Here is a 115343-nt window from a genome sequence, read left to right as displayed (position 1 = left end):
CAAGCAAACGAATACAAGCAACATCGCGGTCGTCAACATCGCCAGATAGAGCGATGCGCCACCCGCGGTAATCACAAACGCACCCGCAAACGCACTCAGGATCGCGCCAAGCCGGCCGAAAGCCAGGGCCGTCGCCGTGCCCGTTGCACGCACCTGCGTCGGGTAGACGTAGGCACAAAGCGCGTACATCGTCGACTGCACCGCGTTGACGAACAGTCCGTGCAGGCCGATGCCGAAAATCAGCACCGACGTATGCCCCGTGAAGCCAAGCGCTCGCACGGCCAGCGCGCTGCCGGCAGCCGCCAGACAGCAGATCAGCAATGGCCAGCGCGATCCGAAACGGGCAATGGCGATGGCACACCCGAGGGCGCCGAACACACCGCCCAGGTTATAGGCCGTCAGCCCCGAACTTGCGACCCCCGGGGCAAGCCCCTCGCCCGCGAGCATCGTGGGCAGCCAACTGAATGCACTATAGACGGCCAGCAGGTTCATGAAGAATGCCAACCAGATCGCCAGCGTGTCTCGCCTCTGACCTGGGGCGAAAAGCGCGCTAATTCCGGCACGTTTCTCAGCTTTTTGCTCGATCGCATCGGTGAACGTCGAGTCTGTGCTCACGGCACGCGTCATGCGGCGGAGCAACCCTCCAAGCTCGGGCCACCGCGCTGGATGGCGCGCCAGATAGCGCGGCGACTCTGGCAATGCGAAGTAGAACAGCGCAGACATCACCACCGGCAATGCGCCACCGAAAAGAAACAGGCCGCGCCATCCGTACATCGGCATCACAATGTTCGCGAATAATCCGGCAAGCATGCCGCCCAAGGGCACGCACAGGATCGTTGCAGTAACCGCGACAGTTCGGCGACGCGCCGGCGTGAATTCTGCCGTCATCGTGGTAGAACTCGGGAGCGCACCGCCAATGCCCAGACCGGCGACGAAGCGCAGCGCGGCAAGGGAGATTACGTCCTGCGACAGCGCCACGGAGCTGGTGGCGACGCCGAACACCATGACACTGCCAATCACCGCCCAGCGTCGTCCGAAACGGTCGGCAAAAAGCCCGGCGCACGCACTGCCGATGCCCATACCAACGAGCCCCGCCGCCACCGCCGGCGCAAAAGCGTTGCGTGTGATGCCCCACTCCTTGATCAGACTGGGAATGGCAAAACCGATCAGTTGGCCGTCGAACCCGTCCATCACGATGGACAGTGCGGCCAGGAAGACGACGATCTTCTGAAACGTCGAGAACGGCCCATCGTCCAGCACGTTGCCGATGTCCACCGCCGCGGGAAGCGGGTGCGCTCGATCGTTCATTGCGCACCCCACGAAGCGGAAGAGAGGGCAGACCTACACACGGGGAACGCTCCTCGTTCTAGAGAGCGCATCGAGATGCGGTGGGTGATGTTCATGCTTGTCTCCTTGATGGCAACCGTTTGGCGCGATGGCCAGCCGACGCGAGGTTCCATATCGTTATGTTTGCTGCCACTGCCCCGGTCGGCGCTCGCTCGCCTCCCGCTGTTCCGTTGGAGTGAAAGAGCGCCGTGCGGACTCAGAACGGGTAATGCCGCGGCGTTGTCTGCACGGTCACCCAGCGTAGATCCGTGAACTCGGAGATCCCCGCCTTACCACCGAAGTGACCGAATCCGCTCGCCTTGACGCCACCGAACGGCATCTGCGCCTCGTCGTGCACCGTCGGGCCGTTGACGTGGCAGATGCCGGTCTCGATGCGCCCAGCGACGTTCATCGCGCGCGCCACGTCGCGACTGAAGACGGCGGCGGACAGTCCATACTCATTATCGTTCGCGCACGCGACGGCCTCATCGTCGCCATCGACGCGGACAATCGCTTTAACAGGGCCGAACGATTCTTCGTGATAAATGGCCATTTCCGGAGTAACGTGGTCGAGCAAGGTGGCAGGCACCAGCGTGCTGTCGGCCTTGCCGCCGCAGACGAGCGTGGCGCCCTTGGCGAGCGCGTCGTCGATCAGTTGATTGCAGCGCGCGACCGTCGTCATGTCGACGACTGAGCCCAGGACGGCCGGCCCCTCGCGAGGGTCTCCGAGGGGCAGGCTCGTCGCCTTGGCCTTGAGCGCCGCTACGAATGGGTCCGCGATCGCGTTGTCCACGATAATGCGCTCCGTCGACATGCAGATCTGTCCGGAGTTGGCGAACGCGCCGAACGCCGCGCCCTGGACGGCGGCATCGATGTCAGCGTCGTGCAGCACGAGCAGCGGCGCCTTGCCGCCCAATTCGAGCACCGACGGCTTGAGATACTTTGCGCACTGCATCGCGATGATCTTGCCCACCCGGGTCGATCCGGTGAAGTTCACGCGTCGCACGGCGGGCTCGGCGATGATGGCATCCACGATGGCGCCCGCATCTTCAGGCGCGTTCGTCACAAAGTTCACGACACCGGCGGGCAGGCCCGCATCCTGCAGCGCTTCGACGATCAGGCCGTGGGTCATCGGGCAAATTTCCGAACCCTTGAGTACAACCGTGTTGCCGCATGCCAGCGGCAGAGCGATCGCACGCACGCCCAGAATCACGGGTGCGTTCCACGGGGCCATGCCGAGCACAACACCTGCCGCCTGGCGCACGCCAAGTGCGACGCTGCCGGGAACATCGGAAGGAATCACTTCGCCGCCGATCTGCGTAGTCAGCGCTGCCGCCTCGCGAAGGCCGTCGCTTGCCAGCTTGACGTTAAAGGCGGCCCAGAGATGCGATGCGCCGGTTTCCGAGGCCATAGCCTTGACGAACGCGGCTTCGCGCGCCTGCAGCGCATCTGCCGCCTTGTATAACAGCCCGCGGCGCTCGGTCGGCCCCATCGACGACCATTTTGGAAACGCCCTGGCGGCGGCAGCGACGGCTGCCTTCGCGTCGGCGACTGACGCGGCGGCCGCCGTGCTTGCAACGGTGTTGTCGAGCGGGTTTCGGCGTTGGAACGTTGCCCCATCACGCGCGTCGACACGCTCGCCGTTGATCAACATGGATACCTGGTTCATGCCTCTTTACCTTCCAGTTAAGGTGCCCTGACGGACAGAAAAATGCACAAGCAGTTAGCCGATGACAATCTCGACCAGCCGCGTCTCGCCCGACGCCAACGCTTGCTCCAGCGCGGCTTTCAGATGACCCGCATGTGAAACCCGAACGCCCTCGCACCCCATCCCCTTGGCCAACGCGACGAAGTCCAGTCCGGACAGATCGGTGCCCTGTACAGGATCAGTCGGGGCGAAGCCGAAGACGGGCGCGAACTCCTGCAAGGCGGCGTAGCGGGCATTGTTAAGGATGACGAAAGTAATCGGCAAATCAAGCTGCACGGCGCTCCAGATGGCCTGAGGCGAGTACATGCTCGACCCGTCGCCGATCAGCGCGATCACCCGATTTTCCGGCTTCGCCAGCGCCACGCCGACGGCAGCCGGCATGCCATAACCCAGTCCCCCACTGGCCATCGTGAAGAACGTATGCGCACGGGTGAATGGCAGATAGCGCTGCATGACCGGCCGCGCGCTCGGTGCCTCCTCGACCACCACATCATTTGCCTTGCGCACTTCGGCCAGCGTTTGCAGCGCGAAAGCCGCCGAGATGACCTCGGTTGCCTGTGCCCGCTCCGCGGCGCGACGGGGTGCCGGATACTCACGCGAGGTCGGTGGCGACGCGGCGATCAGGTCGCTCAGCCCAAGTTTCAGGTTGGCCACGATCGATGTTCCGACGGGCGTCCACGCTGCCGTCGCGGGATCGTCGATGATCTGGAACAGCGTCGCCCCTGCGGGGACATGGGGACCTCTGCCTTCCACGTGATACGAGAAGGCCGGCGCGCCAAGCACAAGGATCACGTCGTGCCCTTCGAGAAGGCTAACGATCTTTTCACGCATGGCCGGCAGAAAACCGGCGAACAGCGGATGATCTTCTGGAAAGCTGCACCGCGAGGACATCGGCGCGACGTACACGCTGGCGCTTTGCTGCTCGGCGAGCTGGACCACCTCGTCCCAGGCACCAGCGCGATCGACCTCCGCGCCGACGACGAACGCGGGATTACGGCACCCGGCGAGCGCCTCGCTGACAAGCGAAACCAGCGCGGGCTCCGGGCGTGCGCGCGTGCTCACCTGCGTCGACTCGACCATTTCCGCGGGCTGATCCCAATCATCAACTGGAATCGACACGAAAACGGGCCCCTTCGGCTCCTGCATGGCGATGTGCCAGGCGCGGGCGATTGCGAGCGGCACGTCGGCGGCGCGTGCCGGCTCGATACTCCATTTGACGTACGGCTTGGGCAGCTCGGTGGCCTGCGAGGCGGCGAGGAACGGATCGAACGGCAGAATCGAACGCGCTTGCTGCCCAGCCGTCACGATCAGCGGGGTACGGTTCTTGTAAGCGGTAAAAATGTTCCCCATGGCATTCCCGACGCCCGCTGCTGAGTGCAGATTGACCAGCGCGGCATTGCCGGTCGCCTGCGCGTAGCCGTCCGCCATGCCCACGACGACAGCCTCCTGGAGGCCGAGGACATAGCGGAAGTCTTCTGGAAAGTCGCGAAACATCGGCAGCTCTGTCGACCCGGGATTGGCGAAAACGGACGTGATGCCGAGCCGCCTCAACAAATCGATCACGGCGTGTCGAACCGTGATCGTCGCTGCGCCATGACGGCCAACGGCCTGTGTGCTGTGCTCCATGTACATGTCCAAATACGTCGACCTTCGTTAGCCGACCGTGATTGCGATGGAGCGGAGTATGGAAGCTGGACTGTTGTTTGAAAATTGCCAAATCAGTCAAAACTCATTACATTTTGGCATGACTTGCTGGAGTTCGAGCAGTGCCTCGACTACGGCTCGCCCTTGTCTGGCGCGCATTCACGGTCGCTCGCATACTGTCGCCCGCCGAAGCGACTCAGGGAAAATACCGACGCCATACATGGATGTAATCTGTGCAACGCTTGCACCAAGCTCCCCTTTTTTGTGTCCCCCATCTCCGTTATGAGCTTCAGCCTTCAACAGCTGCACATGTTCACAACCATCGTCGATTGCGGCAGTCTGGGACGTGCAGCAAGCACACTCGGATTAACGCAACCGGCACTGAGCCGCGCCATCAAACGACTTGAATCGACTGTCGGGTCACCCTTGTTCGAACGTCATGCCAAGGGTATGCAACTGACGGCGATAGGCGAGGCGCTGCTGCCGCATGCAATGTCGCTTCAGCGAGACGCCGAAAATGCACAAGAAGAACTCGATGCGATGCGCGGACTCAAAAAAGGAGTGATCAAAGTGGGGGCGGTAGCCAGCATTGCGACTCTCGTGCTGCCGGTCGCGTTGGGTAATGTTTTGAAGAAATGGCCAAACCTTCGCGTCGAGGCGCACGAAGGCGTTTGGGATAAGCTTGCGGAAGGCCTTTTAACACACGAGATCGACATCGCACTCGCAACATCAGACGTTCAAACCGACGAGATTTCAGCCATCGCCGACTGCCGCTGGACCGATTACAGCCACGTTGTCGCCTCCGCGAACCATCCCCTGCGACGCAAGCGCCAGCTTCGTCTCGAAGACACGCTGTCGCAGCAATGGACCCTGACACCAGAGGGGACCAGTCCATACGCACACATGAAATCGACGTTCGCGACAGCAGGAGTCCCCTTCCCCGAAATTGCGGTACAAACGCGCTCTGTGACGCTCATCAAGAGCCTCGTGGCACGTTCAGGGTTCATCACTTGGATGTCGGAACCAATGTACGACATGGAGAAGGCGGCGGGCATTATGGATCGGCTGAAAATCGACGGACTAGAGGCCCCGCGTACACTCACTGCATTCAGGCGTCGCGACGGAATCCTGCCCGCCCCCGCAGTAAAACTGTTGGACGAATTGCGGCATCTTACGAGCGGCATACCCGAGCGGGCATAGCGTCCCGACGATTCCAGGATCCGTCGTTCACCTTTAAATACGGCTTTCTTCACTATATCCAAAGCGTTCCATTTTCTTTCGGATACCTGCCGCACCGGCTCGCACGATGCACGTAGGTGCAGCTCTCAGCTATTACGATGCGCCTCTGCTTGCAATGGGCCAAGGTGTGCTGCAGCCGGGAGGGATGCACCAGAACCCACAGGAGATGGCACGCTTGGCTCTATCCAATATGGAAAGGGCAATCCCACGCTTGAAATTCTCGAAGCCATTGCGCGATTTTTCGAGCCGGAGACTTGTCAGTTACTCAGCCCGAATCGCGGACAGACTGCGTCCGCCGTCAATACAGGAACGCGCGGTAGAAGTCTTGGGCGCTGGCCGTTTACTGAAGTCAAACCTGCAGATCTCAGTGTGTTATCGAAAGAGGACCGGAAGAACTTGAGTACCAAATCGCCTAAACGGGGAACAGACTAAAAGCAAGTTCCGCCGGCAAAATGAAAACCTGGCGACTAGCGCTCACACAACAACGACCTATCAGTTTTCTCGTAAGTCATCTCGACACAAAAATAAGTCGACTTTCATTTTCCTTCAATCGACACGAATAGGCCCGGCGGTCGATGCACCGGGCCTATTGGCGCTTACTTAGCCGTCGGCATTGCGAATTCCGCGCCCTTGCCGATGCTCGAGGACCAGCGCTGCATGATCGATTTTTGCTTCGTGTAGAACCGCACGCCTTCTTCGCCATACGCGTGCATGTCGCCGAACAGACTCTTCTTCCAGCCTCCAAAGCCATGCCAGGCCATGGGGACCGGGATCGGCACATTGATGCCGACCATACCGACTTGGATGCGTCGAGCGAACTCGCGCGCGATCCCACCGTCACTCGTGTAGCACGACACGCCATTTCCGAACTCGTGCGCGTTGATCAGCTCGACCGCTTCCGCAAAATCCTTCACGCGCACGCACGCGAGCACCGGTCCGAAGATTTCTTCCTTATAGATACGCATGTTGGGCGTAACGTGATCAAACAAAGTACCGCCAGTGAAGAAGCCGCACTCGCGCCCCGACACACGCAGACCCCGGCCATCAACGACCAGTTGGGCACCTTCTTTCACACCTTGATCGATATAGCCTTCGATGCGCTTCAGTGCTTCGCCGCTAACAATCGGCCCCATCTCGACCTCAGGCGACATACCGTCGCCGATCACCAGGGTACGCGCGCGCTCGGCAACCATCGGCACGATCTTGTCCGCGACGTCACCGACCAACACCGCGACACTGATCGCCATGCAACGCTCGCCAGCCGAGCCGTACGCGGCACCGATCAACGCATCGACCGATTTTTCCAGGTCCGCGTCAGGCATCACAACAAGATGATTCTTCGCACCGCCGAGCGCCTGCACGCGCTTGCCTTGCTGCACACCACGCTGTTGCACGTATGCGGCGATCGGTGTCGACCCAACGAAGCTAACGGCATGAACATCCGGATGATCGAGCAGCGCATCGACCACCGGCTTACCGCCCTGCACGACGTTGAAGACGCCAGCTGGCAAGCCAGCCTGGGTCAACAGGTCAGCCATGAACAAGGATGCCGAAGGATCGCGCTCGCTCGGCTTCAGCACAAACGTATTGCCAGCCGCGATTGCAACCGGGAACATCCAGCATGGCACCATGCACGGAAAATTGAACGGCGTGATACCGGCAACGACGCCGAGCGGCTGACGCATCGTCCAGTTGTCGATGCCGGTGCTAACCTGATCAGTGAAATCGCCCTTGAGCAACTGCGGAATCCCGCACGCGAACTCGATGATATCGATCCCACGCGCAACTTCGCCCTGTGCGTCGGAGAACACCTTGCCGTGCTCTGCGGTAATGATTGCCGCAAGCGTGTCGCAATGTACGTTCATCAGTTGCAGAAAGCGCTGCATGACGCGCGCACGACGGATGGGCGGCATATTGGACCATGCCGGAAACGCTGCGTGCGCAGCGGCAACCGCTTGCTGCACTTCGTCTGGGCCACCGAGTACGACGCGGCGCGCCACCTGGCCGGCTGCCGGGTTGAACACCTCCTGGAAGCGCTCGCCATGACCGGCAACACGCTTGCCATTGATGTAGTGGCCGACATCGTCGGTCGAGGTGAATGCGGGTACGGAAGTCATTGTTTCGTCTCCTGATGTGGAAGTCCTCAGTCTAGGTAAATGAGGGGTATGGGAAAAGATCAGTAAGATTGATTCACTGTTCAGAATTCCGAATAATCTCAGAATCAATCTTCAAAATGTCTTGACCTTTGGCAGCATCTCCCTCCTCACGGCACCAACTACAACGAAAAGCTTCACAACCGCGGCACATCGGCTTGTCATCAGCAAAGCGGCAATAAGCCGATCTCGACGAAGCGGCCGTCGTGCCGCTCGTTCGCTGAACTACGCGCAGCGTAACGTTGGAAGCTCTGCAAAACGTGCTCGCTACTCGTTGCGCGACAAACTATCTGGCGCGGCGCGGCACACACGTGCATCTTAATAAACTAATACATCAGGATTACGAATTACATTACGTGGCAATGAGGCGACTGCATTAAGCTTCGAGCCGAACAAGTCACCGTATTGTTTACGGTAAAAGACGCAAACATAACAACGTCTGCGGGCAATCGCGGAGGCGTCATGGATCCACCGCGACTGCGTGAGTCACACTACACTACCTTACGCTGGGATCGAGCCCCGTATCTGCCACGTGAGCACGAATCCGTTCAGCTTTCATATCGAGTGACTGGCACATCCAGTAGTAGATACCCGCTGACACCGCAAGACCGACGACCATGCCGACGTCCGTGCCACCAAGCAAGCGAGCCACCGGTCCGGTATAGATCCCGTTCGAGAAGAACGGAATCATCGTGGCAAATCCAACGAAGTATGCTGTGAGTCCTCGCCAATTCCATCGCCCATACATCCCGTTTGGATTGAAGATTTCCCTCACCGAATAAGTGGTTTCCCGCACCAGATAAAAGTCGACAAGGTTGATCGCGGTCCATGGGGTGAACAAGTACAGGAGAATTCCCAGGAAATCGCCGAATTTCGTCATGAAGTCACCCGACGCGCCCAGTGCAAGAGTTGTCGCCGCTATAGCGACGATCACAAGGCTGACAAGGCGAGTGTTGGTGGTTGGACGCGAAGGCCGACATGAATCGACGATGCTCAATAGCGTGAGCGACGCGCCATAGAAATTGAGGCTCGTCATTGTCACCAACGTCGCCAGCGACAGTACAAGAGTCACCGTGCCCAATCCCGGATAGATCCCATTGCCTACGGCCTGGACTGCCGCAGAAATATCGAGCTTCGCATACAACGCTGCTGCCGCAGCACCGACAAGCATCATCCATGTACCGCCGATAAATGCACCGAGATAGGTCCACCAGAACGAAGCCCGGACACCAACGTTCGGTGGTAGATAGCGCGAATAGTCAGAGACATAGATCGACCAACTCAGTTGATAGGCTGCCGCTGCGAAGAACTGCGCAAAAAACGGGATTGTCCGGAAGCCACTCATGCTGAATTGTGCTGAATCAAAGTGAACGTTGAATATCAGACCCACACAAAACACGGTAAGCACGACAATCATGGCTGCGGCAAGCCATTGCTGCGCCTTATGAATCAAGTCATGCCCGAGGACCGCAACAGTAAGCGATAGCACGGTAAATATAACTAGACTCCCTGTCGTGTCGGCGTGGATCAGATGATGAATCGTATCGCCAGCAAGCACCTGATTGAATGCGTTGTAACCGACGTAAGTGACAAGCGCGACGATCCAAACGAGAAGCGCGCCCATGTAGCCGAATTGAGGACGCGACTGGATCATCTGTGGCAGACCAAGTTGCGGGCCTTGGGTCGAATGGAATGCCATGAAGAACGATCCCAGCGCGGAGCCGAGCACCACGGCGAGTGCCGTGCACAATAGGTTTGCACCCATGGCGCTACCGATCGCACCCACTGCAAGCGTCGCGATTTGCGCGTTGCCCGAAAACCAGATGGGCCCCAAGTGCCATACTTTTCCATGTCGTTCGGATAACGGCACATAGCCGATTGAACGCCGCTCAACGGTCAGGCTGATCTTGGGTCGGGTCCGAGAAACGGACGAGGTACTCTGCTGCATATGCGTCTCCTATTTTTTCGATATAGGCGGCAATGTCGAGGCACCGCGCCCAAACATGCGACCTGCACGCGGGCAATCATCTTTCCGCATGAGGTAACTGATCAATACGATCCAACGTCAAGGAAACGTATCACCCTGAACCGGCGCAACCCACGGATTTTCATTGGTCGTCCATCGTTCGAGTTCTTCGTATTCAGAGCAGGGATTTGGTATACGCGAACTTTTTAAGCTCCACTTACCATTCCTCATGTTCCATGAAGTTCTGCTCGCTACTTCCTTCAGATGTCGACATTGACGATGACACGCCCACGCAACCGCCCGTCGAGCAATTTCGTAGCCAACGGAACTACTTCGGCAAGGCCAACCTCGTTGAAGATCAGGCTTAGCTTCGATTGGTCGAGATCGGTAGAAAGTCGCCTCCACGCGACGAGACGGTCCGCACGTGGGCACATCACGCTGTCGATGCCCGCCAGTGTCACGCCTCGCAGGATGAACGGCGCCATCGTAGCCGGGAAATCCATCCCGCCAGCCAGGCCGCAGGCCGTAACGACGCCGCCATACTGAGTGCTGGCGCAAATATTGGCCAAGGTATGACCTCCAACCACATCGACTGCTCCCGCCCAGCGCTCGCGCGCCAAGGGCTTACCTGGCTCGGAAAACCCCTGGCGGTCAAGCACTTCGACTGCGCCGAGTTGCTTCACGTAATCGGTCTCCGCGACGCGACCTGTGACTCCAACCACTGAATAGCCAAGCTTCGAGAGTACTGCGATCGCGACGCCGCCGACCCCACCCGCGGCACCGGTAACAACGATTTCGCCCTTGTCTGGCGTCACGCCGTGTCGCTCCAAAGCAAGCACGCACAGCATTGCGGTGAAACCCGCTGTACCGATCGCCATCGCATGTTGAGGCGTGAATTGCTCGGGCAGCGGCACAAGCCAGTCGCCGTTCAGACGAGCTTTCTGCGCAAGGCCACCCCAATGCTGCTCGCCAACCCCCCAGCCGTTGAGCAGAACGTGGTCGCCCTTTCGAAATTCGCCATGGCTGCTGTCTTCCACGATACCGACCAAGTCGATGCCTGGCACCATCGGAAATCGTCGCACCACCGGACCGCGCCCTGTTATCGCAATCCCATCCTTATAATTGAGTGTCGAATGACTCACACGTATGGTTACATTGCCATCTGGCAACTGCGCCTCGTCGATATCCTTAAGCGTCGCGTAGTAGCCTGCCTCATCCTTCTCAATCAGAATTCCCTTGAACATACGGACTCCTTTTCCCGTAGTACGGGGCGTACGATGGCAGTCCAGACAGAGGTGAATCCACCTCGCCCCGCCTCTCTATAGTCCATTTGGAGCAGCAAGCCTCGGTTTGCGCCGAAACAGTGCTGTCAACCGCAATACCCCGGTCCGTCGCTATAGAACGCAAGATCCCCGACGGCCCTCGGTATCGGCAAAACGGTATCGGTCAGTGCGCCGCCTTCATGCCGACAACGCTCGGCCTCGAATTTATCTCCGTGGATATACTTTCTCGCTTCCGATCGGCTCGAATCATCTCGCTGGCGCGCTCCGCGATCATCAACGTTGGCGAATTCGTGTTTCCCGACGTGATCGTTGGCATGATCGAAGCGTCTACGATCCGTAGGCCGCTCACACCATGCACACGAAGCCGGGAATCGACGACCGAGTTCGGATCACCCGCCTTGCCCATTCGGCATGTCCCGACCGGATGGAAGATGGTCGTTCCAATGTTTCCGGCCGCATATCGCAACTCTTCTTCGGTCTGAAATTCAATGCCGGGAAGGATTTCTTTAGGCCGAAACTGTTCGAGTGCGGGTGCTGCGACAATGCTTCGAGTTAGCCGCAGCGCGTTGGCCGCAACATGAAGGTCTTCCTCCGTCGACAGATAGTTGGGCGCAATTCTTGGCACTATCAATGGATCACTCGACGTAATGTGCACGCTACCCCGTGACGACGGTCGCAATTGACAAACGGACGCGGTAAACGCGTCGAACGGATGAAGAGGCTCACCGAATCGTTCGAGCGAAAGTGGCTGCACATGGTATTGGACATCGGGGCGCGTCAGTGATTTGTCGTTCGGATCGGACTTCGCAAATACGCCAAGTTGCGACGGCGCCATTGCCATCGGCCCGGTTCTACGTAATCCGTACTCTAGGCCAATCATCAATTTCCCCCACCAGTGAGCACTGAGAGTATTCAAAGTCCGCACGCCATCGACTTTAAATGCCATGCGTAGCTGCAGATGATCTTGCAGATTCTCGCCAACGCCTGGCAAATTCTTGACCACTTCGATTCCCAGCTTCGCAATGCGATCGGCATTTCCGACTCCCGACAGCTCCAGCAATTGAGGAGAATTAATGGCCCCCGCGCAAAGGACCACTTCACGCCTGGCTCTAGCCACACACTGGGTTTCGCCCAAATTGAACTCGATTCCCGTACAACGCATATTGTCGAAGCGAAGCCTCTTTGTTTGCGCGTTGGTCAGGATCGTGAGATTTCCGCGCTTTGCCGCAGGTCGAAGATAACCCTTGGATGCATTCCACCGGATGCCATTTTTCTGGTTGACGTCGAAGTACCCGACGCCGGTGTTGTCACCTCTATTGAAGTCATCGGTTGCAGGTATGCCGACCTGCTGTGCAGCTTTCCCAAACGTTTCGAGAATATCCCATTTCAATCGTTGCTTTTCTACACGCCATGGGCCTCCGGCGCCATGAGAGTCACTCTCGCCACCGTAATAATCCTCACTTTTTTTGAACGTCTCGAGAACCGACTCCCATCGCCATGACGAATCACCCGTCATTTGTGCCCATTGGTCGTAGTCCTCTCTTTGACCGCGCATGTAGATCATGCCGTTGATTGATGAACAACCACCAAGAACCCGGCCTCGAGGATATGCCAGTGCTCTTCCATTTAAACCTTCTTCTTCACACGTTTTGTAGCGCCAATCAGTTCTAGGATTTCCGATGCAGTAAAGATAACCCACGGGGATATGAATCCAATGGTAGTCGTCTTTTCCTCCAGCCTCGATCAGCAGCACGGATACGTTGTCATCTTCGCTCAAGCGATTCGCGACAACACATCCAGCGGTACCTGCTCCAACCACAATGTAGTCGAACTCCCCAACCGATTGATTCAAGCGGGGTTCGTTAACTTTTCCTGCAGACATCCTACCTCCTCGATTTGGTGCATATCGACTGCTCCTCGCTCCAGACATCTTCCTTCGCAGAAGTACATCCGATGATCGACAGTCCAGGCAGCATCAAGCTAGCGTCTGCCTGACTGCGGATCTGAAGCGCAACCATTCCATGGTGATAAGCAGCAGACTAGAAAAGACGATGAAAATTGTTGCAAGCGCAGCGACCGTAGGCGTAATGTTTTCGCGAATTCCGATGAACATCTGAAGCGGGAGCGTTCCCTGTGTCGGGCCTGCGATGAACATGGTGATCACGACATCGTCCAGTGACGTCGCGAATGCAAATAGCGCGCCGGAAATAACGCCAGGTGCAATAATCGGCAAAGTGACGGCGAAAAACGTCCTCACGGGTGACGCACCCAGGCTCAGGCTTGCCCTGACATAGTTCTGGTTATATCCGACAAGCGTGGCATTGACCGTGACCACGACGAACGGCGCAGCGATCACCACATGTCCGAAAACCAGTCCCAGGTACGTTCCGGCCAACCCCCAACGAGCAAACAGGAGATACATTCCGACACCGGTGACGATGACCGGAACAATCATCGGAGAAATGAGGACCGCAACCAGCAAACCCTTTCCCTTAAACGTTGCCTTGTTCAACCCCAATGCTGCAAGTGTTCCAAGAACGGTCGCGACTAGCGTCGCGATCGGTGTCACGATAAAGCTATTGGCGCCTGCACGGGCCCAGTCCGCAGACGTGAACAAATGGTGATACCACTTGAATGTGAACCCGTGTATCGGATAAACAAGAAATGAGTTCTCATTGAACGATAGTGGAATGATCGCGAGTATCGGCAAGATCAGAAACAACAGAACCAGGACATTCGTCGACCGCAGGACGTAATGCCACGCGACTTCCGTCGTGGACATGTAGGGTGCGAAACGCGGCATGATAGTCTTCATGATGTTAGGCCACCTTCATCTCTGTACCGACGATCTTCCGGTAGAGCCCAAAGAGGATCAGTGTCACCAGAAGCAGGACCGCTCCGAGCGCACACGCCATCCCCCAGTTCAGGGCCACGTTGGTGAAATATGCGATGTAGTAGCTGACCATCTGGTCGCCCGCACCGCCAAGCAGCGCCGGGGTGATGTAGTAACCCAGCGCAGTAATAAACACCAGAAGCCCTCCTGCTCCGACGCCGGGCAAGGTCTGCGGCACGTACACTTTCCAGAACGCGCCGAACGGGTGACTTCCCAGAGAAATCGCCGCCTTCGTGTAACTCGAAGGAATGGACTTCATGACGCTGTAGAGCGGCAAAATCATAAACGGCAAAAGGATATGGGTCATCGCGATCAGAACCCCTGTTCTATTGAACAGAAGCGACAATGGCGTCGAAATCGCGTGGAGTGCCATCAATGCCTTGTTGACGAGACCTTCCCCCTGGAGGAGTACTATCCATGCGGAGATTCGCACGAGAATCGACGTCCAAAATGGGAGAAGCACGAGGATCATCACGAGATTTGCCTTTCGAGCCGGCAAAATCGAGATCCAATAGGCAAGCGGATAACCCAACAACATCGTCGTGAGGGTAACGAGTCCGCTGATCGCGAAGGTTCGCATGAACACTGCGCGATATGCGGAGGCGCCCCTTTCGACTGGTACCATCCGCCCATCCGAATTCTCACGATAGTCGATCGTCGCAAGGAGAAATTGGGCGGTGTATCGAGACGATTCGTTGGCTATTGCGTGCCAGTAACTCGCGTCGCTCCAGCGAGGATCGATTTCAATCAGGCGCTTCTTCATTTCCTGTACGGGAATCGCCGCGTCGTTATCGCCGAAAGGCAATGCGCTGGTTGTCTTGTAGAACAATGACCGGAATCCGTCCTTTTGGCCATTCAGCCGACCGGCCGCCGATCCGGAGTCGTTGTTTCCACCATTTCGTTCCACATCGAGCGCCAGCGCCCGATAGGCCTCATCGGGAACAGGCGACCGACCATCCCATTGTCGCAACGCTGCGGTAGTCTTTGGCAGCGCGTCGACCACTTCGGGACTCTGAATCGATCGTGAGATCATCGACGCCACCGGCATCACGAAAACCACCAGGATAAACAGGGCGAGCGGCGCCACCAGCGCCACTGCCACCGACTCCTTACGGAATTGTACGGATCGAAGCGACCGTTTAAGCTGGCGCGCGTGCTCACTCTGCTGCCGCGAAGTTAAAGTGCTCATACTTCTCTCCTCTTCACTTCGCCGCCCACGCGGTAAAACGTTGTTCGAGCGCGTCGCCGTGATCTGTCCAGAAGTCGACACTATTGGCGATAGCTGTTTTTCCGTTTTCAGCTGAGTTAGGAAGCGCCCCCAGTTCCGCCGCGTCGAGCATTTTGAGTGCGGCCTTGTTGGTCGGACCATATGGGATCTTCCGCGCAAACGTGGCCTGAGGCTGGGGCTTGAGCACGTACGAAATATACTTTTGAGCTGCGTCCTTATTCTTCGATCCCTTCGGAATAACGAAATAGTCCAGCTCGTAAATGCTCTGATCCCACGCGATGCCGAGATTTTTGTTCCCCGCACGCTTGGCTGCGTCGATACGCCCGTTATAAGCCGTCGACATAGCCACATCGCCCGCAATCAGGAACTGGGGAGGTTGAGCGCCTGCCTCCCACCACTGGATATAAGGCTTGAGTTCATCCATTTTCTTGAATGCACGATCGACACCCGCAGGCGTACCGAGTACGGTGTAAACGTCCTTCGGAGCCACGCCGTCAGCCATCAACGCAAACTCCAGGTTATAGCGAGCCTCTTTCTTCATGCCGCGCTTTCCGGGAAATTTCTTGACGTTCCAGAAATCCTTCCAGCCTTGCGGTGTGCCTTTGGTAAGCGCGGGGTTGTATGCAAGTACCGTCGACCATACAAACGTTCCGGCTGCGCAAGGCGTGACAACGCCGGCCATCAGGTCGACTTTGTTAGCGATTTTCGACCAATCGAGTCTCTCGAAGAGACCATCCTGGCACCCACGACCGACGTCCGCCGCCTCTACCTCCAATACATCCCACGTGACGTTCCCGGCATCCACCATCGCTTTCACTTTCGCCATATCGCCCGTATACGGAATGGCATTCGTAGCAATACCGCTCTCCTTCGCGAACGGTTCCACCCATGCCGCCTTTTGAGCGTCGCCAGCCGCCCCACCATAATTGACGGTCACCAGCCCGTCGGCGAAAGCCGTACCCGACATGGACACCAACAACGCAGCGCAGATTACTTTAGAACTGGATTTCATTGTCTCCTCCTGTTTTGCGGCTTAAATTAGCGAGATCAGTTCAAAATCTTCAGGTGGTCTTCCCGGAACGAAAGCGCAATTCGATTCCCATTGCGAACATGAGACTGCCAATCGTGCTCAAGAGGCACCTTGACGAAGCACTCTGCTTCTCCAGGGCCACGGCAACGCAGTCGAACGTGGTCGCCAAAATAAATTGCATCGAGCGTTTCGGTTTCGATAACGTTTCCTCCGCCCGTCAAGAACTGCGATTCGACAGACAGCCGTTCCGGTCGGATTACCGCCGTCGCCTGATTACCGACGTCAGCGGAACCAGCGTTCAGCGCGCGGACAATAGTCCCGTCGGCAAGCCGGAAATCGCAATAACTGCCGTCTCGCGCGACGACCGTGCCGCTTACGCGGTTGTTGTCGCCAATGAAATTCGCGACGAAGAGATTAGTTGGTGACTCGTACAGACGATCCACGGTATCGAGTTGCTGGATCACGCCCTGGTCGAACACTGCGACACGGTCTGACATCGTGAGCGCTTCACTCTGGTCATGCGTGACATAGACGAAAGTCAGCCCAAGTTCCTCATGCAATGCCTTCAGCTCGAGCTGCATGTGTTCGCGTAACTGTTTGTCGAGCGCGCCGAGTGGCTCGTCCATCAGGACGAGCTGCGGATTGAAAACCAGCGCACGAGCTAAAGCGACACGCTGCTGCTGGCCTCCGGAGAGCTGACTGGGCATCCGCTTGCTCAGTTTCTCCATTCCTACCATTGCGAGTGCTCGCTTTACCCTTGTGTCTCGTTCGTTCGGTGGAATTTTCCGAACCTTGAGTGGGTACTCCAGATTCTGCGCGACCGTAAGATGAGGAAAGAGCGCGTAGTTCTGAAACACCATGCCGATATTGCGCTTATGCGGCGGAATTCGATTCAGCAGCTGATCGTCGAGCCAGATCTCACCATCGGTTGGGTACTCGAAGCCTGCGAGCATCATTAGACAGGTCGTCTTTCCGGAGCCGGATGGGCCGAGCAACGTCAAAAACTCGCCTTTCCGGATATCAAGATTCAGGTCCTTGACAACTAACGTCTCGCCGTCATACGTCTTCTTTACGTGACGGAAACTTACGAGAGCACTGGTCTGATCCCGCATGGCTGTCTCCAATATAAGAATATTTACTTCCCGCCGGTTCTATTACACGGCGGGCGTGCTTCAAATTAAGTGACTTGGCGAAGCGGCACCGTCTCAGTGTTATGGGGCTCGTTTTGCACCACACTTCGCATTGGAATTTTCGATTCCTCGCGTTACTCGACGAAGAGAAACACCTAGCTGGGCAAATATTCTTCGGCCCAGCTATCTCCCACAGCATGTCGTGCCATGAGCGTCGCGATCTCGGCGTCGCTATATCCGTACTCGAGCAGGACTGCACGGGTCGACGCACCGAATTTCTCGGCCGGCGACATCGCGCGAATACGGGCGTGACGTGGGCGGATCGCGAAAGGGTCGAGCTGCGTGACACACCGGCCGCTCGGATGGTTCGCATAGATGCTGAACGAATAGCTACCGTTATCGGTACCGGGACGATCGTCGCAAGGCCTGCTGTTGTTCCGGCGCAGATTGACAATGTTGTCAGGCACCGCCGCGGCGACGTTTGCAGCCTGCAATCGGGTCTGCCAAGTTTCGGCAGAGGCAGTGTCGAGTGCCGATGTGAGAAATGCGGCGGAATCCTTCGAAATCGCGATCCCGCTCAGGCCTTCCACCCGATCTAGCTTGTCCAGCTCGCTTTCGCTGGTGTCCACATAAATCCAGTTGTCAGCTGCGCGGAAGAATCGGGACATCGGACCAGTGCCGCTTACTTCGCGGCCGGATGGCTCATCGAACGGAGGCCGATTCTCAAAATCGTGAGAGAACGGAATCTGCACCAGATTGCCAAGGGCCGATAGGGAAGTTCTCGCACGCCCGACCTCGCCCGTTTTGGCTTTGCGATACAGTGCGGCTGCGACCCCCAGCGCGGCTGCAAATCCGCACATCACGTCGATGGTGCCGACATGGGCATGTTCTTCCGGCGTCTGCATCCCGCCGCCGAATCGCACCATGATGCCAGTGCACGCCTGGACCAGATCGTCGTAGCCGAGATAGTCGGTCCGCGGCCCACGTCGCGGCCCCCCAAAACAGTCGAGCTGGCAAAAGATCACGCCCGGATTAATGGAGCGCAGACTTGCCTCGTCCAGCCCCAGCGGGGCCAATTGACGATCCGGGGCATTCATCACGATCACATCGACGGATCGCGCGAGACGATTGAACACCTCACGCCCATCCGGATGACTCAGATCGACAAGCACGCTTCGCTTTCCACGGGCAGAAGACATCCCGAAGACCACAGTGTTCCACGGATCATAGTTCGGCACGACGGGGTCGAGTTTGATGACGTCGGCGCCGAATCGGCCGAGAAACGAAGTCGAATGCGGCCCAGCAATCACGTTTGTCAAATCGAGAATGCGCACCCCGTCGAGCCACCCCTTCGAACGCTGCTCCGACTGGGGCGGCAGTTCGTCGCTCTGTTGCTCATTCAGGATGTTCACCGCATCCTGGAACGTCACCGGACGGCGAGACACAGGTGAGAGCATGGATTCTGCGCAATCTTCGAGCCACGCGATCGGTCCCGGCTGCTTCATCGCGCCGTATTCGATGTCGTCGACGTTCACGACCAAGCCAGCAGCATTGGCATGTTCGTCATGCAACCACTCCTGCGTGGTCCGGTGCGCCGCGCCTGGGAATCCTCCTTCACCGAAAATCTTTTCCCACTCAGCCGCGGTTTTCGTGCGAAAGACTTCCGCCATGCGCGCCGAAATGCGCTTCGCCCAATGTTCGGGCAACGGATAGACTCCCAGCGACGCATCCCCTTCCCACTCGGAAATCGGCAGGTACGGATCGTCGACTCGCGGCAAGCCGGCCGCCAGCATCTCTTCATACAACCCCATCGCCTGTAGACAGCGCCGCGCGTGTGAACGATGCGATGGGCACACAGCGTAAAACTTGCGACCGTCGGCACACTCATACGTCCGGTAGAACGGATCCAGATATTCTTGCAGCGCTTCGTACGTCAAATCCATCGGGAGATGATTCGAACGGCGTCGCTCGATTTCCTTTTCACGCAGAGTCTTGTACCGCTCAGGATAGTTTTCGATATGGATCGAGTTGTAGGAGAGTCCTTCCATGACTGCCGAGGCTAGCGGAACTTCAATTTCATCGCCCACGCCGGTGTGCTGTCTCGCCTGCAATGCCAACGCGACAGACGAGACCCCAAGCATGGTGCCGTAGGCGGATGCGAGCGGCAAAGGCGAGAAACTTGGGTTGACCCCCATCAGGACCCGGTTCTGCCCCATATCTGTAAACACGCCTGACGCGGAGGCGATAATCGGCTCGAAAGCACGCCATTCGCGACGCAACTGATCGTTGCTGGCAAAACCAGGCATCGAAAGCGTGATCAGTTGCGGTCGTTCTTCACGCAACTTCGCGAAGTCGAGACCAAGGTTCTCCATCACTCCCGGCCGGAAGTTTTCGATGACGATGTCCGCGCGGCGGATGAGATCTTGAGCTTCTTCCAGGCCTTTCCCGGTCTTCAGGTCGAGCCGTAAGCAATACTTATTACGGTTCAGCACCGCATTGGCCGGACTATCCCAAAGCGGCCCATTGGGAGGGTCGACATGAATGACGGTAGCACCAAGATCCGCGAGAATCATCGCAACGGCAGGCCCCGCAATGTACTGGCCGAAATCGATAACTTTCACGCCGCTGAACGGCAATTGTTTGCTCTTTCCCATAATCTGCCGAGTTGCCTCCAGACTGGTCGCGCTGCGCGACTGTCGATCATCATGTTGTGAGTGACTCCGGTGACGGTCGGCCTCTGCATCGATACGCGGGGGCTGGCGGTCAAACCGGATGGAGGCAACTTTCGGCCAGATGACGTGTTGGGTAAAGCAATAAAAAAACGGTAATGGGTACGTTTTTTTTATGCCTCAGATGAGCGAACGGACAGACGGGAACCGGCCAGATGCACGGCCTCACCTCCGCAATGCCGCCTCGCGGTCAATACCGCGTGTGCGCTTCCTGGGCCTGTGCACTTAGCCATGAGACAAATGCAGCTGCATGGGGGTTAACGATGGTGTGAGGGGAGTACACCAGGTAGAACGCCTCACTGGTCGGAAGACTTGGCTTTAGCGGCGCGATTAGTTGCCCGGAGCCCAGCATGCGCTCAACAAGTGATGATCTCGCGAGTGCAACCCCTTGCCCGAGTTCAGCGGCCTTCAGTGCGGAAATCAGCGTGTCGAACTGCATCCCCTTCGACGAATCGACTTTCGAGGCACCGGCCTTTTTGAGCCAATATCCCCAACCCTCCTCGTAACCCAACACATGGAGTAGTTCGTGATGCGCGAGATCCTTTGGCGACGAGAGAGGCGCCTTCGGAGAAGGTAACCCCGGCGCGCAAACTGGCAGCAGCGTGTCCCAGGTCAATCGCTCGGCACGCAGGCCTGCCCATTTTCCATGCCCGTAGCGGATCTCCAGATCGGCCTCCACATCAGTGACGCTGCTATCACCTCCCCAAATATTGCTCGTGATGCGCAGATTGACGTCCGGATGTCGTTTGCGAAAATCCGGCACGCGCCATGACAGCCAGTGCGTGTAAAACACCAGGCTCACGCGTACCGTCAGCACTTTCAGGTGTCCCTGCCCAAAAATTTCATCGGTGGCCGCAGCAAGCCGCTCAATTGCTTCATGAACGACCGGCAAATATGCGAGTCCCGCTTCGGTCAATTCGATGCCGCGCGCCAGGCGCTTGAACAACGCCGTCCCTAGTTGAGATTCCAGACCTTTCACCTGCTGACTCACAGCAGCCTGGGTCAGGTTCAATTCGGTTGCCGCATGGGTGAAACTCAGGTGTCGGGCCGACGATTCAAACGCACGTAGCCAGTTGAGAGGTGGTAATCGTTTCATCTTGCGAATCGTCGTGTGGATTGAGAGGAAGCCAGAAATATTTGTATTCTATTGCTTCAACAGCCCCTCTCGTCCCATACAACGTTGATAAGGAAAGCCTCAGTCGAGGCAAACGAAAGCGGTGCGGGTAGGTCAATAAGAATGAATCGCTGTTCAGATTACTGAATAATGATCGCATGAATCCCCAAAATGTCCAGACGGTCTGGCCACACATCCACTCGCTGACGGTGCTAGCCGTGACCGGCAGCTTTACGGCTGCAGCACAGCGACTCGGCATCAGCAAAACGGCGATGAGTCAGCGTATCGCAGATCTGGAGGAGGCGGCTGGCGTGCCGCTCGTGCGTCGTACGACGCGCAGCGTGCGGCTCACAGAAGCTGGGCAAACGCTCGTCGACAGCACACGCGATGCCTACGAAACGATCGAGCGGAATTTCGCGCGCGTGAAAGACGTGGCCGGTGAGCCGCGCGGCCTTGTACGCGTGACGGTGCCGGTCGCACTCGGCCGGGCAGCAGATCGTGCCTCTGTTTCCAGCGTTCCTTGAGCGGTATCCCGGCGTGCGTATCGAACTAGAACTGTCGGAACGGATTTTTTCGCTGTCGCAGGAGGGTTTTGATCTCGCGATTCGTCATACGACGACTGCGCCGCAGACGCACGTCGCATGGACGCTCTGCGAGACGCGCTCGCTGCTCGTCGCGAGCCGCGACTATCTCGCCCGACGCGGTACGCCGACGCATCCGAACGATCTGACCGATCACGACTGCCTGTGCTACCTGCGCGGCAACGAGCCGACCGCATGGAGCTTCGAGTCGAGCGGCCGGGGGCGAGCACGGGTAAGCGTGCCGGTACGTGGCTGCTTCGCGGCAAACAATAGCGAGGTAATGCGGGAGGCGGCGTTGGGCGGGCTGGGCATCGCACTCTTGCCAGACCTCAGCGCGCGGCGCGACGTCGATGTCGGCAATCTCGTGCCGCTGCTCAGCTCATGGCACCCGTCCGGCGCTTTCGGAAATAGAATCTTCGCCATCCGACCGTATAGCCCGATCGTACCGAGCGCAGTACGCGCACTGGTGCAATATCTGCGAGAGCGATTATCTGGGGGCTTTTGCTAACGCTGATCAACTACGGAAGAATGTAAGCGGCCGTTCCGGCACACGGAGCGGTGCCTTATGGGCAGTTGAGGAGCGAGCGTAGCCGCGTCGTGGCGATCGTGAATCGACCGGCGATGTTGGCGTAGATGCAGTGGAAGTAAGTCAGCCAGTTTTTGCTTTGGCCTGCTGCTGTCGGGCGTAATTGAATGGCAGCAGATCCGTGACGTCGGCTTCGGGCGCGCTGCTGCGGCTCGGTGAGCACGTGCAGGGATAGTCACACGGCGCGACGCCGCAGGCCCGGCACGTCAACACAAGGCCGTAGAAAGAGATTTTAGCGCCCGCTCCTTCATATTAAGATCGGCTTCAACATGAGCTAACGTCAATAGTGGTGTACGAACATTTTGATGGCGGTCGATTTCAAGCGGCGAGTTTCTGCTGAACCGGTCGATCGTCTTGCACCGGTTCGCCGTCCTTGAAGGCAACGCCCTCGAGCAACAGCTTGATCTTTTCCGGGCCGTTGATACGGCGCCAGGTTTTCTCGGCTTCCTCGATCAGCTTGAATGCCAGTCCGAGGAAGGTCGGTCGCGACACGCGGACCTGTCCGGCATTTTGTGGGTGAGGCATATCATGAGAGGTAAAAATCATGGATATGCCGATGAAGAAGAAACGTACGGTGGCGTCTCAGGCAGCGGCCCGAGGGCCGCTGCCTGAACTGCCCAAGGCGCTGCTGGACGAACTGGTCAAGGGACCGATGACGCCGGCCCAGGTGCAGGATCTGATGCTGGCGTTCAACAAGGCGGTCATCGAACGCGCGATGGGTGCCGAGATGAACCTGCATTTGGGCTACCCGCCGGGCCAGTCCAAACCAGCCGGGCAAGCCAACGAGCGCAACGGCGCCAGTGGCAAGACCGTTATCACGGATCGCGGCCCCGTGCGCGTGGAGGTGCCCCGCGACCGTGACGGCAGCTTCGAACCCATCCTGATCCCCAAACACGAACGCCGCTTCACCGGATTCGACGAGCGCATCATCGCGATGTACGCGCGCGGCATGAGTGTGCGCGAGATTCAGGCCTTTCTGGCCGAAAGCTACGGCACCGAGGTATCGCCCGATTTCATCAGCTCGGTCACCGATGAGGTGATGGCCGAAACGCTGCTCTGGCAGAGCCGTCCGCTCGATGCGATGTACCCGGTGGTGTTCTTCGACGCCCTGCGCGTCAAGATCCGCGACGACGGCGTGGTCAGCAACAAGGCCGTCTATCTGGCACTGGGCATTCAGGCGGATGGTCAGCGCGATGTATTGGGCCTGTGGATCGAGCAGACCGAGGGCGCGAAGTTCTGGCTCAAGGGGTTCAACGAACTGAAGGTCCGTGGCTGCCAGGACATCCTGATTGCGGTGGTCGACGGCCTGAAGGGACTGGCCGATGCAATCAGCACCGCTTACCCCCGCACGGCCGTGCAGACCTGCATCGTGCATCTGATCCGCAACAGTCTGGATTACGCCAGCTACAAGGACCGCAAGGCCCTTGCCGCGGCACTGCGGCCGGTCTACTCCGCCGCCAGCGAGCAGGCCGCGCAGCAGGCGCTGCAGGCGTTCGCGGACGGCCCATGGGGCCTAAGATACCCAATGATCGTGCAGTCATGGCAGCGCGCATGGGAGCACGTCACGCCATTCTTCGCGTTTCCACCGGAGATCCGGCGCGTTGTCTACACAACGAATGCCATTGAGAGTCTGAACATGCAGTTGCGCAAGATCATCAAGACTCGTGGCCACTTCCCGAATGACGAGGCAGCCATCAAGCTGCTCTGGCTGGCGCTACGCAATGTCCTGGCAAAGTCCGTTCGTGCCGCCTTCGACTGGAAGTCGGCGATGAACCAGTTTGCTATCCTGTTTGGCGACCGATTCACGCAGGCGCGCGGGTAACGATTCCTTTAACCGCCTCGCCCACAAAAATGCGGACAGGTTCCGACACGCAGTTATGCGTACGTGTCGTGCGATGACGCACCATCGCGAACGTCGATTCAATTCAGGGAATTCGTAAAACGCGAGCAAGCTCTACCGGTCCTTCTTCAACATCTCGGTCGCCTTCGGATATTTGGCCGCATAGATCGCAACGAAACGATCGAACGCAGCGTGCGCGTCGGCGCGGGTCGCAGCCATCCAGATCGATTGCATGTCGGCCTTCGCGCGTGCCTGTTGCGACTTGGGCAGCGCGTTCAGTGCGTTGCCCATCTTGTGAAACCAACAGCGCTGGCCACGCGTCGCCGGGAACACCTCTTCCAGCGCCGCCCAGAAGCCCATTGCGCCGTCGCCGACTGCCAGCCGTGGGCCTGCCTTCAGACCGCGCTTTTTCAGGTCGAGCAGCAGCTCCAGACACGACGCTTTCGTCTCGCGATACCCATCGCCGATCGCCACACGTTCTTTGCTTCCGTCCGGTTTCACGCCGATGATGACCAGCAAGCATTGCCCATCGGAGTTCTCGCTGCGCAGCCCCATGTGAATGCCGTCGACCCACCAATAGACGTAGTGCGACTCAGACATGTCACGCCGGCTCCAAGCCACATGCTCGTCGGCCCACTGCGCCTTCAGTCGGCTCACCACGATGGCCGACAAGCCCTTGGCGTCATCGCCCAGCAGCACGCTCAACGCTTCGCCCATGTCGCCCGTCGAGATGCCCTTCAGATACAGCCAGGGCAGCGCTGCGCTCACGCGAGGCGACTTCCTCACATACGGCGGCACGATCGTCGAATTGAACTTCACGCCCGACCCCGATCGATCGCGCACCTTCGGCACCTTCACCGCAATCGGCCCGGCGGCCGTCAACACCTCGCGCTCTGGCAAGTAGCCGTTGCGCACCACGGCGCGTTGCCCGTGCAACGTCTTGACGTTCGCGAACCGCTCCATCAGCTCTGCCAACTCCGCTTCGATCGCTTGCTGAATCACCTGCCGCGCTCCCTGGCGAACCAATTCGTCCAGACCAAGCCCGACTCCCGATAGACCGACGACTGCTTTTTCCGTATCCTTGCTCATAGTGGATGGTTTGATTTTTGCTGGTTTCCGACTTCGACAATCAGATTCTTAGCTGAAACCTCCACCGCCTTCAACTTCCCGCCTCAACTCCCCCTTACACCACTTCCGACTTTAGCTCCCTTGAACCCGACTTCTTACCCTGAACTGAACGATCATCAGTATTACACTGACGAGACCATAGAGTAACGTCGAAACGAATGCGGCCTGGAGCAGCGACTGTGGAGCGTATGTCGATATAAGTTGCGAACAACGGAGCAGCTCGTTGTAAGGAATGATGTACCCGAGAGAAGTATCCTGAACAATGGCCAGCAACTGGCCAATCAGTGCAGGCATCATCCTGCGAATTGCCTGGGGAAGAATGATGTAATGCATCGACTTCACCTGACTCATCCCGATTGAGAGGGCGGCCTCCCCTTGCCCCCGCGGCACGGAAAGGATACCTGCCCTGACTATCTCAGCCATCAGCGCCGAGTGATGCAGGGTCAGCGCGATGACCAGAAACGCAATGGCGGGCCACGCCACACCAATGGTTGGCAGAAGAACCGCCATAAATAGGATCAGCAGCAACAGCGGAACCGCGCGAAAAGCCGAGATAAAGACTTCCGCGATCTTTTTGACAATGGGCTGATCGGAGACCCGCATCAGCGCAATCGGTATCGAGAAGGCGAACGAGAGAATTCCGCTGATCGCTGCGACCAACAGCGTGGCTTCCAGACCGGTCAGGAGAAAACTCCACACCTGAGTGTTCAGAAAGACCGCCCACCGATCGTGATCGAACTGCCCTCTCTGATACAGCCTATATAAAACTGAGGAGGACAGCGCCACGACGAAGGCCCCTCCCCCGACGGCATACCACCGGTTTCTCACGATCCCGATGGGGCCCGGTGGCTCGTACAGCAATCTGGTTTCATTCATCGTACAAACGCCGCCCTTTGTTCAATTGCCTTGAAGATCCACCCGGTTGGTACGGTAAGTACCAGGTAAGAGGCCGCCGCCCCGAGGAACCACAACCATTGAGCAGTTTCGACATTGATGATCTGTGACGTAGCGGTAATTTCCAGAACTCCCGCAACGGCCGCAATGGATGTCGTCTTGATGTGGACAATGATGATCCCGCTCAGCGATGGAATGACCGAGCGAACAGCCTGAGGGATCACGATGAAATGCAGGATCTGCGCGAACGACATACCGACGCTCCGCGCTGCCTCTATCTGACCTGTCGCAATCGAACCCACTCCCGCCCTGATCGCCTCCGATATCCACGCTGCGGTATAGAGGCCGAGCGCCAGCACTGAAGAAGAGAATTCGGAGTACATAAAGCCAAGCTTGGGAAGGCCCCACACGATCATGACGAGAAGCGCGAGGATCGGCGTCGCGCGCATCGCTTCGACGTAACACCAGGCGAAACAGCGCAGTGGTGGCGAGGGACATATCCGCATGATCGCCAGCAAGACGCCGACGACGAATGCCAGGATGACTGAACAGAAAGAAAGTTCGAGGGTGACGCCTATCCCTTGTACAAACCGAAAAACATAATCCCAGAACATACCCGAATCCCTCTCCGGAGTCGGCCCGGCTGAGTTCCTGGCCAGCCAGGCCAACGATGCATCGCGATTAATACCGCTCGATGGTGGGAACCTGCGCTTCGCCGAAGTCCCTCAGGTCTTTGTCGTACATGCTCTGCCATTGACCGGACTTGATCATGGCCTCGAGTTCGCCGTTGATCCAGTTCCTGAACTGCACGTCATCGTGCTTCACAACGATACCGTACGGCTCTTTGGTAAACGGCTTGCCAAGAATCCTCAGGTGATCCGGCTGCAGTTTCAAAAACGGAACCAGAACCGCGCCATCGTCAGTCAGAGCGGCGAAGCGACCATCGGAGACGGCCTCGGCGCAGCTCTTTTCATCCGTCAGAGAGTGAATCTCAGCCTTTGGTGCCACCTTGAGCAGATTCGCGCCCGAATCTGTGCCCGTTACGACGCACACCGTTTTGCCATTGAGGTCACTCAGGCTGTGTATGTCACTGTTCTTGCCAACCATGACGTCCTGACCAGCCAGATAGTACGGTCCGGCGAATCCGATGATTTTCTTGCGTTCGTCGTTGATGGTGGCGGTGGCTAGAGCGATATCAACCCGTCCGGTTTGTACGAACGCGAACCGGTTTGCGCTCAGCACGGGAACGAATTCGACGTTGTTTTCCGAGCCCGTCAGCCTCTTGGCCAGCTGCCGCGCAATATCGATCTCGAAGCCCTCTGCCTTGTTGGTCGTTGGGTTCAGCAACGAAAAGCCAGGGCCATCGAGAGACGTCCCCACGACAACCTTGCCCTTCTTCTGTATTGCGTCCATGGTCGAGCCGGCCGGGAATGTTTCACCCGAGGCTACCGCCGACAAGGTCAGTCCCACTGCTAACAACGCGACAATTGCCTTCAGCTTTACTACTTTCATTTGAGTATCTCCAATCTCGTTATCATGGGCTTCAGCCGTTAGTGGTTACTTTGATCTCCTGCAGTGCTAGCCACGCCCCTCCTTCTGAAAATTAGTGACTTAAAATCTTCGACAGGAAATCCTGCGCCCTATCGGACTGCGGTGATTTGAAAAACACCCCGGGACGACCCTCCTCGATAATTCGCCCATCGTCCATGAAGACGACGCGGTCGGCGGCTTTATTTGCAAAACCCATCTCATGAGTAACCACAATCATGGTCATACCGTTATTCGCGAGTTCGACCATCACATTCAACACCTCGGACACCATTTCTGGATCAAGCGCAGAAGTCGGTTCATCGAACAGCATGACTCTCGGTTTCATCGCCAGCGAACGCGCCAACGCGACCCGCTGTTGTTGGCCGCCCGAAAGTTGCGCGGGGTATGCGTTCTCCTTTTCGGCGATCCCGACCTTCCTGAGCAAGTCGCGCGCGTCCGCCTCCGCCTCTTCGGGTGACCGCTTGAGGACCTTGACAGGGCCTATTGTTATGTTTTGAAGAACGGTCAAATGAGCGAATAGATTAAACGACTGGAAGACCATGCCGACTTCTGATCGGAATCGTGCCAAAGCCCTCCCTTCTTTCGGCTGGATTTGGCCAGCGATGCTGATCTCACCCCTGTCGATTGTCTCCAGCCTGTTTATGCATCTGCACAGCGTGGATTTACCGGACCCGGAGGGTCCAACAATAACGACAACTTCGCCGGGCATAACCTCAAGATTGATGTCATGCAGGACTTGCTTTGTCCCGAAGAATTTGCTTACAGCCCGGATAGAAATGAGAGGAATGTTCGTGACTTTCGACATTGCAACCTCGACTTGTGCATGATTCACACGTACTTCAGCTTGAAGTCACACGACAGTTGACCCACCGCAGACCCGTTGCAGTTGCGCAGTACGGGTTCGCGCCATTCCTGGAGTTCACTGGTGGTTTCGGCATCCAGAATGCCCAGCTGTCGCATGACCTCGATCGTCACCGCGTAGGCAGTCGGGTAGTCACCGCTACCGACCTTAAGCGCGATACCCAGGCCGTGCGCTCGAGCACCCACACAGCGCACGCCCTGCGCTCCCGTCTTGCTCACCCACTTTCCGCGCCCGGCTCGAGTCAACACGTTGTCGGCACGTCCACTGCCCGAATACATCTCAGGCCAGTTCATCATGGCGTCCGCCAGCGTGGCCATGCCTCTCTCCAATTCGTCGGCGTCCCTGCGTGCGGCGCTAAAGCGCGCCCAGATCTTTGCGAGGCGGGACAGCGGCAACCCGATATTCGGTGCACTACATCCGTCCGTCCCGTACCAGAAGTGGATCGGGCTAGTCTCCGAGAGGTCACTCACCACCTTGACGATTTCACGTTGCAAAAAGTGCGACGGGTCAAGGTAGTCGTCTATGGAGTACCCACCCATCTGGCAATAGGCCAGAAACCCGGCGTGTTTGCCGGAGCAGTTATTGTGTCTCTGGTCCATGACGAAGCCGGGTGGCGCGGCTTCGCCATTGAGAAATCGCTCTGGCATATGGCAGCCGCAACGAAGATCCTGCTCGGTGCAGTCCGCCTTTGCGAGCATGTCTGAGACCGCGTGGACGTGGACGTCTTCGCCCGAGTGGCTCGCACACATCAGCGCTGTCTGCTGCTCCGTGAAGCCGAACTTCTGGATGCCCCCCGCCAGGGTGAAGGGTAACGCCTGAAACGGTTTCAGTGCAGATCGCGAAAACGTGTAGGCGGCCGGATCGCCCGCATATGCAATGAGCCGGCCAGTGGTGTCGACGACCGCGACGGAACCGCTGTGAACGCACTCAATGTGATCGTTACGTTTCGCCACGGTAAGTGGCTCGTGATTGAACTTCATCGCTTATCCGGTTATGTAACCTGATGATGTGCACCCGATACGCCCCTCCCGAAGAGCGGATCAGGCCTATCGTCCCAATTGGGAACGCCGCAAATGCCAGAAAAAATTGCCGGATGGCACCATGCTGGAGCTTTCCTCTATCGCCATGTAGTACTAACTATTGCAGAATTTCAATAAAGCGGCTTAACCAACATATTTTGACAGTGAACCAACTGTTAGCAAGCTCAGGATAACCCTCGTCATTAATATAATAGGCATCCTAAGCGTGCCACTGATAATTGAAAATTCTTAATTTTCCAGCCGACATGAATTTCCGCTCGGAACATGGAAGTCCTTTCGCAGCGTTCTCACGTCGACGACGATGCATCCGCTCTAGGCTGACAACAACAGGCCGGTCTTGAGTGCCGTTTGCGTAGCTATCTTGGCAAGCCATTTTCCGCTCGTGGCATAGTGGCGGTTTTCCACCGCGTATAGCATGCCTCCGTACTGCGATGACAAAACCGTCACGCAATCGCTTATCGGGTCGATCACTTCGACCACAGGCTGGCCAGCCTCAACGACCGTACCAGGTTCTACCAGAAACACGACGACGCCCGCGTGAGGTGTGTACAGGTTTTCGGACCCGCTCAGCGGCGTTGCGGGATAATTCAGTTCTGGTTGAGGCGGTGCTCCGCAGTCAGCAACGACGCCGCGGTGACGCAGGAAATCGAGAATTGCTTCAGCGTCCTGGCGCGCTACTGCGTGGTTGACGTCGGCTTGTCCGCGCAGCTCGACAGTGACGGCGAGGCAGCCCGGTTCGATCGCGGCTTTGAGCCCATCGGCGTCGGCCAGCGCTTGCAGTTCCCACCACGGGCGGCAGCACGCCTCGTCGAACGGGTCGCCGCCTGCCTGGGCGCACAGCAACTGCGCGGACGATCGCAGATAGCGCGCTAGCGGCTCGCAGGACTTCCACAACGGCGTGCCGGTGTAAACATGCAGCACAGCGTTGAAATCGCAATGCAGATCGAGCACGACATCGGCGTCGATAGCGAGGCACATCAACTGTTGACGCAGGCTCGACAATTCGGTTCGAACTGTCATCTCATGAACCGCCTCCCGAAGCGCGACACGGATCAAGCGCGTATTGTTCTGGCGGTCGCTGCTCAACTGCGACTTGATTCGCGGATAAATCTTCGTTGCCAGTTCGGGATACGACCTGTTGAAATTTTCTCCCGATGCAAGTTCGAACCGGCCGAGCTGTTGGCCGAGCAACGTCTGGTCATGCCCGATTGGGTTAGCTTGCGGCACGAGCACGATTTCACCGCGCACGTGGCCCGCGGCTTCCAACGTTTTGAGTGCGCTTTTCAGATGCCACGTCACCAGCATGCCGGGAAGTTCGTCGGCATGCAGTGAGGCCTGGATATACACTTTTTCGCCAGTTTCAGCGTGACCGAAATGGAAACTTGTCAGCTGGTGGGTCGCACCCAGGCTGGGTGAGAGAAGGGGGTAATCGCGTCGTTGCATGGTGGTGCTCACATGATGTGCCTCATCGGACACGCGTGGGCTCTGAAACCGGATCAGCCCCAGCGTATGGCGGCTTATTCCTTGGCGCCGTAAACGTCGAAGTCGAAGTATTTTTCTTCGATCTTCTTGTACGTGCCATCCTTGAGCATGCCGGCGATAGCGCCATCGATCCTGGCCTTCAGGTCGGTGTCTTCCTTGCGCAGACCGACCGCAGTGCCGTGACCGAGCGTCTTCTCATCCTCGATTGCCGGGCCAGCAAGGCTGAAGTCTTTCGCGGCCGGCTTTTTCAGGAAGCCGTTCTTCGCCATCACGGTGTCCTGCAGCGAGGCGTCGAGACGGCCCGCAAGCAGGTCCTGTTCGACCAGGTCCTGGTTCTTGTACGACACGATATTGACGCCCTTGGGTTCCCAGTACGTCTTGCCAAACGTCTCTTGCGTCGTGCCCTGCTCTACGCCCACGTTCTTGCCCTTGAGTGATTCGGCGGTCGGAAGGAGCCCGCTACCGGTCTTGGCGACCAGATTGGTCGGGTCGTGGAAGAGCTTGGTCGAGAAGTCGATTTCCTTCATGCGCTTCTCGGTCTTCGACATCGACGACAGCACGCCGTCGAACTTGCGGGCCTTGAGCGCCGGAATCATGCCGTCAAAATCGCTTTCCACCCACACGCACTTGGCCTGGATGCGCCTGCAGATTTCATTGCCAAGATCGACGTCGAAGCCGACAACTTTCCCGTCCGGCGCCTTGTACTCGAACGGAGCGTAGGTTGGATCCACGCCAAAGCGGACTTCCGCCCAGTCCTTGGCGGCAGCGCCCATCGAAGCGCTCAGCAAGGCGATAGACAACGGGATAAGGACCTTCTTCATCGACAATCTCCTGTGTATTGGTGTCATGCACGGCTGGGGCTGGCCACGCATTCTTACCGGTTGTTGGCGGATCTGACATAAGAATTTTTACCGTGTTGCCTTTGTGATGCATTTTGTGTCATCCTGCGTGCCGGAACTTGTCAGGAGAGAGCCGGCCAGGTTACAAGTTGGCCATTCCCATTCGCACGAGACACTCCATGTCGAGCAATTCCACGGCTCTCTATGAGTCTCCCGTGATGCGCCATATCGCCGTGGTTCGTCCGCGCTTGCCGCCAGCGCTCGGTAGGGTGGCGGATTACTTGTTGCGACATCCCCTCAAGGCAGCCACGCTGACCATTGAAGAACTGGCTGCCGCGACCCAAACCTCTCCCGCCGCAGTCAACCGGCTCGCGCGCGCGCTCGAGCTTGGTGGCTATTCCGGACTGAAAGCCGCACTGGTGGGCACGTTGCAGGAAGTCGTGTCGCCGGTCGACAAGCTGCGTGTTGAACTGGCCCAACGCCCATCCGGCGTGTTCGGGCTGCAAGAGCAGCTCAGGACGACGCAGGCCAACCTGGCTGCCGTCGAGAATCCGAATCCGGAGCAGGTATTCGAAAGCATCGTCGCTACGCTGGTCGAGGCTCGGCGCATCTATGTTCTGGGCTTTGGCAACAGCTCATACCTTGCCGGCATGGCTGCGGCCAATCTCGTTCCGTTTTGTGCGGACGCCATCGCCATCTGCATGGAGGGAGGTAATGAACACGCGGCCTACCGTCTGGCGATGATCGGTGCGAGCGACGTGCTGCTGGCGATTTCGCTACCGCGGTATTCGCTTGATACCGTACGACTCGCACGTTTCGCGAGGGACCGTGGCGCGAAGGTGGTGGCAATTACCGACTCTCCGGCTTCCCCGCTGGCTCAGATTGCAAATGAGGTTCTGTATGCGCCAGTCGAGCACCCGGTATTGACCAGTTCCAACGTGGCTGCGTTAACAATCATCGAAGGACTGGTTGCGGCCGTCATTGCGCGCAATAAGGAGGCAGTCGGTCTCGCCGCAGAGTTGACCGAAAGCGTCCTGTCCTATCTCCACGTATCCACGGCTGACGGTGACAGCAAGCGTAAATAGGTTGGCTTGCTCACAATCTCCACGTCCGTGTTCGACTCGTTCAGCTGCCGCAGCCATATCGCGACGCGTTCGCCCCAGCTCCACAAGGAAATATCGCGGGAAACAACTATGCGTCCGGCCTCCGGATCACTTTCCACCAGTTCAAGTTCCTTTGCTTTCGTGGCAGCAAGCGTGGCGGCCCTTGTAGGGTGCTGCGTAGATGGGACCCCGATGGAGTCAGGAGCAGATTGGCCGCACACAAACTTCGGATTACTTCTCAATTTCTGCGCACCGTGTGACCGCCGCGCGACAGACTTCGGCCCTGACCTGGCTTTGCGGATTGAAGTCTCGGCGGGGACACTGGGGTAACTGGCTTCATATCCTGCGACCTACCCCCAAAACTACCCCCACGAATAGGTGGCAGTCAACGGAATGAAGCGGCTACCCAAGGACGTCCGGGAACACCGGCGCCCCTATCCCATGTGGACTGGAGGGTGAGAAAAACGGAACGTCCAGGAACACCCTGGAACGCAATGGAATGGTGGGCCGGGTCGGGTTCGAACCGACGACGGGATTTCTCCGGCGGATTATGAGTCCGCTGCCTGCAACCAACACGGCGTCCGGCCCACGAAGCTACAGCGAGGGGAAGTCAACAAAAAAGCCCGGTCTACACAGAGGCCGGGCTTTTCGACGGCAGGCCGACATACTACACGAACCGCTCCGGCCTGACCATCCGGCGCATGCAAATCAGCCCAAAACAGGCAAATTACATGCGCCTCGGCAGCATCTCAAACAAACATCAGTTCCCTTCGAGGAACGACTTGAGCTTGTCCGAGCGGCTCGGGTGACGCAGCTTGCGCAGCGCCTTCGCTTCAATCTGGCGAATCCGCTCACGCGTGACGTCGAACTGCTTGCCGACCTCTTCGAGCGTGTGGTCCGTACTCATCTCGATGCCAAAGCGCATGCGCAGCACCTTCGCCTCGCGCGGCGTGAGCGAGTCGAGCACGTCCTTCACCACGTCGCGCATCGAGGCGTGCAACGCGGCGTCCGCGGGCGCAACCGTGTTGTTGTCCTCGATGAAGTCGCCCAGATGCGAATCGTCGTCGTCGCCGATCGGCGTTTCCATGGAGATCGGCTCCTTCGCGATCTTCATGATCTTGCGGATCTTGTCCTCCGGCATTTCCATCTTCTCGGCAAGCGTTGCCGGATCCGGCTCAAGGCCGGTTTCCTGCAGGATTTGCCGCGAAATGCGGTTCATCTTGTTGATCGTCTCGATCATGTGAACCGGAATGCGGATCGTGCGCGCCTGGTCCGCAATCGAGCGCGTGATGGCCTGGCGGATCCACCATGTGGCGTAGGTCGAGAACTTGTAGCCGCGCCGATATTCGAACTTGTCCACCGCCTTCATCAGGCCGATGTTGCCCTCCTGAATGAGGTCGAGGAACTGCAAGCCGCGATTCGTGTACTTCTTCGCAATCGAGATCACGAGACGCAGGTTCGCCTCGGTCATCTCGCGCTTGGCCTGGCGCGCCTTCAGCTCGCCCGCCGCCATCTGGCGATTGGTTTCCTTCAGGTCCTTCAGCGGCAGCACCACGCGCGCCTGGAGGTCCAGCAGGCGCTGTTGCTGCTCGCGAATCGCCGGAATGTTACGCGAGAGGATCGCGCTGTACGAGTGATTCTCGGCAACAATCCTGTCGGCCCATTCGAGGTCGGTTTCGTTGCCCGGGAAGCGCGCGATGAACTCCGAGCGCGGCATGCCGCACTTGTCCACGACCGTGTGCAGGATCTGGCGTTCGACCTGGCGCACTTCATCCACTTGCGCGCGCAACGTGTCGCACAGCCGCTCGACGGTGCGCGCGGTGAAGCGGATCGACATCAGCTCGTTCTGGATCGTTTCCTGCGCCTTGAGGTAGGACTTCGACTTGTAGCCCTCCTTCTCGAACGCCCTGCGCATCTTGTCGAACCACTCGCTGATGAGCGAGAACTTCTCGAGCGAAGCCCGCTTGAGCGCCTCGAGCTGCGCCGCGTTGGCCGTGGCCTGGGCCGTGCCGTCGTCCTCTTCTTCTTCCTCTTCTTCCTCGTCCTCTTCTTCCTCTTCCACCTCGTTCTCGATCTCTTCGGCTTCCTTCGCATTGAAGCCGTCGGTGTCCTCGGCGTTCGGATCGATCAGTCCGTCGACGAGTTCGTCCACGCGACTCTCGTCGTTCGCGACGCGTTCGGCCATGGAGAGGATGTCGGCGATCGTGGTCGGGCAAGCGGAAATTGCCATGACCATGTGCATGAGGCCGTCTTCGATACGCTTGGCGATTTCGATTTCGCCTTCGCGCGTAAGCAGCTCGACCGTGCCCATTTCGCGCATGTACATGCGCACCGGGTCGGTCGTGCGGCCGAATTCGGAGTCGACAGTGGAGAGCGCGACTTCGGCTTCTTCTTCTACTTCGTCGTCCGAAGAAGCGTTGGGCGCGTTGTCGTTCAGCAGCAGCGTTTCGGCATCGGGGGCCTGCTCGTAGACGGCCACGCCCATGTCGTTGAACGTGCTGATGATGCCTTCGATCGCCTCGGTCTCGGTGAAGTTGTCCGGAAGGTGATCGTTGATCTCGGCGTAGGTGAGGTAGCCGCGCTCCTTGCCAAGCTTGATGAGCGCGCGCAGCTTGTTGCGGCGCTCTTCGAGTTCCTCGACGGTGCCGGGCTGCGATGACGCGAATGCGTCTTTCAGCAGCGCCTTTTCCTTCGCTCGCCGGTCGCGCGCACGGGTGGTTTTCTCACCCTTGCCCGCGGTGGGCGTGCTTTCCTCGCTCTGGTTTGCGTCGTCATCGACGGACACTTCATTCAGCTTTTTCGTCATGGAGTTCGCCGTACCGGCTGTAGTCTCGACTCGCGGCTGTTGGACATCAGCCTCTTGAACCGTGGATACTGGAGCCTCGCGCTCTGCCGCATCGTCCGCAACGGCAGGCACTTGCCTTGCACTACTCGGACCACCGGACCGCTTCGTTGCCGGATGCGTAGAGGCTTTCGCCGCACGTGTGGGCGCCGCTCGCGCGGCCGAAGCAGCCATTGCTTTCTTCCGGACTGCGGGAACTTCATGACTGGCGCTCGCCGCCTTGCGGCGCGAACTGGCGGATGGTGCATCCTGGGCCTTCGTGACCTTGCTGGTCGATTCCGTCGAACCCTTGCCTGTCGCCTTTTTTCCGCCTGTAGTCTTTGCCATTGCCATTCCGCCCTTGCTGGAAACCGTCCGGAAAAAACAAAAACAAACAACAAAAACAAACCGCTGAAAACCTTTTATTGTAGCACGCAGGGTAATAATCGCCTGCGCGCGTTCCTCCCCTACAGCCCGAGCTGACGCTTCATGTCAGCCCGCGTCTGATTCAGTTTCACATATTCGGCTAGCTCCTCGGGCGTATGGCGCGACTGCCGCGAAAGCACGTCCAGCCGCTCGCTGCAGGCGTCGAAGCGCATTTTCAGGATTGCCGCCGCCATCTCCTCGCCCACGAGCCGCTCCTGCTCGCGGCGCTCCTCCAGCACGGCGCCATCTTCTGGATTTTTCATCAGCAAATCCCGGACGTTTTCATCATAGTCCAGAATTTCGCGAAAAATCTCCTCGAAGGTGGGGGCGTTCGCACCGTTTCGCAACAGGTCCGAAAGCAGCTGAAACTCGGCTGCGTCGCCCAGCGCACGCGCATGCGTGGTCACTTCCTCGAACAGTTCGCCGTGCCGCGTGAGCTCGATGAGCGCCTGTTCGGCCTCCTCGTCGAGCTGCGCCACGATGCGCGGATGCATCACCAGATTGCGCAGCGCCTTGCGTTCGATCCCGGTAACGAGGTGCCGGTCCTTGCGCGCGGGCGCCTGGCGCGCGGCCTGGGCAATGCGGGCGTCGACCTCACAGAGCGCCGCGACCTCCTCGAACGGCACGTCGAGGCGGTCGGCGAACATGTGCATGATCTGCGCGCGCAGCGCGTTCGCCGGCAGCGCCTGCAACAGCGGCTTCGCATCGAACAGCGCACGGGCGCGCCCTTCGGGCTGATCGAGTTCCTTGCCCACCAGCACTTCGTTCAGCATGAACTGCGAGAGCGGCATGGCACGGTCGACCTGCTCCTTGAACGCCTCGGCGCCGTACTCGCGCACGTAGCTGTCAGGGTCGTGCTCCGAGGGCAGGAACAGGAAGCGGATCGTGCGGTTATCCGCCGCATGGGGCAGGCACGCGTCTAGCGCACGCCGCGCCGCGCGGCGGCCCGCCGCGTCGCCGTCGAAGCTGAAGATCACCGTATCGGTCTGACGCATCAGCTTCTGCACGTGGATGGGCGTACACGCGGTGCCCAGCGTCGCCACCGCGTTCTGGAATCCGAGTTGCGCGAGCGCGACCACGTCCATATACCCTTCGACCACCAGCACGTAGTGCTGTTCGCGGATCGCCAGACGCGCCTCGAACAGCCCGTACAGTTCGCTACCCTTATTAAATAGCGGCGTTTCCGGGGAATTCAAATACTTGGGCTCGCCGCCGTCGAGCACGCGCCCGCCAAAGCCGATCACCTGCCCCTTCACGTTGCGAATGGGGAACATCACGCGGTCGCGGAAGCGGTCGTAGCGGCGCGCCTGGCCCTGCGCATCCTGCTTTTCACTGACGATAACAAGGCCGGCTTCGACCAGCGCGTCGTCCCGATAGTCGGTAAACGCGGATTCGAGGTTCTGCCATCCATCGGGCGCGTAACCGAGGCCGAAACGGGCCGCCACCTCGCCCGTGAGGCCGCGCTTTTTTAGGTACTGGATGGCATTCGGCGCGCTGCGCAGCTGCTTGCGGTAGTAGTCGCAAGCCGTCTGCATGAGGTCCGATAGCGCATTGGAGACGGCCTTCGAGACACCTGGCGCGTAGCTGCCGCTGCCCGCGCCACCGCCACTGCTGCCACCGCCGCCATAAGCGCCGCCACGCATCGGCGACGGTTCCTGGGGTACGCTGAGGCCGACCGACTGCGCGAGCTCGTTGACGGCCTCGGGGAACGTGAGGCCCGCGTGCTCCATCAGGAAGCCGATGGCGGTGCCATGCGCGCCGCACCCGAAGCAGTGATAGAACTGCTTCGTTGGACTAACGGTAAAGGAAGGGCTCTTTTCGTTGTGAAACGGGCAGAGGCCCATGAAATTCGCGCCGCCCTTCTTGAGCTGCACGTAGCGTCCCACCACGTCGACGATATCGACGCGGTTGAGCAGATCCTGCAGGAACGAATGCGGAATCATCAGGGCTCGGTCGCTCGGGTAACAGGGGCTGGGCGCGCGCATTCGCGCGGCCCGCGGCAAACCTCGCAACGACGGGCGGCAACAGCTGGCGCCGCGCGAGGCGCGGCCCTCACTTCGCGAGCGCGGCCTTGACGAGCGCTGACACCGCCGTCATGTCGGCGCGGCCCGCCAGCTTGGGCTTGAGCACGCCCATCACCTTGCCCATGTCCTGCGGACCGCTCGCGCCCACCTGTGCGACCGCCGCCTGCACTTCGGCGGCGATTTCCGCCTCCGACAACTGCTCGGGCATATAGGCGGAGAGGATTTGCAGCTCGGCGTTTTCCTTCTCGACGAGGTCCGCGCGGCCCGCCGCGTCGAACTGGCTGATCGAGTCCTTGCGCTGCTTGATCATCTTGTCGACGACCGCCGTGATGCCAGCGTCGTCGAGCGTTACGCGCTCGTCGACTTCACGTTGCTTGATGGCGGCGAGCAGCAGACGAATCGTGGCGAGGCGCTCGCTTTCGCGCGCGCGCATCGCGGCCTTCATGTCGTCGTTGATCCGGTCTTTGAGGCTCATTACTCACCTGAAATGCGTTGGGGTTGCACAATCCCCGGGAGAACCCCCGGGCAGGGCGGCCGCCGCGCCCATCTATACGCCAAACCCTCGCACCGAAACATCACAAGAATGCAAAAACCCGCCTGGAAACGTTCCCAGGCGGGTCGGTGCGGGTTCGATACGGCTGCGGCCACACCAAATAGACAGCGCAGGCCTTGTTGCCGGTCCGGCCCGGGTTGCCCCAGGACTGGCCGGCGGCAGTGCCGGCTGTTCGCGCGCCACGGGTTTGCTCCATGGCACGCCGGAATCAGTACATCTTCTTCGGCAGCATCTGGCTGCGAATACGCTTGAAGTGGCGCTTCACCGCCGCAGCCTTCTTGCGTTTGCGTTCAGCCGTAGGCTTTTCGTAAAACTCGCGCGCACGAAGCTCAGTCAGGAGACCATTCTTCTCGATCGTGCGCTTGAAGCGGCGCATGGCAACTTCAAAGGGTTCGTTTTCTTTTACGCGGATGGTCGTCATTTTCCAATAACGGATCGTGAGGTAAAGAAAGTCAAGTATAGCAGTTCCATGTCAGGGGATTGGAGGCTGTCCCGGAGGAAAACCCGAACCCTTGCGGCCTGTTCCCCCCGCATTCGCCGCTTCGTTTGCTGCCCAGTTTGTTACCCACCAAGCGGGCCTCTCGCGAAGCGAAATCCCAGTGTGCCCCACAAACCGGATTCGGGAGGCGAGCATGGCCAAACCCGGCGCATCAGCCTTCGCAAGGCCCGACCAGCAACAGCGGCAAATGCGTGACTTCGACGGCGCGCTGGGCCACGCTGCCGAGCAGCCAGCGCGCAACGCCACGGCGGCCGTGCGTGCCCAGCACGACTAGATCGGCGTTCCATTCCTTCGCGTCGCGCAGGACCGTGTGGGCGATGTCATCGCGCATGAGGCCGGTCGCCACGAGCGCCGTTTCGCAGGTGCAGCCAGCMGGTTCGAGTTGCGTCTGCGCCGCCGCGAGCGCCCGGCGCCCGAGCCCGGTGAGCGCCTCTTCCAGCCCCGGAGCGGCCACCGGGCCGCCAGTCACGCTGCCGCGGTCAACCACGTAGATCGCGCGCAAGGCAAGCCGCGGTTCGACGAGTCGCATGGCCGCCTGGATCGCCTGCGTGGAAGCCTCGCTTCCATCCGTCGCCAGCAGCATGCGTGCGAAGCGCGGCGCCGCGCATGCCTCGTACTCCGCAGGCACCACCAGCAACGGGCAAGGCGCCGATACGGCCAGCGCGGCCGACACCGAGCCGTCGACCCAGCGTTTCACGCGCCCTTGATGACGGGCCCCGACCACCAGCAGGTCGGCACGCCATTCGCTGGCCGCCGCGCTCAGCGCGTGCACGACCGCACCGGACTCGCCGGTCAGATTGAGCACATGCCCCGAAACCGAGGCAACTTGCCCGTCGAACGCCGCCACCGCCTGCTCGAGCGTGTTCTCGGCCTCCTGGCGCAACTCCTGGCGCGCGGCGGCAAGCGACTCCCTCAACCAGGCATCGCCCGCCGTGTAGGCGCCGCCGGCCTGCCAGGCGCGCGGTTGCCCGGCGGCGCAGACGATACGCACATCGGCGTTGCGCGGCGCCACACGCGAAGCGAACCGCACCGCCTGCTTCGACGCATTCGAATCGTCGACGGCAATCATGATCCGCCGCAGCGGCATACCGTGCTGCGTCGCCTCTTGTTTCACCTGCTCTGCTTGCTGGTTCACGTTTCACACCTCTCCACAATGGATCAATGTTCAAGCGTGAACCTCCTCAGCCCGACCAACAATGACGAGCATCAACTCGTTGAGACTCGATGCACGTGGCCGGCCCAAAGTCGCAATCGATCGATACGGCGGCGCTTCAAGGCCTGGCCGCCACCGCCGTGAACTCAACCGCGGCCTCGCCGGCGGCGACGCCCGAAGCCCATGCCCACTGGAAGTTGTAGCCGCCGAGCCAGCCCGTCACATCCACCGCCTCGCCCACGAAATACAGGCCCGGCACGCGCTGGCTCATCAGCGTCGCCGATGAAAGCTCGCGCGTGTCCACGCCGCCGCGCGTCACCTCGGCCTTCTTGTAGCCCTCGGTGCCGGTGGGCGTCAGCGACCATTGCGCGAGTCCCTCGCCGATGCGGCGCAGCGTCTTGTCGGGCAGATCGGCAAGCCGCGCGTCGAGCGGCACCTGATGCGCCTCGAGCCAGGCGTGCGCGAGACGCGTCGGCACCCACTCGGCCAGCAGGGTGCCGATCTGGCGCTTCGTCGCCCCCTTCGCCTCGATCAGCGCATCGCTTGCGGACCGCTCGGGCAGCAGATTCACGCGAATCGGCTGCCCCGGCTGCCAGTAGCTCGAAATCTGCAGCACGCCGGGGCCGGAAAGGCCCCGGTGCGTGAACAGCAGATCCTCGTCGAAGGCCCCGGCAGTCTTGCGCTCGCCGGTTGCCACGTGCACTTCGAGTGAGACGCCTGCTAGCGGCACGTAGGGCGCCCAGTCTTGCGGCGCGAACGTGAGCGGCACCAGCGCGGGACGCGTATCGACGAGCTTGTGGCCGAACTGCTTCGCGATGCGGTAAGCGAAATCGGTGGCGCCGATCTTCGGAATCGAGAGACCGCCCGTGGCGATCACCAGCGCCTTCGCGCGAATCTCGCCCTGCGGCGTGCCGAGCGTGAAGCCCGCGCCGGCGGCATGGCTCACCGCCTCGACGGGCAGCGGACGCCGCCACGCCACGCCGCCGGCATCGCATTCGGCGCGCAGCACGTCGATGATTGCATCGCTCGACTGGTCGCAAAAGAGCTGGCCCTTGTGCTTCTCGTGCCACGTCACGCGATGCTGGCGCAGCAGCGCGAGGAAGTCGCGCGGCGTATAGCGCGCAAGCGCCGAGCGGCAAAAATGCGGGTTGTTCGAGAGATAGTTGGCGGGGCCCGCGTGCAGATTCGTGAAGTTGCAGCGTCCGCCGCCCGAGATGCGGATTTTTTCCGCAAGGCGCGGGGCGTGATCGATCAGCGCCACGCGGCGCCCCTGTTGGCCGGCCACCGCCGCGCACATCATGCCGGCCGCGCCTGCGCCGATCACGGCGATGTCGAAAGATTCCATGGCGCGCATTCTACCCGCGCCGGACGCCGCGATGGCGCCGCGGCGGCGGCGAAGCGGCGGCGAAGCGGCGGCGAAGCGGCGGCAAGACGATGCGCTCGTGCGCCGGATGCCGTCAAACGGGTTGCGCCTGCACTGCTATACTTTCAAATTCGCCTATCATTTTGATCCAGCGACGGTTTTCGCCCGGACGGCCTTGTCCCGGCAGGGCCGCCGCCCGCCATACCATGCTTGTTCTCGGCATCGAAAGCTCCTGCGACGAAACCGGCCTCGCGCTCTACGACAGCGAGCGCGGCCTGCTCGCCCACGCGCTGCACTCGCAGATCGCCATGCACCGCGAGTATGGCGGCGTCGTGCCCGAGCTCGCGTCGCGCGACCATATCCGCCGCGCGCTGCCGCTGCTCGAGGAAGTGCTCGCGAAAAGCGGCGCGGCGCGCAGCGACATCGACGCCATCGCGTTCACCCAGGGGCCGGGGCTCGCCGGTGCGCTGCTGGTGGGCGCGAGCATCGCCAACGCACTCGCCATGGCCTGGAACCGACCGACCGTCGGCATCCATCATCTCGAAGGGCATCTGCTCTCGCCGCTCCTCGTCGACGCGCCGCCGCCCTTCCCCTTCGTCGCGCTGCTCGTCTCGGGCGGCCACACGCAGCTCATGCGCGTGACCGACGTGGGCGTCTACGAGACGCTCGGCGAAACCCTCGACGACGCCGCCGGCGAAGCCTTCGACAAGACCGCCAAGCTGCTCGGCCTCGGCTATCCGGGCGGACCGGAAGTCTCGCGTCTCGCCGAGTTCGGCACGCCGGGCGCCATCGAGCTGCCGCGTCCGATGCTGCATTCGGGCGACCTCGATTTCAGCTTCAGCGGCCTGAAGACCGCCGTGCTCACGCAGGTGAAGAAACTTGGCACGAACATCTGCGAGCAAGGCAAGGCCGACATCGCGCGCGGTTTCGTCGATGCCGCCGTCGAAGTGCTGGCCGCCAAATCGATCGCCGCGCTCAAGCGCACGAAAATGAAGCGTCTCGTGGTCGCGGGCGGCGTGGGCGCGAACAAGCAGTTGCGCGAAACGCTTTCGGCCGCGGCGCAGAAGCGCGGCTTCGAAGTCCACTACCCCGATCTTTCGCTGTGCACCGACAACGGCGCGATGATCGCGCTCGCGGGCGCGCTGCGCCTCGCGCGCTGGCCCGAGCAGGCCACCCAGGACTACGCGTTCACGGTGAAGCCGCGCTGGGATCTCGCGTCGCTCGCGCGGCAATAGCGGAACGCTTGCGCTTCAGAAACGCTGCGTAATGCCAACGGCTCCGAGCGTTTGCCCGGTGCCAGGGGCCGTGACGGGAACGCCGGACCAGCTCATCGTGGACGAACCGTTGTTCTTCATGTAGCCCGCGCGCGCATAAACGGCTGTCCGCTTCGAAAGACTGTGGTCGACTCCCAGTTGCACCGCCCACATGTTGTCGTGCACGCCACGCACGGCGCGTTGCAGGGCCACGATCTCGATCGTGTCCGCGACCGTGGCCTGAATCGTGGCGCCCGCTTGCATCACGTTATAGGAATGCACGGCCGAAAGCCTCGTCGCGAGCGGACTCGAATCGTCGTGCTTCGGACGGTGATATCCGTAGATGAACTGAAGATTGACGATCCCGATCTGATAAGCGAGCGCACCATTGAAGTGCTCGGTTCCAACCGTATTGAGCACGGACGGCAAGTTGGCCAGGGTCTTCGTGCCAGGATGCTGGTACTGGTACGCGAATCCCGCATAAAGACCGTAGCCCGACCAGGTTGCGGCAATATCGAGAATATTGCCGTTCGTTTGCGGCACGGGCTGCGTCACACTGGACTGAAACGCGTACATGGCCATCAGTTGCAGCCCTTTGAGCGTCGGCGACTTGTACACAACCGAATTGCTCGACCGCCCGCCGCTGGCCTGCATGCCGATCGTATTGCGGTCGACGACATTACCCGCTGCGGCTAGCGGCGAGAGCACTTCATTGGCGAAGAACGGGTCGCCTGGGTAGAGCACCCAGAAAGTCGGCTGATACTGGCGGCCCAGCGTGAACGTCCCATATTTCCCGTGCGAAAGCCCCACCCAAGCCTGGCGATAGAACATGGCGCTCGTATCGCCAAAGCCGGCGCCATTGTTGATGTTGAAACCGTTTTCCAGCGTGAATGCGGCCTTCAGGCCGCCGCCAAGATCCTCGGTGCCTTTCAGGCCAAAACGCGACGGCGCGCTCCCGCCACTGCGTTGCGACCACGATTGCTTGCCATCGTTATTGAGGAACTGGACAAACGCGTCGGCGATGCCGTACAGCGTAATGCTCGACTGAGCATTCGCACCGCCTGCAGCCAACATGAATGCCGTACTGCAAATGCCTTTTCTGCAAAAGCGCATTATGTCTCCTTCATCATCTTCTTACGTATGGGTCGGACTTCGCTCGCAAGGAACGCGCGCCGACTCGTTATGACATTGCGTCGCAGTCGAGTTATAACGGCGAAGGTAGACGGCAGTGTTGCCAAACCTCAAACAACAGCGATATCGCGGCCTGTCTGATGGGGGGAATGGAAGGGGGGGTGCAGACAACAACATCAGGATAACCAGGCAAAACGGGTATACCCCAATCCGTTTTCCCGGCACGCCATATTCAGAAGCGCAAATGAAAAGGGCCGCTTCTCGTGCGGCCCAATCTGTCTTGTCGAATCACCGCATCAACGCTTGTCGTGCTCGATCACGGCATACGCGCTGTGGTTGTGGATCGACTCGAAATTCTCGGCTTCGAGGGTATAGGCCATCACGCGCGCGTCCGCGTTCAGGCGCACCGCCACGTCGCGCACCAGATCCTCGACGAACTTTGGATTCTCGTATGCACGCTCCGTCACGAACTTCTCGTCCGGGCGCTTGAGCAGGCCCCAGAGTTCGCACGACGCCTCTTCTTCGGCAATGCGAATGAGGTCTTCCACCGGCAGGTCGCCAGCGAGTTCGGCGTCGATCGTCACATGCGAGCGCTGATTGTGCGCACCGTACTGCGAGATTTTCTTCGAGCACGGACACAGGCTCGTCACCGGCACGAGCACCTTGAGGAAGAGACGCGTCTCGCCGTTGCGCACCTCGCCCGCGAGCGTGACTTCGTAGTCAAGCAGACTTTCCACGCCCGACACCGGCGCGACCTTCTTCACGAAGTACGGGAACGAGACCTCGATGCGGCCGGCCTGCGATTCGAGCTTTTCGACCATCGCGGCCAGCATTGCGCGAAACGTCGCCGCTTCGAGCGGCGCCTTGTTTTCTTCGAGCAGCGCCACGAAACGCGACATGTGCGTGCCCTTCTGGTCCGCCGGCAGATGAACATCGAGATTCCACGTGCCGACGCTCGGCTGGACGTCGCCTGCGCCGGTCTTGACCGTCAACGGATGACGCACGCCCTTCACGCCCACGCGCTGGATCGGGATCTGACGGGTATCGACGGAGCTCTGGACGTCCGGCATCACGAAAGCCGGGTTCATCTGGTTCATGTTCTTGTCCTCAGGCCGCGCCGGCAAACTTGCGGCGCGCAAATGGCAAGCGCCGGCAACAGCCGGCGCTTGCTGGCGAAGCCGGGTATGCACCCGGCCGCCGGTTCAATTTTCAAGTGGATTGCCGCGGCTCGCTGGCCGGCCTGATGCATCCAAGGCCAGCCGCGCCGCGAGGCGTTAATCCGTGTCAGGCAACGCGCATCACCGACTTGCCAGATGCGCTCGCGGCCTTGTCGAGAAAACGCTCGCGAATCGACTTCGCGATCCCTGCCGCGTCGAGGCCGCAGCTCGCCAGCAGCTTGGCCGGGTCGCCATGGTCGATGAAACGGTCGGGGAGGCCCAATTGTAGTACGGGCTTGATAACCCCACTTTCAAGCAGGGCTTCCACGCAGGCCGAGCCCGCGCCACCCATGATGCAGCCTTCCTCGACGGTCACGAGGTAATCGTGCGTCTCGGCGAGCTGGCGCACGAGCTCCGCGTCAAGCGGCTTCACGAAGCGCATGTTCGCCACGGTGGCGTCCAGTTCCTGGGCAGCGGCCAGTGCCGGCGCAACCATCGTGCCGAATGCGAGGATCGCGATGCGCTTGCCTGCCGGCGCGGCGCTTTCGCGGCGAATCTCGCCCTTGCCCACCGGCAGCGCGGCCATCTGCTTGACGGTCGCCACGCCCGTGCCCGCGCCGCGCGGATAGCGCACCGCCGTCGGGCAGTCCTGCTGGAGCGCCGTATAGAGCATCTGGCGGCATTCGTTTTCGTCCGACGCGGCCATCACCATCATGTTCGGGATGCAGCGCATGAACGCGAGGTCATATGCGCCCGCGTGCGTCGCGCCGTCCGCGCCGACAAGGCCCGCGCGGTCGATCGCGAACACGACCGGCAGGTTCTGCAGCGCCACGTCGTGAATCAGCTGGTCGTAGGCGCGCTGCAGGAAGGTCGAGTAGATCGCGACCACGGGCTTCAGGCCCTCGGCCGCGAGGCCGCCCGCGAACGTCACCGCGTGCTGCTCGGCAATGCCCACGTCGTAATAGCGGTCCGGGAAGCGCTTCTCGAACTCGACCATGCCCGAGCCTTCACGCATGGCCGGCGTGATGCCCACCACGCGCGCGTCGAGTTCCGCCGCGTCGCAAAGCCATTCGCCGAACACCTGCGTATAGGTCTTCTTCGCGGGCGTCGCTGACGGCTTGATGCCCTCGGCGGGGTTGAACTTGCCGGGGCCGTGATACAGGACCGGGTCGGCTTCGGCGAGCTTGTAGCCCTGGCCTTTCTTCGTCACGACGTGCAGGAATTGCGGGCCGCGCAGTTCCTTGATGTTCTGCAGCGTGGGGATCAGCGAGTCGAGATCGTGGCCGTCGATCGGCCCGATGTAGTTGAAGCCGAATTCCTCGAACAGTGTGGCCGGCACGATCATGCCCTTCGCGTGCTCCTCGAGCTTGCGCGCGAGGTCGAGCACGGGCGGCGCATGGCGCAGCACGCGCTCCACGCCCGCGCGTGCGGCGGCGTAGAAGCGGCCCGACATCAGGCGCGCGAGATGGCGATTGAGCGCGCCCACCGGCGGCGAAATCGACATGTCGTTGTCGTTGAGAATGACGAGCAGCGGCACGTCGTCTTCGACGCCCGCGTTGTTCATCGCCTCGAAGGCCATGCCGGCCGTCATCGCACCGTCGCCGATCACGGCGATGCCCATGGCGTTCTCGCCCTTGAGCTTGCTTGCGATGGCCATGCCGAGCGCTGCCGAGATCGAGGTGCTCGAGTGGGCGGTACCGAACGTGTCGTATTCGGATTCGTCGCGCTTCGGAAAGCCCGAGATGCCGCCGAGCTGGCGCAGCGTGTGCATCTGGTCGCGGCGGCCCGTCAGGATCTTGTGCGGATAGGTCTGATGGCCCACGTCCCAGACGATGCGGTCGCGCGGCGTGTCGAACACGTAGTGCAGCGCGATCGTCAACTCGACCGTACCGAGGTTGGACGACAGGTGGCCGCCCGTCTGCGAGACGCTGTCGAGGACGAAGGCACGCAGTTCGTCGGCGAGCGGCTGCAACTGGCGGCGATCGAGGCGGCGCAAATCCGCCGGGTCGTCAATGGTTTTCAGCAAGTCGTACATCGTCGTTCCATTGTAGGAAATCGAGCGCTCCCGCACTTCTGTCCGCGCATGACTTCACGTTCATGCGCGCGGGCGGGTTGGCGCAATCAGCTCACCCGGTTCACGACCAGGTCAGCGAGTTCGGCGAGGCGCTGCGCGCGCGCGCCGAACGGTTCAAGCGCCGCGTGGGCATCGGCGCGCAGCTGCTGCGCGAGCGCCCGCGAGGCATCGAGGCCGATGATCGACACGTAGGTCGGCTTGCCGTCCTTCGCGTCCTTGCCGGCCGTCTTGCCCAGCGTGGCCGAGTCGGCAGTGACGTCGAGAATGTCGTCCACGACCTGGAACGCAAGACCCACCGCCGCTGCGTACTTGTCGAGCGCGGCGAGCGTATCCGCCGAGGGCGTTTCACCCGCCAGCGCGCCCATGCGCACCGCGGCGCGCAGCAGCGCGCCGGTCTTCAGGCGGTGCATCGTTTCGAGCTGCTCGCGCGTGAGCGCGTGCCCCACGCTCGCCAGATCGATCGCCTGGCCGCCGGCCATGCCGATCGACCCGCTCGCCAGCGCAAGTTCGCGCACGAGCGACGCCTGATGCTGTGCGTCGAACACGTCCGACGTCAGCGTTACGAAAGCTTGCGACTGCAGCGCGTCGCCGACCAGCAGCGCCGTCGGTTCGTCATACTTGACGTGTACGGTAGGCTTGCCGCGGCGCATGTCGTCGTCGTCCATGCAGGGCATGTCGTCGTGCACGAGCGAGTACACGTGGATCATCTCCAGCGCGCAGGCCGCCGCGTCGAGCGCCTCGGGCGCCGCGTTCGTCAGCTCGCCCGCGGCATGGCACAGCAGCGGGCGCACGCGCTTGCCGCCGCCGAGCACGGCGTAGCGCATGGCGTCATGCAGCGGAGCGGGCTGCACGTCGGCAGCCGGCAAATAGTGATCGAGCGCGCTTTCGACCCGGTCGAGCACCTGCCGGGTCCATTGGTCAAATGTCATAGATCGTCGTCTCCGCCAGCGGCGGAACTGCCTGTCGTATTGAGGGGCACGGGCCGCAGCGTTTCGCCGTCGAGCACGCGCACCTGTTGTTCAACCTTTTCGAGCTGCTGCTGGCAGAACTTGACCAGCACGGCGCCGCGACGGTAGTCGGCCAGCGATTCCTCGAGGCTCAAGCTGCCGCCTTCCATGCGCGCCACCAGTTCGTCGAGCTCGGCGAGGCCCGCCTCGTAGCTCTGCGGCAGATCGGCCTGGGCCATTTCGGCCTGGGCCGTCCCGTCCGCGCCTGGCTCCGTGCTTTTGGCCGCGCCCTTGTCCGTTGCGGCGCAGTCTTTCGATGCGGATTTCGCCATGGATGGTCGCCAAAATGAAACAAGGCGGACATTCTACGGCAAAAGCCCCCTCGCCGCCCCGCTCGCCGGTTCGTGTCCCCTCCTGGCCACATGGCAGGGGTTTGCCTGAATCAGTACCGGAAGGCCGAATCCCGCGCTTCATTGTCGCGGTTTATACCGCATTACGACCGCACTCTATACGCAATTCCTGCAAAAATCAGCAACTTAGCTAGCCCGCCGAAGGCAACCAGGCTATAATATCCGGCTCCCTAAATCGAATCTTCGATGGTTGGGTTGTTCACTGCTTTCACGTCTTCATCGGGAGTGGGAATGTCCAATCTGAGCAATGCATTGCAGCTGAAGTCCGTTCACAGTCAGTTGCCAGTCACGGCTTACTTTGACGAAGCGCTTCTCAAGCGCGAGATCGACACGCTTTTCCAGAAAGGTCCTCGCTACGTCGGCCACGAATTGATGGTGCCCGAGGCGGGGAATTATTTTGCGCTGCCCAGCGAGAAAGAGGGTCGCGTGCTCGTTCGCAACCAGAGCAACGAGATCGAGCTGCTCTCGAACGTCTGCCGCCACCGTCAGGCCATCATGCTAAACGGTCGCGGCACGGCCGACAACATTGTATGTCCGCTGCATCGCTGGACCTACGACCTCAAGGGCGAGCTGCTCGGTGCACCGCATTTCGCCGATAAACCCTGCCTGAACCTGAGCAGCACGCCGCTGCAAAAGTGGAACGGCCTGCTATTCGAGTCGGCCGGGCGCGACGTCGCGCGCGACCTTGCACGGCTTGGGCCGGCAAAGCATCTCGACTTCACGGACTACATGTTCGATCACGTCGAGGTCCACGAGTGCAATTACAACTGGAAGACCTTCATCGAGGTCTATCTGGAGGACTACCACGTCGTGCCGTTTCACCCGGGCCTCGGCAACTTCGTGTCGTGCGACGACCTGAAGTGGGAATTCGGCGACTGGTACAGTGTCCAGACGGTGGGCGTGCACAACCATCTCGGCAAGCCGGGCAGTCCGATCTATCGCAAGTGGCACGACGAGGTCCTGCGCTTCCGGAATGGCGTGCCGCCCGAGTTCGGTGCGATCTGGATGGTGTACTACCCCGGTCTGATGATCGAGTGGTATCCGCATGTGCTCGTCTGCTCCTGGCTCATTCCGCAGGGCACGCAGAAAACCACGAACATCGTCGAGTTCTATTACCCCGAGGAAATCGTGTTGTTCGAGCGCGAGTTCGTCGAGGCCGAGCGCGCCGCCTATATGGAAACGGCCATCGAAGACGATGAGATCGCCGAGCGCATGGATGCCGGCCGCCGCGCGCTGTTCGAGCGCGGCGTCTCGGAAGTCGGCCCGTACCAGAGCCCGATGGAAGACGGCATGCAGCACTTCCACGAGTTCCTGCGGCGCGAGCTCGGCACGATCTGAGCGGCCTTTGCAGACCCACCGCGCAAACTCCACGCAGATTCGACGCTTCACGGAAAGACGGGCTTAGGCCCGTCTTTTTGTTTAGACTGACGGCATCGGGCCAGCACTTTCGCGCGCCTGTGCAGATGCACTCGCGCGCCACCGGCCACGCACGATTCAAGGAGCCGTCATGCCCCACACGCACTACACCACACTGATCTCGGCCGGCAACCTGCACGAGCGCCTCACCGCGGCGCCAGGCAGCGTACTCGTCTTCGACTGCCGCTTCGATCTCGCGAATCCCGCCGCGGGCGAGACCGCCTACGCCGCCGGCCATCTGCCGGGCGCGCGCTATCTCCACCTCGACCGCGACCTCTCGGGCCCAAAGACCGGCAAGAACGGCCGCCACCCGCTGCCCGACCGCGCCTCGCTCGTCGCCACGCTCATGAGCTGGGGGCTCAACGCAGGACAACAGGTGGTCGCCTATGACGCACAGGGCGGCATGTATGCCGCGCGTCTCTGGTGGCTGCTGCGCTGGCTCGGCCACGACTCGGTCGCCGTGCTCGACGGCGGCCTGCAAGCCTGGGAGGCGGCTGGCTTCCCGCTCTCGAAGGACGTCCCCGCTGCCGCGCAAGGCACGTTCAAGGCCAGCGCGCCGCTCCAGGTGACCGTGGATGCGCAGGCCATCGAGCGCAATCTGTCCACCCATGAACTCACCGTCGTCGACGCGCGCGCCGCCGACCGCTATCGCGGCGAGAACGAGACGATAGATCCGGTGGGCGGCCATATCCCCGGCGCGCTCAACCGCTTCTTCAAGGACAACCTCAGTGACGACGGCCGCTTCAAGTCCGCGCATACGCTGCGCGACGAATTCACCGCGCTGCTGCCGGGCAAGACGCCCGAGCACGTGGTGCTGCAATGCGGCTCGGGCGTGACTGCCTGCCATAACGCGCTGGCGATGGAGATCGCCGGCATGCATGGCGCGGCGCTTTATGCGGGGTCGTGGAGCGAGTGGTGCTCTGACCCGTCGCGGCCCGTGGCGACGGGCGCGAACCCCTGAGCCCGTCCCACCACGGCGCCGGCCTCAGCCGACGCCGTGTTCCTTGAACCAGGCAATCGCGCGCTTCCAGCCATCCTCCGCGTCGGCCTTGCGATAGCTCGACCGATAGTCTGCGAAGAACGCATGGCCCGCATCGTCGTACACGACGAACTGCGAGCCGCGCCCACCCTGCGGCCCCTGCGCGATCGCAGCCTTCATCTGCTCCAGCGTGTCCTGCGGAATGCTTGTGTCCTCGCGGCCGTAGAGCCCGAGCACCGGCACCTGCAGTTTGCCCGCGAGATCGAGCGGATTTTGCGGCGAGTTCGCGGTGTGAGCGCCGGCCACGCGCCCGTACCACGACACCACCGCCTTCACGCGCGGATTGTGCTCGGCATAAAGCCACGCGTAGATGCCGCCCCAGCAGAACCCGTTGACCCCCACGCGCTTGAGATCGCCGCCATGCTGGCCGACCCAGGCCAGCGCCGCATCGATATCGCCGAGCACCTGCGCATCGGCAACCTTGCTCACGATGTTCTGATCGATCTGCTGAACGGTCGGATACACGGACGCATCACCCTCGCGCTCGAACAGATCCGGTGCGATGGCCAGATAGCCGAGCTTGGCGAAGCGCCGGCACACATCGGCGATATGCTCGTGCACGCCGAAAATCTCGTGAATCACGATGACCACCGGCAGATGCGTCTTGCCTTTCGGCTGCGCGCGATACGCCGGAATCAGCGTTCCGTTCGACTGGAACGCGATCTCGCCGGCTTCGAGGCCCTCGCTGTCGGTGTGGATGGTTTGCGCGGAGACTGGCAGCACCGCCGCGGCAAAGCCGCTGCCCAGTGCTGCCTTGATGAAGGTGCGCCGATCGAACGGCACGTGCGGGACCAGGCTGTCGATTTCAGGTTTAAGCATGCAACGCTCCTTGCGAAAAGAACGACGCAAAAGGGCTGCACCCTGACGAACCCGCACTACCTCCCGGGGAAACGCTTTAGTGCAGCTTCACGCGCGGCAGCGTCGTGCGCCGCAGCCAGTGCGCGAAGGTGTCGAGCACCATGCGTGCATAGCCATGCAGCGCCGCGATATGCAGCCGGTACAGCGACATGTACATGAACCGGGCGAACAGCCCCTCGATCAGCATGCTGCCGCCGATCAACCCGCCCATCAGATTGCCGACCGCACTGAAATGGCCGAGCGAGACGAGCGAGCCGAAGTCCCGATAGGTGAACTCGGGCAGCGCCTTCCCTGCAAGCCGCTCGCCCATCGATTTGAACAGAAACGATGCCTGCTGATGCGCGGCCTGCGCGCGCGGCGGCACGCCCCGTTCGTTGCCGGGCCACTCGCATGCGGCGCAGTCGCCGAGCGCAAAGACATTGTCGTCGGCTTCCGTTTGCAGCGTGCGCCGCACGATCAGTTGGCCAAGTTTGTTGACGGGCAGGCCGTCGAGCTGCGCAAGCACCGCCGGCGCCTTGATGCCCGCCGCCCATACGGTGAGGTCGGCGCGTACGGATTTGCCGCTCGCGGTTCGTATTACGCCCGGCGCCACCTCAGTCACGCGCTCGCCGGTCATGATCCGCACGCCGAGCTTGCGCAGCAGTTCGGCAGTGGCCGACGAAACGCGCTCCGCCAAAGCGGGCAGAATGCGCGGACCCGATTCGATCAGCACGATGCCCACGTCGTGACTCGGATCGAGCTTGTGCAGGCCGTAAGCCGAAAGCACCTGGGCGGTGTTGCGCAACTCGGCGGAAAGCTCGACGCCCGTTGCCCCCGCGCCGACGATCGCAACCTGCACGCGCGGAACTTCGTTGCCCTCATGGTCGCGCTGACCGTGAACCCAGGGCTCCGGCTCCTGATGCTCGGCGCGCATGCACGCCGCAATGAGGCGCTTGCGAAAACGCTCGGCCTGCGCAACGGTATCGAGCGCGATGGAGTTTTCCGCCGCGCCCTGCACGCCGAAAAAGTGCGTCGTGCTACCGATCGCGAGCACGAGCGTGTCGTATTCGAGCACGCGCTCGGGCAGCATCTCACCGCCGTCTTCATCCTGCACCGCGCCGAGCGTAATGCGCTTTGCCGCGCGGTCCAGCCCGACCAGCTCGCCCTGCTGGAACTCGAAGCCATGCCAGCGCGCCTGCGCCGCGTACTCGAGTTCCTGCGTGAAAGGATCCATGCTGCCCGCTGCCACTTCGTGCAGGAGCGGCTTCCAGATATGCGTTGGATTGCGGTCGACCAACGTGACCGACGCACGCGAGTTGCCGCGCTTCGCGCGCGTTTCGCCGTACCGGTCGCCTAGCCGCGTTGCCAGCTCCAGGCCGCCGGCGCCCCCTCCCACAACGATAAAGCGGTGCATAGACTCTCCGTGCATGACGTCAGGCGATAGATTCTCCGACGCTTGCCCGATACTTAATATCGGCGCACTACTGCGCGGCGTCGGTCTTTGGCTCATTGTCGGCTGATGCGGCGCAGCACGGCAAGACGCACGGTGCGCATTAACGACATCTGCACCAGACGCTTGCGTAACGGCACGGCTGCGGTTACAGACTCACTGCGACGCGCACGATCGCTCGAAGGGCAAGCGGTGTGCTCGTGCGTCTTCAGTCATCACTTCAGTGGGCCCTCAGTGCGCCCTCAGTGCGCTTCTTCCCAGTTCGCGCCCACACCCACTTCGGCCACAAGCGGCACCTTCAGCTTCGCCACCGAGCACATCAATTCCGGCAAGCACTTGCGCACTTCGGAGAGCTCTTCGTCAGGAACCTCGAGCACCAGTTCGTCGTGAACCTGCATGATCATCTTCGTGCCGATCTTGCGTTGATCGAGCCACTTCTGCACGGCGATCATCGAGAGCTTGATGAGATCGGCTGCCGTGCCCTGCATCGGCGCGTTGATGGCGGCGCGCTCGGCGGCCTGGCGGCGCGGGCCATTACCGCCGTTGATCTCGGGCAGCCACAGACGGCGGCCGAACACGGTCTCCACGTAGCCGCGCGATTTCGCGTCCATGCGTGTCTCGTCCATGTAGCGCTTGACGCCCGGATAGCGCGTGAAATAGCGGTCGATATAGAGCGTGGCCGCATCGCGCGTGATGCCGAGATTCGACGCGAGCCCGAACGCGCTCATGCCGTAAATCAGCCCAAAGTTGATGACCTTCGCGATGCGCCGCTGGTCGTTGCTCACTTCGAGCGGCGTGACGCCGAACACTTCGGCCGCCGTGGCGCGGTGAATGTCGTCGCCGCGCTTGAACGCCGCGAGCAGCGATTCGTCGCCCGAGATATGGGCCATGATGCGCAGTTCGATTTGCGAATAATCGGCGGACACGATCTTGCAGCCCGGCGGCGCGATAAACGCCTCGCGAATGCGCCGGCCCTCGCCCGTGCGCACCGGAATATTCTGCAGATTCGGGTCGTTCGATGCGAGACGGCCCGTCACGGCCACTGCCTGCGCATAGTTCGTGTGCACGCGGCCCGTTTGCGCGTTGACCATGCGCGGCAGCTTGTCGGTATACGTGGACTTGAGCTTGGCAAGGCCGCGATGTTCGAGCAGCAGCTTGGGCAGCGGGTAGTCTTCCGCGAGCTTTTGCAGCACTTCTTCGTCGGTGGACGGCGCGCCGCTCGGCGTCTTCTTCACGACCGGCAGTTGCAGCTTCTCGAAGAAGATCTGGCCGATCTGCTTGGGCGAGCCGAGATTGAATTCGCCGCCCGCAAGCGCATAGGCCTGCTGCTCGAGTTCAACCAGGCGCACCGCAATCTCCGCGCTCTGCTTCTCCAGCCGCTCTTTGTCGATCAGCACGCCATTGCGCTCCATCTTGCGCAGCACGCGCGAGGTGGGTATCTCGATCTCGCGATACACGTAGTCGAGGCCCTTCTCGAGCGCGATCTGCGGATAGAGCGCGAGGTGCAGTTGCAGCGTGACGTCGGCGTCTTCGGCCGCGTATTCCGCGGCCGTTTCGAGCGACACTTCGTCGAAGCCGATCTGCTGCGCGCCCTTGCCCGCGACCTCCTCGTACTTGATCGTCTTGATGCCGAGATGGCGCAGCGCGAGGCTGTCCATGTCATGCGTGCGATGCGATTCGAGCACGTACGATTCGAGCAGCGTGTCGTGTTCGACGCCGTTCAGCTCAATGCCGTAATTAGCGAGCACCTGCTCGTCGTACTTCATGTGCTGGCCGACCTTCTTGTGCTTCACGCTTTCGAGCCACGGCTTCAGGCGCGCGAGCACTTCGTCGAGCGGCAACTGCTCAGGCGCGTCAGGCCCGCGATGCGCGAGCGGCAAGTACGCGCCGCTGCCCGCCTCGGTCGAAAACGACATGCCGACGAGCTTTGCAACCATCGGGTCGAGCGCGGTGGTCTCGGTGTCGAACGCGGTGAGTTGCGCGGCCTCGATCTTCGCGAGCCATGCGTCGAACTGCTCCCACGTCTGGATGGTTTCGTAATGGCGCGGCGCGTCGATGAGCAACGCGGGCTGCACATTCGCGTCCTGCTCGGGTACGTTTCCGGTTGTTGCGGCCGGCACGGTCTGATCGGCTTCGTTGATTTCACGCAGCCATGTCTTGAAGCCGTGACGCGCGAAGATATCGCGCAGCTCCTCGCGCGCCTCGCCTCGCGTCGCGAGCGAGCCCGCGATCGAATCGAGGTGTGGAGAAAGATCGCACGACGTTTCGACGGTGACGAGTTTTTTCGCCATCGGCAGGAAGTCGAGCGCATCGCGCAAATAACCGCCCACGGCGCCCTTGATTTCATCGGCATGCTCGACGATGCCATCGAGCGAACCATATTGCGTGAGCCACTTCACTGCCGTCTTCGGGCCGCACTTGTTCACGCCCGGCACGTTGTCCACGGTGTCGCCGATCAGCGAGAGATAGTCGACGATGCGCTCCGGCGGCACGCCGAACTTCGCGATCACGCCTTCGCGATCGAGCGTCTCGTTGGTCATCGTGTTGATGAGCGTGACGTGATCGGTCACGAGCTGCGCGAGGTCCTTGTCGCCGGTGGACACGACCACCTTCATGCCGTGCTGTTCCGCCTGGCATGCGAGCGTGCCGATTACGTCGTCGGCCTCCACGCCTTCGATCATCAAGATCGGCCAGCCTAGTGCACGCACCGCTTCGTGAATGGGCTCGATTTGCGCCGCGAGCGGCTCGGGCATCGAAGGCCGGTTGGCCTTGTACTCGGGATACCAGTCGTCACGAAACGTCTTGCCCTTTGCATCGAACACGCACGCGCTATACTCTGCCGTAACGTCCTTGCGCATGCGACGCAGCATGTTGATGATGCCGTATAACGCGCCCGTCGGCTCGCCGTCAGGTCCGCGCAAATCAGGCATCGCATGGAAGGCACGATAGAGATAGCTAGAACCGTCGACCAGCAACAGGGTCTTACCTTCCAGCTGAGTTTGTAGCTTGATTTCCACGCGAAGTTCTTCAGGCATTATGGACAAGAGAAAAGTGATTCCGAGTCTGCGTTCACTCGCAGATCAAGAGCGCGCAACGGCCAAGAAGGCGCGCGCATCGTGGCAGATGTTCACGATTATGGCAGAGTTTATCGAGGCGACCGAATACCTGTCCGAGATCCGGCCAGCGGTCAGCATCTATGGTTCTGCGCGCCTGAAACCCGATTCGCCGTACTACCAGCTCGCCAAAACCATCGCGCGCAAAGTGTCGGATGCGGGCTTCGCCGTGATCTCCGGCGGCGGCCCCGGCATCATGGAAGCCGCCAACCAGGGCGCGCACGCGGGCAAGTCGCCTTCGGTGGGCCTGAACATCGAGTTGCCTCACGAGCAGTCGGGCAACCAGTGGCAAGACATTTCGCTACGCTTTCGCCATTTCTTCACGCGCAAGGTCACCTTCGTCAAGAACTCGGATGCGGTGATCGTGATGCCGGGCGGCTTCGGCACGCTCGACGAACTGGCCGAGGTGCTCACGCTCATCCAGACGAAGAAATCGCGTCACGTGCCTATCATTCTGGTGGGCGCGGAATTCTGGAAGGGTCTGCTCGAGTGGTTCCGTGCCGCGCTCGTGCCGATGGGCCTCATCAATCCGGAAGACATGGACCTGATGCAGGTGATCGACGATCCGGACCAGGTGCTCGAAGCGGTGCTCAAGTTCTATGAGGACAGCGGCGAAGAGCCCGAGCAGGAACATGCGGCCCGCCCCGAATCCGACGACGACCGCATGTTCTATCTTTGATATTCGGTGTGACCCGTCGGCGCGCTGGCCTGCTCCTCCAGCCAGCGGCAAAACTGCGCGACGACGGGCACGTCCGCCACCTCGCGCCGCGCGACCCACCAGTAGCCGCGCGCGTCGAGGTGCGGGCCGGAGAGCGGCGCGACGAGGCGCCCCGAAGCCAGCTCGTCGTCGAGCAGCGGCAGCGGCCCGAGCGCAACGCCGAGCCCGTCCTCGGCGGCCTGCAAGGCCAGATAAAAATGGTCGAACGACTGCTTCTTCCTGCACTTGGCCTTTACGCCCGCAGCGGCCAGCCACGTGCGCCACGCATCGGGGCGCGTATCCGAGTGCAGCAGCACATGGCGCGCGAGATCGTCGGCGCAATGAATCGGCGAGCGCTTCAATAGCGCCGGACTGCACACCGGCAACTCCGTTTCGTCGAGAAAATAGCCGCTCGCGCAATCGGGCCAATTCGCCGGCCCGCGCCGCACCGCAACGTCGAATGCATCGAGCGTCTCGACTGGCGCATTCGAGGTGGCAAGGCGCAACTCGACGTTAGGCGCCAGACGCTGAAACTGCGAAAGACGCGGCAGCAACCATTTCATGGCAAACGTAGGCAGCGCATTCACGCGCAGCACGTGAACGACGCCTGTGTCGCGCAGTTCCGCTGTGGCACGCGCAATGCTTTCGAACGCGCCCTGCACGGCCCCGAGATAGCGCCGCCCGTCCTCGGTCAAGGCGACCCGCTTGCCGTGCCGATGAAACACCTGCACACCCACCCACGCCTCCAGCGCGGCCACCTGACGGCTGATTGCACCATGAGTCACATGAAGCTCGGCCGCCGCGGCAGTGAAACTGTTGTGCCGCGCCGCGGCTTCGAACGCGCGCAGCGCCGGAAAGGGAGGAAGGGAGCGGGCCATGCTTGTGATTCTAGATCACAAGAGTCCGGCCGAGAAATCGTTTTGCGCGGGATGAGTTCGGCGCTACGCTTCGACCTTGCCATCCGGGTCTTCGCATGAAACACCATCCAGCCTCATCTCCATCCAGAGCGAATCTCACGCCCAGGCATGAAGTGTCCGGCGCACCCAGCGTGCGCGATCTGTTCCTCGGTTTTCTCGGCCTCGGCCTCACCTCGTTCGGCGGCGCACTGCCGCTTGCGCGCCGCGCCATCGTCGAGCAGCGCCGCTGGCTTTCGGCTGCGGAATTCACCGACCTGCTCGGACTGTGCCAATTCCTGCCAGGCGGCAACGTAATCAACCTTTCGGTGGCGCTCGGCATGCGCTTTCACGGCTGGCGCGGCGCGCTCGCCGGGCTGCTCGGACTGATCGCCGGCCCGTCGCTCGTCGTGATCGGGTTAGGCGTGCTCTACGAGCGCACGCAGAACGACCCGCACGTGCAGCATTTGTTCGTCGGCCTCGCCGCCGCTGCGGCGGGGATGCTGATCGCCATGGCCGCGAAAATCATCCTGCCGTTGCGCCGCGACCCGGCCGCCGCCGCGATCGCGCTGCTCGGCTTCATCGCTATTGCCCTGCTGCGCCTGCCGTTGCTGCCGACCATGCTCGTGCTCACGCCGCTTGGCATCGCCATTGCGGTTCGCGCCTCCCGCCGCTCTGGAGACGCGCAATGAGCGCCACACTGCTTGCACTCGCCACGATCTTCAGCCAGCTCTCGCTGCTCGCATTCGGCGGCGGCAACACGATCCTGCCGGAGATGCAGCGCCAGGTCGTAGAGGTGCACCACTGGATGACCGCGAGCGAGTTCAGCTCGCTCTTCGCACTCGCCCAGGCCGCGCCCGGACCGAACATGATGATCGTGACGCTGGTGGGCTGGCATGTGTCGGGCTGGGCCGGCATGCTCGTGACGTCGGCGGCGAAGTTCGGACCGTCCTCGCTCGTGACGGTGGCCGCGCTTCACGTGTGGGACCGCTTCAAGGACCGGCCGTGGCGGCGCAGCGCGCAGCGTGGGCTCGTGCCGGTGACGGCAGGGCTCGTGGCCGCGAGCGCGATGGTGATATCAAGAGCGTCCGATCACACCTGGATCGCGTGGGCCATCACGGGCGTGTGCGCGATGCTCGCTTTACGCACGAAAATCCATCCGCTGTGGCTGCTCGCGGCGGGCAGCCTGATCGGCTTGACGGGGTTTGGGCAGTAGTCGGGCGACGGCGGCGCGAGGCGCAATTCGCCGAATGGCCAAGGCCTTTTTGCAGAACTATCTAACAGGAACTACGCTCGATGGCGGCGGCGCTCACATTGGCCCTGCCCTGCATGAACATGCCTGGCGCTCAGACACCGCCCGAACGCCAGCCCACAGGCACCCGCTTACCTCACTGAAACGCCACCTCGGCAAAGCTGCGCAGCTTGCGGCTATGAAGCTTGTGCAGGCCGTTGGTGCGCAAGATCTCCATCGCCTTCACGCCAATCTGCAAGTGCTGGTCCACTTGCGCTCGATAGAACGAATCGGCCATGCCGGGCAGCTTGAGCTCACCATGCAGCGGCTTGTCGGATACACATAGCAAGGTGCCGTACGGCACGCGAAAACGGAAGCCGTTCGCGGCAATCGTCGCGCTCTCCATATCGAGCGCAACCGCGCGGCTCTGCGAAAGACGCTGCACCGGCTCGCGATGCTCGCGCAGTTCCCAGTTGCGATTGTCGACGCTTGCAACCGTGCCCGTACGCATCACGCGCTTGAGTTCCACACCGTCAAGCTGTGTGATCTGCGCGACCGCACGCTCGAGCGCCACCTGCACTTCGGCCAGCGCAGGGATCGGCACCCACAGCGGCAGGTCGGCGTCGAGCACGTGATCCTCGCGCACATAGCCGTGCGCAAGCACGTAGTCGCCGAGACGCTGCGTGTTGCGCAGCCCCGCGCAGTGGCCGAGCATGATCCACGCATGCGGGCGCAGCACCGCAATGTGGTCCGTGATGGTCTTCGCGTTAGACGGCCCCACGCCGATATTGACCATCGTGATGCCGCTGCCGTCCGCGCGCTTGAGGTGATACGCGGGCATCTGCGGCAGGCGCGCGGGCGGCGTGCCCTCGTCGTCCTGCTCGCCGAGATTCGCGTTGTAGGTGACCACGTCGCCCGGCTCCACGAACGACGTGTATTCGCTGCGGTAATTGCGCAGGTCGGCGTCGTCGGTGCGCGCCATCATTGCGCGACCGAGCTTCACGAATTCGTCGATATAGAACTGGTAGTTCGTGTAGAGCACGTAGTTCTGGACGTGCGTGGGCGAGGTCGCCGTGTAGTGCTTGAGACGATGCAGCGAGAAGTCCACGCGCGGCGCCGTGAAAAGCGCGAGCGGCTGCGGCTCGCCCGGCGCCGGCTCGTACGTGCCGTTCACGATGCGGTCGTCGAGTTCGGCCAGGTCGGGCGTATCGAATATGTCGCGCATCGCGAAGAGCCGCTCGCGGTCCAGGTCGCCTTCGAGGTGGATGCCCTCCGCGAACGCGAAATGAATTGGAATAGGCTGCTCCGAGACCCCGACTTCGATCGACACATGATGATTCTTCGCAAGCAGCCGCAATTGCTCGCGATAGTAGTTGCCGAACAGGTCCGGGCGCGTGATAGTAGTCTCGAACACGCCGGGGCCGGCGACGAAACCATACGAACGCCGCGAGTCGATGTGCGTATTGACTTCCGTGTGCACGCGCACGAACGGATAGCAGGCGCGCACGCGGTAATCGAACGCCTCGCCGCGCCGGTAGCGTGCGAACGCATCGCGCAGGAAGGCCGTGTTCGCCTCGTAAATGGCAGAGAGGCGCGCGACGGCGTCGGCGGCGTCCTCGAAGGCTTCGGCGGGAAAATTGTGCGGGGGCGTCATGAAGCTGCGCCGGTGATTCTCGTTGTTCATGTTCGTTCGCCTCGGTTCATATGGAACCACATTAGCACGGAAGAACGACATTCTGACAACGTCCTTCGCAGGTCCGGGAGATTCGTCCGACGCGAGCGGCGGTGCGCTCTCGCAATCCCCCCGCCGCCGCGGGGAGCGGGACGCGGATTTGCTAGAATCAGGCTATCCAAAGCTTTGCATGGGACCAGAGTCAGTGCTTTGCACAACTCTGGCCGAGCCTTGCATGAGATCGGACTAAGCGCTGAAGCGCCAAGTCCGATCGACACAGGAGAATCACCATGAAGTCGCACCTTCTAGCCGCCTTCGCCGCGACGCTCGCGTTCAGCGGGTTCGCCATGGCCACGCCAGCCGACGACGCGAAGACCGCCGTTGAAGCCCAGTCGGCGCAGTCCGCCAACGAGCGGGCCGGCTTGCCCGATCTGGCTGCGATCAACAACAAGCCTGCTGCGCGCGTCACCTCGAAGGTCAATATCAACGACGTGCCGCGCACGCCGAGCTTCCACGAAGTGAGCCCGAACGGCACCGAAGTCACCGAATACCGCGACAAGGGCAAGCCCGTCGAGATCAACGTGCGTTCGAACTTCGGCACGCGCTACTCGATGAGCTCGAACCCCGACACCTCGCCGCAAGTGCGCCCGAACGGCCAGGCCAGTACGCGCCTGCCGTCGATCAACCTGCATTACTGATTCACCCCCTTCGCGCGCGGGCGGCGTGCGCTGTCCCGCGCCGCCTCCTGCACGAGCGTGAGAAGCCGCGCCGAAGCGGCTTCCGCCAAGCGGCCTCGCCCACGAGCAAGGCTCCCGACTACGATAACCACACGACCTCTCTGGCATGGCCGTCTTCACCGCTGTCACCGAACCCCAGCTCGCTCAATGGATGCGCGACTACGATCTTGGCGACGTAGTCGATTTTCGCGGCATTCAGTCGGGCATTGAAAATAGCAACTTCTTTCTGACGACGACGCGCGGCGAATACGTTCTGACGATCTTCGAAAAGCTCACAGCGGATCAGTTGCCGTTCTATCTCGAACTGATGCGCCATCTGGCATCGCACCGCGTGCCGGTGCCCGACCCGATGCCGCGCGCCGACGGCACCCTGTTCGGCCTGCTGCACGGCAAGCCGGCGGCCATCGTCACGAAGCTCGACGGCGCGCCCGAACTCGCCCCGGGCGTGGAGCACTGCACGGAAGTGGGGCAAATGCTCGCGCGCATGCACCTGGCGGGCCGCGACTTCGCGCTCGGCCAGCCGAATCTGCGCAGCCTGCCGTGGTGGGAAGAAACCGTGCCCACCGTGCTGCCGTTCCTGGACGACGCCCAGCGCGACTTGCTCACGACCGAGCTCGCGCACCAGCAGGCTTTCTTCGCCAGCGACGATTACGCGGCGCTGCCCGGCGGCCCGTGCCACTGCGACCTCTTCCGCGACAACGCGCTGTTCGCGCACGTCAAGCCGGAAACGGGGCATACGGTGCGCCTCGGCGGATTCTTCGACTTCTATTTCGCCGGCTGTGACAAGTGGGTGTTCGACGTGGCGGTGACGGTCAACGACTGGTGCGTCGACCTCGCGACGGGCAGGCTCGACGCGCAGCGCGTCGAGGCGCTATTGCGCGCCTACCAGACCGTGCGCCCGTTCACGCCCGCCGAGAGCCGGCACTGGGTCGACATGCTGCGCGCCGGCGCGTACCGCTTCTGGGTGTCGCGCTTGTACGATTTTTATTTGCCGCGCTCGGCCGAGTTGCTCAAGCCGCACGACCCCGGCCATTTCGAGCGCATCCTGCGCGCGCGCCGCGCAGGCAGCGCGGCCGGCACGCCAGGCGCCTTCCACGCACTCTCCGACCTGCACCGTCCATGCAACTGATCGAAGTTCCCGCGAAGCAGGGCTACGTCTGGTTCCGCCAGGGCATCTGGCTGTTCCGGCGCAATCCGCTGGCGTTTCTCACGCTGTTCTTCTCGTACCTGCTCGCCATGACGCTGATCTCCGCCGTGCCGGTGATCGGCGGCGTGCTGCCGCTCATCTTCGTGCCCGGCGTGGCGGTAGGTTTCATGGCCGCGTGCCGCGACACCGTGGCGGGCAAGCCAGTGTTCCCCACCATTCTCGTCGACGGTTTCCGCTCGTACGGGCAAACGGTGACGAAGCATCTGTTCGTGCTGGGCGGAATTTACGTGGTGGCGATGACGGTGGTGCTCGCGGCGTCGGCGCTGGTGGACGGCGGCACGCTGTTGCGTCTGATGACGCTGGGCGGCACGCTCGATACGGAGGCTGTTGCGGACAGCAACGTGCCGCTCGCCGTGCTCGCGTCGCTCGCGTGCTACGTGCCGGTTTCGATGATGTTCTGGTTCGCGCCGGTGCTGACCGCCTGGCACGAGGTGCCGCCGGTCAAGGCGATGTTCTTCAGCATCGTGAGCTGCTGGCGTAACAAGGGCGCGTTCGTGGTGTATGGCGCGCTATGGTTTGCGGTGTCGATCGGCGTGTCGCTGGGACTTTCGACGCTGTTGCGCGCGATGGGTGCGGGCGAGTACGCGCTGGCGATCCTGATGCCGGCGCTGATTCTCGTGACGACGATGCTCTATTGCTCGTTCTACGCGACGTATCGCGGCTGCTACGGCGTGCAGGAAAAGACCGACGCCGAGATACCGGGTTCGGGGCGCTGAACGGCCAGTACCCGCTGCGAGCAAATTGCACAAACACCAACGGGGCGCCTCTGTGCGCCCCGTTGCGTATCTACACTGTGTAAACCTTAAGCTGCTTAGCTGTAGTGATTCATCCACGACGGGTTGCGGCCCGCCTTTTCGCGATCGAGCTTGCGCATGCGGAATTCGAGATCATAGATGTCGGCCGATTCGGCCAGGTAAGCTTCCTCGCGCTCCTTTTGAGCGGTTTCGTACGACTTCGTGAGGAACAGGAAAAGGCGGCTGAGCAGGTACATGGTCTGGCTCCGGTAAGCGGGCGCATGCCCTCGGAATGAATGAAACCATTATAGGGTAAACCCTTATCAAGGTAAACCCCTATCCCGCTGTACGGATGGCGCGCTCAGCCCACGCCCACGGCCAGTTCGCCGCCAAAAGCGTCGTCGACCGCTTCGCGCCGCTGATTTTCGAAGAATTCCCAAATCATCGCGCTGGCGTCCGGCCCGGTCGCGGAGTGGAACGGCACCGCGTCGTCGCCGCCGCTCCATGCATGGTCCAGCGCGCCCACGCGGCACAGGCGCACCACGCTTGCGCCGTCACGCGCGAAGCTTTGAACCGTATAACCCTCGCCGTCGTGCTCGTGCGAAACCACGCCCTTGCGCACGCCCTGGGAATCGGCGAGACCGTTCAGACGCAGAAACTGCGTCGCGAGTTGCTCCGCGTTGACGGGCGCGACCACCGCATCGGCGTCGCCATGCACGATGAGCGCCGGCATACCGGAATGCGCACGGCCCGCCAATGCGCGTTCTACAAGTGTCACCGGGTCATGATGTAGACCGCGCCGCATGACGTCGAGCGCCGCAACACCCGAGTGCGCCTCGCCAAATGCCGGCCCCGAATGGAGCGCGACTGCCGCGAAGCGGCCCGGCGCATGCACCGCCAGCATCGAAGCCAGGCCCGCACCCGCCGAAAGTCCGGCCAGATAGACGCGCGAGCGATCGAAACCGTGCTCCTGCACGAGCGCGTCGACGAGCGAAACGATCGCCGCGGCCTCACCGCCGCCCGCCGGCTGGCGCGCGTCGTACCAGTGCCAGCACTGGTGCGGATGCGCCTGCATCGATTGCTCTGGATAGGCCACCGCAAAGCCGTGCTTGTCCGCGAGCAGGTTCATGCGGGTGCCTTCGGCAAACGAATCCATCGTTTGCTTGCAGCCATGCAGCATCACGACGAGCGGCATATCGGCGGTGGGCCAGTCCGGCGGCACGTAGAGCCCATAGGCGAGTGCGCGCGATGCGCCCGGCGCCAGATGCTCGGCGCGCAGCCATTCGCCTGCCGTCCAGGCGGCGGCGCGCGGCCCCACTCGCGACTCGCGCATCGGCGGACCGCTGCGCGGGGCGGGCGTCCGCACATCTTCCGCCTCATGCCCCTCGCTAGCGGCAGGCGCAGTTGCGGTGGCTGCCGCGGTGGCTGCTGCTGCGGCGGCCTGCGCAACGGCGGTCTTGGCGTTCCGCCACATGGCCTGCGCCTCGGGAGCACGGCGGCCGGCCTCGCGCAGTGCTACGTGAGCAACGCGATTCTGGATGGCGAGCAGACGCTGCATGCCACCCGCCCACAGCTTCGTCAGATTTTTCGTCATCAGTGGCCTCATGAAAGGGGGTCGAATACACCGAAGCACAGGCCACGGCGCTCTCCATTGTGCGACGCACAATAACATCAATCATCGAGCGCTGCTGTTACGAAATCGGGTTCCTGTAACGAATTTCAACCGGGTGGCCACGCACGGCCTGTCGCATTAATCGGCCCCGAACACCGCTATACTGGAAGATCCGACGATGCTCCTGGCGCCCATCTGGACGCCCGGGCGCCAGTCAAACGATGCTTTTGGAACGCGCCCCAGCGGCGCCAAGTCATGCCTGATTTACCGCTCCACCTCTGGTATTCGATAACCAACCTCGGCAGTGCGGGCCTCACGCTGCCGCTCGCGCTCGCCATCGCGCTTTGGCTCCTGATGGGCTATTCCTGGCGCATGGCAGCAAGCTGGCTGCTGCTGCTAGGCGCGGCAATTTGTCTCGTTACGCTCACCAAGATCGCCTTTCTCGGCTGGGGCGTCGGTGTGCGGTCGTACGATTTCACGGGCCTGAGCGGACACGCCATGCTGTCCACGGCCGTCTATCCGGTGGCGTTTTTCCTGATGCTGCAAGGCGTACGGCCCATGATGCGCGCCGCAGGCGTCGTCATCGGGCTGGCCATCGGTATCGCAGTCGGATGCTCGCGCGTCGTGCTCGACGCGCATTCACCTTCGGAAGCCGTCACGGGCTGCATCGTAGGTGCGCTCACGGCGCTCGTGTTCGTGCGCTACTGGTGGGAGGCGCAATCGGGCCGGCTCTCGGCGGCCGTGGTCGCGCTCAGCCTCGCGGCGCTTACCTTTGGCTTGCACGACGTGCGCGTGCCCACCCACCGTTGGGTGACGCATCTCGCGCTTACCGTTTCGGGGCACGATCAGCCATATATCCGCGCCAAGTGGAAGGCCAACCGGCCGGGGCACAAGCCCGGCACTATCCCCGCGCCGGTTTCGCAAACCCGCAACACGCTCGCGCCCGCGCGCCACCAGCACGCTTGAATCCGCGCGTTCGGGGTGCCGCGATGCCCCTCGCGTACGCCCACCATGCTGACCGCGCCGGTCAGCCGCCTACCCCAAGCAGCACGCTCGACGCCTTGAACACCGCCGTCGCGCTCGCCCCCGCTACGAGGCCGAGCGCATCGACGCTCGCATCGGTCACCACGGCGGCAATTACCGTGCCGCCCGGCAACTCCAGCACGACCTCCGCATTGACCTCGCCGCGGCGCACGCCGCTCACCACGCCGCTCAAGCGGTTGCGCGCGGAAAGCCGCGCGGCGTAATCCGATGATGAATGCGCCCCGCCCGCCACCAGCACAACCGACGAGGCCTTCACGAGCGCCACCACCGCCCCGCCCACGGCAAGCCCCAGCGCCTCGGCGCTTTCGCGCGTGACGACGGCAACAAGCTGCTGCCCGCCAGGCAGCGCGATCGAGACTTCGTCGTTGACGGCCCCGCGCGCGAGAGCCGTGATGGCGCCGTAGAGCTGATTGCGCGCGCTCGTACGCAGTGCGAAGCGTCCGAGCACGGCGAGATCGTTGCCGAGGCTGCCTGCCGTATCCGCGTCGGCTTCCCCGTGCGCTTCGCCGCCGAGTGCGCGGACCGCCGCGGCGGCGCTTTCGAGAAAGTGCCGATGCTCGCGCTCGATCGCGCCGAACGTGGCGATGAGGCGTTGCGCGCGCGGCGTGAGCGTGGTCCCGCCGCCGCCCTTGCCGCCCGTCGCGCGCACCACTAGCGGTTCACCAGCGAGATTGTTCATGGCGTCGATGGCATCCCATGCGCCCTTGTAGCTCATGCCGACCGCCTTGGCGGCGCCGGTGATCGAGCCGGTTTCGCGAATCGCCGCCAGCAGCGCGATGCGGGCCGCGCCGCCCAGCACCTGCGGACCGGCCTGAAACCAGACCGAGCCGCCCACGCCCAGCGAAGCCGCTTCCGCGCTGGCGCTTTGATCGGCAACGGTCACGCCGCGCGGGGAAGAAGTCGAGGAGGGAGTCGTCATCGGGCAGTGCCTGGGTGGAGTGCAAACGATGACGTCGATTATAGAGAGGGGGACGCGCGAAATACGCCGTGCGTCGCGTTCAAGCCCGATTCAAGCTCGCTTCAAACCGCGCGCGTGATTTTCGGCGGATGCAGTTCGCGCAGGAGCCGTTCGCCCTCTTTCGCCGTATAACGCTTCATCGCCTCGCACCAGCCGCGTGCGAAACCGAGCTGATAGGGCTCCGCATCCATGCGCTCGAGATAGCGCAATGCCACGGCGGCGTCGTTGCCGTCGCCCAGCACGCCTTGAAGGCGCACCAGCGTGCGCACCGTGTCCTCGCGTGTGCGGCGCGAGGCAATGGGGGCGAAAAATTCGAGCGTGTAACGCAGATATTTCGCGTTGATCCGCACACGATGGCGGCCCGCATCGTCGATGGCGGTGAGCTTTTGCGCCTGAGCAAGTTGCTGATAATAGTGGCGCACACGTTTGTTAGCATGCCGATGCAAAGCGCGCGCGTCGGTGCCGTCGGCACGCACCCTGCGTGCGAGCGCATCCAGCCATTGCAGCCATGCGAGCGCGACATGCGCATAACGCGGCGCCGCCAAGGCCTCGCGCAACCGCGCGCGGGCCACGAGCCGCTGCGCCTCGGCCTCGTCGAGCACAGCGCGCCAGCGCGCGGGGTCGTCGTCGGCGGCGGCGAGCGCGGGCAGCGTGGCTTCGACGAACACATCGCGGTCGCGCGCCTCGCCAAGCAGCCCGCCGAACCAATCGAGCTCGGGCTTGATGCGCTCGCACCACGTCTTATCCTGCCAATGCGAAAAGATCCGCATGGCGGTGCGCAGGCGCCGTTGCGCCACCCGCATCTGATGAATGAATTCCGTGCTCACTGCGTTTGCCTTGGCTGTCGAGTCGCGCACGCCCCAGTCGTTGCCGAACCAGTGCGCGCTGATGTTCGCGCCGATCGCCACCAGCGCCGCGCCGGCGGTGCACGCGCTGCCCAGATCGACCGGCTCTGCGCGCACCGCACAAGCGTCGCCAGCCACGCTGCCGGCCGCCGCGCGTTCGAGCGCATCGCTCAGGCGCACAAACGCGGGTAACGCCCCGGCCAGTTCGTGCGCGCAGGCGAACAGCGCGTCGATGAGCGGCTCGGCGTCTTCGCCCTCGGGCCACGGCACGCTCACGCGCAGTTCGTGCAGGCACCCGCCCGCATCGTGCAGCGCCCCGACATCGGCATCGAGCACGATCTCCACATCGACGCCATCGCGCGGCCACTGCCAGCGGCTGCGCATCGCCGACAGCGACGCCGACTGCTCGAGCGGCCCAGCTGCCGCGAGCACCTCGCGAAATGGCTCGGGCGCGGCATCGAATAGCTCGGTATCAAGACCGTTGGCGTACAGACACGCCGTGAATATCGGCTCGACGACGACGATGCCCGGCGTCCATGGGCGCCGGCTGGAAACGACGACACACTGCGCGGCGCCGCACGTCTCGACGCCGATGCGCCAGCCCGCCCGCGCAAGCGCGCCGGCCCGGTCGAACATCACGGTCGCGACCGGCTCGCCCGCGTCGTCGGTTTCAGACACGAGCTGCGGCAAAACCGCACGCATGGTCACAGCGAAATCGGATGGAATCTGCCCGGGCGGAGCGACGGCCTCGGTCGAGGCTTGCGGCGTGACGCTCACGACATCCAGCACGATTTCCAGTACGCGGCTCATGAACGCTCCGAGGGATCAGAGGGGCGGCAGAAAGCGGTGAAAACGGCAAAGACTTGGGGTGAAACCGATCTGAAACGGCGTGAACAGCGCTGGCAATAATGAGATCGCTGCATCCGATAGTACACGCACGATCGCACCAGCGCTCTCGGGACCCTCCCCAACCCACTTGGTCCGAATGACGACGATCAAAACCGTGGCGAGGCGGAAGTGGAAGAATAAATACTTGCACATCGCCCGGTGTGTCGTACTTCTGTAAGGAGTGTTGAGTGTTCCCAGAATTCAGAGACCTGATCTCGCGCCTCAAAACGAACGACGATCATTTCGCTCGGCTTTTCCATCGTCACAACGACCTGGATCAGCAGATCAAGAACATGGAAGCGGGCATCGTCCCCGCGAACGGCATGGCCATCGAGCAACTCAAGAAAGAGAAGCTGCAGCTCAAGGATTCGCTCTACCAGATCCTGCGCAAGGCCGAAAGCGTCTAAGCACCGGCGCCGTGGCATCCCTCAGCCACGGCCCAGCCGCCGTAGCAATAAAGTAGCGAAAACCACTCACATGCCCAAGATGGTCACTCCCCCTGCCACGCCGAATCCCTCGCCCGACACTCAAACCTCGCTTGACGAGCACGATACGGCCGCATGTCGGCCCGAGCTCACCGCGCGCAGCGCCGAGTTGCACGCCGTCAACAACGCTGTCGAAGCAGCCACGGAGGTCATCGCCGGCGCAATGCATGATCTCGTCGCGGCGAACGGTGCGGTGCGGGGCGAATCCCCCGCTTCGCTGTTCGATTCGGTCGCCGCACTCATGAAAGGCCTGTCACCCGATGAAGCCGCGCAATTGCGCAGCCTCATCCTCGAAGGCAATCCGTCGGACTGGCGCAAGACGCGCTCGCACCATCCCGACGAAGAGCTTGCAGCGGGCTGGCGCGACGGCGACTATCCCTACCGCAACCTGATGTCGCGGCGCGCCTACGAGCGGCAGAAATACCGGCTGCAGGTCGAGTTGCTCAAGCTTCAGGCGTGGGTACGCGAGACCGGGCAGCGCGTGGTCATCCTCTTCGAGGGGCGCGACGCCGCGGGCAAGGGCGGCACGATCAAGCGCTTCATGGAGCACCTGAACCCGCGCGGCGCGCGCGTGGTGGCGCTGGAGAAACCCACCGAGGTCGAGCGCGGCCAGTGGTACTTCCAGCGTTATGTGCAGCACCTGCCTTCGGCGGGCGAAATCGTGCTGTTCGATCGCTCCTGGTATAACCGCGCGGGCGTCGAGCGCGTCATGGGCTTTTGCACGCCCGATGAGTACGCGGAATTCATGCAGCAGGCACCGGAGTTCGAGCGCCAGTTGATCCGCAGCGGCATTCACCTCATCAAGTTCTGGTTCTCGGTGAGCTGCGCCGAGCAGCGCCGGCGCTTCAAGGAGCGCCGCGCGCATCCGCTCAAACAGTGGAAGCTGAGCCCCGTCGATCTCGCCTCGCTCGACAAATGGGACGAATACACCCAGGCCAAAGAGGCCATGTTCTCGCAGACCGATACCGCCGACGCGCCGTGGACCGTGGTGCGCTCCGATTGCAAGAAGCGTGCACGGCTGAACGCCATGCGCTACGTTCTGCACAAGCTGCCTTATGCGCGCCGCGATGCGGCCGCGATCGGTCCCATCGACCCGCTGCTGGTAAGCCGCGCGCTTTGAGCGGGTTCAGGTCGCGTACTGGGCGATTCCATTGCCGAACGACCAGTTCTCGCGCGCGACATCCACGAGATTGACAAACACATCCTCGCGCCGTACGCCCGGGTCGCGCGCGAGGTTTTCGGCGATCTGCGCGAATAGCGCCTTCTTCTGATCCTGCCCGCGCGTATTGCTCACGGCGATCTGAATCATCACGAGGTCGTCGCTGCGTTCGATGCCGAGGTAGTGCCGTCCAAAGACGAAATTGTCGGTATCGTGTTCGGTGACGATCATGAACTGGTCGTCCTCTGGCGCCTTGAACACTTCCATGAGCGCGAGATGCACGCCCTGCATGAGCGCTTTTCGATAGGCAGCGGGCTTGCCCGCGCGTACGGCGATTCGGGTGAATGGCATGTCGAGCTCCTTCAGCGTGGGTGGGATGACCCGTGATTGATGGGCCATGACAAGAGCTTAGGTCTGCCCTATCATAATAAAAAGATATCACTGGATATTTCATTCATTTTCATTTGAAATGAAACCGCTCGATCTCGATGCCGTGCGCGCGTTCGTGCTGGTCGCCGAACTGCATAGCTTCACGCGCGCCGCCGATGCGCTCGACACCACCCAATCCGCCGTGAGCCTCAAGCTCAAGCGGCTCGAAGCCCATCTCGGCCGGCAGTTGCTCGAACGCACGCCGCGCGTCGTGCGGCTCTCACCGGATGGGCGCGCCTTTCTCGGCGCGGCGCGCGAGTTGCTCGGCGCGCATGAGCGCGCGCTCGGCACACTCGCGGGCGACTCGCGGCGTCTCTCGCTGGGGTTGAGCGAGCATGTCGCCGACGCGCAGCTCGCCCGCCAGCTCGCGCTCCTGCGCGATCACGATCCGGGGCTCGTGATCGCGCTGCATCTCGGGCTCTCGGCGCAGTTGCTCAAGCAGTTCGACGAGCGCCGGCTCGACGCCGTGATCGTGCGTCAGGAAGCTGGCTATGAAACGGGCTATGAAGCGGGCTATGAAGCCGAAGAAGCTTCGCGCGGCGATACACGCCGGCTCTTCGACGAGCCGCTGGTCTGGCTCGCCGCGCCCGAATGGCGCTGGGAGCCGGGCACGCCGCTGCCGCTCGCGCTGCTCGCGGGGCCATGCGCGGTCCGCGCGGCAGCGATCGGTGCGCTCGATACGGCAGGCATCGAATGGCAGGAAGTGTTCGTGGGCGGCGGCGTGGCAGCAGTGGGCGCGGCGCTGGAGGCGGGGCTTGCCGTATCCGCGCTCGCCCGGCGCGTGGCGCCGCGCGGGCTCGTCGATGTCGGCGCGAAGCACGCGCTGCCGCCCTTGCCATCCTCGCGAGTCATGCTGCATTCGCGCGTGCGCGAGTCGCGTTCGGCCGCAACGCTGCAGTTGCTTGCGTCGAGTCTTGGTGCCGTTTGAGGGGTGCCGCGGGGGAATAAAGGCCGGGCTGGCCGCGTGAATCAGCTCAGAATCGGCGGAAGTTCGTGCGGCTGCGGGATCGCGCGCCGCGACTGGGCTGAGGGCACGTCGACCATCAGCTTGTGATTCGACGCCGGATGCGCCACAGCGGGCCTGGCCTGTGTCGCCGATCTGGACGGATGCGCACGAGCGCTACTCGCCTGTTGCGAGGTCCCCGGTGCACGATGGGCCGCCGACTTCGTCCCGGTTTTGCCATGAGGCCGTGCATGGGCTGACCCTTGCGCAGTCTTCGTGGGCTTCGTTGACTTGCTGGAATGCGCGGATCGCGCCGTGTGTAACGCGCTCGCAGCACCCTTCGCGTGCTTCGCGCCATGCCGCGCCCCTGTCCCGGCCGGCTTCGCGGCCTGCCCGCGCGCCGTCGCGCCGCCGCCCGCGCCGCCGTGCTGCGTCACCGCTGGCGCGACGGCCCATGCCATCGACGTCGATATCCACCATGCCGCGACCATCACTGCCACTGCCCGCACGCCGTCTCCTCCCTCGAATAACCGTTCCGGTCCCGCCTGGATCGGCCCGCGATTATATCGAACCAAAATTGGCAAAAATCCTGCACGAAAGGAGAACGGAAAGCCACGCTCGGGAAACCGGCAGCGGCAAGCCTTCAAGGCAGCGACAGCGCGGCCGCGCCCATCGCGCGCGCTGCCTGCACGGAGATCGACCAGTGCCGGGGCGTGAGCGCCTCGACCATCGTGAGACGCCCTTCGGGAATGAACGCGCCGGTGTCGATGAACATCTGCGAGCCAATCTGGCGCGGCTCCCGCATTGGGGTGTGCCCGCAGTACGTGAGCGACAGCGCGGCATGCGGCTGCGGCGGCTGCATGGCCGCGTTCAGCGCCAGCTCGCGCCCCCACAGCATGCGCTCGCGCACATCGGCATCGAACTGGCCGGCGTCGAGCGCGGCGTCGTCGCCGAAGAATTCCGCGTGCAGCACGTTAAAGCGCGTCGCGCCCTCACCCACCACGCGCGCGAGCGGCAGTTCGCGCAGCCGCTGCGCGTGCGCGGCCAGCACGTGGTCGGGCAGCCCCTGGGCCCAGCCCCCGCCGATGCCGTACCAGCGGAACCGCGCGAGCCGCCCTTGCGCGACGGCGCACAGCATGTCCTCGTGATTGCCGAGCACGGCGTAAAACCAGGGCTTGTCGAGCAGCGCGAGCGCTTCCTCGCACTGTTCGCCACGATCGACGAGATCGCCCACCGAGAACAGGCGGTCGCGCGTGCCGTCGAACCCGACTTTGTGGAGCAGATAGCGCAAGGCGTCCACGCAACCATGCAGGTCGCCGATCACGAAATCGCGACCGGCCGCATTGGCTGCGTGATGCTGGACGACAGGAGCGAGAGTGGGTGTCATCGCTTCATCATAGCGCTGCGTTTCCACAACGTATGCGCGGCAATGATCGTTTCGCGAGCGGTTTTCGCGTAGCCGCGGTAACGGTGGCTGCGCGTCATTGCGGCTGCGCGCGCAGCGCCGCCACCTCGTCGGGCGTAATGCTCGCCCGCGGGTCGCCGAACTGCTTCGTCACGTAGTTCGCAATCGCCGCGACCTGGTCGTTGCTCAGCTCGCTGCCGAATGCCGGCATCAGCACGTCGGCGTCCCTGGTCTGGCGTCGCACGCCGTGCAGGATCGTCATCGTCAGGTTGCCTGGGCTCGGCGCGCCAGTCACGCTGTTGTGGATGAGCGACGGATAGGCGATCGGCGCGCTCGCGCCCACGCCCGCGCCGCTCCAGTGGTGGCAACTCGCGCAGTTCGCCACGAATAGCTGCGCCCCGTTCACGCTCGTGATGGTGGCGCCGCGCAGCGCGGTGACGTCGTCGTTGGCGGGCGAGCCGTACGAATCGCGCGAGCGCGTCACGCCGCCCGCCACCGGCCGTTGCCCGCGCAAATAAGCGGTGATCGAGCGCTGGTCCTCGGCGCTCAGGTACTGCGTGGAGTTCTGCACGACCTCGGCCATCGGCCCGGCGGCGTTCGCGTGGCCGGCGGCCACGCCGGTGACGAGGTAGCTCATGAGCGCCTCCTTGCTCCAGCCGCCGATGCCAGCCGCTCGGTCCGGCGTGATGTTGTACGCCTGCCAGCCCGCCTGCGTCGCCCCCGAGAAGCGCTCGCCCGTTTTCAGGCCCTGCATGAAATTGCGCGGTGTGTGGCACTCCTCGCAATGCGCGAGCCCCTCGACCAGATAAGCGCCCCGGTTGTATTCGGCGCTCTTTTTCGGATCGGGTACGAAGCGGCCTTCGTCGAAATTGAACAGATTCCAGAACATCAGCAGCCAGCGCTGGTTGAACGGGAACCTCAGCTCGTTGGCGGGCGGCTTGTAACGGATCGGCGCGAGCGTGTTCAGGTACGTGCGGATCGCAAGCACGTCCTGCTCCGTCACGCGCGTGAACTCCACATAGGGAAACGCGGGATAGAGCCGCTCGCCGGCCTTGCCCACGCCCTCGTGCATCGCGCGCATGAAATCGGAGTCGCTCCATTGGCCGATGCCGGTATCGGGGTCGGGCGTGATGTTGGGCGTGTAGAGCTTGCCAAACGGCGTGCTGATCGCGCGGCCGCCCGCGAAGGGCCGGCTCGGGTCTGCGGTGTGGCACGCGGCGCAATCGCCCATGCGTGCGAGGTATTCGCCGCGCTTGACGAGTTCCGGGCGCGCCGCGGCGTCGTCGAGGGCTGCCGGGCCTTCGCCGCGCGCGGCCGGCAGCAGCATTTCGTCGACGGGGTGCGTCTCGCCGTCGTGCGCGGCGTGCCACGCCACGTAGAGCGCGAACGCGCAGAACAGCATCGCTGCCAGCGTGGCGCGCGTGCGTTGGGCCCGCTGGATGCGCTGCGCGTGGTGGGTGCCATCGGTGGGAGGCTTGCTTGCGTTCATCGTCGGTTTCTGTCGCTTCACAGCTCGTCTTACAGCTCGTCTTACAGCTCGCCGCGCAGCTTGTCGGCCAGCTTGAGCGCCAGCGCGGCAATGGTCAGCGTGCAATTCACAGAGGCGGCAGCCGGCATCACCGCGCTGCCGGCAATGAACAGGTTCGAATGGTCGTGCGTGCGGCAGTCGGCGTCGACGACCGAATCGGCCGGGTTCGCGCCCATGATCGTCGTGCCCATGATGTGATTGTTGGGCGCGAAGGTGTCGTCGAAAGCGACCTCCGTGCCGCCGAAAAGCTCGGCGATCTTCGCGTAGAGATCGTGTGTGTCGGCGGCGCTCTTCTTCACGTAGTCGTTGATCGAGTAATGGATCTCGGGCTGTGGAATGCCGAGCGCGTCCTTGCGCTCGCTCGATGGCAGCACGCGGTTTTGCGGCTCGGGCAAATGCTCGTGGAAGCTGTTGATGGTCAGCGTGCGCGCGGCGCGCTCGCGGATCTCGCGATCGAGTTCCGCGCCCGTCACGCCGTTGTTGATGAGCGCGGCGGTCACGGCCGGCGTGGCCACGCCGTTCGAGAGATGCAGTTTCTTGGCGGCGTACTCGGACCGGAATGCGCCGTCGCGGAAGTTCACCACCGAGGTCATCTCCATCGGCCCGCGCCCCGGCCACAGCGGCTCGTTGGCGAGGAACGCGACGCCCGTGCCCGGATGATCCATGAGGTTGCGGCCTACCTGGTCCGAACGGTTGCCGATGCCGTGCGCGAACGCGTCGCTTGTCGACATCAGCATGAGCTTGGGCGTCTCGATGCCGTTGGCGGCCAGCACGAAAAACTTGCCCGTCACGCGCGTACTGTTGCCGTGCGGGTCCTTGTAATGCACGGCCGTGATGAGGCCTTTGTTGTCGGCCTCGATGCGGTACACCACCGCCTCCGCGATGAGCCGCGCGCCCGCGCGCTCGGCCTTGTCGGCGTGCACGATGCCGCCGTACATCGCCGCGATCGGGCAGATCGGCATGCAATTGTTGTTGCCGCAGCAAGTCGGGCGCGCATCGTATGGGCGGCTGTTGCGCGCAACGGGCTCGGGCACCACGTGAAAGCCGTTGGCATTGAGGACGTCGCTAAAGCGCTGATCCATGTACGAGAGCGGCAGCATGTCCATCGGATAGGGCTTCGAGCGCGGCGAGCCGAGGTCGTGCCGCGCCGGGTCCGGGCCCGAGACGCCCAGTTCGATTTCGGCGGCCAGATACCACGGCTCGAGCGTCTCGTACGGATATGGCCAGTCGCGGCCCACGCCGTACTGCGTCTTCAGGCGAAAGTCGGCGGGCAAAAGACGCCAGGCCGCTGCCGCCCAGTGCCAGGTGGTGCCGCCCACGAGCCGCAAGTATTGCGCGTTGTATGGATAGTCGCCCTTCTGCACGAGGTAGCCGTTGGGCGGCGAGTACTGCGGATGCGGCGCATAAGGCATCGACGCATACGGCGCCGCGAAGTCGGCCTTGGCCGGCGAGTTGCGGAAGTTCTCGACGATCTGCCAGCGCGCAAGACGCGGCCCCGCTTCGAGCAGGATCACCGATGCGCCGGCTTGCGCCATCTGGTACGCAACCAGACTGCCCGCCACACCGGAGCCGACCACGACCACGTCGGCAGAATGCTTGATCGCCATTGTCGTCCCTCGTCGCCTACGGCCTGGCCGCCGTCGATGCCGATGTCGTGGACAACGCAGCCATCGTGGCTGCCGGCATGTCCGCGGGCTTCGTTGTCCAGTAGAACGGCACGTCGCGGCAATACGACGGAATCGTCAGCACATCGCTGACCGGATCGAACATCAACGCTTTCTCGTAGGCCAGCACCTGCGCCTTCGGCATGTCGCCCACGAGCCCGAGATACCACGCGCGCATGATCTCGCCGACGGTCGTTGCGAGTTCCGGCCGATCGGTCTTGAGCGCAGCCGTGACGATGTCCGAAGGCACGCCGCCGTGCCCCTTGATCCACGTGTTGAGCGCGCCGACGTTCTGCTCGAACGTGCTGTTCGCGCGCGCGAGCGCGGCGTAGATGCGCTGGCCGAGCACGGCGTCAAAGCGCGTGCGGCCGGTGAGGCGCTGGGAGAGTGCGATGAAGGCTTCGTAGCCGCTGTTCGCGGGCGCGCCACCGGCGGCGCTGGCTGCGCTGGCCGCGCTGGCAGAATTGGCGGCCGATGCATCGGCAATGCCGAATGCGTATTGCGCGCCACGCCGGCCGGCCAATGCGAAAGCAAGCGTCGCGGCGGCAGCGCACGCCCCCGTCACGAACCGGCGACGGCCCGGACGTGCGACGTGCTGATCGCGCGATGCACGCGCATGGGGAAAATGAGTGGTCCCGTCCTGCGTCACATCGGTCATGGATACTCCAGACGAAGGGTCTACCCCAAGCGAGCGGGGTTACACACTTGCCGCCAATACCGGCGACGATGCATACGGGAAAAGTTTGTAATCTTGTCCAGGTTGCGCGCGTCGAACGGCGCTCCGCACGAAAAATGCAGAGGACGCGCTGCGCCTGAAATATAGCGTTTCCTGCCCCGATTCGACAAACCGTGCGTTGCGATGCCCGGCATAACACGCGCTCGACGAACCTGCGTGGTGGCCGGCAACCGGTCGAACGGCGGCCTCGGGCATACGCCTTGCTGCATCTCCCCCGTGCCTGGTTCCCGGCGATGTTTCTGCCTGGCGCCTGTTTGGCTCCGGCCGGCTCTTGCACTACTCTGAACAGGGCGTACCACTCGCATGGCTTGTGCGGTGCGCTCCGGCAGCCCACGGGCAACGTGATCGCAACCGCTATTACATCGGCCTTGCATCCACGTCGCCCGACGAACTGGATAAGACCGATGGAAGCTCCCCACGCCTATGCGCCGCGGATCTATTTCGTTCATTCCGTCCTCGTCGGAGCACTCGACGCGTGGCCCGCGCAATTCGCGCACGCGGCCTCGCTCGGCTTCGACCACGTCCTGATAGGCGCATTGTTCGCGCCGGGCATCGCAACATCGGGCGCCACGGGCGACGACCGCGTCGTCGCCGATCACACACGCCTGCATCCCGCCTTCGGCACGCAAGAGCCCATGGACGAGACCTTGCGCCTGCTCGCGTCCGCCGCGCGCTCGCGCGGCATCACGCTGCTCGCCGACCTCACGCTCGACCGCACGGCTGCCCACGGCGCGCTCCACGCGGAGCATCCCGAATGGTTCCATCCGTTCGAGCCCGAGGACGCGCGGCTCGACCCGCGCCACGGCCATCGCGACGCCAACGTCGCCTATGCCGACTTCGCGCACGCGGGCGCGCCGCTCGCGATATGGTGGACGCAGCTCGCGAGCCGTCTCGCCGATGCGGGCATCGGCGGCTTTCGCATCGATTCGCCGCATCGCGTGCCGGCCAACGTGCTGCGCGCGATCTTCGACGCGGTGCGCGCGAGCCATCCGCAAACGCGCTGGCTCGCGGCCACGCCGGGCCTTGCGCGCGATGATCTCGCGCGGCTCGAGCACGCTGGCTTCGACGCCGCGTTCACGTCGCTGCGCTGGTGGGATTTTTCGTCGAGCTGGCTCGTCGAGGAACACGCGGTCGTGCAGCGCGTGGGCTCGCCCATCGCGTTTCCCGAGGCGCCGTACGGCCCGCGCCTCATTCACGATTTGCGCGAACACGGCGCGGCATTGGACCTGCGCACCGTCGAGCGCGCCTGCCGCCGCATGCTGCGCGCGGCGGCGGCGACGGGAACCGGCTGGCTCGTGCCGATGGGCTTCGAATACGGTATCGACGAAACGATCGGCCACGACACGCAAACGCACGACGCGCACGCATGGGAAGCCGCGAAAACGCGTGCGCCGCTCGACCTCAGCGCCGATATCGCGCACGCCAACGCATTGCAGCGCGAAACGTGGACGCTCCAGACCAACGGCGAACTGCGCGCGCTCAACGGTCCCGGCGCGCCCGTGGCCGCGCTGCTGCGCGGCGACCACGCCGACCTGCGCGAGTCCGGCGAAGCGCTGCTCACGCTCGTCAATCCTTCGCTCGATGCGCCCGTGCGCGTGAACATGGCGCATCTGCTCGACGGCGTACCCGGCGGCTTCACGCGCTTCACTCCGCTCGACGCACAAACGCTGCGCGGCGAGCGCCCGAGCGCAAGCGCACTTCGCGACGCGAGCGCCGTGCCCGAAACCTTCACGCTGCCCGCAGGCGCGTGCTGGATGTTTGGCGCGCTGGCGAGTCCGATGGTCACGCTCGCACCGCCCGAGGACCTCGCGAAGTCGCCCACGAGCGGTCACAAGAGCGTGCTCGAAGCGATCGCTGCGCCGCGCATCGCCATCGAAAGCGTGGAGCCTTCGGTCGATCATGGCCGCTTCGTCGCGAAGCGCGTGGTAGGCGAGCGCTGCGAAGTGCGCGCGGCGATCTTTGCCGAGGGTCACGATCGCATCGACGCCGCCGTCCTCTGGCGCGCCGCCGACGAGACCGCGTGGCACGAAGCGCCGATGACGCCGATGCAGCCCGCCGGCACCGACCTGTGGAGCGGCCACTTTCCGCTCGAACGCGTGGGACGCTATGAATTCGTCGTAATCGCGTGGCGCGACGACTTCGCTTCGCTCGTCGATCATCTGCTGAAGAAGCGCGCGGTGCATCAGCCCGTCGACCTCGAACTCGAAGAAGCGAGCCGCCTGCTCGCACTCGTGCTCGCGACGGCGCGAACCTCGGGCGAGGACGAGCCAAGCGGCCCCACGCACGCACACGATGCACTCGAGGCGCTCGTGAAGCGCTTCGTAAGCGCCGACACAGAACCGCGCTGCGCTCTGCTAGCCGCGCCCGCCACGGCCGCCGCCGTGCGCGCGGCCCGGCATCGCCCGTTCCTCACGCGCGACGCGCAGGTGCAGCGCGTGGACGCCGAACGCGGCGCAGCGCGCTACGCGAGCTGGTACGAGATCTTCCCGCGCTCGATGAGCGACGACGAAACGCGCCACGGCACCTTCGACGATGTGATCGCGAAGATGCCGCGCATCCGCGACATGGGCTTCGACGTGCTGTACTTCCCGCCCATCCATCCGATCGGTCTTGCCAACCGCAAGGGCCGCAACAACTCGCTCACCGCGCAGCCCGGCGACGTGGGCAGCCCCTACGCGATCGGCGCGGCCGAAGGCGGCCACACTGCCGTGCATCCGCAGCTTGGCACGCTCGACGACTTCCGCCGCATGGTGAGCGCCGCGCATCGGAACGGCCTTGAAATCGCGCTCGATTTCGCGATTCAGTGCTCGCCCGATCATCCGTGGCTCAAGGCGCACCCGGGCTGGTTCGCGTGGCGGCCCGACGGCACGCTGCGCTATGCCGAGAATCCGCCGAAGAAATACCAGGACATCGTGAACCCCGAGTTCTATGCGCACGACGCGAAGCCCGACCTCTGGCTCGCGCTGCGCGATGCGATCCTGTTCTGGGTGAACCACGGCGTGCGCATCTTCCGCGTCGACAATCCGCACACCAAGCCGCTGCCGTTCTGGGAATGGATGATCGCCGACGTGCGCGCGCGCCACCCCGACGTGATCTTTCTCTCCGAGGCCTTCACACGCCCGCGCCTGATGTACCGGCTCGCCAAGATCGGTTTTTCGCAGTCGTACACGTACTTCACGTGGCGCGAGTCCAAGCGCGATTTCATCGACTACCTCACCGAGCTCACGCAGACCGCGGTGCGCGACTTCTACCGGCCCAACTTCTTCGTCAACACGCCCGACATCAACCCGCGCTATCTGCAAAGCGGCGCGCGTTCGAGCCACCTGATCCGCGCGGCGCTGGCCTCGCTGCTCTCTGGCCTGTGGGGCGCCTATAGCGGCTTCGAACTCTGCGAAGCGCGCGCATTACCCAACAGCGAAGAATATCTGGACTCCGAAAAATACCAGCTGCGTGCGTGGGACTGGAACCGGCCCGGCAACATCGTTCCGGAGATCACCGCGCTCAACCGCATCCGCCGCGCGAATCCCGCGCTGCAGACGCACTTGGGCATCACCTTCCTGACCACACACAGCGAAGCCATGCTGTGCTTCGAGAAAGCCACGCCCGCGCGCGATAACGTGGTCGTAGTGGCGATCAATCTCGACCCCCACGCCGAGCAAGGCGCCGACTTCGAACTTTCGTGGGCGACCTTCCAGCACTGGAAGATCGACGATCGCGCGCGCCTGGCCGTGGTCGACGAAATCACGGGCGAGCGCTTCGAATGGCAAGGCCGCTGGCAGCATGTGCGGCTCGATCCGCACGCGCGGCCATTCGCGATCTGGCGCATCGCGCCCTTCGACGGACTGCCGCGCGAAACCGCAACCTTGGAAACCGCGGACGAGCCGCATATCGAAGGTCACCCCGAACTGGACCAGGACTTCCCGCCCGGAGGAGCGACATGAAACGCGATCCCGCCTCCCACGAGACACCGCCGCACGCAGAAGCCCCGCTCACGCACGATTCGACGGCCACCGAGGCCGACGTTCATGCGGACCACGAGCGCCATGGCACGCAAAAGCGCGGCAAGCCCTCGCAGCTTTCCGACGATCCGCTCTGGTACAAGGACGCGATCATCTATCAGGTGCATGTGAAGTCGTTCTACGACTCGAACAATGACGGCGTTGGCGACTTCCCGGGCCTGCTCGCGAAGCTCGACTACATCGCAGGCCTCGGCGTGACGGCGATCTGGCTGCTGCCGTTCTATCCTTCGCCGCGCCGCGACGACGGCTACGACATCGCCGACTACCGCAACGTGCACTCCGACTACGGCCAGCTCGCCGACGTGCGCCGCTTCATTCAGGAAGCGCACGCGCGCGGCATCCGCGTGATTACCGAGCTCGTCATCAATCACACCTCGGACCAGCACCCGTGGTTCCAGCGCGCGCGGCGCGCGAAGCCCGGCTCGAACCATCGCAACTACTACGTGTGGTCGGACACCGATCAGAAGTACCAGGGAACCCGCATCATCTTCATCGACACCGAGCCGTCGAACTGGACCCACGACCCCGTCGCGGGCGCGTACTACTGGCACCGCTTCTATTCGCACCAGCCGGACCTCAACTTCGACAACCCGGCCGTGCTGCGCGAAGTGCTGCACGTAATGCGCTTCTGGCTCGACATGGGCATCGACGGGCTGCGCCTCGACGCCGTGCCCTACCTTGTCGAGCGCGAAGGCACCAACAACGAGAACCTGCCCGAAACGCACGCGGTCCTCAAGCAGATTCGCGCGACCATCGACGAGCATTACCCCAACCGCATGCTGCTGGCCGAGGCGAACCAGTGGCCCGAGGACGTGCAGGAGTACTTCGGCCAGGAAGACGAATGCCACATGGCGTTCCACTTCCCGCTGATGCCGCGCCTGTATATGGCGATTGCGAGCGAAGACCGCTTCCCGATCATCGACATCATGAAGCAGACGCCGGATTTGTTACCGAGCTGCCAGTGGGCCGTGTTCCTGCGCAATCACGACGAGCTCACGCTCGAAATGGTTACGGACTCCGAACGGGACTATCTCTGGAACACCTATGCGAGCGACCGGCGCGCGCGCCTGAATCTCGGCATCCGGCGGCGCCTCGCGCCGCTCATGGAGCGCGACCGCCGCCGCATCGAGCTCATCAACTCGCTGCTGCTCTCGATGCCGGGCACGCCCGTGATCTATTACGGCGATGAGCTCGGCATGGGCGACAACATTCACCTCGGCGACCGCGACGGCGTGCGCACGCCGATGCAGTGGTCGTCGGACCGCAACGGCGGCTTCTCGCGCGCCGACCCCGAGCAATTGGTGCTGCCGCCGCTGATGGGCTCGCTCTACGGCTACGACGCGATCAACGTGGAGGCGCAAACGCGCGACCCGCATTCGCTGCTCAACTGGACGCGGCGCATGCTCGCCACGCGCCGCGCGAACCAGGCGTTCGGGCGCGGTTCGATCCGCTTCCTTCGCCCCGCCAATCGCAAGATTCTTGCGTATCTGCGCGAGACGCCGGGCGAACCCGCGATCCTGTGCGTGGCGAATCTCTCGCGCGCGCCGCAAGCGGTCGAGCTCGATCTCTCCGAATTCGCGGGCGCGGCGCCCGTGGAGATGACCGCCGATTCGGTGTTCCCGCCCGTCGGCCAGTTGCCGTATCTGCTCACGTTCCCGCCCTACGGCTTCCTGTGGTTCCTGCTGTGCCCAGGCGATCAGCGGCCCTCGTGGAGCCAGCCGACTTCCGAGCAGTTGCCCGAATTCGTGACGGTCGTGATTCGCGAAGGCCAGACCGGGGCCACACCCGAGAACGTGCGCCTGCTCGAATCCGAGGTGCTGCCCTCATGGCTCTCGCGGCGGCGCTGGTTCGCCTCGAAGGACAAGGCGCTGCGCGGCGTGCGGCTCGCCGCGCTCACGACCATCCACGGCGCGGGCTTCGCCTTCACCGAGATCGAAGCCGAACTCGCCGACGGCACCAGCGAGCGCTACGTGCTGCCCATCGCCATCACGTGGGGCACGGACATCACCACGCCGCTGCATATCCAGCTCGCGCTCTCGCGCGTGCGGCGCGGGCGCACGATCGGCTATCTCACCGACGCGTTCTCGCTGCCATGGTTCGCCCACGGCGTGCTGCGCAAGCTGCGCGAGCGCGCGGCCGTGCCCACGGTGCAGGGCAGCACGATCCGCTTCGAACCCACCGACCGTCTCGACGAGATCGATCTGGGCGAAGCACCCGAAGTGCGCTGGCTCGCCGCCGAGCAGAGCAACAGCTCGCTGATCGTGGCCGAAACCATCGTGCTCAAGCTCGTGCGCCGCCTGATCGCGGGCGTGCATCCCGAAGCGGAAATGAGCCGTTACCTCACCAAGCACGGCTACGCGAACACCGCGCCGCTCTACGGAGAAGTGGTGCGCGTGGACCCGCAGGGCGTGCCGCATACGCTCGCGATCCTGCAAGGCTATATCGACAACCAGGGCAATGCGTGGGACTGGGCGCTCGATTATCTGCGCCGTACCGTCGACGACCTTGCGCTCGCCGCCGACGACGGCGACACCGGCGACCAGGCGCACGAAGAAGAGGTGATGCAGAACTACGCGTCGGTGATCGGCGCGATCGGCAAACGTCTGGGCGAACTGCACGCGGTGCTCGCCACGCCTGGCGACGACGCTGCTTTCACGCCCGAAGCCGCGACGCGCGACGACGTAGGACTATGGATCGCCGATACGAAAAAGATGCTGGCCGAGGCACTCGACATCGTGGCGCAGCACACCGGCGAGAACGTTCGCACGCTCGACGACGACACGCGCGAACTCGCCCGCAGACTCGTCGAGCGCCGCGACTTGCTGATGGCAAAGCTCGACGAGTTGGTGCCGCTCGACGCCTCGACCTTGCGCATCCGCATTCACGGCGACTTCCATCTGGGCCAAGTGCTGATCTCTCAAGGCGATGCGTACCTGATCGACTTCGAAGGCGAGCCCGCGCGCTCGCTCGAATACCGGCGTGCGAAGCAGTGCGCGCTGCGCGACGTCGCGGGCCTGCTGCGCTCGCTCTCCTACGCGGGCGCGGCGGCCCAGTCGACCACGGAAAGCGCCCCGCAGCGGATTGCCGAACGCAAGCACGCGCTGTTCGAACGTTTTCGCAACCACGCGGCCGAGACCTTCCTGAGCCAGTATCGCGCGGCCGCTTCGCAAGCCCCGCTCGCGCTCGTGAGCGCCACCCACGAGCAGGCGCTGCTCGACCTGTTCCTGATCGAGAAGGCGGCCTACGAAATCCGCTATGAGGCGGCCAACCGGCCCAGCTGGCTCGCGTTGCCGATCCGCGGGCTTGCTGCGATTGCGAACCGCGTGCTCGACCTGGCGCCCACCCAGGCGCCTACGAGCACGCCAACGCACCCGCACGCTGGAGGAAGCGGACATGGCTGAACGCAACCCTGACGCCGGCCTGCAGCAGCACGACATCGACGCGCTCCTCGGAGGCCGCCATGCCGATCCGTTCGCGGTGCTCGGTCTGCATTGGATCGATGGCGCGCCGTACGTGCGAGCGTGGCTGCCGAACGCGGCGCAGGTGCGCGTGCTCGCGCGCGACCGCGCGCAGACCCTTGCCGAACTCGCGCTCGTGCATCCCGCGGGGCTCTTTGCCGGACCGCTCTCGCAGGCTGTGCCGTACCGGCTTGAAATCAACTGGCACGGCGTCACGCATGAAACAGAGGATCCCTACTCATTCGGCCCGCAGCTTTCACCGGATGCGCTGCATCGGCTCGCCGACGGCGACCCCTACGCGGTGCTCGAATGCCTGGGCGCGCGGCCGCTCGTCTGCGAGGGCGTGCCCGGCGTGCGCTTCGCAGTCTGGGCGCCAAATGCGCGGCGCGTCTCCGTGGTGGGCGACTTCGACGCATGGGACGGCCGCCGCCATCCGATGCGGCTGCGCCACGAAGCCGGCGTATGGGAACTGTTCATTCCGCGCATCGCCGCCGGCGCGCGCTACAAGTACGAGATCCTCGGCGCGCGCGGCGAAGTGCTGCCGCTGAAGGCCGATCCGTGCGCGTTCCAGACCGAAGCGCCGCCCGCCACGGCTTCGGTGGTCGCGCCGGTGGACGCGCTCGACGATTTCGCGTGGCGCGACGGCGAATGGTTGCAAACACGCGCGCAAAAGCAGAGCACGCGCGCGGCCATGTCGATCTATGAAGTGCACGCGCCCTCGTGGCTCCCCACCCATGGCGCGGATGCGCCCACCCCCGCGCCCGACTGGCAGGCGCTCGCAGAGCGCCTGATTCCCTACGCGCAAGGCATGGGTTTCACGCATCTCGAACTGCTGCCCATCGCCGAGCACCCGTTCGGCGGCTCGTGGGGCTATCAGCCGCTGTCGCAATTCGCGCCCACGGCGCGCCTCGGCTCGCCGCTCGACTTCGCGGCCTTCGTGGACCGCGCGCACGAAGCCGGACTCGGCGTGATCCTCGACTGGGTGCCCGCGCATTTCCCGAACGACGCGCACGGCCTGATCGACTTCGACGGCACCGCGCTCTACGAGCACTCGGACCCGCGCGAGGGCTATCACCCCGACTGGAACACGATGATCTACAACCTCGGCCGCCGCGAGGTGAGCGCGTTCCTGATCGCCTCGGGGCTCGCGTGGCTGATGCGCTATCACGTCGACGGCCTGCGCGTCGATGCCGTGGCCTCGATGCTCTACCGCGACTATTCGCGCGCGCCCGGCGAATGGGTGCCGAACGTCCATGGCGGCCGCGAGAATCTCGAATCGATCGCCTTCCTCAAGCGCCTCAATCACGAAACGCAGTACGTGCCGCAGCGCCCCGGCGTGATCACCATCGCCGAGGAATCGACGGCCTGGCCAGGCGTGACCGCGCGCCCCGAGGACGGCGGCCTCGGCTTCCAGTTCAAGTGGAACATGGGCTGGATGCACGACACGCTCCATTACATGCACGAAGACCCGGTGTACCGGCGCTATCGCCATCTCGAGATGACCTTTGCGATGGTCTACGCGTGGTCCGAGCGCTTCGTGCTGCCGCTCTCGCATGACGAAGTCGTGCACGGCAAGGGATCGCTGCTCGGCAAGATGCCGGGTGACCGCTGGCAGCGCTTTGCGAACCTGCGCGCGTACTTCGGCTTCATGTGGGCGCACCCGGGCAAGAAGCTGCTGTTCATGGGCAGCGAGTTCGGGCAGATGGCGGAGTTCGATCACGACGGCACGCCGCACTGGGACCTGCTCGACGAACCGCTGCATCGCGGCGTGCAAACGCTGGTGCGCGACCTCAACCGGCTCTACGCGGACGAACCCGCGCTCCACATGCTCGACACGGATCCGGGCGGCTTCGAATGGCTCGTCTCCGACGACACCGAAAACAGCGTGCTCGCGTGGCGGCGCGTGGACGGCTCGGGCCGCGAGATCGTGGTGGTGTGCAACTTCACACCGGTACCGCGCCTCGGCTACCGGATCGGCATGCCGCAGCCCGGCGAATGGGAGGAAGTGCTCAACACCGACGCCAGCGTCTACGGCGGCTCGAACATGGGCAACGGGGGCCTCGTGTGCACAGAGCCCGTGCAAAGCCATGGCAAGCCGCAATCGGCGACGTTCGTACTGCCGCCGCTCGGCACGCTGATACTGCGCCTGCGCCGATGACGATTCGCACACGCCGCGTCCGCCAAAAATCCATCAGGAATCCGATGCAATACAAGAAGCACGAGAAGGAGCATCGACATGGCTAACGGCCTGCCCGAGCGGCTGCTGCCCGGCGCACCCTACCCGCTTGGCGCGACCTGGGACGGACTCGGCACGAACTTCGCGGTGTTCTCGGCGCATGCGTGGCGCATCGAGCTGTGCCTGTTCGACCCGACCGGGCGCAAGGAACGCACGCGCTACACGCTGCCCGAATGCACCGACGAAGTTTGGCACGGCTATCTGCCCGGCGCCCATCCCGGCACGGTGTATGGACTGCGCGCGCACGGCCCCTATCAACCGCATCTGGGCCACCGCTTCAATCCATACAAGCTGCTGCTCGACCCCTACGCGAAGCGGCTGATCGGCCAGTTCCGCTGGTCGGACACGCTGTTCGGCTACCGCGTGCATTCGAACCGCGCCGACCTCTCGTTCGACCGGCGCGATTCGGCGCCCGCCATGCCCAAGGCCGTGGTCACTCACGACGCGTTCGACTGGTCGCGCGACGTGCGGCCGAACACGCCGTGGGGCAAAACCGTGATCTATGAGACGCATCTGCGCGGCGTCTCGATGCTGCGCCACGAACTACGCTCGCACACGCGCGGCACCTTCGCGGCCCTCGCCGCGCCGCACTTCATCGAGCATCTGCACAAGCTCGGGATAACCGCCGTGGAGTTGCTGCCGATGCAGGCCCTGCTCACCGAGCGCTTTCTCTTCGAGCGCGGCCTGCGCAACTACTGGGGCTACAACACGGCCGCGTACTTCGCGCCCGAGCCCTCGTATCTCTCGGGCCACGATCCCGACGAAATGCGCATTGCCGTGCGCCAACTTCACGCGGCCGGCATCGAAGTGATCCTCGACGTGGTCTACAACCACACCTGCGAAAGCGGCGAAGGCGGGCCGACGGTCTCGTGGCGCGGGCTCGACAACGCGAGCTACTACCGCTGCGTGCCGGGCGACGAACGGCATCTCATCAACGACACCGGCTGCGGCAACACGCTCAACCTCACGCATCCGCGCGTGCTGCAGATGGTGGCCGATTCGTTGCGCTACTGGGTCACCTCGTACGGTATCGACGGCTTTCGCTTCGATCTCGGCGTCACGCTCGGGCGCGAAGCGCACGGCTTCGATCCCGCCAGCGGCTTTTTCGACGTGCTGCGCCAGGACCCCGTGCTCTCGCGCGTCAAACTGATCTCCGAGCCGTGGGACGTGGGGCCGGGCGGCTACCAGCTCGGCCATCATCCGCCGGGCTTCGCCGAATGGAACGACCGCTTTCGCGACAGCGTGCGGCGCTACTGGCGCGGCGACCCCGGCCAGCGCGCCGATCTCGCCGCGCGCCTCACAGGCTCCGCCGATCTCTTCGACAAGCGCACGCGCCGCCCTTGGGCGTCGCTCAATTTCGTGACCTCGCACGACGGCTTCACGCTCGCCGATCTCGTTGCGCACGAACACAAGCATAACGAAGCAAACGGCGAAGACAACCGCGACGGCCACAACGAGAACTGGAGCGCGAACTGGGGCGCGGAAGGCCCCACCGACGATCCGGCGATTCTCGATACGCGCGCGCGCGTCGCGCGCTCGATGCTCGCGACGCTCTTCGTCGCGCTCGGCACGCCGATGCTGCTAGCCGGCGACGAAGCGGGCCGTACGCAGCTCGGCAACAACAACGCCTACTGCCAGGACAACGAGCTGTCCTGGCTCGACTGGACCCTTGCCGCAACGCCGCAAGGCGAGGCAATGACCGCGTTCGTCGCGAGCGCGATCGCGCTGCGCCGCGACCATCCCTTGCTGAGGCAGACGCATTTTCTGTTCGGCGACCGCGACGTGCTGCCGGGCGTGCACGACGTGGACTGGTTCGACGAGCACGGTGCGCCACTCTCGCCGGAAGCGTGGCAGGACCCCGAGGCGCGCGCGTTCGCGATGCGGCGCGCAGGGCCAGGACTCGACGGCGAAATAGAAGTATTGTTGATGATGCTGAACGCCGCGGCGCACGCGGTGACGTTCACGGCCGCCGCCCCGCATTTCGAGTGGTCCGTGTTGCTCGACAGCGCGCGCCCCGCGGAGCCGCCGCACGCCTTGCCCGGCACGAGCGTGGAAGTCGCCGCGCACACGCTCGTGGTGTTGGGCGCGCGGCCTGCGCGTCACGGCGAACCGGGCGCGGCGCAAGACAGCGAGGCTGCGGCGAATGGTCAGGAAAAAGGCGTTGCGCAAGGCGGCGAGACCCCGCCGCCCGACCCGCGCCAGCCGGGTGCGGCGCCCGCTGACGCAGACGCGGAAGCAAACGCAGACGACGACCGTTGAACAGGAATCGGCCATGGCCACGCTATCGCATGATCCGCACGTCCGCCATTACATGCACTGCCTGCCGTTCGGCGCGCAGTTGACGGGGGCCGCGCACGCGCAGCCGCACACGCGCTTTCGTTTCTGGGCGCCCTCGTGCGGCAAGGTGCAGCTGGTGTTCGAAAACGAGGCCTGCGCGCCGATCGACATGACGCCCACCGGCAACGGCTGGTATGAGGCGCAGGCGCAGTGCGGTTCCGGCACGTTATACCGCTATCGTATCGGCGCGGGCCAACTCGTACCCGACCCCGCTTCGCGCTTCCAGCCCCAGGGCGTGCATGGGCCGAGCGAAGTGCTCGACGCGCGCGGCTACGCCTGGCGGCACACGCACTGGCGCGGCCGCCCATGGGAAGAGACAGTCCTTTACGAGCTGCACGTAGGCGCGCTGGGCGGCTATCGCGGCGTCATGAAGCGCTTGCCCGCGCTCGCCGACATCGGCATCACGGCCATCGAACTGATGCCGCTGAACGACTACCCGGGCGAGCGCGGCTGGGGCTACGACGTGGTACTGCCCTACGCGCCGCACGCGGCCTACGGCACGCCCGACGAACTCAAGGCGCTCATCGACGCAGCGCACGGCCTGGGGCTCCAGGTGTTCCTCGACGTGGTCTACAACCACTTCGGCCCGGATGGCAACTGGCTCGGCCACTACGCGAAGCCGTTCTTCAAGGCCGGCAAGCGCACGCCGTGGGGCGACGCGCTCGATTTCTCGCGGCCCGAGGTGCGCGACTTCTACAGCGACAACGCGCTCTACTGGCTCACCGAATACCGTTTCGACGGCCTGCGCATCGACGCCGCGCACGCCATCGACAACCCCGAGTGGCTGCGCGAGCTCGCCGACCACGTGCATGCGCGCGTGGAGCCCGACCGCCATGTGCATCTCGTGCTGGAAAACGAGCACAACGAAGCCAATCTGCTCGAAGCGCATTTCGACGCGCAGTGGAACGACGACGCGCATCACGCGCTGCACGTCATGCTGACCAGCGAATCGGAGGGCTATTACCGCGCTTTCGCCAACAACCCGATCCGCCACCTCGCGCGCGTGCTCGGCGAAGGCTTCGCCTACCAGGGCGACCCGTCGCCGGTGCATGCTGACGCGCCGCGCGGCGAGCCCAGCGCGCATCTGCCGCCCACCGCGTTCGTGATGTTCCTGCAGAACCACGATCAGATCGGCAACCGCGCAATGGGCGAACGCCTGCGCGCACTGAGCGACGATGGCGCGCTGCGCGCAGCCACGGCGCTGCTGCTGCTCTCGCCGCAGATTCCGCTGCTGTTCATGGAGGAGGAATACGGCTCGACACAGCCGTTCCAGTTCTTCACCGCGTTCGAAGGCGAACTCGCCAAAGCTGTGCGCGAAGGCCGCCGCAAGGAATTCGCGGCGTTCAGCGCATTCAGCGACGCGGCGCGGCGCGAACAGATTCCCGATCCGAACGATCCGCAAACCTTCGTGAATTCGTCGCCGCCAGCGGACGCGCCGCTCGACGACGAACGGCGCGCGTGGATGCACTTCTACAAGTCCGCGCTCGCCGTTCGCGCGCGCCTTTTGATGCCACGCCTGCACGATGCGCGGCCGCTCGGCGCGACCGTGCTTGTCGACGACGCCGGCAACGCGCTGAATGCGCTCGTCGCGCGCTGGCGTCTCGCCGATGGCGAGACCTGGACCATCGCCCTGAACCTCGGCCAGGAAGGCGCGCCGCTCGGCGCCCAGCCTGACGGCATGGTCATCTTCGAAACGCCCGAGCGCGCGCGCGATATCACCGATCGCGGCGTGCTGCCTGAAAGCTCGTGCGTGGCATGGCTCACCGGCGCAGTGTCCGAGTACGCGCTCCATCACGACGCGCGCGTGATGCGGCGCGAGGAACCGCTCGCATGAGCACCGCGCGCCGCAGCGAGACGCTCGCCCAGCTCGCGCAACGCGCGGGCTTCGCGGTCGAGTGGACCGACGCGCGCGGCATCGCGCAGCGCGTGCCCGACAGCACGCTCGCCGCGCTGCTCGAATGCGCGGGCCTGCCCTGCGCGAACGCCACGCAGATGCGTCACAGCACTTCGGCCCTGAACGCGGAGCAGTCGTCGCGGCGCCTGCCGCCGCTCATCACCGCCGAATTCGAGAGCGCGATTGAATTGCCGGCTTCGGCGGTGCGCACGGGCAGCCACTATCGCATCGATCTGGAAAACGGCGGGCATATCGAAGGCCGCTTCACTGCGCCGCGCGACGCGCCCGCGCTGCTCGCGCCGCTTTCCGAACCCGGCTATCACACGCTCACGGTCCACGATCACCGCCTGACGATCGCCGTCGCGCCGCCGCGCTGCCATACGCTCGGCGACGCATGGCGCGCGCTCCACGGTGACGCCGCGCGCGTGCCGCCGATCTGGGGTATCGCGGCACAATTGTATGGACTCCGACGCAATGGCGATGGCGGAATTGGCGACTACAGCGCGCTCGCTACGCTCGCGACGCAGAGCGCGCAGCGCGGCGCGCACGCGCTCGCGGTCAGCCCCACGCATGCGATGTTCAGCGCGGATCCGGGCCACTTCAGTCCTTACTCGCCTTCCTCGCGGCTCTGGCTCAACGTCGCGCATGTCGATCCAGCAGCGGTGTTCGGCCCACAGGCCGCGCACGAAGCCATGCGCGAAGCCGCGCAATCGAGCGACACCTCGCGCGAACTCGAAGCGCTGCCGCTCATCGACTGGACGCGTGCGCTGCCGCTCAAGCTCGCGACGCTGCGCGCGCTCTTCGATCGCTTCGACGATACGGAACGCGCCAGCGATTCGCCACACGCCAAGGCATTCGAGGCGTTCTGCGCGCGCGGCGGCGAAGCGCTCGAAGACCATGCGCGCTTCGAAGTGCTCCATGCAGCGATGCTCAAGGAGCCCGGCGGAGCGCGTCACTGGCGCGATTGGCCTGCGCCCTTGCGCGATCCGCGCAGCGAGGACGTCGCGCGCTTCGCCGCGACGCACCGGCGCGACGTGGACTTCCACCGCTTCCTGCAATGGCTCGCGGCGGAAGGTCTCGCGCGCGCGCAACGCGAAGCGCGCGAGGCCGGCATGGCGGTCGGCCTGGTCGCGGATCTCGCTGTGGGCTGCGACGGCGCAGGTTCGCAGGCGTGGGCGCAGCCCGACGACATGCTGCAGCGCGTCTCCGTGGGCGCGCCCCCCGACCTCTTCAATCAGGCGGGGCAGAGCTGGGGCCTCACCACATTTTCGCCACGCGCGATGCACAACACCGGCTTTCGCGCATTCATCGCCATGCTGCGCGCCGCGTTCGCGCACGCGGGCGGCGTGCGCATCGACCACATCCTGGGCCTGCGGCGCCTGTGGCTCGTGCCCGAAGGCGAAAGCGCGCAACACGGCGCGTATCTGCGCTATCCATTCGACGACCTCGTGCGGCTCATCGCGCTCGAATCGTGGCGGCACCGCGCCATTGTGATCGGCGAGGATCTCGGCACCGTGCCGCCGGGCTTGCGCGAGCGGCTCGCCGCGCATGGGCTCTACGGCATCCGCGTGCTGTGGTTCGAGCGCGAGGGCAGCGCGTTTCTCGCGCCAGGGCGCTACGCCACGAACTGCGTAGCCACCGCCACCACGCACGATTTGCCGACCGTCGCGGGCTGGTGGAGCGGCAGCGACATCGACTGGCGCAACCGCATCGGCCAGACGCTCGCGCGCGCGGACGGGCGCGACCCCGTCGCGCTCGAACACACCCAGCGCGCCGCCGACCGCGCCGCGCTGTGGCTCGCGCTGCAGGACACTGGCTTCGCGCCGCGCGACGCCGCCGAGCCTGGGCCATCGGCTGAGAATGCGCCCGTGGACGGCGCGCTCGGCTACGTGGCGGCGAGTGCGAGCCCGCTCGTGACCTGCCCGCTCGAAGACCTGCTCGGCCTCGCCGATCAACCGAACCTGCCGGGCTCGATCGACGAGCATCCGAACTGGCGCCGCCGCCTGCCGCTGCCCGTCGACGCCCTGTTCGACGATCCTGCGTTCGCCGCGCGCGTGCGGACCGTTGTGCGCGCGCGGGCGCTGGCCGCAGGAATTGAAACTGAAGCCGTCGCGGCAACAGCAGCAGCAGGCGGCACCTCCGCGAGCCCGGGCGATACGCCGGCCGCGCCTTCGATGCGCTCCGAGCCATGACACGCCCACGCGCCACGCTGCGCCTGCAGCTTCATCAGGGCTTCACGTTCGACGACGCGCTCGCGCAACTCGACTATTTCGCCGCGCTCGGCGTGAGCCATCTCTATCTTTCGCCCATCACGACCGCGCAGCCCGGCTCGCTGCACGGCTACGACACGGTCGACTACGGCACCGTGAGCGAGGAACGCGGCGGCGAGGCGGCGCTGCGGCGCCTCGCCGATGCGCTGCACGCGCGCGGCATGGGCCTCATCGTGGATCTGGTGCCCAACCACATGGGCGTGGGCGGCGCGCACAACGCGTGGTGGCTCGACATCCTCGAATGGGGACGCCATAGCGCGTTCGCCCGCTACTTCGACGTCGACTGGCATTCGCCCGACCCGGTGCTGCGCGGCAAGGTGCTGATGCCGTTCCTCGGCGCGCAATACGGCGACGAACTCGCTTCAGGCCGCATCGTGCTGAAGTTCGACGCAGCGCTCGCACGCTTCTACGTGCAATACGGCCCGCACATCTGCCCGATCTGCCCGGCCGATTACGCGACGCTGCTGCAAGCCGCCAGCTGCGTGGATCCCAACCTGCTCCAGACGCTTGCCGCGCCGTTCCATGGCCTCACCACGCAGCCCGACGACCAGGCGCGCGCCGCCACCGCGCGCGCGGCGCTGCGCGAGTTCGTCGAGCGCGAAGGCAGCGCCGCCATCGACGCCGCGCTGCAAGCGCACGCGGGCAACCACCCCGCCACGCGCGAGCGCCTGCACCGGCTGCTAGAGCGCCAGCACTTCCGGCTTGCATGGTGGCGCACCGCCACGGACGAAGTGAACTGGCGGCGCTTCTTCGACATCAGCGCGCTCGCGGGCGTGCGCGTGGAGCGCCACGACGTGTTCGAATCCGTGCACAAACTCGTGTTGCGCCTTTACGCCGATGGCGTGATCGACGGCCTGCGCATCGATCATATCGACGGCCTCGCCGATCCGCGCGAGTATTGCGAACGATTGCGCCAGCGGCTCGCTTCGTTGCGCGCGCAACCACCATATATTGTGGTCGAAAAAATTCTCGCGCACGGCGAGCCGCTGCGCGAGGACTGGCCCGTGCAAGGCACGACCGGTTACGACTTCATGAACGACGTAGGCGCGCTGCTGCACGACCCTGCGGGTGCCGCGCCGCTCGCCGCGAGCTGGGCCGCGATCTCGGGGCAGGACGTCGCCTTCGCGCAAGTCGCGCTCGATGCGCGCCGCGAAGTGCTGGCCGCGTATCTCGCGGCGGAGCTCGATCACGCGGCGCGCGCACTGCACCGCATCGCACGCGAGCAGCTCGCCACGCGCGACTTCACTTACGCGAGCGTGCACCGCGTGGTCGCGCAACTGGCGATGCACTTTCCGGTCTATCGCATCTATCCGGTGAACGGCCTGCGCAGCCCCGAGGACAACCGCTATTTCGATCCCGCGCTGCAAGCGGCCCGCAAGGCGCTGCCGCGCGCGAGCCTCGCCTCGCTCGATCAGGTCGATGCCTGGCTTGGCGCGTACGCGCCGCCTGCGGCCGCAACGAATGGCAACAACGCGAGCGCGGCCAGACACCCCGCACAGGGCCCAGCACCGCTGAGTCATGCACTGATCGCACAGCGCACCGCGCTGACGCTGTTCTCGCAACTCACCGCGCCGCTCGCGGCGAAAGCTGCCGAGGACACCGCGCTCTACCGCTACGGCAGACTGCTCTCGCGCAACGAAGTAGGCGCGGACCCCGACGACTTCTCACGCAGCATCGAGGATTTCCATGCAGCAAATGCGCTGCGCCAGCGCCGCTTCCCGTTCGCCTTGCTCACCACGGCTACGCACGACCACAAGCGCGGCGAGGACGTGCGCGCGCGGCTTGCGGTGCTCAGCGAAATCGCCGACGAATGGAGCGCGACGCTGCGCGCGTGGTCAACGCTGAACCAGCCGCAGCGGCGCAACGACACGACGCCTTCATCGTCATCGTCGTGCGCGGAAGGAGAATGGGCGCCGGGCCCGGCGGCCGAAGCGATGCTCTATCAAACCCTGGCGGGCTGCTGGCCGCCCGATCTCGACGCGAGCGACGAAGCGCGCGTACGCGAATTGGCCGAGCGGGTCGCGCAATGGCAACTGAAGGCGCTGCGCGAGGCGAAGCAGCGCACGAACTGGCTCGCGCCCGACGAGACCTACGAATCGGACTGCCAGGCATTTCTCTTCGACATTCTCGCACCCCAGCGGCGCGACGGCTTCCTGCAGGCACTCGCCAGCTTCGTGGCGCGCATCGCGCCGGCCGGCGCCGTCAATACGCTGCTGCAAACCGTGCTGCGCCTGAGTTCGCCCGGCGTGCCCGATCTCTATCAGGGCACGGAGCTATGGGATTTCAGCCTCGTCGATCCGGACAACCGGCGGCCCGTGGATTTTGCGTTGCGCACGGCGGCGCTGGACAGCCAGGCGCCCGCCGCAAAACTTGCGCACTGGCGCGATGCGCACGTGAAGCAGGCCGTCATTGCGCGTCTGCTCGCGTTGCGCGCGCGTGCACCGGCATTGCTGACCGAAGGCGAGTACTGGCCGCTCGAAGTGCGCGGCGCGCAGGCCGCGCACGCGATTGCATTCGCGCGCCGGCACGGCGAGACGTGGGCCGTGGTGATCGGCACGCGGCATGCGGCGGCGCTGCTCGAAGGCGATCTGCCGCTCGTCGAACCCGCGCGCTGGGACGATACGGCGGTCGCGCTGCCGGGAGCGTGCCCGGCAGCGGCGCTGCACGACTGGTTGAGCGACGCAACCCGCGCCGCGACTCGGCACGATCAGAACAACGTGCTATTTCTGCGCGAGGTGTTGAGCGCGCTGCCCGTCGCGGTGCTGTCGACTCTCACGCCAGCCTGAGGCCAACCTCGGCGCGAACTCAGCCGCCCTCGTCCTCCAGATCCTTCGGATACACGCGCACGAGCACGATGCGCGGCCCCTTCATCTTCTTGACGACGATGTCGAAGCGGTCGAACTCGACCCGCTGCCCCTCGGTGGGCAGATCGTTGAGCGCATGAATCACGAGGCCGCCCACCGACTCCGCGCGCCCTTCGTCGATATCGATGCCTAGCGCCTGCTCCAGCGACACCACCGGCAAGCTGCCGCGCCCCATCAGGGTGCCGTCGTCCATGCGGGTCCAGTCGGTGTCGGCCTGATGGAATTCGTCGTGAATCTGGCCCACCAGCGCGCCGAGCATATTGTCGAGCGTGAGAAAACCGCCCGGCCGCATGCCCTTGCGCCCGACCAGCGCGAAGTGCGGCCCGCCCTTGCGAAAGCGCCGGAACAGCGCGAGCGCGGGCGTCTCGGGCTTCACGTACTGCACGGGGCGCACGAACTTGCCGAGGTCGTCGAGTGCGTGGCCCGCCTCGCGCGCGAGCAGCAGATCCTTCAGGTGAATGAGGCCCGCCACGCGCTCGCCCGAGGCGTCCTCGAAGAGCGGATAGCGGCTGAAGCGATGGCGCGCGACGATCTGCATGTTCTCGGCGAGCGACAGGTCGCGGCGCAGGCCCACCATCTCGTGCCCGGGGCGCATGAGATCCGAAACCGTCAGGCGCGAGAAGTCCAGCGAATGCGCGAGCGCGTTCCATTCGTCGGCGCTGTACGTGTCCGCGCCATGCGCCGCGCCTGCCGCGCTCCCGGCACGCCTCGCGCGTCGAGCGAAACCGCCGGCGCGGCCGTCCACCAGCGCACGCGCATCGGCTTGCGCGCGCTCTTCGGCCTGCGCCTCCTCCGCCGAGCGGCGGCTGCGCAGAATCAGCTTGAGTTCGTCGGTCGAGTAATGCGCCTCGGTGCCGTGCTCCGCCGAAAGGCCCACCAGTTTCAGCACCGCATTCGCGCTCGAATTGAGCACCCAGATGGCCGGATACATCATCCAGTAGAAACCGTACAGCGGCGCGGCGGCCCATAGCGAGATCTTCTCGGCTTCGCGAATCGCGAGCGACTTGGGCGCGAGTTCCCCCACCACAATGTGAAGGAACGAAATCACGGTAAACGCGAACGCCAGCGAAATGGCGTGGATCAGCTCAGGCGAACGCACGCCCACGAGATCGAACACGGGTTCGAGCAACTGCGCGAAGGCCGGCTCGCCGATCCAGCCGAGGCCGAGCGAAGCGAGCGTGATGCCGAGCTGGCACGCGGAAAGATAGGCATCGAGCTGGCCATGGACCTTGGCGAGCAGCCGCCCGCGCAAGCCGTGCTGGGTCGCCAGGCTTTGCACGCGCGTCGCGCGCAGCTTGACGAGACCGAACTCCGCCGCGACAAAGAAACCGTTGAGGGCAACAAGCAACAGCGCGCCGGCGAGAGCGATAAGCTGACTCAAGAGAAAGGGCTCCGGGAAACGAATCGCTCAGTATAAGGGTGAAAGAACCCTGTAAGGCCTGGACGGGCGGGCCGGATTGCCCATGTGGCTAAGCCCGTGCGCCCGACGCGACGCGCTTGCAGCGCGCCTGCGCCGCGAGACCGATGCCCATGCGGCCTGACGCCGCGCCCGGATCGCGCGGTTCGAGCGGGGTTGTTAAACGCCCGCGCCGGAGGAGCCCGTCACGAGCCTGTTATGCGCCGCTGACTGGCACGTTCAGCGTGAGCGCGGCGGCCTCGCCTTCCACTAGCGGACGCGCCTCGAAGCGCCCGCCATGCGCCTCGGCCACGCGCTGGCACAGCGCCAGCATCCACGGAGCGCGGCCCGCCTCCTGCGGCTCGCGCGCCTGAGCCCGGGCGAATGCTTCGAACAAATGCGGCAGTGTCTCGTCGGCGAGCGCCGCGCCGTTCGCCTGCCAATGCACCTCGAATTGAGCGGCCGTGGCCGTCGCGCTCACGTCCAGCGTGATCACCGCGCCCGGCGTGCTTGCCTCCGTCGCGAACGCCAGCATGAGCCAGAGCGCCTGGCCGATGCGCTCGCGCGCGGCGTCGAGCGTCGCGCCGGTGGGCACGCCCTGCACAGAGAGGCTGACGCCGCGCGCGTCGGCGAGCGCGCGGCGCGCCTCGTCCTGAGTTTCGTCTATCAGCGCGTCGAGCGCGAACGGCGCGCGCTCGATGTGCAGCTTGCGTGTCTCGGCGCGCGTCTTATCGACGAGCGTTTCGAGCAGTTGCACCTGCTGCTCGACGCCCGTGCGGATGCCCGCGAGCGCGCGCTGCGCGGCGGCATCGGCGCCGTCGATCTTGCGCTCGAGCACATAGGCCCAGCTATGGATTGCGTTCAGCGGACTGCGCAAGTCGTGCGACACGCGCGAGAGCACGTGATCGCGCATGAACAGCGCGGCTTCGGCACACAAATGCGCCGTGCGCTCGCTCGGGGTGGGAGAGGTGGACGCCATCGGATTCCTTTTCTTTCGCTCGCCGGGGGCGGGCCCGCCCCAATTATAGGCAGCGATGATGGATTGGCTTCGCTGCGCCTTCGTCTCATGCGGCTCGCGCCGCCGGACGCCCCACGCGCACCGCACGCGACGTGCCTGCGAAGGCGCATGGAGCCGGGGCATACGCGAAGCACCCGCGGGCGGGGCGCCTCGCTCGCCCTGCAAAGCGCCTACAATAACGCTTTTCCTTTTTTCCGATTCAGGAGTGTTCCATGTCCATCGTGACCACCGCATCCGGCCTCAAGTACGAAGACCTGACCGAAGGCAGCGGCGCCGAGGCGAAGGCCGGCCAAACCGTCAGCGTGCACTACACCGGCTGGCTCACGGACGGCCAGAAGTTCGATTCGAGCAAGGACCGCAACGACCCGTTCGCCTTCGTGCTGGGCGGCGGCATGGTCATCAAGGGCTGGGACGAAGGCGTGCAGGGCATGAAGGTGGGCGGCGTGCGCAAGCTCACGATCCCGCCGCAACTCGGCTACGGCGTGCGCGGCGCGGGCGGCGTGATTCCGCCGAACGCCACGCTCGTGTTCGAAGTGGAACTGCTCGCCGTTTAAGCCTCGCTGAGCAGCGCGCTCCACGCATCGTTCGCCATGAATCCGCATCACGCCTCATCGGTCGCCGCGCCCGGCATCGCCTTGCGCTGCTACGGCGCAATCGAGGAAACCGACGTGCACGATTTTCACCAGATCGTGCTGGGGCTCGACGGCGAGATGGTGATGACGGTGGACGGTGTCGGCGAGCGCATCGACCCGCGTTCGGCCTGGCTGATTCCGGCCGGTGCGCGGCACGATTACGCGGGTATCGGCGAGAACCGCCTGCTCGTGCTGGACTTGCCCGCCGCAGCGCTGGCGGTGCCCGAGCGGCTCTTCGACACGGCGCGCGCCGTGCGCATCGACCCGGCGCTCACGCAGCTAGTGCGCGAGATTGCCTCGCAAGCACAACGTAGCGATACGCCGGCACACGGCACGCACGCGAGCGCCGATCCGCGTGCGCGCCGCTTTCACTGGGACGCCTCGGCGCAATTGTGCGCCGCCGTGCTCGCGCAGGCGGGCATCGCCGGCAGCGACGCCTTCGAAGCCGCGGCGGGCCTCGACTTCGCGCGTGTCGACCGCTGGCTGCGCGCACATCTCGCGGAGCCGTTGCGCATTGCCGATCTGGCCGCGCATTGCGGCTTCGGCATGCGGCGCTTTCATCAGCTCTTTATCGAAGCGTTCGGCGAGACGCCGCATCGCTATTTGCAGCGCCTGCGCCTGGACACCTCGCTCATGCTGCTCGCGGATCCGCGCCTCTCGCTCACGCACATTGCGCTGGAAGTAGGCTTCGGCGACCAGAGCGCGTTCACGCATGCGTTCACGCGGCGCTTCGGGTTCGCGCCCGGGCAGTGGCGCGCGCTGCCGGCGCACTGAGCGCCGGCTAGACGCGATTCGACACCAACCCGCGCGCACTCCGCTGCGCCATCATTCTTCGAAGCGGTATTCCCACTGCGCCTGCGCGCCCACCACGAGACGCTCGCCCGCGCCCGCGACCACCATCGCGTTCTGCCCGAACGTGAGCCCGCCATCCACGCGCGGATCGGCGCGGAACGCCGCGAGCGTGTCGAGCGGCTCGGCGGGCCACTGGGCATCGCGCTCGCCCGTGCGCTGATCGATCGTCGTGATCGGGCAGCGCGCACACGGCTTGGCGAAGCGCAGCACAATGCCGCCGCCATCGATCGACAGCGTGTCGATAAAGTCTTCGTCGAATGCATCGACGCCATCCACGACGATGTTCGGGCGGAAACGGCTCATCGGCACCGGCGCTGCGCCCTTCGCCGCGAGACGCGCGTTCAGGTCCGCCAGCGACGCTTCGCTCGCGACAAGCAGCGGAAAGCCATCGGCGAACTGCGTGGGCACGTCCTCGTCGTTCGTCCACTGCCTGCTCGCGAGGCGCGTAACGTCCGGCGCAAAACGCACCAGGCGCACCGCCACGCCAAGCGCCTGCGAAAACCACCGCGCGGCTTCATCGCCTTCGTCGAGGGCTTCGAAGGAGTCCTTCCAGACCGTCACCCGCATGCGCGCTTCGTTGCCGCGCGGCGTGAAAGAAAGATCCAGGGGCGCGTCCATGTCCGTCATCGTGAGACGCACGCCGCCCTCGACGAACGCCGGCACGATGCGCGCCATCGCTGCGATTTCGCGCTGCGAGACGAAGCGGCCGTTCTCGTCCACCACCATCCAGTGACGGTCCCATGGCAACCCCTTCGCGTCGAGCTGCGCGCGATCGAGCGCGATCGCGCCGCAGGACTTCACCGGATAAACGAACAACGCTCGAATGACGGCCATGACGAACTCAATAACAAGAAATGCGTAATTTGAATGTGCGGCTCTTACTGCGCCGCGTCGAGCCCATGCGCGAGATCGCGGCGCACGTCACGCGGATCTTCGAGGCCCACCGCAAGCCGGATCAGCCCTTCGGTAATACCCGCCGCAGCGCGCGCCTCGGGCGTGATGCGGCCATGCGTGGTAGTGGCCGGATGCGTGATGGTCGTGCGCGTATCGCCGAGATTGCCGGTGATCGAGCAGACCTTGGTACCGTCGATCACGCGCCAGGCGTTCGCGCGCTGCGCTTCGGGCGTATCGCCCTTGAGCTCGAACGAGACAATCGCGCCGCCCGACTTCTGCTGGCGCATCGCGAGCGCGTGCTGCGGATGCGATTCGAGCCCCGGATAAAAGACGCGCTTCACAGCCGGATGCGCCTCGAGCCACCGCGCGATTTCGAGCGCGTTGGCCGATTGCTTCTCCACGCGCAGCGAGAGCGTCTCCAGGCCCTTGAGCAGCACCCACGCATTGAACGCGGAAAGCGTCGGGCCCGCGCTGCGCACGAACGGGAACACCGTTTCCATGATGAACTGCTTCGAGCCCACCAGCGCGCCGCCCAGCACGCGGCCCTGGCCGTCGAGGAACTTGGTGGCCGAGTGCATCACGACATCGGCGCCGAACTTGAGCGGCTGCTGCAACGCCGGGCTGCAAAAGCAGTTGTCGACCACGAACAGCGCGCCGGCCTGCTTCGCAAGCTTGCCCACCGCTTCGATATCGGCCACTTCGGTGAGCGGGTTCGACGGCGTTTCGAGGAAAAACATCTTCGTCTCGGGGCGCACGGCGTTCTTCCACGCGTCGAGATCGGAAGGATCGACGAAGGTGGTCGTGATGCCGAAGCGCGGGAAGATCTGCGAGAACATGCCGAGCGTCGAACCGAACAGGCTGCGCGAGCTCACGATGTGATCGCCCTGCTGCAACGCCGCCATCACCACCGACATGATCGCGGCCATGCCCGAGGCCGTGGCCATGCACGCCTCGCCGCCTTCGAGCGCGGCCAGGCGATCCTGGAACATGGTGACGGTCGGATTCGTGAAACGCGCGTACGTGTAGCCGGTTTCGGAGTGCTTGAAGCGCTCGGCCGCCTCGGCGGCGCTGCCAAAACAGAAACTCGACGTGAGAAAGAGCGCTTCCGAATGTTCGTTGAACTCGCTGCGCAGCGAACCCGAGCGCACCGCCAGCGTGTCGAAGTTGAGGTCGTCGTTCATATTCGCATTTTCCGTTTCGTGAAGCCGCCGTGCCTGAAACAGGCGCAAAAAAGCCCGCTTTTGCGTCGGCAGAAGCGGGCTCTCTGGAACTGCGTGGAGTTCGGCGCGGCAAGCGCGCCATGCACGCGCTCCCCGTTCGCTACGCTTACTCCACCGAGAGTTGTAGATGCAGCTGCGAGCGCGTGCCGCCGTCCATCGCGTCGCTCGCGGCGTCGCGGTCGGACTGCGCCTGGGGTGCCAGACGCGCCAGCTCGATCTTGTCCAGATACGCGCTCGTGATGTCGCCGGTGATGTAATCGCCGTCGAAGCACGAAGCTTCGAACTCCGTAAGTTCGGGATTGATGTCGCGCACGGCCTGCTTGAGCGCCTCAACGTCCTGATACACGAGATGGTCCGCGCCGATGATGCGCGCCACTTCTTCGTCGGTGCGGCCATGCGCGACCAGCTCGCCGCGCGTGGGCATGTCGATGCCGTAGACGTTCGGGTACTTCACGGGCGGCGCCGCCGAAGCAAAGATCACCTTGGTCGCGCCGGCGTCGCGCGCCATCTGCACGATTTCCTGCGAGGTGGTGCCGCGCACGATGGAATCGTCGATGATCAGCACGTTCTTGCCCTTGAACTCGATGCCCATGGCGTTGAGCTTCTGGCGCACCGACTTCTTGCGCATGGCCTGGCCCGGCATGATGAAGGTGCGGCCCACGTAGCGGTTCTTGAAGAAGCCTTCGCGATACTCGACGCCGAGCTTGTTCGCGACCTGCATGGCCGCCGGGCGCGACGAGTCGGGAATCGGCATGACCACGTCGATCTTCACGTCGGGCAGTTCGCGCTTGATCTTCTCGGCCAGATAGTCGCCCATGCGCAGGCGCGCGTTGTAGACCGGCACGCCGTCGATCACCGAGTCCGGACGCGCGAGGTACACGAGCTCGAAAATGCAGGGGTTCAGCTTGGGCGCCGCCGCGCATTGCTGCGCGTGCAGGTTGCCGTCGAAGTCGATGAACACCGCCTCGCCCGGCTGCACGTCGCGCACGAACTCGAAGCCGATGCCTTCGAGCGCGACCGACTCCGAAGCGACCATCCACTCGATGCCTTCCGGCGTCTCGATCTTGCCGATGCACAGCGGGCGAATGCCGAACGGGTCGCGGAACGCGAGCAGGCCGTAGCCGGCGATCAGCGAAACGATCGCGTACGAACCGCGCACGCGGCGGTGCACGCCCGAGACGGCCTTGAAGAGCGCGGCCGGATCGAGTTCGAGGCCCGAGCTCGCGAGCTGCACTTCGTGCGCAAGCACGTTGAGCAGCACTTCGGTATCGGAATTGGTGTTCACGTGGCGGCGGTCCACGCGGAACATCTCTTCCTTGAGCTGCTGCCAGTTGGTGAGATTGCCGTTGTGCGCGAGGATCATGCCGAACGGCGCGTTCACGTAGAACGGCTGGGCCTCCTCTTCGCTCGACGCCGAGCCGGCCGTCGGGTAGCGCACCTGGCCAATGCCGCTGGTGCCGGGCAGGCTGCGCATGTTGCGCGTGCGGAACACGTCGCGCACCATGCCGTTGGCCTTGTGCATATGGAACGTGTTGCCGTTCGCGGTGGCAATGCCGGCCGCGTCCTGACCACGGTGCTGCAGGAGCAGCAGCGCGTCATAGAGGAGCTGATTGACGGGGGAGCGGGAAACTACGCCTACGATGCCGCACATGGCAGGTCCTTCAAAAAAGCGAAATCAGCAGTGACAGTGACGACGCGGTGGTAACGACAGCCGGCCAGTTTCTGGTCAGACGTGAACGTAGGCCGCGAGCGTCTCGGGCAAAAACGGTTTGAGTTCGAGCACGCCCTGCACGGCATAGGGCCGCAGCAGCGCATTGCGCCAGAAGTCTTGCTGGGGCAGCTCGGTCAGTCCCGCGAGGACGACAAGAATCAGCACCAGCACGACGCCTCGCACGAGACCGAACATCATGCCGAGCGAGCGGTCCACACCGGACAAGCCGCTCACCTGGACCAGCCGGCCGAGCAGCGCATTCGCCACCCCGGCCACAAGCACCACGCCGATTACGATCAGCGCGAAGGCGATCAGCCACTGGGTCAGCGCCCCACCCGGCCAGTTCGCCGGGATGAAGGGCACCACGCGATCCACGTAGCGGCACGCCACGATGAGCGCCGCGATCCAGCCGATCAACCCAAAAATTTCGCCGATGAGCCCGCGCCACGCCCCGCGCAGTGCGGACAAACCGATCACCGCCATTACAGCGTAGTCGAATGCCGTCAACATCGGGCGTTATTGTGCCGAACCGTTCGAGCCCGTCATCAGGCCCGCGCCGCGCACCTTCGCGATCGCCTCGGTGGCCGAGGCGCGGTCGGGGAACGGACCCGCGCGCAGCAGCGTGCGCGTCGTGCCGTCGGCTTCCTTGCGTTGCTCGGTATATGCAGGCACTCCTGCGGCTTTCAACTTCGTGACCCATTTATTCGCGGCCGCGTCGCTGCTGAACGCGCCCAGCTGCACCGCGAAGCGAGCGCCCGACGGCGCGGCCGGTACGCCGTCGCCTTCGGCTGCGTTGGCGGCCGGTGTATTCGGCTTGCCGCGCGACGCGACAGCCGTACCCAAAGACGGCGCAGCCGGCTTCGCGGCGGTGCGCGGCGCTTGCGCGGCTTCGGTCGAATTCGCTTGAGCTTGAGCTTGCGTTTGTGCTTGAGCCAACGGCGCGGACTTGGCCGGCGCCGCGGGCTTCGCCTGTGTCGATTGAGCCGCGGTCTGCGCCGGCGCGGCGCCCGAGGCCGCTGCCGAGAGCCCCGAAGCGCCGGGCGTCGCTACGCCCAGCCCGGCCTCAGCCGCAGCGGGATTGTCCGGCGCGACGCCCGCCTGAGTGTCCTCGTCGCGGCGCGCCACGGTCCTGGAGGCCGGGCGGCTCGGAATATTGATGGAGATGTCGTCGGTGACCGGCTTGGGGTGCGAGTCGAGCACCATCGGCAGGATCACGATGGCGGCCAGCACCAGCGCAATCGCGCCAACGAGGCGCCGGCGCGCGCGCTGCTTTTCCGGCAGAGTGGGATCGAGCAGCATCGCCTCGGCGTCGCCGGAGCGGGCCGGCCGGCGGCTGCGCCGCTCCACGCGCGTGTTCTGACTGCTCCGGCGGCGGGAGCCGGCTTCAGAGTCGCGTCGGCTGGGCGCGTCGTCTTTCTTGCCGAACGAGAAAATTCCCATGTATGGCTGCTGTTGGCCTGTGCGTGTCTGTACGTACGGCTGTGATGGACCGCGCGATCAGTGCTGCTGCGACTTTCGCCAGGCCATGACGCCGGCAACCGTCAAAAAACTTCCGAAAACGAGAATTCTATCATTTTCGGTCGCCCGTTTTAGCGCATCTTGAAACGCCGTGGCGGGTGTTTCGTAGCGCGTGATGCTGCTGTCGGGGCCGTCTTCCACGCCGGCCTCGCGCAGCACCGCTTCAAGCTGTTGCGCCGAAGCCGCGCGCGGCAACGGCAAATCGGTCACGCACCAGTGGTCGATCTCGCCCTTCAGATGCGCGACCACGCCCGCGAGGTCCTTGTCGCGCATCGCGCCGAACACCGCGTAGGTGTACGGAAAATACCCCATGCCGGACAAATTTTGCCCAAGGACGGCGGCGGCATGCGGATTGTGGCCCACGTCGAGGATGATCGACGGCTTGCCCGGCAGCACCTGGAAGCGGCCCGGCAGCTCCACGTTGGCGAGGCCGAGGCGAATGTCCTGCGCCGACACCGGCAGCCGGTCGCGCAGCGCCTCGAGCGCGGCCAGCGCCGCCGAGGTATTGATCAGCTGATTCGCGCCGCGCAGCGCCGGATAGGCCAGCGCCGAACGGCGCAGCGAGCGGCCCACGTAGTTCCATTGCTGACGCTCGCTGCCGGCCTGGCCTTCATAGCGGAAATCGCGGCCGAACAGCCACAGATCGGCGCCGATCGCCTGAGCATGGTCGATGAGCGATTGCGGCGGAAACGGATCCGCGCAGATCGCGGGCGCGCCCGGGCGGAAGATGCCGGCCTTTTCGAAGCCGATCTTCTCGCGCGTGTCGCCGAGGTACTCGGTGTGATCGAGGTCGATGCTCGTGACGATCGCGCAGTCGGTGTCGAGCACGTTCACGGCATCGAGACGCCCGCCGAGGCCCACTTCGAAGATCACGGCGTCGAGCCCGCGCGCCGCGAACAGATGCATGATCGCGAGCGTCGTGAACTCGAAGTACGTGAGCGAGACCGGGATGGCGAAGGAGTTGCGCGCGGCCTCCACGGCCTCGAAGTGTGGCAGCAGGTCGGCGTCGCTGGCTTCGACGCCGTCGATGCGCGCACGCTCGTTGAACGACAGCAGATGCGGCGACGTGTGGCAGCCAACGTGATAGCCGGCCTTGAGCAGAATGGTTTCGAGAATCGCGCAGGTGGAGCCCTTCCCGTTCGTGCCGCCGACCGTGAACATCGGGCAATCGAACTTCAGGTTCAGCGCGTCCTTGACCTTGCGGATGCGCTCGAGGCCCATGTCGATGCCGACCGGATGCGCAGTTTCGAGATGCGTGAGCCACGCGTCGAGGGTGGGAAAAGTACTCATCGGGACGATTCAGGGAATTCCATGCACAGCGGCTAATCAGGCAACGGCGCGGGCGTCGATATGTCGATCCGGCGCGCCGCCGTTGCGTACCTGCGCCGCTGCAAAAAACGGCATTATCGCGGAAATGACAACGCGCCGCTTGCTTTCGCTTGCGGCGCGTCTGACAAGGCGCGAAACCCGCAAGTTCCGCGCGCATGCAACCTCCGGTGCGCTCAGGCCACCGCGTCGGCCGGCTGGCGCTGCAGCAGCGCCATCAACTGGGCGATTTCCTCGCGCATCTTGCGGCGGTCGACGATCATGTCGATCGCGCCCTTTTGCATCAGGAACTCGGCGCGCTGGAAGCCTTCGGGCAGTTTCTCGCGCACCGTCTGCTCGATCACGCGCGGGCCAGCGAAGCCGATCAGCGCCTTCGGCTCTGCGATCACGACGTCGCCGAGGAACGCGAAGCTCGCCGACACGCCGCCCATGGTGGGGTCGGTCAGCACCGAGATGAACGGCAGCTTGGCTTCCGAGAGCTTCGTGAGCATGGCCGTGGTCTTGGCCATCTGCATCAGCGACAGCAGGCTTTCCTGCATGCGCGCGCCGCCAGATGCCGTGAAGCAGATGAACGGCACTTGCTGCTCGAGCGCGGTTTGCGCGCCGCGCGCGAAGCGCTCGCCCACCACCGAGCCCATCGAGCCGCCCATGAACGCGAACTCGAAGCAGGCGACCACGCACGGCAGCGTGTGGATCGCGCCGCCCATGACGACCATGGCGTCGGTTTCGCCGGTGTCGTCCATGGCTTCCTTGATGCGGTCGGGGTACTTGCGGCTGTCCTTGAACTTCAGCGCGTCGACCGGAACGATTTCCTGGCCGATTTCATAGCGGCCTTCCGGATCGAGCAGCCCGTCGAGGCGCTCGCGCGCGTTGATCCGCATGTGGTGATCGCACTTCGGGCAGACGTGCAGATTCGCTTCCACATCGTTGCGGTACAGGACCGCTTCGCACTGCGGGCACTTGATCCACAGACCTTCCGGAATGCTCTTGCGGCTTTTCGGATCGGTTTGCTTGATCTTGGGCGGCAGCAGTTTGTCGAGCCAGCTCATTGATGTTGTTTCCTTGATCGTGATGCGCGGGCGCGGACGGCGTGACATCGACCCGGTCTCGATGGACCGGGTTCCGACCCCGACCGCGCATGGCGAAAAAGCGATTTTACAGCAGTCTTATTTTGCGTTGTCCGCAACCGCGTCGAGCGCGGCCCGAATATCGCCCACGAATTGCGTGAGGGCCTCGGCGGCGGTATCGGCCGGCGCCTTCTCGAGCAGTTGCACGATGCGGCTGCCGATCACCACGGCGTCGGAGACTTGCGCCACGGCGGCGGCCGTTTGCGCGTCGCGAATGCCGAAGCCCACGCCAACCGGCAGCGGCACGCGCGCCTTGATCGCCGGAATCTTGCTTTCGATGCTTGCGACGTCGAGGTGCCCCGCGCCCGTCACGCCCTTGAGCGAGACGTAGTAGACGTAGCCGCTCGCGGCTTGCCCCACTGCGGCGATGCGCTGGTCGGTGGAGGTGGGCGCGAGCAGGAAGATCGGATCGATACCGGCGGCCTTCATCATCGAGGCGAACACCACCGACTCCTCGGGCGGATAGTCGACCACGAGCACGCCGTCCACGCCGGCATCCTTGGCGGCGGCGGCGAACGCCTCGGCGCCCATGCGCTCGATCGGGTTGGCGTAGCCCATCAGCACGACGGGGGTCTGCGTATCGGATTCGCGGAAGCGCTTGACGTCGGCGAGCACGCTCTTGAGCGTCACGCCCTTTGCAAGCGCGCGCTCCGACGACTGCTGGATCACCGGGCCGTCGGCCATCGGGTCCGAGAACGGCACGCCGAGTTCGATCACGTCCGCGCCACCAGCAACGAGCGCATGCATGAATTCGACCGTGCGCGCCGGATCGGGGTCGCCGGCGGTCATGAACGGGATCAGGCCTTTCTTGTTGGCGGCGGCAAGCGCCGCGAACGTGGTTTTGATGCGGGACATAGCAGGGTCCTCAGATTCGGTCGTTACCGCGCGGCGCGAGCAAGCGGCGGCGGGGGCGCATCATGCGCCGGCCGCAACAGCCGCGGACACCGCGGCGGACGCACGCGCGGGAGCGGCACTTGCAGCCAGACTCACTCGTTCGTGCGCGATCGCGCAGTAACTTTCGTTAATTTCATAGCCGACGAATTCGCGCCGATGACGCGCGCAGGCGACTGCCGTGGTGCCGCTGCCCATGAACGGGTCCAGCACGCGGCCGCCCGGGGGGCAGCTCGCGAGCACCATGCGCTCGACGATCTCAAGAGGCTTCTGGGTGGGATGATCCACGCGCTCGGCGTGCTGACGGTGCAGCCGCGAAACGGACCAGACGTCCTTGGGGTTGTAGCCGAGCTCCAGCCACTTGCTGCCCTCGAACAACTTGCGCGAACGCGCCTTCTTCGTGACGGCATCGTACGGGATGCGGACGGGATCGAGATCGAAGTAATAATCTTTCGAAACCGCGAAGAAACCGATGTTGTCGTGCACCGAGGTGAAGCGGCGGGTCGTGCCGCCCATGCTGGGTACGCGACGATCCCAGACGATCTCGTTAATCATCGTCATTTTCGACTTCAGATAAACGAAGATCTCGGGCGCGTACTGCCAGGTGCAGAACACATAGAGCGAACCGCTGGCTTTGAGCTTCGGAATCGCCAGGTCGAGCCACGCATACGTCCAGGCGAGAAAGTCCTCGCCCGAACGCATGTCGGAGTCGTTGCCGTAGTCCTTGCCGAGCCCATAAGGCGGATCGGCGACGATCAGATCGATCGAGGCGTCGGGCAGGTTCGCTGCATCGGTCAGGAAATCGCGGTTCAGGAGCCGGATGCTGTCGGGCACTGCGGGCACCGAGGCTGGCGCTTCGGCGGCTGCCACGAGGGCAGCCGTTTCCACACCGGCCTCGCCCGCAGGCGCCGGCATTTGCGGCTCGTCGAACTCGTCACGCATCGCGGGCATCGCTCCGGGCGCTCAGAACTGAATGCCCGATCGCTCGGCGACCGTGTGCATGTCCTTGTCGCCGCGGCCCGACAAGTTCACCAGCAGAACCTTGTCCTTGGGCAGCGTTGGCGCGAGCTTCGCCGCGTACGCGAGCGCATGGCTCGATTCGAGCGCGGGAATGATGCCCTCGATGCGGCAGCAGTCGTGGAACGCCTTGAGCGCTTCCTCGTCGTCGATGGTCACGTACTGCGCGCGGCCGCTGTCCTTGAGCCACGCGTGCTCGGGACCGACGCCCGGGTAGTCGAGACCCGCCGAAACCGAGTGCGTCTCGATGATCTGGCCATTCTCGTCCTGTAGCAGATACGTGCGGTTGCCGTGCAGCACGCCCGGCGTGCCGGCCGCGAGCGAAGCCGCGTGACGGCCCGTCTCCATGCCGTCGCCGGCAGGCTCGACGCCGATCAACTGCACCGAACTGTCATCGATGTACGGGTAAAAGATGCCCATCGCGTTCGATCCGCCGCCCACGCACGCAATCACGGCGTCGGGCTGGCGGCCCGTCATTTCGGGCATCTGCACACGGCATTCGTCGCCGATCACGCGCTGGAAGTCGCGCACCATCATCGGATACGGGTGCGGGCCCGCCACCGTGCCGATGATGTAGAAGGTGTTTTCGACGTTGGTGACCCAGTCGCGCATGGCTTCGTTGAGCGCGTCCTTGAGCGTGCGCGAGCCCGATTCCACCGGCACCACGGTCGCGCCCAGCAGCTTCATGCGATAGACGTTGGCGGCCTGGCGGCGCACGTCTTCCGCGCCCATGTAGACCACGCATTCCATGCCGAAGCGCGCGGCGATGGTGGCCGTGGCCACGCCGTGCTGGCCCGCGCCGGTTTCGGCGATCACGCGCGGCTTGCCCATGCGCCTCGCGAGCAGCGCCTGGCCGATCACGTTGTTCACCTTGTGCGCGCCGGTATGGTTCAGGTCTTCGCGCTTGAGATAAATCTGGGCGCCGCCCAGCATCTCGCTCCAGCGCTGCGCGTGATAGATCGGCGACGGACGGCCGACAAAATGCTTCAACTCGCGTTGATATTCGGCGATGAAGTCGGGATCGTCTTTGAATTTTGCGTAGGCGTCGCGCAGTTCGTCGATCGCCTGCATCAGGGTTTCGGCAGCGAACACGCCGCCATAAGGGCCGAAATGGCCACGTTCATCGGGCAAATTGTACATAAGTCACTCGCTCGACCAACCGGGGCGCCCTGCATCGCGCAAGCGCTGGTTGATCCAAGAATTTATCCCGCGTCCGCTTCGCGCACTGCGCGCACGAACGCCGCCATGCGGGCGTGATCTTTCACGCCCTTCGCGCCCGGGACCTCGATGCCACTGGAGACATCGACGGCGAACGGACGCACCTGGCGAATCGCATCACTGACGTTTTGCGCGTTCAAGCCACCACTTAAAACGGCCCGACGCGCGAGCCCTGCGGGGATAAGTGACCAATCGAAGACCTTCCCGCCGCCGCCGTAACCTTCGACATGGGTGTCGAACAGCACGCCGCTGGCTGATGAATAACGATTTGCCGATTCTATCAAATCGGCCTCGCGAGTATCGGCCGCCACCCGCAATGCGCGCAACCAGGGCAAACCGGCAACCGAGGCCAGCGATTCGCATTGGTCGGGGGTTTCGTCGCCGTGAAACTGCAGCAGCGTGAGCGAGACGTTGCTCGCGACCTCGCCCACCCATTGCGGCGTGGCGTTCACGAACAGGCCCACCACCGAGACGAACGGCGGAATGTCATGGGTGAGCTCCACCGCCTGCGCCACGCTCACCGAGCGCGCGCTCGGCGGATAGAACACGAGGCCGATGGCGTCGGCGCCGAGGTCGATGGCGTGCGCGACCGCCTCGGGCGTCGAAAGCCCGCACAGCTTGATGCGCGTGCGGTGCGTAGCGGCGATGGCGGGTTGTTCTGCTGACGTCATGACTTGCGGCTCGATAGCTGGGTTGGGTGTTTCAGGGTTCACTCGCATCGGTCCAGACCGTGCTCCACGGCACGCTTGCCGTATGCGCGGCGGGCACGGCGAATTCCTCAGGATAGCCTACTTGCGCGAGATACAGGCCGTCGGGCATGAAGGTCGGCGCGGCCTTGGTGCGATCGAGCCCGGCCAGCACGTCGGCCATCCACGCGGCCGGATAACGGCCGCGCCCCACCGCCACGAGGCAGCCCATCAGGTTGCGCACCATGTGGTGGAGAAACGCGTTCGCGCGAAAGCGGAAGTGGATGAAATCGCCCAGTGGCCGGATATCGATCTGATACAGGTGCTTCACCGGCGTCTTCGACTGGCACTCCGAGGAACGGAACGCCGAAAAATCATGCTCGCCGATCAGGCAGGCCGCCGCTTCGCGCATGGCATCGACGTCGAGCGGCGTGTGGATCCAGCCCGCCCGCCCCGCCAGCATGGGCGAGCGCACCGGGTTCACGTAGAGCGCGTAGTAATACGTGCGCTCGAACGCCGAAAAGCGCGCGTGGAACGCCTCGGGCATCGGCTGCGCCCATTGCACGGCCACCGTCGGCGGCAGGAACGCGTTGGTGCCGCGCACCCACGAGAACGGCGCGCGATCGAGATCGGTGTCGAAGTGCACGACCTGGCCGAGGCCGTGCACGCCCGTGTCGGTGCGGCCCGCGACCACGGTGGGCAGCGGCACGGTCGCGAACTCGCGCAGCGCGCGCTCGAGCGCGTCCTGCACCGTCTTGCCGTGAGGCTGCGATTGCCAGCCGCAGTAGGCGGCCCCGTCGTACTGGATTCCTAGCGCGATACGCATATGGCGGGCGGCGTCAGGAGAGCGGCGAGAGCGTCGACAGCAGCGCCTGCGCATCGGCGCGCGTGGCGTGGTCGTTCGACTCGATCACTTCGTTGATCAGCGCGCGGGCGCCGGACAGATCGCCGAGCGCGATGTATTCGTGCGCAAGGTCGAGCTTGTTGCGGGCGATGCGCGAGAGCTGCTCCGGCGTGAAAACCGGCAGCGGATCAGCGGAATCGGACGGCAGATTCAGGTCGAAATCGAGCGTCAGCGTGCCGAAGCGCGGCGCACCCAGCCCTGCGATCGAGCCCGCGCCCGCAATGCCCGCTTCGATGGCCGCGCCGGCCGGCGGCACGGGCGGTTGGGCGAACGGCAGCGCCTGGCGCGCGGTGGTCTCGGGGGTGGCGACCGGCTCTGTCGACAGCGGAGCGCCGGGCATGGGCTCAGGCGTTTCGACGCGCGGCGGCAGCGGCATGTCGAGGCCGCCCAGGGCGTCGAGAGCGGACTTCGGAAACTCTTGCGTGACTTCCACGTGTGGCATTGCTACTTCTGCTTGTTGTTCTGGTGGGAAAGCGGGTGTGGCGTGGTCGCCCGGCGCCACGGTTTCGGGCGCAGGCGGCACGGCAGGTTCGGCGGGCGCGACCGGGGCTTGGGCCTCGACGGTGGGCGCATGCGGTTCGGAATGCGCGCCCGGCATCGTCAGCTCGATCGGACGCGGCTCAGCGCGGCTTGCCTCGCGCGCGGCGGCGCTCGTTTCGTCGATGTCGGCTTTGGCCTGATGCGGCGCTTCGGGCTGCGGCACCGGCTCAATCGTTTCGCCCAGCATGGGCAGCGCCAGATCTTCGGGCGGCAGCGCGTCGTCGCCAGGTTCGGTGTGCTCGCCGTGGTCATGCGCGGCGTCACGCGACGGTAGTTCAACCGGCGATTCGGCTTTCGCCTCCACGGCAGCAGCGGCTGCGGCAGCCGCGCCAGTCGCCAGCGGCGCAGCGGGCTTTACGGGTTCCGCCATCGCATCGTCGCGCTCGGTCGGGCGCGTAGCGGCGGGCGGCTCAATGGCGCTTTCGCTAGCCTCCGGCGCAAGCTTGCGACGCTTGCGCATTAGCACACGCACGATCAGCGCGACGAATGCCAGCATAACCGCGGCCACGCCGCCAAGCGTGGTCGGAGAGATCTCGGGCTGCGCGCCGTTCGCGCCCTGCGCTGCGCCGCCGGCGGCTGCGTTACCCTGCGCACCGGCCGGTGCGCCGGCCACCGGCGCAGGCTTGCCGATGCCGTGCTGCTGCAAGGCCATCAGCACGCGATTCTTGAGAGCCAGCAGTTGTTGCAGGCTCGACACCGTAGGCGTCGATGCCGCCGATCCCGGCGTAGCAGACGCCCCCGACGCCGCTGCCGAGGGCGGTGCCGCCTGGACTGCACCGCTCCACGAATGAGGGTCGCTGGCGGCTGCGGGCGCTGCGCTCGCACTCGCTTCGGCGGAAGCAGCGGATAGCGCTTGCGCACTCGCCGCGCTCGCGCCAGCCTCGGGAGCCGATGCGCCAGCCGCGCCGCTCGCGCCATTCGTTGCCAGCGCACCGGCATTCGCTGCCGCGCTTGCGCCTGTAGCGGCGGCAGCCGTAGTCGAAGCCGGAGCCGCCGCCGCTGAACTCGCAGCCGCGACAACCACAGCCGAAGCACCGGGCGCACTCGCAGCAACGCTAGCCGCAGGCGCCGACGCACCGGCTGCTGCGCTCGCCATGTCGGGCGTGCCCGGCACGTTCAGCACGGCGCCCACCTTGAGACGGCTCGGGTCGCGCTTCATGAACGCCGCAGGGTTCGCGTCGAACAGCGCCTGGCTCGCGCGCGCAATCACAGTTTTGTCGTGCGACTGCGTGACGTCGACAGCCACATCGTGCAGCGACTGCCCCGGGCGGACGGTGTACTGCCCCACCACGGGCAGCGCCGCCGCAGGAGCGGATGCACCCGCCGCGCCACCTTGCGCATAAGCCATACCGGAAGCGCCGGCCATGGCGACCAGCAGCGCCGCGGACACCGCAACGGCGGTCCGGCGCATTTTCATGGCTGGATTAACTGAA

Annotated in this window: 86 protein-coding genes, 1 tRNA gene and 4 pseudogenes (1 of these 91 running past the window's edge); 27 read left to right on the top strand and 64 right to left on the bottom strand. The window is 63.8% G+C overall.

Annotation, left to right across the window (positions count from 1 at the left end; all coding sequences use genetic code 11):
* The 3 genes from NH14_RS02785 to mdlC all read right to left on the bottom strand — a co-directional run.
* On the bottom strand, positions 1-1308 hold the 5' portion of the coding sequence (locus NH14_RS02785) for an MFS transporter (RefSeq protein WP_035521688.1). The gene continues 42 nt to the left of window position 1, outside the view; the window shows 1308 of its 1350 coding nt (coding positions 1-1308); the start codon lies at positions 1306-1308; its stop codon lies off the left edge, out of view.
* Between the two features lie 235 nt (positions 1309-1543).
* Entirely contained in the window at positions 1544-2995 is a 1452-nt protein-coding gene (locus NH14_RS02780) for an aldehyde dehydrogenase (protein ID WP_035521690.1), read from the bottom strand.
* 54 nt (positions 2996-3049) lie between these two features.
* A complete protein-coding gene (gene mdlC, locus NH14_RS02775; RefSeq protein WP_052147809.1) occupies positions 3050-4660 on the bottom strand; it encodes a benzoylformate decarboxylase in 1611 nt (536 codons plus the stop codon).
* Between the two features lie 300 nt (positions 4661-4960).
* Between mdlC and NH14_RS02770 the strand changes: the two genes are divergently transcribed.
* Complete coding sequence (locus NH14_RS02770) at positions 4961-5878, top strand: LysR family transcriptional regulator (protein ID WP_035521692.1); 918 nt, start codon at positions 4961-4963, stop codon at positions 5876-5878.
* Between the two features lie 635 nt (positions 5879-6513).
* On the opposite strand, the gene NH14_RS02765 is transcribed toward NH14_RS02770, so the two are convergent.
* From NH14_RS02765 to gcvA, 10 genes are all read right to left on the bottom strand, one after another.
* The gene (locus NH14_RS02765; protein ID WP_035521694.1) at positions 6514-8034 is read right to left on the bottom strand and encodes a CoA-acylating methylmalonate-semialdehyde dehydrogenase; all 1521 of its coding nucleotides are present in this window, start codon (positions 8032-8034) and stop codon (positions 6514-6516) included.
* Between the two features lie 532 nt (positions 8035-8566).
* Positions 8567-10018 carry a purine-cytosine permease family protein gene (locus NH14_RS02760; protein WP_035521696.1) on the bottom strand — a complete coding sequence of 484 codons (1452 nt, stop codon included), beginning with the start codon at positions 10016-10018 and terminating at the stop codon, positions 8567-8569.
* A gap of 278 nt (positions 10019-10296) precedes the next feature.
* A complete protein-coding gene (gene acuI / locus NH14_RS02755) occupies positions 10297-11280 on the bottom strand; it encodes an acrylyl-CoA reductase (NADPH) (RefSeq protein ID WP_035521698.1) in 984 nt (327 codons plus the stop codon).
* A gap of 202 nt (positions 11281-11482) precedes the next feature.
* Positions 11483-13201, bottom strand: a complete 1719-nt coding sequence (locus NH14_RS02750) for a GMC family oxidoreductase (protein WP_052147781.1) — start codon at positions 13199-13201, stop codon at positions 11483-11485.
* Between the two features lie 93 nt (positions 13202-13294).
* Entirely contained in the window at positions 13295-14134 is an 840-nt protein-coding gene (locus NH14_RS02745) for an ABC transporter permease (RefSeq protein WP_035521699.1), read from the bottom strand.
* 4 nt (positions 14135-14138) lie between these two features.
* On the bottom strand, positions 14139-15401 hold the full coding sequence (locus NH14_RS02740) for an ABC transporter permease (protein ID WP_035521701.1): 1263 nt from the start codon (positions 15399-15401) through the stop codon (positions 14139-14141).
* 13 nt (positions 15402-15414) lie between these two features.
* Positions 15415-16452, bottom strand: a complete 1038-nt coding sequence (locus tag NH14_RS02735) for an ABC transporter substrate-binding protein (RefSeq protein WP_035521703.1) — start codon at positions 16450-16452, stop codon at positions 15415-15417.
* Positions 16453-16487: 35 nt separating this feature from the next.
* Positions 16488-17582, bottom strand: a complete 1095-nt coding sequence (locus NH14_RS02730; RefSeq protein WP_035521704.1) for an ABC transporter ATP-binding protein — start codon at positions 17580-17582, stop codon at positions 16488-16490.
* Positions 17583-17755: 173 nt separating this feature from the next.
* Positions 17756-20254 (bottom strand): CoA transferase, encoded by a 2499-nt coding sequence (locus NH14_RS02725; RefSeq protein ID WP_035521706.1) that lies wholly within the window; start codon positions 20252-20254, stop codon positions 17756-17758.
* A 265-nt stretch (positions 20255-20519) separates the two neighbouring features.
* Positions 20520-21425 carry a transcriptional regulator GcvA gene (gene gcvA, locus NH14_RS02720; RefSeq protein ID WP_035521708.1) on the bottom strand — a complete coding sequence of 302 codons (906 nt, stop codon included), beginning with the start codon at positions 21423-21425 and terminating at the stop codon, positions 20520-20522.
* 176 nt (positions 21426-21601) lie between these two features.
* Between gcvA and NH14_RS02715 the strand changes: the two are divergent.
* A pseudogene (locus NH14_RS02715) lies at positions 21602-22532 on the top strand (LysR family transcriptional regulator).
* Positions 22533-22673: 141 nt separating this feature from the next.
* On the opposite strand, the pseudogene NH14_RS02710 reads toward NH14_RS02715, so the two are convergent.
* Positions 22674-22832 (bottom strand): annotated as a pseudogene (locus tag NH14_RS02710) (transposase domain-containing protein); the annotation flags it as partial.
* A 96-nt stretch (positions 22833-22928) separates the two neighbouring features.
* A pseudogene (locus NH14_RS02705) lies at positions 22929-23102 on the bottom strand (IS256 family transposase); the annotation flags it as partial.
* Positions 23103-23160: 58 nt separating this feature from the next.
* Here NH14_RS02705 and NH14_RS02700 point away from each other — a divergent pair.
* Positions 23161-24432, top strand: coding sequence for an IS256 family transposase (locus tag NH14_RS02700; protein ID WP_407947124.1), 1272 nt, complete (start codon positions 23161-23163; stop codon positions 24430-24432).
* A gap of 7 nt (positions 24433-24439) precedes the next feature.
* On the opposite strand, the pseudogene NH14_RS02695 reads toward NH14_RS02700, so the two are convergent.
* The 8 genes and pseudogenes from NH14_RS02695 to NH14_RS02660 form a co-directional block, all read right to left on the bottom strand.
* Positions 24440-25539, bottom strand: a pseudogene (locus NH14_RS02695) (IS256 family transposase); the annotation flags it as partial.
* Between the two features lie 111 nt (positions 25540-25650).
* The gene (locus tag NH14_RS02690) at positions 25651-26454 is read right to left on the bottom strand and encodes an amino acid ABC transporter permease (protein ID WP_052148386.1); all 804 of its coding nucleotides are present in this window, start codon (positions 26452-26454) and stop codon (positions 25651-25653) included.
* Entirely contained in the window at positions 26451-27086 is a 636-nt protein-coding gene (locus NH14_RS02685; RefSeq protein ID WP_035531416.1) for an amino acid ABC transporter permease, read from the bottom strand. The genes NH14_RS02690 and NH14_RS02685 overlap by 4 nt, the downstream gene beginning before the upstream one ends.
* Positions 27087-27153: 67 nt before the next feature.
* A complete protein-coding gene (locus tag NH14_RS02680) occupies positions 27154-27984 on the bottom strand; it encodes a glutamate ABC transporter substrate-binding protein (protein WP_052148385.1) in 831 nt (276 codons plus the stop codon).
* A 91-nt stretch (positions 27985-28075) separates the two neighbouring features.
* Positions 28076-28828 (bottom strand): amino acid ABC transporter ATP-binding protein, encoded by a 753-nt coding sequence (locus NH14_RS02675; protein WP_035531414.1) that lies wholly within the window; start codon positions 28826-28828, stop codon positions 28076-28078.
* 23 nt (positions 28829-28851) lie between these two features.
* On the bottom strand, positions 28852-29865 hold the full coding sequence (locus NH14_RS02670) for an asparaginase (protein WP_035531411.1): 1014 nt from the start codon (positions 29863-29865) through the stop codon (positions 28852-28854).
* Positions 29866-30237: 372 nt separating this feature from the next.
* Positions 30238-31380, bottom strand: coding sequence for a succinylglutamate desuccinylase/aspartoacylase family protein (locus NH14_RS02665; RefSeq protein WP_244143496.1), 1143 nt, complete (start codon positions 31378-31380; stop codon positions 30238-30240).
* A 62-nt stretch (positions 31381-31442) separates the two neighbouring features.
* Complete coding sequence (locus tag NH14_RS02660) at positions 31443-32228, bottom strand: ABC transporter substrate-binding protein (protein WP_035531410.1); 786 nt, start codon at positions 32226-32228, stop codon at positions 31443-31445.
* A 197-nt stretch (positions 32229-32425) separates the two neighbouring features.
* Here NH14_RS02660 and NH14_RS02655 point away from each other — a divergent pair, with 197 nt between their 5' ends.
* Positions 32426-33331: a MurR/RpiR family transcriptional regulator gene (locus tag NH14_RS02655; protein ID WP_035531408.1), complete on the top strand. Its 906-nt coding sequence runs from the start codon at positions 32426-32428 to the stop codon at positions 33329-33331.
* A 518-nt stretch (positions 33332-33849) separates the two neighbouring features.
* Here the strand turns inward: NH14_RS02655 and NH14_RS02650 are convergent.
* Together NH14_RS02650 and rpoD are read right to left on the bottom strand one after the other, a co-directional pair.
* Positions 33850-33937 (bottom strand) — tRNA-Ile (locus NH14_RS02650).
* Positions 33938-34109: 172 nt separating this feature from the next.
* Entirely contained in the window at positions 34110-36365 is a 2256-nt protein-coding gene (gene rpoD, locus NH14_RS02645) for an RNA polymerase sigma factor RpoD (RefSeq protein ID WP_237179500.1), read from the bottom strand.
* 46 nt (positions 36366-36411) lie between these two features.
* On the opposite strand from rpoD, the gene NH14_RS33310 reads away from it, so the two are divergent.
* Complete coding sequence (locus NH14_RS33310; RefSeq protein ID WP_237179499.1) at positions 36412-36585, top strand: hypothetical protein; 174 nt, start codon at positions 36412-36414, stop codon at positions 36583-36585.
* Positions 36586-36637: 52 nt separating this feature from the next.
* Here NH14_RS33310 and dnaG read toward each other — a convergent pair whose 3' ends face one another.
* From dnaG to NH14_RS02620, 5 genes are all read right to left on the bottom strand, one after another.
* Positions 36638-38539, bottom strand: coding sequence for a DNA primase (gene dnaG / locus NH14_RS02640; RefSeq protein WP_035531404.1), 1902 nt, complete (start codon positions 38537-38539; stop codon positions 36638-36640).
* A 109-nt stretch (positions 38540-38648) separates the two neighbouring features.
* Positions 38649-39095: a GatB/YqeY domain-containing protein gene (locus NH14_RS02635; protein ID WP_035531401.1), complete on the bottom strand. Its 447-nt coding sequence runs from the start codon at positions 39093-39095 to the stop codon at positions 38649-38651.
* Between the two features lie 286 nt (positions 39096-39381).
* Positions 39382-39594 carry a 30S ribosomal protein S21 gene (gene rpsU / locus NH14_RS02630; RefSeq protein ID WP_035531398.1) on the bottom strand — a complete coding sequence of 71 codons (213 nt, stop codon included), beginning with the start codon at positions 39592-39594 and terminating at the stop codon, positions 39382-39384.
* Positions 39595-39823: 229 nt separating this feature from the next.
* Positions 39824-40807, bottom strand: a complete 984-nt coding sequence (locus NH14_RS02625; RefSeq protein WP_052148384.1) for a universal stress protein — start codon at positions 40805-40807, stop codon at positions 39824-39826.
* A gap of 136 nt (positions 40808-40943) precedes the next feature.
* On the bottom strand, positions 40944-42170 hold the full coding sequence (locus NH14_RS02620; protein WP_035531396.1) for a BaiN/RdsA family NAD(P)/FAD-dependent oxidoreductase: 1227 nt from the start codon (positions 42168-42170) through the stop codon (positions 40944-40946).
* Positions 42171-42394: 224 nt separating this feature from the next.
* Here NH14_RS02620 and tsaD point away from each other — a divergent pair, with 224 nt between their 5' ends.
* On the top strand, positions 42395-43423 hold the full coding sequence (tsaD, locus tag NH14_RS02615) for a tRNA (adenosine(37)-N6)-threonylcarbamoyltransferase complex transferase subunit TsaD (RefSeq protein WP_035531394.1): 1029 nt from the start codon (positions 42395-42397) through the stop codon (positions 43421-43423).
* Positions 43424-43438: 15 nt separating this feature from the next.
* Here the strand turns inward: tsaD and NH14_RS02610 are convergent, their stop codons facing one another.
* The 5 genes from NH14_RS02610 to NH14_RS02590 all read right to left on the bottom strand — a co-directional run bounded on the left by NH14_RS02610 (position 43439) and on the right by NH14_RS02590 (position 49082).
* Positions 43439-44554: a porin gene (locus tag NH14_RS02610; protein ID WP_035531393.1), complete on the bottom strand. Its 1116-nt coding sequence runs from the start codon at positions 44552-44554 to the stop codon at positions 43439-43441.
* A gap of 314 nt (positions 44555-44868) precedes the next feature.
* Entirely contained in the window at positions 44869-45669 is an 801-nt protein-coding gene (folE2, locus tag NH14_RS02605) for a GTP cyclohydrolase FolE2 (RefSeq protein ID WP_035531391.1), read from the bottom strand.
* A gap of 187 nt (positions 45670-45856) precedes the next feature.
* Positions 45857-47764 (bottom strand): 1-deoxy-D-xylulose-5-phosphate synthase, encoded by a 1908-nt coding sequence (dxs, locus tag NH14_RS02600; RefSeq protein ID WP_035531389.1) that lies wholly within the window; start codon positions 47762-47764, stop codon positions 45857-45859.
* A gap of 86 nt (positions 47765-47850) precedes the next feature.
* Positions 47851-48732: a polyprenyl synthetase family protein gene (locus NH14_RS02595; protein ID WP_035531386.1), complete on the bottom strand. Its 882-nt coding sequence runs from the start codon at positions 48730-48732 to the stop codon at positions 47851-47853.
* Positions 48729-49082: an exodeoxyribonuclease VII small subunit gene (locus NH14_RS02590; RefSeq protein ID WP_035531384.1), complete on the bottom strand. Its 354-nt coding sequence runs from the start codon at positions 49080-49082 to the stop codon at positions 48729-48731. Before NH14_RS02590 ends, NH14_RS02595 begins: the two co-directional genes overlap by 4 nt.
* 309 nt (positions 49083-49391) lie before the next feature.
* Between NH14_RS02590 and NH14_RS02585 the strand changes: the two genes are divergently transcribed.
* Positions 49392-50498: an aromatic ring-hydroxylating oxygenase subunit alpha gene (locus NH14_RS02585; RefSeq protein WP_035531383.1), complete on the top strand. Its 1107-nt coding sequence runs from the start codon at positions 49392-49394 to the stop codon at positions 50496-50498.
* Positions 50499-50667: 169 nt separating this feature from the next.
* Positions 50668-51537 (top strand): sulfurtransferase, encoded by an 870-nt coding sequence (locus NH14_RS02580; protein WP_035531382.1) that lies wholly within the window; start codon positions 50668-50670, stop codon positions 51535-51537.
* A gap of 24 nt (positions 51538-51561) precedes the next feature.
* Here the strand turns inward: NH14_RS02580 and NH14_RS02575 are convergent, their stop codons facing one another.
* From NH14_RS02575 to polA, 3 genes are all read right to left on the bottom strand, one after another.
* Entirely contained in the window at positions 51562-52434 is an 873-nt protein-coding gene (locus NH14_RS02575) for a dienelactone hydrolase family protein (RefSeq protein ID WP_035531379.1), read from the bottom strand.
* A gap of 76 nt (positions 52435-52510) precedes the next feature.
* The gene (locus NH14_RS02570; protein ID WP_035531377.1) at positions 52511-53866 is read right to left on the bottom strand and encodes an NAD(P)/FAD-dependent oxidoreductase; all 1356 of its coding nucleotides are present in this window, start codon (positions 53864-53866) and stop codon (positions 52511-52513) included.
* Between the two features lie 278 nt (positions 53867-54144).
* Complete coding sequence (polA, locus tag NH14_RS02565; protein WP_035531374.1) at positions 54145-56937, bottom strand: DNA polymerase I; 2793 nt, start codon at positions 56935-56937, stop codon at positions 54145-54147.
* Between the two features lies 1 nt (position 56938).
* Here polA and NH14_RS02560 point away from each other — a divergent pair, with 1 nt between their 5' ends.
* Complete coding sequence (locus NH14_RS02560) at positions 56939-57694, top strand: LOG family protein (protein WP_035531366.1); 756 nt, start codon at positions 56939-56941, stop codon at positions 57692-57694.
* Here the strand turns inward: NH14_RS02560 and NH14_RS02555 are convergent.
* Positions 57685-58590 carry a transcriptional regulator GcvA gene (locus tag NH14_RS02555; protein ID WP_035531365.1) on the bottom strand — a complete coding sequence of 302 codons (906 nt, stop codon included), beginning with the start codon at positions 58588-58590 and terminating at the stop codon, positions 57685-57687. The two genes, NH14_RS02560 and NH14_RS02555, sit on opposite strands and share 10 nt — an antisense overlap.
* A gap of 95 nt (positions 58591-58685) precedes the next feature.
* Between NH14_RS02555 and NH14_RS02550 the strand changes: the two genes are divergently transcribed.
* Positions 58686-59297 (top strand): chromate transporter, encoded by a 612-nt coding sequence (locus tag NH14_RS02550; protein ID WP_052148383.1) that lies wholly within the window; start codon positions 58686-58688, stop codon positions 59295-59297.
* Positions 59294-59821: a chromate transporter gene (locus tag NH14_RS02545; RefSeq protein ID WP_035531360.1), complete on the top strand. Its 528-nt coding sequence runs from the start codon at positions 59294-59296 to the stop codon at positions 59819-59821. The genes NH14_RS02550 and NH14_RS02545 overlap by 4 nt, the downstream gene beginning before the upstream one ends.
* A gap of 172 nt (positions 59822-59993) precedes the next feature.
* Here the strand turns inward: NH14_RS02545 and NH14_RS02540 are convergent, their stop codons facing one another.
* Positions 59994-61520 carry an AMP nucleosidase gene (locus tag NH14_RS02540; protein ID WP_035531357.1) on the bottom strand — a complete coding sequence of 509 codons (1527 nt, stop codon included), beginning with the start codon at positions 61518-61520 and terminating at the stop codon, positions 59994-59996.
* Positions 61521-61798: 278 nt separating this feature from the next.
* Between NH14_RS02540 and NH14_RS02535 the strand changes: the two genes are divergently transcribed.
* From NH14_RS02535 to NH14_RS02525, 3 genes are all read left to right on the top strand, one after another.
* Positions 61799-62206 (top strand): hypothetical protein, encoded by a 408-nt coding sequence (locus NH14_RS02535; RefSeq protein WP_035531354.1) that lies wholly within the window; start codon positions 61799-61801, stop codon positions 62204-62206.
* Positions 62207-62351: 145 nt separating this feature from the next.
* Positions 62352-63374 carry a homoserine kinase gene (locus tag NH14_RS02530; RefSeq protein ID WP_052148382.1) on the top strand — a complete coding sequence of 341 codons (1023 nt, stop codon included), beginning with the start codon at positions 62352-62354 and terminating at the stop codon, positions 63372-63374.
* Positions 63365-64168, top strand: a complete 804-nt coding sequence (locus NH14_RS02525; protein ID WP_035531352.1) for a BPSS1780 family membrane protein — start codon at positions 63365-63367, stop codon at positions 64166-64168. Before NH14_RS02530 ends, NH14_RS02525 begins: the two co-directional genes overlap by 10 nt.
* A 95-nt stretch (positions 64169-64263) precedes the next feature.
* Here the strand turns inward: NH14_RS02525 and NH14_RS02520 are convergent, their stop codons facing one another.
* Entirely contained in the window at positions 64264-64443 is a 180-nt protein-coding gene (locus NH14_RS02520; RefSeq protein WP_035531350.1) for a DUF3563 family protein, read from the bottom strand.
* Positions 64444-64547: 104 nt separating this feature from the next.
* Positions 64548-65780, bottom strand: coding sequence for an extracellular catalytic domain type 1 short-chain-length polyhydroxyalkanoate depolymerase (locus NH14_RS02515; protein WP_052148381.1), 1233 nt, complete (start codon positions 65778-65780; stop codon positions 64548-64550).
* A 273-nt stretch (positions 65781-66053) separates the two neighbouring features.
* Here NH14_RS02515 and NH14_RS02510 point away from each other — a divergent pair, with 273 nt between their 5' ends.
* On the top strand, positions 66054-66764 hold the full coding sequence (locus NH14_RS02510) for a phosphatase PAP2 family protein (RefSeq protein ID WP_035531348.1): 711 nt from the start codon (positions 66054-66056) through the stop codon (positions 66762-66764).
* Positions 66765-66825: 61 nt separating this feature from the next.
* On the opposite strand, the gene NH14_RS02505 is transcribed toward NH14_RS02510, so the two are convergent.
* Together NH14_RS02505 and NH14_RS02500 are read right to left on the bottom strand one after the other, a co-directional pair.
* Positions 66826-67761, bottom strand: a complete 936-nt coding sequence (locus tag NH14_RS02505) for a TOBE domain-containing protein (protein WP_084225816.1) — start codon at positions 67759-67761, stop codon at positions 66826-66828.
* A gap of 101 nt (positions 67762-67862) precedes the next feature.
* Positions 67863-69455, bottom strand: a complete 1593-nt coding sequence (locus tag NH14_RS02500) for a CHAD domain-containing protein (RefSeq protein WP_052148380.1) — start codon at positions 69453-69455, stop codon at positions 67863-67865.
* Positions 69456-69721: 266 nt separating this feature from the next.
* On the opposite strand from NH14_RS02500, the gene NH14_RS02495 reads away from it, so the two are divergent.
* Both NH14_RS02495 and ppk2 read left to right on the top strand, forming a co-directional pair.
* Complete coding sequence (locus tag NH14_RS02495) at positions 69722-69940, top strand: HP1242/YdcH family protein (RefSeq protein WP_035531345.1); 219 nt, start codon at positions 69722-69724, stop codon at positions 69938-69940.
* 70 nt (positions 69941-70010) lie between these two features.
* Positions 70011-71138, top strand: coding sequence for a polyphosphate kinase 2 (ppk2, locus tag NH14_RS02490; RefSeq protein ID WP_084225815.1), 1128 nt, complete (start codon positions 70011-70013; stop codon positions 71136-71138).
* A gap of 6 nt (positions 71139-71144) precedes the next feature.
* Here the strand turns inward: ppk2 and NH14_RS02485 are convergent, their stop codons facing one another.
* A complete protein-coding gene (locus tag NH14_RS02485) occupies positions 71145-71528 on the bottom strand; it encodes a tautomerase family protein (protein ID WP_035531343.1) in 384 nt (127 codons plus the stop codon).
* A gap of 118 nt (positions 71529-71646) precedes the next feature.
* On the opposite strand from NH14_RS02485, the gene NH14_RS02480 reads away from it, so the two are divergent.
* Entirely contained in the window at positions 71647-72534 is an 888-nt protein-coding gene (locus tag NH14_RS02480) for a LysR family transcriptional regulator (protein ID WP_035531341.1), read from the top strand.
* Between the two features lie 658 nt (positions 72535-73192).
* On the opposite strand, the gene NH14_RS02475 is transcribed toward NH14_RS02480, so the two are convergent.
* The 4 genes from NH14_RS02475 to NH14_RS02460 form a co-directional block, all read right to left on the bottom strand.
* On the bottom strand, positions 73193-73936 hold the full coding sequence (locus NH14_RS02475) for a metallophosphoesterase (RefSeq protein WP_035531468.1): 744 nt from the start codon (positions 73934-73936) through the stop codon (positions 73193-73195).
* Between the two features lie 94 nt (positions 73937-74030).
* On the bottom strand, positions 74031-75443 hold the full coding sequence (locus tag NH14_RS02470; RefSeq protein ID WP_084225814.1) for a c-type cytochrome: 1413 nt from the start codon (positions 75441-75443) through the stop codon (positions 74031-74033).
* A gap of 41 nt (positions 75444-75484) precedes the next feature.
* Positions 75485-77089: a GMC family oxidoreductase gene (locus NH14_RS02465; RefSeq protein WP_035531340.1), complete on the bottom strand. Its 1605-nt coding sequence runs from the start codon at positions 77087-77089 to the stop codon at positions 75485-75487.
* 16 nt (positions 77090-77105) lie between these two features.
* Positions 77106-77804: a sugar dehydrogenase complex small subunit gene (locus NH14_RS02460; RefSeq protein ID WP_084225813.1), complete on the bottom strand. Its 699-nt coding sequence runs from the start codon at positions 77802-77804 to the stop codon at positions 77106-77108.
* A gap of 482 nt (positions 77805-78286) precedes the next feature.
* On the opposite strand from NH14_RS02460, the gene NH14_RS02455 reads away from it, so the two are divergent.
* The 7 genes from NH14_RS02455 to treY all read left to right on the top strand — a co-directional run bounded on the left by NH14_RS02455 (position 78287) and on the right by treY (position 96882).
* Positions 78287-81823, top strand: coding sequence for a maltotransferase domain-containing protein (locus NH14_RS02455; RefSeq protein WP_084225812.1), 3537 nt, complete (start codon positions 78287-78289; stop codon positions 81821-81823).
* On the top strand, positions 81820-85302 hold the full coding sequence (gene treS, locus NH14_RS02450) for a maltose alpha-D-glucosyltransferase (RefSeq protein WP_035531337.1): 3483 nt from the start codon (positions 81820-81822) through the stop codon (positions 85300-85302). The genes NH14_RS02455 and treS overlap by 4 nt, the downstream gene beginning before the upstream one ends.
* Positions 85295-87517, top strand: a complete 2223-nt coding sequence (gene glgB, locus NH14_RS02445; protein ID WP_035531334.1) for a 1,4-alpha-glucan branching protein GlgB — start codon at positions 85295-85297, stop codon at positions 87515-87517. The genes treS and glgB overlap by 8 nt, the downstream gene beginning before the upstream one ends.
* Before the next feature lie 78 nt (positions 87518-87595).
* Complete coding sequence (glgX, locus tag NH14_RS02440; RefSeq protein ID WP_084225811.1) at positions 87596-89854, top strand: glycogen debranching protein GlgX; 2259 nt, start codon at positions 87596-87598, stop codon at positions 89852-89854.
* Positions 89855-89867: 13 nt separating this feature from the next.
* A complete protein-coding gene (treZ, locus tag NH14_RS02435) occupies positions 89868-91766 on the top strand; it encodes a malto-oligosyltrehalose trehalohydrolase (protein ID WP_035531458.1) in 1899 nt (632 codons plus the stop codon).
* Positions 91763-94018 (top strand): 4-alpha-glucanotransferase, encoded by a 2256-nt coding sequence (malQ, locus tag NH14_RS02430; RefSeq protein ID WP_035531331.1) that lies wholly within the window; start codon positions 91763-91765, stop codon positions 94016-94018. Before treZ ends, malQ begins: the two co-directional genes overlap by 4 nt.
* A complete protein-coding gene (gene treY, locus NH14_RS02425) occupies positions 94015-96882 on the top strand; it encodes a malto-oligosyltrehalose synthase (protein ID WP_035531329.1) in 2868 nt (955 codons plus the stop codon). The genes malQ and treY overlap by 4 nt, the downstream gene beginning before the upstream one ends.
* 19 nt (positions 96883-96901) lie before the next feature.
* Here the strand turns inward: treY and NH14_RS02420 are convergent, their stop codons facing one another.
* Together NH14_RS02420 and NH14_RS02415 are read right to left on the bottom strand one after the other, a co-directional pair.
* The gene (locus tag NH14_RS02420; protein WP_035531328.1) at positions 96902-98341 is read right to left on the bottom strand and encodes a hemolysin family protein; all 1440 of its coding nucleotides are present in this window, start codon (positions 98339-98341) and stop codon (positions 96902-96904) included.
* A gap of 232 nt (positions 98342-98573) precedes the next feature.
* Complete coding sequence (locus NH14_RS02415) at positions 98574-99335, bottom strand: sensor histidine kinase (RefSeq protein WP_035531326.1); 762 nt, start codon at positions 99333-99335, stop codon at positions 98574-98576.
* A 251-nt stretch (positions 99336-99586) separates the two neighbouring features.
* Here NH14_RS02415 and NH14_RS02410 point away from each other — a divergent pair, with 251 nt between their 5' ends.
* Positions 99587-99928 carry an FKBP-type peptidyl-prolyl cis-trans isomerase gene (locus NH14_RS02410; RefSeq protein ID WP_035531324.1) on the top strand — a complete coding sequence of 114 codons (342 nt, stop codon included), beginning with the start codon at positions 99587-99589 and terminating at the stop codon, positions 99926-99928.
* 36 nt (positions 99929-99964) lie between these two features.
* Positions 99965-100780, top strand: a complete 816-nt coding sequence (locus NH14_RS02405; RefSeq protein ID WP_035531321.1) for an AraC family transcriptional regulator — start codon at positions 99965-99967, stop codon at positions 100778-100780.
* A gap of 51 nt (positions 100781-100831) precedes the next feature.
* Here NH14_RS02405 and NH14_RS02400 read toward each other — a convergent pair whose 3' ends face one another.
* The 13 genes from NH14_RS02400 to NH14_RS02340 form a co-directional block, all read right to left on the bottom strand.
* Positions 100832-101692, bottom strand: coding sequence for an MOSC domain-containing protein (locus NH14_RS02400; protein WP_035531318.1), 861 nt, complete (start codon positions 101690-101692; stop codon positions 100832-100834).
* A gap of 44 nt (positions 101693-101736) precedes the next feature.
* Complete coding sequence (locus NH14_RS02395; protein ID WP_035531315.1) at positions 101737-102933, bottom strand: O-succinylhomoserine sulfhydrylase; 1197 nt, start codon at positions 102931-102933, stop codon at positions 101737-101739.
* Between the two features lie 145 nt (positions 102934-103078).
* Positions 103079-104623 (bottom strand): amidophosphoribosyltransferase, encoded by a 1545-nt coding sequence (gene purF, locus NH14_RS02390; RefSeq protein WP_035531313.1) that lies wholly within the window; start codon positions 104621-104623, stop codon positions 103079-103081.
* 75 nt (positions 104624-104698) lie between these two features.
* Entirely contained in the window at positions 104699-105193 is a 495-nt protein-coding gene (locus NH14_RS02385; RefSeq protein ID WP_035531311.1) for a CvpA family protein, read from the bottom strand.
* A gap of 6 nt (positions 105194-105199) precedes the next feature.
* A complete protein-coding gene (locus NH14_RS02380; protein WP_035531310.1) occupies positions 105200-106123 on the bottom strand; it encodes an SPOR domain-containing protein in 924 nt (307 codons plus the stop codon).
* 57 nt (positions 106124-106180) lie between these two features.
* Complete coding sequence (gene folC / locus NH14_RS02375) at positions 106181-107491, bottom strand: bifunctional tetrahydrofolate synthase/dihydrofolate synthase (RefSeq protein WP_035531308.1); 1311 nt, start codon at positions 107489-107491, stop codon at positions 106181-106183.
* Between the two features lie 212 nt (positions 107492-107703).
* Positions 107704-108576 (bottom strand): acetyl-CoA carboxylase, carboxyltransferase subunit beta, encoded by an 873-nt coding sequence (gene accD / locus NH14_RS02370; protein ID WP_035531307.1) that lies wholly within the window; start codon positions 108574-108576, stop codon positions 107704-107706.
* Between the two features lie 117 nt (positions 108577-108693).
* Positions 108694-109509, bottom strand: a complete 816-nt coding sequence (trpA, locus tag NH14_RS02365; protein WP_035531305.1) for a tryptophan synthase subunit alpha — start codon at positions 109507-109509, stop codon at positions 108694-108696.
* A gap of 60 nt (positions 109510-109569) precedes the next feature.
* Positions 109570-110487 carry a DNA-methyltransferase gene (locus tag NH14_RS02360; RefSeq protein ID WP_035531457.1) on the bottom strand — a complete coding sequence of 306 codons (918 nt, stop codon included), beginning with the start codon at positions 110485-110487 and terminating at the stop codon, positions 109570-109572.
* A 21-nt stretch (positions 110488-110508) separates the two neighbouring features.
* On the bottom strand, positions 110509-111702 hold the full coding sequence (gene trpB, locus NH14_RS02355; RefSeq protein ID WP_035531303.1) for a tryptophan synthase subunit beta: 1194 nt from the start codon (positions 111700-111702) through the stop codon (positions 110509-110511).
* A gap of 62 nt (positions 111703-111764) precedes the next feature.
* A complete protein-coding gene (locus NH14_RS02350) occupies positions 111765-112451 on the bottom strand; it encodes a phosphoribosylanthranilate isomerase (protein WP_035531302.1) in 687 nt (228 codons plus the stop codon).
* A gap of 31 nt (positions 112452-112482) precedes the next feature.
* Positions 112483-113292 (bottom strand): tRNA pseudouridine(38-40) synthase TruA, encoded by an 810-nt coding sequence (truA, locus tag NH14_RS02345; RefSeq protein ID WP_035531300.1) that lies wholly within the window; start codon positions 113290-113292, stop codon positions 112483-112485.
* 13 nt (positions 113293-113305) lie between these two features.
* A complete protein-coding gene (locus NH14_RS02340; RefSeq protein ID WP_052148378.1) occupies positions 113306-115321 on the bottom strand; it encodes a FimV/HubP family polar landmark protein in 2016 nt (671 codons plus the stop codon).
* Positions 115322-115343: the final 22 nt, after the last annotated feature.

This window comes from Paraburkholderia sacchari, assembly GCF_000785435.2.
Classification (GTDB): Bacteria; Pseudomonadota; Gammaproteobacteria; order Burkholderiales; family Burkholderiaceae; genus Paraburkholderia; species Paraburkholderia sacchari.
Note: the sequence above shows the minus strand (reverse complement) of the source record. Positions and strands in the feature narration are given on the sequence as shown.

What these genes read in the sequence shown, in the direction of transcription:
- NH14_RS02585 (WP_035531383.1), top strand. Translation starts at nt 49,392, where the DNA reads ATGTCCAATCTGAGCAATGCATTGCAGCTGAAGTCCGTTCACAGTCAG.
- NH14_RS02380 (WP_035531310.1), bottom strand. Translation starts at nt 106,123, where the DNA reads ATGGGAATTTTCTCGTTCGGCAAGAAAGACGACGCGCCCAGCCGACGC.
- NH14_RS02670 (WP_035531411.1), bottom strand. Translation starts at nt 29,865, where the DNA reads ATGAAGTTCAATCACGAGCCACTTACCGTGGCGAAACGTAACGATCAC.
- NH14_RS02550 (WP_052148383.1), top strand. Translation starts at nt 58,686, where the DNA reads ATGAAACACCATCCAGCCTCATCTCCATCCAGAGCGAATCTCACGCCC.
- trpB (WP_035531303.1), bottom strand. Translation starts at nt 111,702, where the DNA reads ATGTACAATTTGCCCGATGAACGTGGCCATTTCGGCCCTTATGGCGGC.
- NH14_RS02465 (WP_035531340.1), bottom strand. Translation starts at nt 77,089, where the DNA reads ATGGCGATCAAGCATTCTGCCGACGTGGTCGTGGTCGGCTCCGGTGTG.
- NH14_RS02480 (WP_035531341.1), top strand. Translation starts at nt 71,647, where the DNA reads ATGAAACCGCTCGATCTCGATGCCGTGCGCGCGTTCGTGCTGGTCGCC.
- NH14_RS02455 (WP_084225812.1), top strand. Translation starts at nt 78,287, where the DNA reads ATGGAAGCTCCCCACGCCTATGCGCCGCGGATCTATTTCGTTCATTCC.
- NH14_RS02680 (WP_052148385.1), bottom strand. Translation starts at nt 27,984, where the DNA reads ATGAAAGTAGTAAAGCTGAAGGCAATTGTCGCGTTGTTAGCAGTGGGA.
- NH14_RS02595 (WP_035531386.1), bottom strand. Translation starts at nt 48,732, where the DNA reads ATGACATTTGACCAATGGACCCGGCAGGTGCTCGACCGGGTCGAAAGC.
- NH14_RS02350 (WP_035531302.1), bottom strand. Translation starts at nt 112,451, where the DNA reads ATGACGTCAGCAGAACAACCCGCCATCGCCGCTACGCACCGCACGCGC.
- NH14_RS02610 (WP_035531393.1), bottom strand. Translation starts at nt 44,554, where the DNA reads ATGCGCTTTTGCAGAAAAGGCATTTGCAGTACGGCATTCATGTTGGCT.
- acuI (WP_035521698.1), bottom strand. Translation starts at nt 11,280, where the DNA reads ATGTTCAAGGGAATTCTGATTGAGAAGGATGAGGCAGGCTACTACGCG.
- gcvA (WP_035521708.1), bottom strand. Translation starts at nt 21,425, where the DNA reads ATGAAACGATTACCACCTCTCAACTGGCTACGTGCGTTTGAATCGTCG.
- NH14_RS02410 (WP_035531324.1), top strand. Translation starts at nt 99,587, where the DNA reads ATGTCCATCGTGACCACCGCATCCGGCCTCAAGTACGAAGACCTGACC.
- NH14_RS02545 (WP_035531360.1), top strand. Translation starts at nt 59,294, where the DNA reads ATGAGCGCCACACTGCTTGCACTCGCCACGATCTTCAGCCAGCTCTCG.
- accD (WP_035531307.1), bottom strand. Translation starts at nt 108,576, where the DNA reads ATGAGCTGGCTCGACAAACTGCTGCCGCCCAAGATCAAGCAAACCGAT.
- NH14_RS02400 (WP_035531318.1), bottom strand. Translation starts at nt 101,692, where the DNA reads ATGGCCGTCATTCGAGCGTTGTTCGTTTATCCGGTGAAGTCCTGCGGC.
- treZ (WP_035531458.1), top strand. Translation starts at nt 89,868, where the DNA reads ATGGCCACGCTATCGCATGATCCGCACGTCCGCCATTACATGCACTGC.
- tsaD (WP_035531394.1), top strand. Translation starts at nt 42,395, where the DNA reads ATGCTTGTTCTCGGCATCGAAAGCTCCTGCGACGAAACCGGCCTCGCG.
- NH14_RS02510 (WP_035531348.1), top strand. Translation starts at nt 66,054, where the DNA reads ATGCCTGATTTACCGCTCCACCTCTGGTATTCGATAACCAACCTCGGC.
- truA (WP_035531300.1), bottom strand. Translation starts at nt 113,292, where the DNA reads ATGCGTATCGCGCTAGGAATCCAGTACGACGGGGCCGCCTACTGCGGC.
- trpA (WP_035531305.1), bottom strand. Translation starts at nt 109,509, where the DNA reads ATGTCCCGCATCAAAACCACGTTCGCGGCGCTTGCCGCCGCCAACAAG.
- NH14_RS02675 (WP_035531414.1), bottom strand. Translation starts at nt 28,828, where the DNA reads ATGTCGAAAGTCACGAACATTCCTCTCATTTCTATCCGGGCTGTAAGC.
- NH14_RS02530 (WP_052148382.1), top strand. Translation starts at nt 62,352, where the DNA reads ATGGCCGTCTTCACCGCTGTCACCGAACCCCAGCTCGCTCAATGGATG.
- treS (WP_035531337.1), top strand. Translation starts at nt 81,820, where the DNA reads ATGAAACGCGATCCCGCCTCCCACGAGACACCGCCGCACGCAGAAGCC.
- NH14_RS02590 (WP_035531384.1), bottom strand. Translation starts at nt 49,082, where the DNA reads ATGGCGAAATCCGCATCGAAAGACTGCGCCGCAACGGACAAGGGCGCG.
- NH14_RS02690 (WP_052148386.1), bottom strand. Translation starts at nt 26,454, where the DNA reads ATGAATGAAACCAGATTGCTGTACGAGCCACCGGGCCCCATCGGGATC.
- NH14_RS02540 (WP_035531357.1), bottom strand. Translation starts at nt 61,520, where the DNA reads ATGAACAACGAGAATCACCGGCGCAGCTTCATGACGCCCCCGCACAAT.
- NH14_RS02520 (WP_035531350.1), bottom strand. Translation starts at nt 64,443, where the DNA reads ATGTACCTGCTCAGCCGCCTTTTCCTGTTCCTCACGAAGTCGTACGAA.
- NH14_RS02735 (WP_035521703.1), bottom strand. Translation starts at nt 16,452, where the DNA reads ATGAAATCCAGTTCTAAAGTAATCTGCGCTGCGTTGTTGGTGTCCATG.
- NH14_RS02555 (WP_035531365.1), bottom strand. Translation starts at nt 58,590, where the DNA reads ATGGCCCGCTCCCTTCCTCCCTTTCCGGCGCTGCGCGCGTTCGAAGCC.
- NH14_RS02385 (WP_035531311.1), bottom strand. Translation starts at nt 105,193, where the DNA reads ATGTTGACGGCATTCGACTACGCTGTAATGGCGGTGATCGGTTTGTCC.
- NH14_RS02485 (WP_035531343.1), bottom strand. Translation starts at nt 71,528, where the DNA reads ATGCCATTCACCCGAATCGCCGTACGCGCGGGCAAGCCCGCTGCCTAT.
- NH14_RS02740 (WP_035521701.1), bottom strand. Translation starts at nt 15,401, where the DNA reads ATGAGCACTTTAACTTCGCGGCAGCAGAGTGAGCACGCGCGCCAGCTT.
- NH14_RS02525 (WP_035531352.1), top strand. Translation starts at nt 63,365, where the DNA reads ATGCAACTGATCGAAGTTCCCGCGAAGCAGGGCTACGTCTGGTTCCGC.
- NH14_RS02770 (WP_035521692.1), top strand. Translation starts at nt 4,961, where the DNA reads ATGAGCTTCAGCCTTCAACAGCTGCACATGTTCACAACCATCGTCGAT.
- NH14_RS02580 (WP_035531382.1), top strand. Translation starts at nt 50,668, where the DNA reads ATGCCCCACACGCACTACACCACACTGATCTCGGCCGGCAACCTGCAC.
- NH14_RS02685 (WP_035531416.1), bottom strand. Translation starts at nt 27,086, where the DNA reads ATGTTCTGGGATTATGTTTTTCGGTTTGTACAAGGGATAGGCGTCACC.
- folE2 (WP_035531391.1), bottom strand. Translation starts at nt 45,669, where the DNA reads ATGAACCAGATGAACCCGGCTTTCGTGATGCCGGACGTCCAGAGCTCC.
- glgB (WP_035531334.1), top strand. Translation starts at nt 85,295, where the DNA reads ATGGCTGAACGCAACCCTGACGCCGGCCTGCAGCAGCACGACATCGAC.
- NH14_RS02745 (WP_035521699.1), bottom strand. Translation starts at nt 14,134, where the DNA reads ATGAAGACTATCATGCCGCGTTTCGCACCCTACATGTCCACGACGGAA.
- NH14_RS02475 (WP_035531468.1), bottom strand. Translation starts at nt 73,936, where the DNA reads ATGACACCCACTCTCGCTCCTGTCGTCCAGCATCACGCAGCCAATGCG.
- mdlC (WP_052147809.1), bottom strand. Translation starts at nt 4,660, where the DNA reads ATGGAGCACAGCACACAGGCCGTTGGCCGTCATGGCGCAGCGACGATC.
- NH14_RS02725 (WP_035521706.1), bottom strand. Translation starts at nt 20,254, where the DNA reads ATGGGAAAGAGCAAACAATTGCCGTTCAGCGGCGTGAAAGTTATCGAT.
- NH14_RS02515 (WP_052148381.1), bottom strand. Translation starts at nt 65,780, where the DNA reads ATGACGAAAAATCTGACGAAGCTGTGGGCGGGTGGCATGCAGCGTCTG.
- NH14_RS02780 (WP_035521690.1), bottom strand. Translation starts at nt 2,995, where the DNA reads ATGAACCAGGTATCCATGTTGATCAACGGCGAGCGTGTCGACGCGCGT.
- NH14_RS02620 (WP_035531396.1), bottom strand. Translation starts at nt 42,170, where the DNA reads ATGGAATCTTTCGACATCGCCGTGATCGGCGCAGGCGCGGCCGGCATG.
- dnaG (WP_035531404.1), bottom strand. Translation starts at nt 38,539, where the DNA reads ATGATTCCGCATTCGTTCCTGCAGGATCTGCTCAACCGCGTCGATATC.
- NH14_RS02460 (WP_084225813.1), bottom strand. Translation starts at nt 77,804, where the DNA reads ATGACCGATGTGACGCAGGACGGGACCACTCATTTTCCCCATGCGCGT.
- NH14_RS02535 (WP_035531354.1), top strand. Translation starts at nt 61,799, where the DNA reads ATGAAGTCGCACCTTCTAGCCGCCTTCGCCGCGACGCTCGCGTTCAGC.
- NH14_RS02360 (WP_035531457.1), bottom strand. Translation starts at nt 110,487, where the DNA reads ATGCGTGACGAGTTCGACGAGCCGCAAATGCCGGCGCCTGCGGGCGAG.
- NH14_RS02765 (WP_035521694.1), bottom strand. Translation starts at nt 8,034, where the DNA reads ATGACTTCCGTACCCGCATTCACCTCGACCGACGATGTCGGCCACTAC.
- NH14_RS02750 (WP_052147781.1), bottom strand. Translation starts at nt 13,201, where the DNA reads ATGTCTGCAGGAAAAGTTAACGAACCCCGCTTGAATCAATCGGTTGGG.
- NH14_RS02700 (WP_407947124.1), top strand. Translation starts at nt 23,161, where the DNA reads ATGCCGATGAAGAAGAAACGTACGGTGGCGTCTCAGGCAGCGGCCCGA.
- NH14_RS02415 (WP_035531326.1), bottom strand. Translation starts at nt 99,335, where the DNA reads ATGGCGTCCACCTCTCCCACCCCGAGCGAGCGCACGGCGCATTTGTGT.
- NH14_RS02760 (WP_035521696.1), bottom strand. Translation starts at nt 10,018, where the DNA reads ATGCAGCAGAGTACCTCGTCCGTTTCTCGGACCCGACCCAAGATCAGC.
- NH14_RS02405 (WP_035531321.1), top strand. Translation starts at nt 99,965, where the DNA reads ATGAATCCGCATCACGCCTCATCGGTCGCCGCGCCCGGCATCGCCTTG.
- ppk2 (WP_084225815.1), top strand. Translation starts at nt 70,011, where the DNA reads ATGCCCAAGATGGTCACTCCCCCTGCCACGCCGAATCCCTCGCCCGAC.
- NH14_RS02500 (WP_052148380.1), bottom strand. Translation starts at nt 69,455, where the DNA reads ATGAGCCGCGTACTGGAAATCGTGCTGGATGTCGTGAGCGTCACGCCG.
- NH14_RS02730 (WP_035521704.1), bottom strand. Translation starts at nt 17,582, where the DNA reads ATGCGGGATCAGACCAGTGCTCTCGTAAGTTTCCGTCACGTAAAGAAG.
- polA (WP_035531374.1), bottom strand. Translation starts at nt 56,937, where the DNA reads ATGCCTGAAGAACTTCGCGTGGAAATCAAGCTACAAACTCAGCTGGAA.
- glgX (WP_084225811.1), top strand. Translation starts at nt 87,596, where the DNA reads ATGGCTAACGGCCTGCCCGAGCGGCTGCTGCCCGGCGCACCCTACCCG.
- treY (WP_035531329.1), top strand. Translation starts at nt 94,015, where the DNA reads ATGACACGCCCACGCGCCACGCTGCGCCTGCAGCTTCATCAGGGCTTC.
- NH14_RS02570 (WP_035531377.1), bottom strand. Translation starts at nt 53,866, where the DNA reads ATGCACCGCTTTATCGTTGTGGGAGGGGGCGCCGGCGGCCTGGAGCTG.
- NH14_RS02655 (WP_035531408.1), top strand. Translation starts at nt 32,426, where the DNA reads ATGTCGAGCAATTCCACGGCTCTCTATGAGTCTCCCGTGATGCGCCAT.
- NH14_RS02660 (WP_035531410.1), bottom strand. Translation starts at nt 32,228, where the DNA reads ATGAAGAAGGTCCTTATCCCGTTGTCTATCGCCTTGCTGAGCGCTTCG.
- NH14_RS02340 (WP_052148378.1), bottom strand. Translation starts at nt 115,321, where the DNA reads ATGCGCCGGACCGCCGTTGCGGTGTCCGCGGCGCTGCTGGTCGCCATG.
- dxs (WP_035531389.1), bottom strand. Translation starts at nt 47,764, where the DNA reads ATGTACGACTTGCTGAAAACCATTGACGACCCGGCGGATTTGCGCCGC.
- NH14_RS02470 (WP_084225814.1), bottom strand. Translation starts at nt 75,443, where the DNA reads ATGAACGCAAGCAAGCCTCCCACCGATGGCACCCACCACGCGCAGCGC.
- folC (WP_035531308.1), bottom strand. Translation starts at nt 107,491, where the DNA reads ATGAGTACTTTTCCCACCCTCGACGCGTGGCTCACGCATCTCGAAACT.
- NH14_RS02395 (WP_035531315.1), bottom strand. Translation starts at nt 102,933, where the DNA reads ATGAACGACGACCTCAACTTCGACACGCTGGCGGTGCGCTCGGGTTCG.
- NH14_RS02575 (WP_035531379.1), bottom strand. Translation starts at nt 52,434, where the DNA reads ATGCTTAAACCTGAAATCGACAGCCTGGTCCCGCACGTGCCGTTCGAT.
- rpoD (WP_237179500.1), bottom strand. Translation starts at nt 36,365, where the DNA reads ATGGCTGCTTCGGCCGCGCGAGCGGCGCCCACACGTGCGGCGAAAGCC.
- purF (WP_035531313.1), bottom strand. Translation starts at nt 104,623, where the DNA reads ATGTGCGGCATCGTAGGCGTAGTTTCCCGCTCCCCCGTCAATCAGCTC.
- rpsU (WP_035531398.1), bottom strand. Translation starts at nt 39,594, where the DNA reads ATGACGACCATCCGCGTAAAAGAAAACGAACCCTTTGAAGTTGCCATG.
- NH14_RS02560 (WP_035531366.1), top strand. Translation starts at nt 56,939, where the DNA reads ATGGACAAGAGAAAAGTGATTCCGAGTCTGCGTTCACTCGCAGATCAA.
- malQ (WP_035531331.1), top strand. Translation starts at nt 91,763, where the DNA reads ATGAGCACCGCGCGCCGCAGCGAGACGCTCGCCCAGCTCGCGCAACGC.
- NH14_RS02635 (WP_035531401.1), bottom strand. Translation starts at nt 39,095, where the DNA reads ATGAGCCTCAAAGACCGGATCAACGACGACATGAAGGCCGCGATGCGC.
- NH14_RS02505 (WP_084225816.1), bottom strand. Translation starts at nt 67,761, where the DNA reads ATGACGACTCCCTCCTCGACTTCTTCCCCGCGCGGCGTGACCGTTGCC.